At 70.0% G+C, this 114,337-nt stretch carries 108 protein-coding genes and 1 tRNA gene (2 of these 109 cut by a window edge); 74 read left to right on the top strand and 35 right to left on the bottom strand.

Annotation, left to right across the window (positions count from 1 at the left end; all coding sequences use genetic code 11):
* Positions 1 to 317, top strand: partial view of a transcriptional regulator FtsR gene (gene ftsR, locus ABD733_RS00790; protein WP_344793143.1) — the end only. The gene continues 382 nt to the left of window position 1, outside the view; the window shows 317 of its 699 coding nt (coding positions 383–699); its start codon lies off the left edge, out of view; it ends in the stop codon at positions 315 to 317.
* A gap of 267 nt (positions 318 to 584) precedes the next feature.
* Positions 585 to 1,064 carry a MerR family transcriptional regulator gene (locus ABD733_RS00795; protein WP_344795937.1) on the top strand — a complete coding sequence of 160 codons (480 nt, stop codon included), beginning with the start codon at positions 585 to 587 and terminating at the stop codon, positions 1,062 to 1,064.
* A gap of 812 nt (positions 1,065 to 1,876) precedes the next feature.
* Here ABD733_RS00795 and ABD733_RS00800 read toward each other — a convergent pair.
* The gene (locus tag ABD733_RS00800) at positions 1,877 to 2,689 is read right to left on the bottom strand and encodes a ParA family protein (RefSeq protein ID WP_344793144.1); all 813 of its coding nucleotides are present in this window, start codon (positions 2,687 to 2,689) and stop codon (positions 1,877 to 1,879) included.
* A gap of 54 nt (positions 2,690 to 2,743) precedes the next feature.
* Between ABD733_RS00800 and ABD733_RS00805 the strand changes: the two genes are divergently transcribed.
* Both ABD733_RS00805 and ABD733_RS00810 read left to right on the top strand, forming a co-directional pair.
* Positions 2,744 to 6,142 (top strand): pyruvate carboxylase, encoded by a 3,399-nt coding sequence (locus ABD733_RS00805; RefSeq protein ID WP_344793145.1) that lies wholly within the window; start codon positions 2,744 to 2,746, stop codon positions 6,140 to 6,142.
* Between the two features lie 37 nt (positions 6,143 to 6,179).
* Complete coding sequence (locus tag ABD733_RS00810) at positions 6,180 to 6,671, top strand: peptide deformylase (RefSeq protein WP_344793146.1); 492 nt, start codon at positions 6,180 to 6,182, stop codon at positions 6,669 to 6,671.
* Between the two features lie 131 nt (positions 6,672 to 6,802).
* Here ABD733_RS00810 and ABD733_RS00815 read toward each other — a convergent pair whose 3' ends face one another.
* Positions 6,803 to 8,143 (bottom strand): AMP-binding protein, encoded by a 1,341-nt coding sequence (locus ABD733_RS00815; protein WP_344793147.1) that lies wholly within the window; start codon positions 8,141 to 8,143, stop codon positions 6,803 to 6,805.
* 103 nt (positions 8,144 to 8,246) lie between these two features.
* On the opposite strand from ABD733_RS00815, the gene ABD733_RS00820 reads away from it, so the two are divergent.
* From ABD733_RS00820 to ABD733_RS00830, 3 genes are all read left to right on the top strand, one after another.
* A complete protein-coding gene (locus ABD733_RS00820) occupies positions 8,247 to 9,215 on the top strand; it encodes an ROK family glucokinase (RefSeq protein WP_344793148.1) in 969 nt (322 codons plus the stop codon).
* Positions 9,216 to 9,271: 56 nt separating this feature from the next.
* The gene (locus ABD733_RS00825) at positions 9,272 to 9,961 is read left to right on the top strand and encodes a lysophospholipid acyltransferase family protein (RefSeq protein ID WP_344793149.1); all 690 of its coding nucleotides are present in this window, start codon (positions 9,272 to 9,274) and stop codon (positions 9,959 to 9,961) included.
* 97 nt (positions 9,962 to 10,058) lie between these two features.
* Positions 10,059 to 11,393: a class II 3-deoxy-7-phosphoheptulonate synthase gene (locus tag ABD733_RS00830; RefSeq protein WP_344795939.1), complete on the top strand. Its 1,335-nt coding sequence runs from the start codon at positions 10,059 to 10,061 to the stop codon at positions 11,391 to 11,393.
* Between the two features lie 101 nt (positions 11,394 to 11,494).
* Here ABD733_RS00830 and pknB read toward each other — a convergent pair whose 3' ends face one another.
* Both pknB and ABD733_RS00840 read right to left on the bottom strand, forming a co-directional pair.
* Positions 11,495 to 13,534, bottom strand: coding sequence for a Stk1 family PASTA domain-containing Ser/Thr kinase (gene pknB / locus ABD733_RS00835; protein ID WP_425552884.1), 2,040 nt, complete (start codon positions 13,532 to 13,534; stop codon positions 11,495 to 11,497).
* A gap of 133 nt (positions 13,535 to 13,667) precedes the next feature.
* Positions 13,668 to 14,978 carry a muramidase family protein gene (locus ABD733_RS00840; RefSeq protein ID WP_344793151.1) on the bottom strand — a complete coding sequence of 437 codons (1,311 nt, stop codon included), beginning with the start codon at positions 14,976 to 14,978 and terminating at the stop codon, positions 13,668 to 13,670.
* A 183-nt stretch (positions 14,979 to 15,161) separates the two neighbouring features.
* Between ABD733_RS00840 and ABD733_RS00845 the strand changes: the two genes are divergently transcribed.
* A complete protein-coding gene (locus tag ABD733_RS00845; RefSeq protein WP_344793152.1) occupies positions 15,162 to 15,518 on the top strand; it encodes an Rv2175c family DNA-binding protein in 357 nt (118 codons plus the stop codon).
* Between the two features lie 51 nt (positions 15,519 to 15,569).
* On the opposite strand, the gene ABD733_RS00850 is transcribed toward ABD733_RS00845, so the two are convergent.
* Positions 15,570 to 16,691, bottom strand: a complete 1,122-nt coding sequence (locus ABD733_RS00850; RefSeq protein ID WP_344793153.1) for a polyprenyl synthetase family protein — start codon at positions 16,689 to 16,691, stop codon at positions 15,570 to 15,572.
* A gap of 120 nt (positions 16,692 to 16,811) precedes the next feature.
* Here ABD733_RS00850 and ABD733_RS00855 point away from each other — a divergent pair, with 120 nt between their 5' ends.
* The 22 genes from ABD733_RS00855 (at position 16,812) to ABD733_RS00960 (ending at position 42,155) form a co-directional block, all read left to right on the top strand.
* Complete coding sequence (locus ABD733_RS00855; RefSeq protein ID WP_344793154.1) at positions 16,812 to 17,213, top strand: DUF3040 domain-containing protein; 402 nt, start codon at positions 16,812 to 16,814, stop codon at positions 17,211 to 17,213.
* Positions 17,214 to 17,435: 222 nt separating this feature from the next.
* Entirely contained in the window at positions 17,436 to 17,867 is a 432-nt protein-coding gene (gene mraZ / locus ABD733_RS00860) for a division/cell wall cluster transcriptional repressor MraZ (RefSeq protein WP_344793155.1), read from the top strand.
* A gap of 104 nt (positions 17,868 to 17,971) precedes the next feature.
* Complete coding sequence (rsmH, locus tag ABD733_RS00865) at positions 17,972 to 18,925, top strand: 16S rRNA (cytosine(1402)-N(4))-methyltransferase RsmH (protein WP_344793156.1); 954 nt, start codon at positions 17,972 to 17,974, stop codon at positions 18,923 to 18,925.
* Positions 18,922 to 19,563 (top strand): cell division protein FtsL, encoded by a 642-nt coding sequence (gene ftsL / locus ABD733_RS00870; RefSeq protein WP_344793157.1) that lies wholly within the window; start codon positions 18,922 to 18,924, stop codon positions 19,561 to 19,563. Before rsmH ends, ftsL begins: the two co-directional genes overlap by 4 nt.
* Positions 19,564 to 19,644: 81 nt before the next feature.
* On the top strand, positions 19,645 to 21,456 hold the full coding sequence (locus tag ABD733_RS00875; RefSeq protein WP_344793158.1) for a peptidoglycan D,D-transpeptidase FtsI family protein: 1,812 nt from the start codon (positions 19,645 to 19,647) through the stop codon (positions 21,454 to 21,456).
* 51 nt (positions 21,457 to 21,507) lie between these two features.
* Entirely contained in the window at positions 21,508 to 23,070 is a 1,563-nt protein-coding gene (locus ABD733_RS00880) for a Mur ligase family protein (RefSeq protein WP_344793159.1), read from the top strand.
* Complete coding sequence (locus ABD733_RS00885; protein ID WP_344795941.1) at positions 23,067 to 24,485, top strand: UDP-N-acetylmuramoyl-tripeptide--D-alanyl-D-alanine ligase; 1,419 nt, start codon at positions 23,067 to 23,069, stop codon at positions 24,483 to 24,485. Before ABD733_RS00880 ends, ABD733_RS00885 begins: the two co-directional genes overlap by 4 nt.
* A complete protein-coding gene (gene mraY / locus ABD733_RS00890) occupies positions 24,482 to 25,573 on the top strand; it encodes a phospho-N-acetylmuramoyl-pentapeptide-transferase (protein ID WP_344793160.1) in 1,092 nt (363 codons plus the stop codon). The genes ABD733_RS00885 and mraY overlap by 4 nt, the downstream gene beginning before the upstream one ends.
* Entirely contained in the window at positions 25,573 to 27,135 is a 1,563-nt protein-coding gene (gene murD, locus ABD733_RS00895; protein ID WP_344793161.1) for a UDP-N-acetylmuramoyl-L-alanine--D-glutamate ligase, read from the top strand. The genes mraY and murD overlap by 1 nt, the downstream gene beginning before the upstream one ends.
* Positions 27,092 to 28,354 carry a putative lipid II flippase FtsW gene (ftsW, locus tag ABD733_RS00900; RefSeq protein WP_344793162.1) on the top strand — a complete coding sequence of 421 codons (1,263 nt, stop codon included), beginning with the start codon at positions 27,092 to 27,094 and terminating at the stop codon, positions 28,352 to 28,354. Before murD ends, ftsW begins: the two co-directional genes overlap by 44 nt.
* Entirely contained in the window at positions 28,351 to 29,457 is a 1,107-nt protein-coding gene (locus ABD733_RS00905) for a UDP-N-acetylglucosamine--N-acetylmuramyl-(pentapeptide) pyrophosphoryl-undecaprenol N-acetylglucosamine transferase (RefSeq protein ID WP_344793163.1), read from the top strand. The genes ftsW and ABD733_RS00905 overlap by 4 nt, the downstream gene beginning before the upstream one ends.
* Positions 29,454 to 30,872: a UDP-N-acetylmuramate--L-alanine ligase gene (gene murC / locus ABD733_RS00910; protein WP_344793164.1), complete on the top strand. Its 1,419-nt coding sequence runs from the start codon at positions 29,454 to 29,456 to the stop codon at positions 30,870 to 30,872. Before ABD733_RS00905 ends, murC begins: the two co-directional genes overlap by 4 nt.
* A 10-nt stretch (positions 30,873 to 30,882) precedes the next feature.
* Positions 30,883 to 31,914 (top strand): cell division protein FtsQ/DivIB, encoded by a 1,032-nt coding sequence (locus ABD733_RS00915; RefSeq protein WP_344793165.1) that lies wholly within the window; start codon positions 30,883 to 30,885, stop codon positions 31,912 to 31,914.
* 210 nt (positions 31,915 to 32,124) lie between these two features.
* Entirely contained in the window at positions 32,125 to 33,276 is a 1,152-nt protein-coding gene (ftsZ, locus tag ABD733_RS00920) for a cell division protein FtsZ (protein ID WP_344793166.1), read from the top strand.
* A gap of 4 nt (positions 33,277 to 33,280) precedes the next feature.
* Positions 33,281 to 33,970 (top strand): YggS family pyridoxal phosphate-dependent enzyme, encoded by a 690-nt coding sequence (locus tag ABD733_RS00925; RefSeq protein ID WP_344793167.1) that lies wholly within the window; start codon positions 33,281 to 33,283, stop codon positions 33,968 to 33,970.
* A 34-nt stretch (positions 33,971 to 34,004) separates the two neighbouring features.
* A complete protein-coding gene (locus ABD733_RS00930) occupies positions 34,005 to 34,595 on the top strand; it encodes a cell division protein SepF (protein ID WP_344793168.1) in 591 nt (196 codons plus the stop codon).
* A gap of 55 nt (positions 34,596 to 34,650) precedes the next feature.
* Positions 34,651 to 34,956, top strand: coding sequence for a YggT family protein (locus ABD733_RS00935; protein WP_344793169.1), 306 nt, complete (start codon positions 34,651 to 34,653; stop codon positions 34,954 to 34,956).
* 162 nt (positions 34,957 to 35,118) lie between these two features.
* Positions 35,119 to 35,997: a DivIVA domain-containing protein gene (locus ABD733_RS00940; RefSeq protein ID WP_344793170.1), complete on the top strand. Its 879-nt coding sequence runs from the start codon at positions 35,119 to 35,121 to the stop codon at positions 35,995 to 35,997.
* A gap of 28 nt (positions 35,998 to 36,025) precedes the next feature.
* Entirely contained in the window at positions 36,026 to 36,598 is a 573-nt protein-coding gene (gene lspA / locus ABD733_RS00945; protein WP_344793171.1) for a signal peptidase II, read from the top strand.
* Positions 36,595 to 37,518 carry an RluA family pseudouridine synthase gene (locus tag ABD733_RS00950; protein ID WP_344793172.1) on the top strand — a complete coding sequence of 308 codons (924 nt, stop codon included), beginning with the start codon at positions 36,595 to 36,597 and terminating at the stop codon, positions 37,516 to 37,518. Before lspA ends, ABD733_RS00950 begins: the two co-directional genes overlap by 4 nt.
* A gap of 78 nt (positions 37,519 to 37,596) precedes the next feature.
* A complete protein-coding gene (gene dnaE, locus ABD733_RS00955) occupies positions 37,597 to 41,112 on the top strand; it encodes a DNA polymerase III subunit alpha (protein WP_344793173.1) in 3,516 nt (1,171 codons plus the stop codon).
* Positions 41,113 to 41,171: 59 nt separating this feature from the next.
* Positions 41,172 to 42,155: a hypothetical protein gene (locus ABD733_RS00960; RefSeq protein ID WP_344793174.1), complete on the top strand. Its 984-nt coding sequence runs from the start codon at positions 41,172 to 41,174 to the stop codon at positions 42,153 to 42,155.
* Positions 42,156 to 42,168: 13 nt separating this feature from the next.
* On the opposite strand, the gene ABD733_RS00965 is transcribed toward ABD733_RS00960, so the two are convergent.
* Positions 42,169 to 42,738 carry a GIY-YIG nuclease family protein gene (locus ABD733_RS00965; protein WP_344793175.1) on the bottom strand — a complete coding sequence of 190 codons (570 nt, stop codon included), beginning with the start codon at positions 42,736 to 42,738 and terminating at the stop codon, positions 42,169 to 42,171.
* A 72-nt stretch (positions 42,739 to 42,810) separates the two neighbouring features.
* Here ABD733_RS00965 and hisD point away from each other — a divergent pair, with 72 nt between their 5' ends.
* The 3 genes from hisD to ABD733_RS00980 are packed head-to-tail and all read left to right on the top strand — an operon-like array spanning position 42,811 to position 45,746.
* On the top strand, positions 42,811 to 44,121 hold the full coding sequence (gene hisD, locus ABD733_RS00970; protein ID WP_344793176.1) for a histidinol dehydrogenase: 1,311 nt from the start codon (positions 42,811 to 42,813) through the stop codon (positions 44,119 to 44,121).
* Between the two features lie 54 nt (positions 44,122 to 44,175).
* The gene (nrdR, locus tag ABD733_RS00975; protein WP_344793177.1) at positions 44,176 to 44,664 is read left to right on the top strand and encodes a transcriptional regulator NrdR; all 489 of its coding nucleotides are present in this window, start codon (positions 44,176 to 44,178) and stop codon (positions 44,662 to 44,664) included.
* Positions 44,661 to 45,746: a quinone-dependent dihydroorotate dehydrogenase gene (locus ABD733_RS00980; RefSeq protein WP_344793178.1), complete on the top strand. Its 1,086-nt coding sequence runs from the start codon at positions 44,661 to 44,663 to the stop codon at positions 45,744 to 45,746. The genes nrdR and ABD733_RS00980 overlap by 4 nt, the downstream gene beginning before the upstream one ends.
* Before the next feature lie 113 nt (positions 45,747 to 45,859).
* Here the strand turns inward: ABD733_RS00980 and ABD733_RS00985 are convergent, their stop codons facing one another.
* A complete protein-coding gene (locus ABD733_RS00985; RefSeq protein WP_344793179.1) occupies positions 45,860 to 46,438 on the bottom strand; it encodes a DUF3043 domain-containing protein in 579 nt (192 codons plus the stop codon).
* Positions 46,439 to 46,481: 43 nt separating this feature from the next.
* Between ABD733_RS00985 and ABD733_RS00990 the strand changes: the two genes are divergently transcribed.
* From ABD733_RS00990 to ABD733_RS01010, 5 genes are all read left to right on the top strand, one after another.
* Positions 46,482 to 47,894 (top strand): dipeptidase, encoded by a 1,413-nt coding sequence (locus tag ABD733_RS00990; protein ID WP_344793180.1) that lies wholly within the window; start codon positions 46,482 to 46,484, stop codon positions 47,892 to 47,894.
* 58 nt (positions 47,895 to 47,952) lie between these two features.
* Positions 47,953 to 48,339 carry a HesB/IscA family protein gene (locus tag ABD733_RS00995; protein WP_344793181.1) on the top strand — a complete coding sequence of 129 codons (387 nt, stop codon included), beginning with the start codon at positions 47,953 to 47,955 and terminating at the stop codon, positions 48,337 to 48,339.
* 246 nt (positions 48,340 to 48,585) lie between these two features.
* Positions 48,586 to 49,482 (top strand): aa3-type cytochrome oxidase subunit II, encoded by an 897-nt coding sequence (gene ctaC / locus ABD733_RS01000; RefSeq protein WP_344793182.1) that lies wholly within the window; start codon positions 48,586 to 48,588, stop codon positions 49,480 to 49,482.
* 15 nt (positions 49,483 to 49,497) lie between these two features.
* Positions 49,498 to 51,243, top strand: coding sequence for an aa3-type cytochrome oxidase subunit I (gene ctaD / locus ABD733_RS01005; protein WP_344793183.1), 1,746 nt, complete (start codon positions 49,498 to 49,500; stop codon positions 51,241 to 51,243).
* A 7-nt stretch (positions 51,244 to 51,250) separates the two neighbouring features.
* A complete protein-coding gene (locus ABD733_RS01010) occupies positions 51,251 to 51,673 on the top strand; it encodes a cytochrome c oxidase subunit 4 (RefSeq protein WP_344793184.1) in 423 nt (140 codons plus the stop codon).
* 1,149 nt (positions 51,674 to 52,822) lie between these two features.
* Here ABD733_RS01010 and qcrB read toward each other — a convergent pair.
* The 4 genes from qcrB to ctaE form a co-directional block, all read right to left on the bottom strand.
* Positions 52,823 to 54,502: a cytochrome bc1 complex cytochrome b subunit gene (gene qcrB / locus ABD733_RS01015; protein ID WP_425552847.1), complete on the bottom strand. Its 1,680-nt coding sequence runs from the start codon at positions 54,500 to 54,502 to the stop codon at positions 52,823 to 52,825.
* A complete protein-coding gene (gene qcrA, locus ABD733_RS01020; RefSeq protein WP_344793185.1) occupies positions 54,499 to 55,566 on the bottom strand; it encodes a cytochrome bc1 complex Rieske iron-sulfur subunit in 1,068 nt (355 codons plus the stop codon). Before qcrA ends, qcrB begins: the two co-directional genes overlap by 4 nt.
* Before the next feature lie 61 nt (positions 55,567 to 55,627).
* Positions 55,628 to 56,467: a cytochrome bc1 complex diheme cytochrome c subunit gene (gene qcrC, locus ABD733_RS01025; RefSeq protein ID WP_344793186.1), complete on the bottom strand. Its 840-nt coding sequence runs from the start codon at positions 56,465 to 56,467 to the stop codon at positions 55,628 to 55,630.
* Between the two features lie 21 nt (positions 56,468 to 56,488).
* Positions 56,489 to 57,133 carry an aa3-type cytochrome oxidase subunit III gene (ctaE, locus tag ABD733_RS01030; protein WP_344793187.1) on the bottom strand — a complete coding sequence of 215 codons (645 nt, stop codon included), beginning with the start codon at positions 57,131 to 57,133 and terminating at the stop codon, positions 56,489 to 56,491.
* Positions 57,134 to 57,226: 93 nt separating this feature from the next.
* On the opposite strand from ctaE, the gene trpD reads away from it, so the two are divergent.
* On the top strand, positions 57,227 to 58,279 hold the full coding sequence (gene trpD / locus ABD733_RS01035; protein WP_344793188.1) for an anthranilate phosphoribosyltransferase: 1,053 nt from the start codon (positions 57,227 to 57,229) through the stop codon (positions 58,277 to 58,279).
* A gap of 61 nt (positions 58,280 to 58,340) precedes the next feature.
* Here trpD and glpK read toward each other — a convergent pair whose 3' ends face one another.
* Positions 58,341 to 59,858, bottom strand: coding sequence for a glycerol kinase GlpK (gene glpK, locus ABD733_RS01040; RefSeq protein WP_344793189.1), 1,518 nt, complete (start codon positions 59,856 to 59,858; stop codon positions 58,341 to 58,343).
* Between the two features lie 50 nt (positions 59,859 to 59,908).
* A complete protein-coding gene (locus ABD733_RS01045) occupies positions 59,909 to 60,628 on the bottom strand; it encodes an MIP/aquaporin family protein (RefSeq protein WP_344793190.1) in 720 nt (239 codons plus the stop codon).
* A gap of 215 nt (positions 60,629 to 60,843) precedes the next feature.
* Here ABD733_RS01045 and dhaK point away from each other — a divergent pair, with 215 nt between their 5' ends.
* From dhaK to dhaM, 3 genes are all read left to right on the top strand, one after another.
* Positions 60,844 to 61,845, top strand: coding sequence for a dihydroxyacetone kinase subunit DhaK (dhaK, locus tag ABD733_RS01050; RefSeq protein WP_344793191.1), 1,002 nt, complete (start codon positions 60,844 to 60,846; stop codon positions 61,843 to 61,845).
* A 138-nt stretch (positions 61,846 to 61,983) separates the two neighbouring features.
* Positions 61,984 to 62,628: a dihydroxyacetone kinase subunit DhaL gene (dhaL, locus tag ABD733_RS01055; protein WP_344793192.1), complete on the top strand. Its 645-nt coding sequence runs from the start codon at positions 61,984 to 61,986 to the stop codon at positions 62,626 to 62,628.
* Between the two features lie 2 nt (positions 62,629 to 62,630).
* Positions 62,631 to 63,323 carry a dihydroxyacetone kinase phosphoryl donor subunit DhaM gene (gene dhaM / locus ABD733_RS01060; protein ID WP_344793193.1) on the top strand — a complete coding sequence of 231 codons (693 nt, stop codon included), beginning with the start codon at positions 62,631 to 62,633 and terminating at the stop codon, positions 63,321 to 63,323.
* On the opposite strand, the gene ABD733_RS01065 is transcribed toward dhaM, so the two are convergent.
* Positions 63,320 to 63,709, bottom strand: coding sequence for a YchJ family protein (locus ABD733_RS01065; RefSeq protein WP_344793194.1), 390 nt, complete (start codon positions 63,707 to 63,709; stop codon positions 63,320 to 63,322). The two genes, dhaM and ABD733_RS01065, sit on opposite strands and share 4 nt — an antisense overlap.
* Positions 63,710 to 63,801: 92 nt before the next feature.
* Here ABD733_RS01065 and ABD733_RS01070 point away from each other — a divergent pair, with 92 nt between their 5' ends.
* Positions 63,802 to 63,990: a hypothetical protein gene (locus ABD733_RS01070; RefSeq protein ID WP_344793195.1), complete on the top strand. Its 189-nt coding sequence runs from the start codon at positions 63,802 to 63,804 to the stop codon at positions 63,988 to 63,990.
* A gap of 24 nt (positions 63,991 to 64,014) precedes the next feature.
* Here the strand turns inward: ABD733_RS01070 and ABD733_RS01075 are convergent, their stop codons facing one another.
* Positions 64,015 to 64,785, bottom strand: coding sequence for an SDR family oxidoreductase (locus ABD733_RS01075; protein WP_344793196.1), 771 nt, complete (start codon positions 64,783 to 64,785; stop codon positions 64,015 to 64,017).
* A 78-nt stretch (positions 64,786 to 64,863) separates the two neighbouring features.
* Between ABD733_RS01075 and ABD733_RS01080 the strand changes: the two genes are divergently transcribed.
* Positions 64,864 to 65,658, top strand: a complete 795-nt coding sequence (locus ABD733_RS01080; protein ID WP_344793197.1) for an SDR family NAD(P)-dependent oxidoreductase — start codon at positions 64,864 to 64,866, stop codon at positions 65,656 to 65,658.
* Between the two features lie 12 nt (positions 65,659 to 65,670).
* Here ABD733_RS01080 and ABD733_RS01085 read toward each other — a convergent pair whose 3' ends face one another.
* Entirely contained in the window at positions 65,671 to 66,126 is a 456-nt protein-coding gene (locus ABD733_RS01085; RefSeq protein WP_344793198.1) for a hypothetical protein, read from the bottom strand.
* Between the two features lie 349 nt (positions 66,127 to 66,475).
* On the opposite strand from ABD733_RS01085, the gene ABD733_RS01090 reads away from it, so the two are divergent.
* Together ABD733_RS01090 and ABD733_RS01095 are read left to right on the top strand one after the other, a co-directional pair.
* On the top strand, positions 66,476 to 66,832 hold the full coding sequence (locus ABD733_RS01090) for a hypothetical protein (protein ID WP_344793199.1): 357 nt from the start codon (positions 66,476 to 66,478) through the stop codon (positions 66,830 to 66,832).
* Between the two features lies 1 nt (position 66,833).
* Entirely contained in the window at positions 66,834 to 67,628 is a 795-nt protein-coding gene (locus ABD733_RS01095) for a nitroreductase family protein (protein ID WP_344793200.1), read from the top strand.
* A gap of 96 nt (positions 67,629 to 67,724) precedes the next feature.
* On the opposite strand, the gene ABD733_RS01100 is transcribed toward ABD733_RS01095, so the two are convergent.
* From ABD733_RS01100 to ABD733_RS01110, 3 genes are all read right to left on the bottom strand, one after another.
* On the bottom strand, positions 67,725 to 68,192 hold the full coding sequence (locus ABD733_RS01100) for a hypothetical protein (protein ID WP_344793201.1): 468 nt from the start codon (positions 68,190 to 68,192) through the stop codon (positions 67,725 to 67,727).
* A complete protein-coding gene (locus ABD733_RS01105) occupies positions 68,189 to 68,518 on the bottom strand; it encodes a PadR family transcriptional regulator (RefSeq protein ID WP_344793202.1) in 330 nt (109 codons plus the stop codon). The genes ABD733_RS01100 and ABD733_RS01105 overlap by 4 nt, the downstream gene beginning before the upstream one ends.
* A gap of 62 nt (positions 68,519 to 68,580) precedes the next feature.
* Positions 68,581 to 69,087 (bottom strand): low affinity iron permease family protein, encoded by a 507-nt coding sequence (locus tag ABD733_RS01110; RefSeq protein ID WP_344793203.1) that lies wholly within the window; start codon positions 69,085 to 69,087, stop codon positions 68,581 to 68,583.
* Between the two features lie 460 nt (positions 69,088 to 69,547).
* Between ABD733_RS01110 and ABD733_RS01115 the strand changes: the two genes are divergently transcribed.
* The 17 genes from ABD733_RS01115 to ABD733_RS01195 all read left to right on the top strand — a co-directional run bounded on the left by ABD733_RS01115 (position 69,548) and on the right by ABD733_RS01195 (position 86,816).
* The gene (locus tag ABD733_RS01115; RefSeq protein WP_344793204.1) at positions 69,548 to 71,074 is read left to right on the top strand and encodes an ABC transporter substrate-binding protein; all 1,527 of its coding nucleotides are present in this window, start codon (positions 69,548 to 69,550) and stop codon (positions 71,072 to 71,074) included.
* A 94-nt stretch (positions 71,075 to 71,168) separates the two neighbouring features.
* Complete coding sequence (locus ABD733_RS01120; RefSeq protein ID WP_344793205.1) at positions 71,169 to 72,383, top strand: amidase; 1,215 nt, start codon at positions 71,169 to 71,171, stop codon at positions 72,381 to 72,383.
* Positions 72,384 to 72,472: 89 nt separating this feature from the next.
* Complete coding sequence (locus tag ABD733_RS01125) at positions 72,473 to 73,432, top strand: ABC transporter permease (protein ID WP_344793206.1); 960 nt, start codon at positions 72,473 to 72,475, stop codon at positions 73,430 to 73,432.
* A complete protein-coding gene (locus ABD733_RS01130) occupies positions 73,429 to 74,313 on the top strand; it encodes an ABC transporter permease (RefSeq protein WP_344793207.1) in 885 nt (294 codons plus the stop codon). Before ABD733_RS01125 ends, ABD733_RS01130 begins: the two co-directional genes overlap by 4 nt.
* A 2-nt stretch (positions 74,314 to 74,315) precedes the next feature.
* A complete protein-coding gene (locus ABD733_RS01135) occupies positions 74,316 to 75,308 on the top strand; it encodes an ABC transporter ATP-binding protein (RefSeq protein ID WP_344793208.1) in 993 nt (330 codons plus the stop codon).
* A complete protein-coding gene (locus ABD733_RS01140) occupies positions 75,305 to 76,375 on the top strand; it encodes an ABC transporter ATP-binding protein (protein ID WP_344793209.1) in 1,071 nt (356 codons plus the stop codon). The genes ABD733_RS01135 and ABD733_RS01140 overlap by 4 nt, the downstream gene beginning before the upstream one ends.
* Before the next feature lie 8 nt (positions 76,376 to 76,383).
* Positions 76,384 to 77,205, top strand: coding sequence for a M55 family metallopeptidase (locus ABD733_RS01145; protein WP_344793210.1), 822 nt, complete (start codon positions 76,384 to 76,386; stop codon positions 77,203 to 77,205).
* A 1-nt stretch (position 77,206) separates the two neighbouring features.
* Entirely contained in the window at positions 77,207 to 78,154 is a 948-nt protein-coding gene (locus ABD733_RS01150) for an isoaspartyl peptidase/L-asparaginase family protein (protein WP_344793211.1), read from the top strand.
* Between the two features lie 40 nt (positions 78,155 to 78,194).
* The gene (locus ABD733_RS01155) at positions 78,195 to 79,082 is read left to right on the top strand and encodes a MurR/RpiR family transcriptional regulator (protein WP_344793212.1); all 888 of its coding nucleotides are present in this window, start codon (positions 78,195 to 78,197) and stop codon (positions 79,080 to 79,082) included.
* A 3-nt stretch (positions 79,083 to 79,085) separates the two neighbouring features.
* Positions 79,086 to 79,784: an SDR family NAD(P)-dependent oxidoreductase gene (locus ABD733_RS01160; RefSeq protein WP_344793213.1), complete on the top strand. Its 699-nt coding sequence runs from the start codon at positions 79,086 to 79,088 to the stop codon at positions 79,782 to 79,784.
* Between the two features lie 14 nt (positions 79,785 to 79,798).
* A complete protein-coding gene (locus ABD733_RS01165) occupies positions 79,799 to 81,517 on the top strand; it encodes a DUF885 domain-containing protein (RefSeq protein ID WP_344793214.1) in 1,719 nt (572 codons plus the stop codon).
* A gap of 2 nt (positions 81,518 to 81,519) precedes the next feature.
* Positions 81,520 to 82,371, top strand: coding sequence for an alpha/beta fold hydrolase (locus tag ABD733_RS01170; protein ID WP_344793215.1), 852 nt, complete (start codon positions 81,520 to 81,522; stop codon positions 82,369 to 82,371).
* A gap of 52 nt (positions 82,372 to 82,423) precedes the next feature.
* The gene (locus ABD733_RS01175; RefSeq protein WP_344793216.1) at positions 82,424 to 83,377 is read left to right on the top strand and encodes a ketopantoate reductase family protein; all 954 of its coding nucleotides are present in this window, start codon (positions 82,424 to 82,426) and stop codon (positions 83,375 to 83,377) included.
* 53 nt (positions 83,378 to 83,430) lie between these two features.
* The gene (locus ABD733_RS01180; RefSeq protein WP_344793217.1) at positions 83,431 to 84,477 is read left to right on the top strand and encodes an alcohol dehydrogenase catalytic domain-containing protein; all 1,047 of its coding nucleotides are present in this window, start codon (positions 83,431 to 83,433) and stop codon (positions 84,475 to 84,477) included.
* Between the two features lie 34 nt (positions 84,478 to 84,511).
* The gene (locus ABD733_RS01185; protein WP_344793218.1) at positions 84,512 to 84,838 is read left to right on the top strand and encodes a zinc ribbon domain-containing protein; all 327 of its coding nucleotides are present in this window, start codon (positions 84,512 to 84,514) and stop codon (positions 84,836 to 84,838) included.
* A 35-nt stretch (positions 84,839 to 84,873) separates the two neighbouring features.
* Positions 84,874 to 86,148 (top strand): sensor histidine kinase, encoded by a 1,275-nt coding sequence (locus ABD733_RS01190; protein ID WP_344793219.1) that lies wholly within the window; start codon positions 84,874 to 84,876, stop codon positions 86,146 to 86,148.
* Positions 86,145 to 86,816, top strand: a complete 672-nt coding sequence (locus tag ABD733_RS01195) for a response regulator (protein ID WP_344793220.1) — start codon at positions 86,145 to 86,147, stop codon at positions 86,814 to 86,816. The genes ABD733_RS01190 and ABD733_RS01195 overlap by 4 nt, the downstream gene beginning before the upstream one ends.
* Before the next feature lie 28 nt (positions 86,817 to 86,844).
* Here ABD733_RS01195 and ABD733_RS01200 read toward each other — a convergent pair whose 3' ends face one another.
* The 3 genes from ABD733_RS01200 to ABD733_RS01210 all read right to left on the bottom strand — a co-directional run bounded on the left by ABD733_RS01200 (position 86,845) and on the right by ABD733_RS01210 (position 89,331).
* On the bottom strand, positions 86,845 to 87,993 hold the full coding sequence (locus tag ABD733_RS01200) for a glycosyltransferase (protein ID WP_344793221.1): 1,149 nt from the start codon (positions 87,991 to 87,993) through the stop codon (positions 86,845 to 86,847).
* Between the two features lie 100 nt (positions 87,994 to 88,093).
* Complete coding sequence (locus tag ABD733_RS01205) at positions 88,094 to 88,561, bottom strand: NUDIX hydrolase (RefSeq protein ID WP_344793222.1); 468 nt, start codon at positions 88,559 to 88,561, stop codon at positions 88,094 to 88,096.
* 2 nt (positions 88,562 to 88,563) lie between these two features.
* On the bottom strand, positions 88,564 to 89,331 hold the full coding sequence (locus ABD733_RS01210) for an SDR family oxidoreductase (protein ID WP_344793223.1): 768 nt from the start codon (positions 89,329 to 89,331) through the stop codon (positions 88,564 to 88,566).
* A 144-nt stretch (positions 89,332 to 89,475) separates the two neighbouring features.
* Here ABD733_RS01210 and ABD733_RS01215 point away from each other — a divergent pair, with 144 nt between their 5' ends.
* The 4 genes from ABD733_RS01215 to ABD733_RS01230 all read left to right on the top strand — a co-directional run bounded on the left by ABD733_RS01215 (position 89,476) and on the right by ABD733_RS01230 (position 92,186).
* A complete protein-coding gene (locus ABD733_RS01215; RefSeq protein ID WP_344793224.1) occupies positions 89,476 to 89,964 on the top strand; it encodes an NfeD family protein in 489 nt (162 codons plus the stop codon).
* On the top strand, positions 89,961 to 90,923 hold the full coding sequence (locus ABD733_RS01220; RefSeq protein ID WP_344793225.1) for an SPFH domain-containing protein: 963 nt from the start codon (positions 89,961 to 89,963) through the stop codon (positions 90,921 to 90,923). Before ABD733_RS01215 ends, ABD733_RS01220 begins: the two co-directional genes overlap by 4 nt.
* 6 nt (positions 90,924 to 90,929) lie before the next feature.
* Positions 90,930 to 91,682, top strand: coding sequence for a glycerophosphodiester phosphodiesterase family protein (locus tag ABD733_RS01225; protein WP_344793226.1), 753 nt, complete (start codon positions 90,930 to 90,932; stop codon positions 91,680 to 91,682).
* Positions 91,683 to 91,820: 138 nt separating this feature from the next.
* Positions 91,821 to 92,186: an RNA polymerase-binding protein RbpA gene (locus tag ABD733_RS01230; RefSeq protein ID WP_344793227.1), complete on the top strand. Its 366-nt coding sequence runs from the start codon at positions 91,821 to 91,823 to the stop codon at positions 92,184 to 92,186.
* Positions 92,187 to 92,219: 33 nt separating this feature from the next.
* On the opposite strand, the gene lnt is transcribed toward ABD733_RS01230, so the two are convergent.
* The 10 genes from lnt to ABD733_RS01280 form a co-directional block, all read right to left on the bottom strand.
* On the bottom strand, positions 92,220 to 93,794 hold the full coding sequence (lnt, locus tag ABD733_RS01235; RefSeq protein ID WP_344793228.1) for an apolipoprotein N-acyltransferase: 1,575 nt from the start codon (positions 93,792 to 93,794) through the stop codon (positions 92,220 to 92,222).
* Positions 93,795 to 93,856: 62 nt separating this feature from the next.
* Entirely contained in the window at positions 93,857 to 96,379 is a 2,523-nt protein-coding gene (locus tag ABD733_RS01240; protein ID WP_344793229.1) for a DEAD/DEAH box helicase, read from the bottom strand.
* 90 nt (positions 96,380 to 96,469) lie between these two features.
* Entirely contained in the window at positions 96,470 to 97,237 is a 768-nt protein-coding gene (tatC, locus tag ABD733_RS01245) for a twin-arginine translocase subunit TatC (protein ID WP_344793230.1), read from the bottom strand.
* Positions 97,238 to 97,315: 78 nt separating this feature from the next.
* Positions 97,316 to 97,579, bottom strand: coding sequence for a twin-arginine translocase TatA/TatE family subunit (locus ABD733_RS01250; protein WP_344793231.1), 264 nt, complete (start codon positions 97,577 to 97,579; stop codon positions 97,316 to 97,318).
* A gap of 83 nt (positions 97,580 to 97,662) precedes the next feature.
* A complete protein-coding gene (locus tag ABD733_RS01255; RefSeq protein WP_344793232.1) occupies positions 97,663 to 98,637 on the bottom strand; it encodes a helix-turn-helix transcriptional regulator in 975 nt (324 codons plus the stop codon).
* The gene (locus tag ABD733_RS01260; protein WP_344793233.1) at positions 98,630 to 99,634 is read right to left on the bottom strand and encodes a helix-turn-helix transcriptional regulator; all 1,005 of its coding nucleotides are present in this window, start codon (positions 99,632 to 99,634) and stop codon (positions 98,630 to 98,632) included. Before ABD733_RS01260 ends, ABD733_RS01255 begins: the two co-directional genes overlap by 8 nt.
* A gap of 56 nt (positions 99,635 to 99,690) precedes the next feature.
* Positions 99,691 to 100,629 (bottom strand): FKBP-type peptidyl-prolyl cis-trans isomerase, encoded by a 939-nt coding sequence (locus tag ABD733_RS01265; RefSeq protein WP_344793234.1) that lies wholly within the window; start codon positions 100,627 to 100,629, stop codon positions 99,691 to 99,693.
* A 98-nt stretch (positions 100,630 to 100,727) separates the two neighbouring features.
* Positions 100,728 to 101,684 (bottom strand): FKBP-type peptidyl-prolyl cis-trans isomerase, encoded by a 957-nt coding sequence (locus ABD733_RS01270; RefSeq protein ID WP_344793235.1) that lies wholly within the window; start codon positions 101,682 to 101,684, stop codon positions 100,728 to 100,730.
* A gap of 2 nt (positions 101,685 to 101,686) precedes the next feature.
* Positions 101,687 to 102,718 (bottom strand): tRNA (adenine-N1)-methyltransferase, encoded by a 1,032-nt coding sequence (locus tag ABD733_RS01275; RefSeq protein ID WP_344793236.1) that lies wholly within the window; start codon positions 102,716 to 102,718, stop codon positions 101,687 to 101,689.
* The gene (locus tag ABD733_RS01280; RefSeq protein WP_344793237.1) at positions 102,715 to 103,437 is read right to left on the bottom strand and encodes an HAD family hydrolase; all 723 of its coding nucleotides are present in this window, start codon (positions 103,435 to 103,437) and stop codon (positions 102,715 to 102,717) included. The genes ABD733_RS01275 and ABD733_RS01280 overlap by 4 nt, the downstream gene beginning before the upstream one ends.
* Before the next feature lie 118 nt (positions 103,438 to 103,555).
* Between ABD733_RS01280 and ABD733_RS01285 the strand changes: the two genes are divergently transcribed.
* The gene (locus ABD733_RS01285) at positions 103,556 to 104,476 is read left to right on the top strand and encodes a proteasome assembly chaperone family protein (protein WP_344793238.1); all 921 of its coding nucleotides are present in this window, start codon (positions 103,556 to 103,558) and stop codon (positions 104,474 to 104,476) included.
* 69 nt (positions 104,477 to 104,545) lie between these two features.
* Here ABD733_RS01285 and mshC read toward each other — a convergent pair whose 3' ends face one another.
* Genes mshC through ABD733_RS01300 form a run of 3 tightly spaced genes read right to left on the bottom strand, consistent with a single transcriptional unit; the run spans position 104,546 to position 107,953 of the window.
* Entirely contained in the window at positions 104,546 to 105,784 is a 1,239-nt protein-coding gene (gene mshC, locus ABD733_RS01290; protein ID WP_344793239.1) for a cysteine--1-D-myo-inosityl 2-amino-2-deoxy-alpha-D-glucopyranoside ligase, read from the bottom strand.
* Positions 105,784 to 106,626 (bottom strand): undecaprenyl-diphosphate phosphatase, encoded by an 843-nt coding sequence (locus ABD733_RS01295; protein WP_344793240.1) that lies wholly within the window; start codon positions 106,624 to 106,626, stop codon positions 105,784 to 105,786. The genes mshC and ABD733_RS01295 overlap by 1 nt, the downstream gene beginning before the upstream one ends.
* Positions 106,627 to 106,642: 16 nt before the next feature.
* Complete coding sequence (locus ABD733_RS01300; protein WP_344793241.1) at positions 106,643 to 107,953, bottom strand: M20/M25/M40 family metallo-hydrolase; 1,311 nt, start codon at positions 107,951 to 107,953, stop codon at positions 106,643 to 106,645.
* A 116-nt stretch (positions 107,954 to 108,069) separates the two neighbouring features.
* Between ABD733_RS01300 and ABD733_RS01305 the strand changes: the two genes are divergently transcribed.
* The 6 genes from ABD733_RS01305 to ABD733_RS01330 all read left to right on the top strand — a co-directional run.
* A tRNA-Leu gene (locus ABD733_RS01305) sits at positions 108,070 to 108,154 on the top strand.
* 204 nt (positions 108,155 to 108,358) lie between these two features.
* On the top strand, positions 108,359 to 109,336 hold the full coding sequence (locus ABD733_RS01310; RefSeq protein ID WP_344793242.1) for an aldo/keto reductase: 978 nt from the start codon (positions 108,359 to 108,361) through the stop codon (positions 109,334 to 109,336).
* 98 nt (positions 109,337 to 109,434) lie between these two features.
* Positions 109,435 to 109,728 (top strand): hypothetical protein, encoded by a 294-nt coding sequence (locus ABD733_RS01315; protein WP_344793243.1) that lies wholly within the window; start codon positions 109,435 to 109,437, stop codon positions 109,726 to 109,728.
* Between the two features lie 102 nt (positions 109,729 to 109,830).
* Positions 109,831 to 111,156 carry an NAD(P)/FAD-dependent oxidoreductase gene (locus ABD733_RS01320; protein WP_344793244.1) on the top strand — a complete coding sequence of 442 codons (1,326 nt, stop codon included), beginning with the start codon at positions 109,831 to 109,833 and terminating at the stop codon, positions 111,154 to 111,156.
* 800 nt (positions 111,157 to 111,956) lie between these two features.
* Complete coding sequence (locus ABD733_RS01325) at positions 111,957 to 113,516, top strand: sugar transferase (protein WP_344793245.1); 1,560 nt, start codon at positions 111,957 to 111,959, stop codon at positions 113,514 to 113,516.
* Positions 113,516 to 114,337, top strand: the 5' portion of a protein-coding gene (locus ABD733_RS01330; RefSeq protein WP_344793246.1) for a glycosyltransferase family 4 protein. 378 nt of this gene lie beyond the right edge of the window; only the first 822 of its 1,200 coding nucleotides appear in the window; its start codon is at positions 113,516 to 113,518; its stop codon lies off the right edge, out of view. Before ABD733_RS01325 ends, ABD733_RS01330 begins: the two co-directional genes overlap by 1 nt.

Consider the following 114,337-nt stretch of genomic DNA (forward strand, 5'->3'; position numbering starts at 1 on the left):
CCGCGGCGCTCCTCGACGACGCCATCGGCACGTCGCTCGTCCCCGCGGCGGAGTTCTACGGCGACGACCACGTCCGGGTCGTCTCGGCGCTCGTGGAGCTGAAGAAGTCGGGCATCGAGCCGCGACACCTCCGGGCGTTCCGGGCTGCTGCCGAACGTGAGCTGGGGCTCATCGAGAGCGCCGTCGCCCCCGTCGCCAGGCGGCGCGACGCCGCGGGTCGGGCGCGGGTCGCCGAGCTCGCCCGAGAGATCTCCGACCAGCTCGAGATCGTCCGGACGAGCCTGATTCGCTCAGCGCTCGGACGCCTCGACACGTAGACTCGCTCGCGGGCTCTCGCGAATGTCCCGACACGCCGAATCGTCGAGTCGAATGTCGCCGGGTCCGGCCGGGGTTGTCGGTACCGTTGACCTCGGTACAACCATCAACCCGATGTTGAACCTTAAGGTTCAGGATCGCGCATCGGGTGGGCAGACGGCAGTGGAAGGCACTTCATGAGTGAGTCAGGTTCTCCCGAGGGAGCCCCCGAGAGCGAATCCCGTGCCTCCGTCAACGCCTACGGCGAAGAGGTCCTCTTCACCGACGGCATGGTCGAACTCGAAGACGACCACGGCTACCGCGGCACCGCCGCCGCCCGAGCCGCCGGCATCAGCTACCGCCAGCTCGACTACTGGGCCCGCACCGGGCTCGTCGAGCCCACGGTCCGCGGCGCCTCCGGATCCGGCACCCAGCGCCTCTACGGCTTCCGCGACATCCTGGTCTTGAAGCTCGTCAAGCGCCTCCTCGACACCGGCATCTCGCTCCAGCAGATCCGGACCGCCGTCAACCAGCTCCGCGAGTCCGGCGTCAACGACCTCGCGCAGACCACGCTCATGAGCGACGGCGCCTCGGTCTACCTCTGCACGTCGAACGACGAGGTCATCGACCTCGTGTCGCGCGGTCAGGGCGTCTTCGGCATCGCCGTCGGCAAGGTGCTCCGCGAGGTCGAGAACAGCCTCGTCGAGCTCGACTCGACCCCGGCCGTCGATCCCACCGACGAGCTCGCTGCTCGTCGTCGCGTCGGCTGACGCCTCCTTCGGCCTGACCGGCGCCGTCCGACGTTGCACGGCCTGGGCACCCTGCCGCGGCGGGGTGTGGTGTCCGTGCACCGTTGCGCGGCAGCCCCGACACACGCAGAGCGGCTCGAGTCACGCGTAAAAACGCGTGCCCCGAGCCGAAGTGCGTGCGTGTTGCGCGCGGCAGCCTCGACACACGCAGAACGGCCCGAGTCACGCGCGAGAGCGCGTGCCCCGAGCCGAAGTGCGTGTGTGTTTGCCCCGAGCTGGCGCCGCCCGACGCTGCACGGCCTGGGCACCCTGCCGCGGCGGGGTGCGGTGTCCGTGCACCGTTGCTCGGCAGCCTCGACTCACGCAGAACGGCCCGAGTCACGCGTAAAAACGCGTGCCCCAAGCCGAAGTGCGTGTGTGTTGCGCCCGCGCCGCGCCGCCCGACGTTGCACGGACTAGGCACCCTGCCGCGGCGGGGTGCGGTGTCCGTGCACCGTTGCGCGCGGCAGCCCCGACACACGCAGAGCGGCCCGAGTCGCGCGTAAAAACGCGTGGCCCGAGCCGAAGTGCGTGCGTGTTGCGCGCGGCAGCCCCGACACACGCAGAGCGGCTCGAGTCACGCGCGAGATCGCGTGCCCCGAGCCAAAGTGCGTGTGTGTTTGCCCCGAGCTGGCGCCGCCCGACGTTGCACGGACTAGGCACCCTGCCGCGGCGGGGTGCGGTGTCCGTGCACCGTTGCGCGCGGCAGCCCCGACACACGCAGAGCGGCCCGAGTCACGCGTGAGAATGCGTGCCCCGAGCCGAAGTGCGTGCCGCGAGAGCGCCGGCGACGCCTAGCGCGCGAGCGGCTCCGCGTAGTCGCCGATCTTCGCCGTGCGCATGATGCGCTCGAGCAACTGGTCGAAGTTGCGTGCCATCTCTTGAGCGCTCTCGCCGGGCCACACGTGGAGCGGCTTCGCCGCACCCTGGGCCTGCTGGAGCGACGTGCGCTCGGGCAGCTGCGGCGACAGGACGAGCGGCCCGAACATGTCGCGGAGCTCCTTGATGCGGAACTGGTGCTCGAGCGACTGCACGCGGGCGCGGTTGACGATGATGCCGAGCGGCTGGAGGCGGGGGGAGAGGCCGCGGCGGATCTCCTCGATGGCCCGGAGCGCTCGGTCGGCGGCGGCCACGGAGAAGAGACCGGGCTCGGTGACGACGGTGACGCGGTCGGAGGCCGCCCACGCGGTGCGGGTGAGCGCGTTCAGCGAGGGCGCGCAGTCGATCAGGACGAGGTCGTAGTCGGCCTCGACATTCGCGAGGGCCTCTTCGAGCTTCCAGATGTCGCGGATCGACGGGTGCGGGCCGTCGAAGTTGATGGCGGACGGGCTGCCGATCATGACGTCGATCTTGCCGGTGCGCCCCTTGGTCCAGCCGGAGGGCGCGATCGCGGCGCGCACCGTCTTCTCCTTCGGGGAGGCCAGGACGTCGGCGACGTTGAGGTGGCCGGCGACGGTGATGTCGAGGCCCGTCGAGACGTCGGACTGCGGATCGAGGTCGACCACGAGCGTTCGGAGTCCTTTGGCGAAGGCCGCCGACGTGAGTCCGAGCGTCACGGTCGTCTTGCCGACGCCGCCTTTGAGAGAGCTGACGCTGAGTACATGCACGTAGAAGACGATACCTTCACTACTGTTAAAGCACCTAAAGAAGGGCTCTCCTCCTTGTTCACAAAGATCCTCGTAGCGAACCGCGGAGAGATCGCGATCCGGGCGTTCCGGGCCGCGTTCGAGCTCGGTGCTCGCACGGTCGCCGTGTATCCGTGGGAAGACCGCAACTCGATGCACCGGTTGAAGGCCGACGAGGCGTACCAGATCGGCGAGGTCGGGCATCCGGTCCGGGCCTATCTGAACGTGCAGGAGATCATCAGGGTCGCCGTCGAATCGGGGGCCGACGCGATCTACCCGGGCTACGGGTTCCTCTCCGAGAACCCGGAGCTCGCCGAGGCGGCCGCCGCGGCCGGGATCACCTTCATCGGCCCGGGCCAGCACGTGCTCGAGATGGCCGGCAACAAGGTCACCGCGAAAGAGAAGGCCATCGCGGCGGGGGTCCCCGTCTTGAAGTCGACGCCGGCCAGCCGCGACATCGAGGAGCTCATCGCGGGTGCCGACGAGGTCGGCTTCCCGGTCTTCGCCAAGGCCGTGGCCGGAGGCGGCGGTCGCGGCATGCGGCGCGTCGACACCGCGGCAGAGCTCCGCCCGGCCCTCGAGGCCGCGATGCGCGAGGCCGACAGCGCGTTCGGCGACCCGACCATGTTCATCGAGCAGGCGGTCGTCCGTCCGCGGCACATCGAGGTGCAGATCCTCGCCGACGCCACCGGCGAGACGGTCCACCTGTTCGAGCGCGACTGCTCGGTCCAGCGACGCCACCAGAAGGTCGTCGAGATCGCGCCCGCTCCGAACCTCGACGACGCCACCCGGCAGGCCATGTACCGCGACGCGATCGCCTTCGCGAAGTCGATCGGCTACGTGAACGCCGGCACCGTCGAGTTCCTGCTCGACACCGCGGGGGAGCGCCGCGGCCAGCACGTCTTCATCGAGATGAACCCGCGCATCCAGGTCGAGCACACCGTCACGGAGGAGGTCACCGACGTCGACCTCGTGCTGTCGCAGATGCGCATCGCCGCGGGCCAGACGCTCGAGGAGCTCGATCTGCAGCAGAGCGACCTTCGCCTCCGCGGCGCAGCGCTCCAGTGCCGCATCACGACCGAAGACCCGAACGCCGGCTTCCGGCCCGACACCGGGCGGATCACGACCTACCGCTCTCCGGGCGGCGCGGGAATCCGGCTCGACGGCGGCACGATCGACCCGGGTGCCCAGATCAGCCCCCACTTCGACTCGATGCTCGCGAAGATGACGGCGCGCGGCCGCGACTTCCCGGCCGCCGTCACCCGTGCCAAGCGGGGCCTCGCCGAGTTCCGCATCCGCGGCGTCTCGACGAACATCCCGTTCCTCCAGGCGGTCCTCGACGACCCGTCGTTCGCGGCCGGCGACCTCAGCACCTCCTTCATCGAGGAGCGCCCGCAGCTCTTCGAGGGCCACGTCTCCAAAGACCGCGGCACGAAGATCCTCACCTGGCTGGCCGACGTGACCGTCAACCAGCCGAACGGCCGCGGCGAGGGGGCTCTCGATCCTGCCGTCAAGCTGCCCCGGATCGACCTCGCGACCGCTCCGCCCGCAGGATCCCGCCAGCGCCTCCTCGACCTCGGCCCCCGCGGGTTCGCCGAGGCCCTCCGCGAGCAGACCGCCCTGGCCGTCACCGAGACGACGATGCGCGACGCCCACCAGTCGCTCCTCGCGACGCGGGTGCGGACGAAAGACCTCCTCGCGGTGGCACCGTACGTGGCCAGGATGACGCCCGAGCTCCTGAGCGTCGAGGCCTGGGGCGGCGCTACCTACGACGTCGCCCTCCGCTTCCTCGGCGAAGACCCGTGGCAGCGGCTGGCGAGCCTCCGCGAGGCTCTGCCGAACGTGGCGATCCAGATGCTCCTCCGCGGCCGCAACACGGTCGGCTACACGCCGTACCCCACGGAGGTCACCGACGCCTTCGTCAAGGAGGCGGCCGCGACCGGCGTCGACATCTTCCGCATCTTCGACGCCCTGAACGACGTGTCGCAGATGCGTCCGGCGATCGACTCCGTGCTCGAGACCGGCACCACTGTCGCCGAGGTGGCACTCTGCTACACCGGCGACCTCCTCGATCCTCGAGAGACGCTCTACACGCTCGACTACTACGTGCGCCTCGCCGCCGAGATCGTCGACGCCGGCGCGCACATCATCGCGATCAAGGACATGGCGGGCCTCCTCCGCGCCGGCGCCGCGGAGAAGCTCGTCACCGCGCTCCGCTCCGAGTTCGACCTGCCCGTCCACGTGCACACGCACGACACGGCCGGCGGCCAGCTCGCCACGCTGCTCGCCGCGAGCCGCGCCGGTGCCGACGCGGTCGACGTCGCCAGCGCCCCGATGGCCGGCACCACGTCGCAGCCGTCGGCGTCGGCGCTCGTCGCGGCCCTCGTGCACACCGAGCGCGACCCCGGGCTCGACCTCCGCGCCGTCTCCGACCTCGAGCCCTACTGGGAGGCCGTCCGCCGCGTCTACAAGCCGTTCGAGTCGGGCCTCCCGGGCCCCACCGGCCGGGTGTACCTCCACGAGATCCCCGGCGGGCAGCTGTCGAACCTCCGTCAGCAGGCCATCTCGCTCGGCCTCGGCGACCGATTCGAGCAGGTCGAAGACTGGTATGCCGCCGCCAACCAGATCCTCGGGCGGCCGCCGAAGGTCACGCCCTCGTCGAAGGTCGTCGGCGACCTGGCCCTGCAGCTCGCAGCGGCCGGGGCCGACCCGGCCGACTTCGAGGAGAACCCCGACCACTACGACATCCCCGACTCGGTGATCGGCTTCATGGCGGGCGAGCTGGGCGACCTCCCCGGGGGCTGGCCGGAGCCGTTCCGGTCGAAGGTGCTCGCCGGCCGTGACATCAGGATCGGCGTGGAGCCGGTCGATCCTGCCGACCTCGCTCTCCTCGCCACCCCGGGGCGCGAGCGCCAGCAGACCCTCAACCGCCTGCTCTTCGCGGGGCCGACGAAGCAGTACCAGCAGGTCGTCGACACCTACGGAGACCTCTCGGTCGTGGCCACCCCCGACTACCTGTACGGCCTCCGGCAGGGCGTCGAGCACACGGTGCCCGTGTCGAGGGGCGTCAACCTCTACATCGGCCTCGAGGCCATCGGCGAGGCCGACGAGAAGGGCGTCCGGACCGTCATGACGACGCTCAACGGGCAGCTGCGGCCGGTCTTCATCCGCGACCGCTCGATCGAGGTGTCGCAGAAGGCTGCCGAGAAGGCCGACCGCACCGCTCCGGGCGAGGTCGCCGCACCGTTCTCCGGCGTCGTCACGCTCAAGGTCGCAGTCGGCGACCGGGTCGAGGCGGGCGCCGCCGTCGCCAGCATCGAGGCCATGAAGATGGAGGCCGCGATCACGACGCCCGTCGGCGGCACCGTCGCGCGCCTCGCCATCCCCACGACGCAGCAGGTCGACGCCGGCGACCTGCTCGTCATCGTCCAGTAGTCCGTACCCGTACCCGCATCACCAGGAGCCTCACGCCGTGACCGACCGTCCCATCCGCCTGTTCGGCGACCCCATCCTGCGCTCGCCCTCCGACCCGGTGAAGCTCGACGACCCGGGCCTCCGCGGCCTCGTGGACGACCTGCTCGACACGGTCCGCGTGCCCGGGCGCGCCGGTGTCGCCGCCGCCCAGATCGGCGTCGGCCTCCGCGCCTTCAGCTACAACGTCGACGACGAGGTCGGCTACGTGCTTAACCCCGAGATCGTGGAGCTGAGAGGCGAGCCCGAGCTGGTCGACGAGGGGTGCCTGTCGGTGCCGGGGTTCTACTTCCCCCGGCGGCGCTACCCGTACGCCCGGGTCGAGGGCGTGGACCTCGACGGCGACCGGGTGGTGCTCGAGGGGGAGGGCCTCATGGCGCAGGCACTCCAGCACGAGACCGACCACCTCGACGGCAAGCTGTACGTGATGGGGCTCGACCCCGAGATCAAGCGCGACGCCATGCGGCAGATCCGGGAGAGCGACTGGTTCTGAGGCGCGGCTGCTCGGTGTGCGCCGTGCTCGGTGCTCGGTGCTCGGGTTCGGTGTCAAGTCGGCGGGCGGTAGCAGCAGTGGGCCGGGCTCCGGAGGGCCGCCGACTGCTGCGGGCACCCGCCGACGCCGGGCTACTCCGCGCTGCGAGCGGGCGCAGGAGCCCCGGGGTCTCGACCCTCGAGGACGAGCACGCCGTCGACCAGGGTGCCCTCGTCGTCGCGCACCAGCCACTCCTGAGGGCCGCCACCGACCCCGACGCCCCGGAACGCCACCGACCCCTCGTCGAAGATCGAGACCTCGATCCCCGGCAGGGGCGGGCCCACGGCTCCGACAGGGCGCGTGAACGGCGCATCGGCCCGCTCGAGGGTCACGAGGCCGCCGGTCGCGCGGTCGCCGTAGCCCTCGAGGCAGCGGATGTCCAGCGCGCGCAGCTGGAGCCGCATCCCGAGGGTCACCGCCTCTTCGGTCGAGATCGCGACGACGGTGGAGAGTCGCCCGCCGGCCGCCTTGCGGATGCCGCGGAGCACGAGCGTGTCGGCGACGGCGAACCGGGTCTTGAGGCCGCGCGGGACCGGTCCCGGCTCGAGCGCCTCGGCGTACTCGACGGCGACCTCGAGGGCCTGGCGGAGCGCGGTCGCCCGGCCGGACGCCTCGGCGCGCGCGTGCACTGTCTCGTCGATGTCGCGGAGGGTCGACGGGTACGCCATCAGGAGCGTCGGCTTGAAGGCGGCCATGGTCTCGACGAGGCGGCCCGGGTCGGCGAGCTGCGCGATCCTGCTGCCGGTGGCGACCGCGGCGAGAGTGAGGACGCGCGCGTGCACGTCGGTGGCGGGGAGGTGCTGCAGGAGCTGGCGGCCCGCACCGAGCGCGTCGCCGAGCACGCTCGCGAGGGCGAGCGCGCGCGACGACAGATCTCTCTGCGTGAGACGGTGCTCACCGAGGACGACGGCGACGCTGTCGGGGGTGACCTCGGCCACGAGGCCGTCGAAGGCGTCGTCGGGGGTGTCGCGGCCCGAGGCGGCGAGCTTGTCGAGGTCGCCGAGGCCGATCTGCCACACCTCGGCGACGAGGGGGAGGTCGCCCTGGAGCTCGTCGATGCGGGCGAAGTCGCGCGCCGTCTCGACCACGACGGCCCGGACCCCCTCCTCGTCGAGGAGGGCGGCCAGCTCGGACTGCGACGACGACGGGGACAGCGGCACCACGACCACGCCCACGGCGGCGGCGGCGAAGTCGACCAGGACGGCCTCGAAGCGCGTCGAGCAGAGCACGGCCAGCGCGTCGCCCGGGTGGAGCCCGGCGGCCGCGAGGCCCCTGGCCAGCGCGCGGACCCGGCCCGCGAACTCGGGGCCGGTCAGATCGAACCAGCCGCCGAACGAGTCGGGGAGGGCGAAGACGGCGGCCTCAGGATCGACCCGGGAGCCCCGGTCGAGGAGCTCGTTCAGGATCACGGCGTCGGCGGGCGTTGCGGGCACGGCCTTCCTTCCTCGAGAGGCTGCAGGATCGCTCCACTGTATCGAAGGGCCGACGCCCGACCGTGGACTGCTGCTGGCAGGGGCGACGGTAGAGTGGATGCTCGTGCAGGCCATCGGAATCGACATCGGCGGAACGAAGATCGCGGGTGGCGTCGTCACCGAGCTCGGTGAGATCGTCGCCGAACGCCGGGTCCCGACGCCGACGGGCAACGACTCCGAGGCCATCGTCCAGGCCGTCGTGACCATGATCCGCGAGCTCCAGGCCGAGGCTCCCGCCGAGCACGGCCAGGTCGTCGCTGCGGGCGTGGCCGCCCCCGGGTTCATCGACGCGGCCCAGTCGACCGTCTACTACACGCCGAACATCCCGTGGCGGAACGAGCCCCTCCGCGCCCGCCTGAACAGCGAGCTCGACCTGCACATCACCATCGACAACGACGCGAACGCCGCCGGCTGGGCGGAGTTCCGCTTCGGCGCGGGGCGCCTCGTCAGCGACATGACCATGCTCACCATCGGCACCGGCGTCGGCGGCGCGATCGTCACCGAAGACCGCCTGTTCCGCGGCGGCTTCGGCACGGGCGGCGAGCTCGGCCACATGCGCATGGTCCCGAACGGACTCGCCTGCGGCTGCGGCGCCTTCGGCTGCATCGAGCAGTACGGCTCTGGCCGGGCGCTCCTCCGCATGGCCGGCGAGGTCGCCGACCGGGGCGGCGACGCAGGCCGCGCCCTCGCCGATGTCCGCCGCGCCAACGGCACCCTCACCGGGCACGACGTCGCCGCGCTGATGGCGCAGGGCGACGCCGGCGCCCTCGAGGCCCTCACCGAGCTCGGCACCTGGCTCGGGCAGGCCTGTGCGTCGCTCAGCGTCATCCTCGACCCCCAGCTCTTCGTCATCGGCGGCGGCGTCGCCCAGTCGGGCGAGCTCCTGCTGGCGCCCATCCGCGAGGCCTACCGCAGCCACCTCCCGGCCCGCGGCTTCCACCCGGAGCCCGAGTTCGTCATCGCCGAGCTGGTCAACGACGCGGGCGTCGTCGGTGCCGCCGACCTGGCCCGCGTGCACGCCAAGGCGATCTGACCTGCCGGCGGCCGGCGTCCGGTTAGACTTCTGACGGTCACGCGAAGGAGACGCCGTTGTTCTACTGGATCATGAAGACGTTCCTCTTCCGTCCGATCCTGCTGTCGATCTTCCGCCCGTGGGTCGTGGGCAAGCAGAACGTCCCCGAGGAGGGGGCGCTGATCTTCGCCAGCAACCACCTCTCGTTCGTCGACTCGATCTTCCTGCCCCTCGTGCTCGAGCGCCGCCTGTCGTTCCTCGCGAAGAGCGACTACTTCACGGGGCGCGGCTTCAAGGGCGTCATGACGAAGCTGTTCATGACGGCGTCCGGCATGCTGCCGATCGACCGCTCGGGCGGCAAGGCATCCGAGGCGTCGCTGGCGACGGGCCTCAAGGTGCTGGCCCGAGGCGACCAGCTCGGCATCTACCCCGAGGGGACTCGGAGCCCTGACGGGCGCCTCTACCGCGGCCGCACCGGCGTCGCGCGGATGATCCTCGAGGGTCGCGTCCGGGTCGTCCCGGTCGCCATGATCGACACGCAGAAGGTCATGATCACCGGATCGAAGCGCCCGCACCTCCACCGCATCGGCATCGTCTTCGGCGAGCCGCTCGACTTCAGCCGCTTCGAGGGGCTGGAGGGCGACCGCTTCATCCTGCGCTCGATCACCGACGAGATCATGCACGAGCTCAACCGGCTCGGCGGTCAGGAATACGTGGACGTCTACGCGTCTTCGGTCAAGGAGAGACGGGCTCTCCTTTCGCGATAGGCTCGATTCTCAGTGGTCTCCCGGCCACGACTCTCGCCGGCCCCCAGAGGAACCAGTGCTCCAGACCGATTTCCCAGTCATCTCCGCCGATCCCGACGTGATCGCAGGGCTGGACTATTGGCGCACGCTCCCCATCAAGCAGCAGCCGGAGTGGCCCGACCACTCCGCCGTCGAGGCCGCCTCGGCCGAGATCGCGACGTTCCCGCCGCTGGTGTTCGCCGGCGAGGTCGACACGCTCCGCGAGCGGCTCGCCACGGCGGCTGCGGGCAAGGCGTTCCTGCTGCAGGGCGGCGACTGCGCCGAGACCTTCGCCGACGCGACCGCCGACAACATCCGCAACCGGGTCAAGACGATCCTGCAGATGGCCGTCGTCCTGACCTACGGCGCCTCCGTGCCGGTCATCAAGATGGGCCGCATGGCCGGTCAGTTCGCGAAGCCGCGCTCGTCCGACATGGAGACCCGCGACGGTGTGACGCTGCCGGCCTACCGCGGCGACATCATCAACGGGTACGACTTCACGCCCGAGTCGCGGCAGCCCGATCCTGCGCGGCTCGTGAAGGGGTACCACACCTCGGCTTCGACGCTGAACCTCATCCGCGCCTTCACCCAGGGCGGCTTCGCCGACCTCCGCCAGGTGCACTCCTGGAACAAGGGCTTCGCCTCGAACCCCGCCAACGTCATGTACGAGCACCTCGCCCACGAGATCGACAAGGCGGTGCGCTTCATGGAGGCGGCCGGCGCCGACTTCGACGAGATGAAGCGCGCCGAGTTCTACACCTGCCACGAGGCGCTCCTGATGGACTACGAGCGTCCGATGACCAGGATCGACTCCCGCACCGGCACGCCGTACACGCTCTCGAGCCACTTCGTCTGGATCGGTGAGCGCACGCGCGACCTCGACGGCGCCCACGTCGACTTCCTGTCGCGGGTCCGCAACCCGATCGGGGTCAAGCTCGGCCCGACGACGACGCCCGACGACATGCTGCGCCTGATCGACAAGCTCGACCCCGAGCGGGAGCCGGGCCGCCTGACCTTCGTCACGCGCATGGGTGCGGGCAAGATCCGCGACGCCCTCCCGCCGCTCCTCGAGGCCATCAAGTCGTCCGACGCGACGCCGCTCTGGGTCTCCGATCCGATGCACGGCAACGGCATGACGACTCCCACCGGCTACAAGACGCGCCGCTTCGAAGAGATCGTCGACGAGGTCAAGGGCTTCTTCGAGGCGCACCGGGCGGCGGGCACGCACCCGGGCGGGATCCACATCGAGCTCACCGGCGACGACGTCACCGAGTGCCTCGGCGGCTCCGAGCACATCGACGAGGCCACCCTCGCGACGCGCTACGAGAGCCTCTGCGACCCGCGCCTCAACCACATGCAGTCGCTCGAGCTGGCGTTCCTCGTCGCCGAGGAGCTGTCGGCCGCTCAGGCCTGACGGTCGGCGCCGCACGACGGCGCAGGCACCGGTCCGCGGACAGGTGCCTGTGCCGTCCCACGGCGCCATAGCAGCATCAGCAGCAGCGGCAGCAGCAGCGGCTACCCGACGCTGAGGCTCGACCCGTCGTACTTCAGCGTCACCGTGTCGCCCTTGAAGGCGGTCCCCTGACCGGCCGGGCTCTGCGACTGAACCTTCACGAGCTTCCGCCAGTCGAATCCGAGCGCTGTCGCCGTGGCGCACTGCGCGGTCGTGCAGTCGGCGTACGAGACCTTGAGGCCGAGCGCGGCCAGTGCGCTCTCGGCGGTCGACACCTTGCGGCCGGTCTCGTCGGGCACGGTGATCGGGGTCGGACCCTTCGACACCACGAGGTCGATGGTCGATCCGGGGACGACGGCGCCGTCGCCCTCGGCGCCCTGGCGTATGACCGCGCCGTTGGCGACGCTGTCGCTGTACTCGCCGCCCGACTGGACGCTCTTCAGGCCGACGGCCGTGAGGGCCGCCTGCGCCGCTGAGAGCGACTGCCCGGTGACGTCCGGGACGGGCCCGAGCGACACGGTGAGGGTCACCGGTCGACGCTCGGGGTAGGTCGTCGCGTTCTGCAGGTCGACCGTCGCACCGGACGCGTTCTTGCCGGCGATCCCGAGGACCGTGCCCTTGGCCTTCTGATCGAACCGCGTCGTCGACGCCCCGACGGTGAACGGCGACAGTGCCTTCTTCGCGGCGTCCTCCTGCTGGCCGACGACCTTGGGCAGACTCAGGATCCGGGGGCCCTGCGACACCACGAGCCGCACGGCCGAGCCCTTGTGGACGGTGGCTCCCGCCTCGGGACGCGTGCCGGTGACCTGGCCGGCGGCGATCACGGGGTCGTAGGTCTTGACCTGCTCGTCGCTCACGCCGAAGCCCTGCGCCTCCAGCTTCGAGGTCGCCTGCGCCACGCTCGCGTTCGTGATCGCGGGCACGGTCGCCTGCGACCCGGGCCCGAGGCTGAACCACCAGGCCGTGGTGCCGGCGACGAGCGCGAGCACGACGACGAGCACCAGCCAGACGGCGCCGCGCTTGCGGCGGGCGGCGGCCTTCCGGCCGAGGGCCTCCGCGTTCGTCCCCAGGGCCGGCGTCACCGGGCCGGTGCGGTGGCGGGCCTTCTGCAGGATCGCCGTCTCGCCCGTCGAGCCGCGGAGCCCGGCCGGTCCGGTCTGGCCGGTGGGACCGTTCTGGCCCGCCGGACCGGTCGGGTTGCGCCCGGCGCCGAATGCCTCGGCGGGCGGCACCGGCGCCATGGCGCGGGGGAGCACCATCGTCTTCTGCGTGCCGCCGGGGACGGCGTCGCCGCGCTGCAGGTCGTACAGGTGCTCGAGCATGGCCCGGGCGTCGCGGGGGCGCTGCTCGGGGTCGCGGGCGGTCGCCCAGAGGACGAGCTCGTCGAGCTCCGCCGGGACCCGCGGGTTGACGGCGGACGGCATGGGCACGGTGTCGTTGGCGTGCTGGTAGGCGATCTGCATGGGCTGCTCGCCCTTGTAGGGCTGCTCGCCGGTCAGCATCTCGTAGAGCATGATGCCGAGCGCGTAGATGTCGCTGCGGGTGTCGGCGATGCCGCGGGTCACGAGCTCCGGCGACAGGTAGGCGATCGTGCCGAGGAGGGCTGCGCCGGTGGCAGTGTTGGCGCTGGCGGCGCGGGCGAGGCCGAAGTCGCCGATCTTGATCCGGCCGTCGTCGGCGAGGAGCACGTTCTCGGGTTTCAGGTCGCGGTGCACGATGCCCGAGCGGTGTGCGGCGGCGAGCCCGGCGAGCACGGCCTCGAGGATGTCGGTGGCCTGCTCGGGAGTGAGCACCCGGTGCTCCTGGAGGAGCTCGCGGAGCGTGATGCCGGGGAGGTACTCCATGACGATGTACGCCGACTCGTCGTCCTGACCCTGGTCGTAGACGTTGACGACGTTCGGGTGCGCGAGTCGCGCGGCCGAGCGCGCCTCCTGGATGAAGCGCTCCTTGAAGTTCTCGTCGTCGGCGAGGTGGCCGTGCATGATCTTCACGGCGACGGGCCGCTCGAGCCGCAGGTCGGACGCGAGGTAGACCGTCGCCATCCCGCCGCGGGCGATGCGTGAGCGCACCCGGTAGCGGCCGTCGATGAGCCGGCCGATCATCGGGTCAGTCTGGTTGGCGCTCACCCGTCGAATTTTACGGACGCCGGGCCGGAAGGCCCCTCGGACTCACCGCCCGGACCCAGATCGTTACCGGGCCACTCGCGCGATCCTGCAGGATCGCGCCGTCAGCGGTCTAGAGGCCGGCCAGCCAGGTGCGTGCCGAGCGCTCCCACTTCGCGTACCCGTTCGGGTAGGCCGAGACCTGCACGGCCTGGGCGGCCTGTGTCACGGTCATGCGCGACCAGCCGGCGATGTCGAGGAGCCCGCGGGTGCGGCCCGCGTTCGGGTTGTGCGAGCCGCCGAAGAAGAGGCGGGTCGCGTGGGTGGCGTCGAGGAGCTGCTGCCGGGAGCCCCAGCCCTGGCTGGGACGCTGCTGGAACAGGCCGAGGGAGTCGCGGTCGCCGGAGGAGAGGTTGTAGAGGCTCGACTCCTGCGCGGCGGCGGCGAGGGCGATCACGATGCCGTAGTCGCTGACCCCGAGGGAGCGGCCGACGCGGATGACGGTGCGGGCGTTGGCGCGTTGCTCGGCGTCGAGGGCCGACACCGGGACGGAGGCGCCCGAGGCGCCGGCCGAGACGTTCGTCGACGAGCCGGTGGAGGCTGCGGCGACGGCGGCGCGGCCCGGGATCGTCAGCTTCTTGCCCGCGTAGATCGTGCTGGTCCAGCTCAGGTGGTTGGCGGCGAGGAGCTTGTCGACCGAGGTGCCGTGCGCCTTCGCGATGGAGGAGAGGGTGTCGCCGGTCTTGATGACATAGGTGGAGGCGCTCGACGGTGCTGACGAGTGGGTCGCCGTGACCGGGGCCGCCGTGGGGGCCGCGTGCGACGCGCTCGAGCCGGCGCCCGGGATCCGGACCTTCTGGCCCGGGTAGATGATGCTCGTCCAGCCGAGGCCGTTCGCCGACAGGAGGGCCTGCGTCGAGACGTGGTGCCGGCTGGCGATCGACGACAGGGTGTCGCCTCGGACGATGGTGTAGGTCGACGTCGGCGTGCTCGAGTGCGAGGCCGCCTTCACGGGGGCAGCGGCGGCAGCGCGGTGCGCGGTCAGGTGGAGGGTCTGCCCCGGGAAGATGGTCGACTTCCAGCTGAGGCCGTTGAGGGCGAGGACCGAGGCCGTCGAGAGGCCGTACCGGCCGGCGATCGACGAGACGGTGTCGCCGCTCTTCACGGTGTACGTGGTCGGCGCCGACGCGGTCTCGATCGTCGCGGAGGTCAGCTCGACGGCGGGCTCGGCCGTCAGGGCGCGGAGGTCGATGGTCGCGGTGTCGTCGGGGCTGACGCCCGGCTTCTTGGGGTGCGGCTGCACGTGGTCGGCGGCGAAGAGCGGGCCGGTGACGTTCGCGCTCACGACCATCGAGGAGGCCAGCACGATCGGGACCGTGCCGAGCATGCTGCGACCGATCCGGTAGGCGGCGCTGCGATTCGAGTTCTGATCCTGTGAGGTCATGTGGTGCGTCCCGGGGGTTGTCGTCGTGTGGTCACTTCATCAGTGATGCGGCGTGTCAGCGAACTCAACGCTGACACACATGTATAGGCAAGTCAATTAACGAGGCGCATGTGACTGATGTGACTCTCACCCCAGAGCGGGGGAGGGTGACAGGCGCCGGTGAGTCCGTGGCACAGTTGACCCGTGACTGATCTCTCCACGCGTCCCTGGTTCCCGACCACGACCTGGCTCACGCTCCCCGACGTCGCCGAGAGGCTCGGCACGACGGCCAGCCGCGTGCGCCGCCTCCTCGACGAGCACGTCCTCGTGGCGGCGCGGGTCGACGACGTCCGGAAGGTCCCCGAGGTCTTCCTCGTCGACGGCGAGCCCCTGCACGAGCTCCGGGGCACGCTGACGGTGCTGCACGACAACGCCTTCGACGACGACGAGGCGCTCGACTGGCTCCTGTCCGACGAGGAGTCGCTCGGCACGAGCCCCGTCCAGGCCCTCCTCGCCGGCCGCAAGGCCGAGGTCAGGCGCGTCGCGCAGTCGCTGCTCTGAGCCTCTCGAAGCTGAGCCTCTCGAATCCGAGCTGCTCGAATCCGAGCAGCGTCAGGCCGATCGCGCGGTGACCGTGTCGGCGAGCTGCGACAGCTGCGTCCGGGCGCTCTTCGCCAGCGGCGCGTTGTCGATCGCGTCCTTCGCGCGCGTCACCTGATCGGCGATCGACTCCTCGAGGGCGTCGACGGCGCCGGACTCCCGGATCGTGGCCTGCAGGATCGCGATCTGGTCGTCGTCGAGACCGGGGTCGCCCAGGAGCTCGTCGAGCAGGCGGACCGCGCTCTGCGGCAGCGACTCGCGCGCGGTCGCGATGAGCACCGTGCGCTTTCCCTCCCGCAGGTCGTCGCCCGCGGGCTTGCCGGTGACGGCCGGGTCGCCGAAGACGCCGAGCAGGTCGTCGCGAAGCTGGTAGGCGATGCCGAGGGGCAGGCCGAAGCGCCGGAGCGCGTCGAGGTGCTCGGCGGTGCCGCCGGCCATGGCCGCACCGATCGTGAGCGGAGCCTCGACGGAGTACTTGGCGGACTTGTAGACGATGACCCGCTGCGCCCTCGGCAGGAGCTCGTCGGCGGGGACGGCGCCCCAGGCGCTCTCCTCCAGGATGTCGAGGTATTGACCGGCGGTGACCTCCGTGCGCATGCGGTTGAACTCGCGTCGGGCCGCGACGGCGGCGTCGCGCGACGGCAGCGAGTCGAAGGCCTCGGAGACGAGCTCGTCGCTCCACGAGAGCAGGAGGTCGCCGAAGAGGAGCGCCGCGGAGGTGCCGAACGACCCGGCGTCGCCGAGCCAGGAGCCGTCGCGGTGGAGGCCCTCGAACCGGCGGTGCGCCGCGGGGAGCCCGCGACGGGTGTCGGAGTTGTCCATGATGTCGTCGTGCACGAGGGCCGCGGCGTGGAAGAACTCGAGCCCCGCCGACGCGGTCAGGACGCTCGCCAGCTGGGCGCGGTCGGGACCCTCGGCGAGAGGGTCGGACGAGGCGCCGATGGCCTGCACGGACTGCCAGCCCCAGTAGCAGAACAGGGCCCGGAAGCGCTTGCCGCCCTGGAGGAGGTCGGCGGAGAACCGGGCGAACGGATCGAGGTCGGAGGCGATGCGGGCCAGATGCGGCCGCTGCCCGTCGAGGAAGGTGTCGATCCGCTCTTGAACGACGTCTACTAACCGCGTACTCTCAGCCACGCCGCTAGCCTAACCACAGACCGCGGTCGTAGAATTCTGAGCATCGAGCCCGCGCGTGCGCGGGTCCGATCCGGCTCGTCACGCGAGTCAGACCACAGCCGTCCCTGAAGGGAACACAAGATGCCACTTTCCGAACAGGAGCAGCGGCTGCTCGAAGAGATGGAGCGCAGCCTCTACAACAACGACTCCGACTTCGTCACCACCATGAGCTCGCGTCGAGGGCGACCGAGCTACACCATGGTGGTCGTCGGGGTCCTGGGAGCACTCGTGGGGGTGGGCATCGTCATCGCAGGCGTCGCCTTCCGCCAGCCGCTCATCGGTGTTGCCGGCTTCGTCGTCCTGCTCGCGGGCGCGCTGTTCGCGATCGCGCCGCCCCGCCGCCGTCACGGCTCTCTCGGCGCCGCCCCGGTCCCTCCCCGTTCCTCCACCGGGTCGGACGGCCGTGCGCGCGGCAACCGCGGCTCGATGATGGACCGCCTCAACGAGCGCTGGGAACGCCGTCAGGGCGGCGACGAGCGCTGATCCTCCCTCTCTGATCGGGCCGACCTCCGGGTCGGCCCTTTTTTTGTGCCCTCGACCTGCCGGGGGCGCACGAAGTCCTCCCTTTTCCTCCACCCCCGTTCTTCCCCGAGAAGGCGGGGTTTTTTCATGCCCCGGCACCCCCTTTTCGGGGCGGGGACTCGCTTGAGTGGCGTGCGGTGGAGTAAAGTGGAGGAAACGGTGGGCGAGTGGGGGTGAGGTGCAGTGTTCCTCGGTACCTACGCGCCCCGGCTCGACGAGAAAGGCCGCATCATCCTTCCTGCCAAGTACCGCGACGAGCTGGCCTCCGGCCTCGTGATGACGCGCGGGCAGGAGCGCTGCGTCTACGTCTTCAGCCAGCGCGAGTTCGAAGACCTCCACTCGCGCATCCGGCAGGCGCCCGTCACCAGCAAGGCCTCGCGCGACTACCTCCGCCTGTTCCTCTCGGGCGCGTCCGACGAGATCCCCGACAAGCAGCACCGCGTCACGATCCCCGCGAACCTCCGCGAGTACGCGGGCCTCGGCCGCGACCTGACCGTCATCGGCGCCGGCAACCGCGCCGAGATCTGGGACACCGCCGCTTGGAACACGTACTACGCCGAGCAGGAGGCGTCCTTCGCCGACACCACGGAGGAGGTGATCCCCGGCCTCTTCTGACCTTCCGGCCCTGACTCCCAGCCGTCCACCCCTGGCGCACCTTCCCCGGTGCCAGGTGGGATGGATGGGGATCAGGGCCTGAAGACCACGAGAGTCCGTCCGCCATGGCAGACGAGCAGATCCACACCCCCGTCCTCCTCGAGCGCACGCTCGAGCTCCTCGCGGCGGCCATCGGCCGACCGGGAGCCGTCGTCGTCGACACCACCCTCGGCATGGGCGGCCACTCCCACGCGATGCTGTCGCGTCACCCCGGCCTCACCCTCGTCGGGCTCGACCGCGACACCGAGGCGCTGGCAATCGCGGGGGAGCGGCTCGCCGAGTTCGGCGACCGCGCGAAGCTGGTGCACACCGAGTACGACGGCATCGCCGCGGCTCTCGACGGTCTCGGCATCGACGAGGTCGACGGCGTCCTGTTCGACCTCGGCGTCTCCTCGCTGCAGCTCGACCGGGTCGAGCGCGGCTTCTCGTACTCGAAGGACGCCCCGCTCGACATGCGGATGGACCCGACGCAGGGCGTCACCGCCGAGACGGTCCTCGCCACCTACTCCGAGGCCGACCTCCGCCGCATCTTCTACCAGTACGGCGAGGAGAAGCTGGCGCCCCGGTACGCCCGCCGCATCGTGGAGCGGCGAGAGTCCTCGCCCCTCGTCCGGAGCGGCGAGCTGGTCGACCTCCTCAGCGCGGCGACGCCCGCGGCCCTGTCGCGAGCGGGTCATCCTGCGAAGAGGGTGTTCCAGGCCCTGCGCATCGAGGTCAACGCCGAGCTCGCCTCTCTCGAGGCGGCGCTCCCGGCGGCCCTCGACCGCATCTCCATCGGCGGCCGGATCGTCGTGCTCGCCTACCAGTCGCTCGAAGACCGGCTCGTGAAGCGCGAGTTCGCGGCGCGGAGCACCTCGACGGCGCCCGCCGGCCTCCCGGTCGAGCTCCCCGAGCACCGACCCGAGTTCTCCCTCCTCGTCCGCGGCGCCGAACTGGCCGGCGACGACGAGAGAGACAGCAATCCCCGAGCAAAACCCGTGCGCCTGCGGGCCGCCGAGCGAATCCGGAGACGAGCATGACCAACCTCGCCACGCTGCCCACCCGCCTCTCGGGCGACGACGTCGAAGACGACCTCCTCGGGAGCGACCTCCCCGGAGGGTCGCGGCCCCGCCGGGGCCCGATCGAGATCGTCACCAGCCGGGTCCAGCGGCAGGCGCGCCCGCGCATCCTGTACGCCCTCATCGCCACGGCGGCCCTCTTCGTCCTGCTGCTCACGCAGCTCGGCGTCAGCATCGCTCTGAGCAAGGGCGCTTACCAGATCTCGTCGCTGCAGGACACGCAGACCTCGCTCTCGCGGACGCAGGAGAAGTACAGCGAGAAGCTTCAGGTGCTGTCGTCGCCGCAGAACATCGCAAACAACGCCACGGCGCTCGGGATGGTGCGGAACCAGAACCCGGTCTACCTCGACCTGTCCACGCAGAGGGTGTTCGGCACCCCGACCCCGGCAGCGCCCGACAAGGCGACCTCGGGCGACCTCATCCCGAACAGCCTGCTGAAGGGCGTCCCCGTCGTCACGAAGCCCCAGACGAAGGACGCAGCGAAGGACGCCTCCGCGAAGGCCGCCGCGGCTTCTGGCGCGACGGGCGCGGCAGAGACGCAAACGGGTGCCGCGAAGGTACCGTCGTCGAATCAACTGGCTGCTCCGGAGACCCGCTAGACACGTCTTCCCAGCAGGCTCCGCTGGGCCAGCCGATGAGTGCGGGCGGCGTTCGGCGCCTCCCGCGGTGAGGAACCACTCGTGAGAGCAACCGCACACGGCAGCACGGTCGGGAACGGCGGCGTCCGCCACACCCGGGGCAGGCGGCGCCGAGCGACCGTCGCCGCGATCGCGATCTTCGCGCTCGTCGCGATCTTCGTCGTCCGGCTGGTCGACATCCAGGTCGTCCAGGCTGCGACGCTCAACTCCGACGCCGTCGGCAAGCGGTCGATCTCGACGACGATCTACGGCGACCGGGGCGACATCGTCGACACCAACGGCAAGGTCCTGGCCGGCACGGTGCTGCGGTACGACATCACCGCCGTGCCGCGGTTCGCGCAGGAGGGCTACAGCACCACCGACGCCCGAGGCGTCAAGCGCACCTACTCCCTCGAGCAGTCCGCCCAGCAGATCGCGGCGGCGACCGGGGCGAAGACGCAGACGATCCTGACGGCCCTGACGGCGAACAAGACCAGCCTCTACGCGAAGCTCGTCGGGGCGGTCGACGTCGACGCCTACGACAGGATCGAGAAGCTCGGCATCTCGTGGATCTACCCGGTCCGCACGACGGCCCGCACCTACCCCGACGGGGCCGTGGCAGGCAACCTCACCGGTTTCGTCGGCACCGACGGCGACGGCCAGTACGGCCTCGAGCAGGAGTACGACTCCTGCCTCGCGGGCGAGAACGGCTCCGAGACCTACGAGCGCGGCGCCGACGGCGTGAAGCTCCCCGGGTCGAGCGTGACGACGAAGAAGGCAGTCGACGGCGGCACCGTCCAGACGACGATCGACTCCGACCTCCAGTTCCAGATGCAGCAGGATCTCGACGAGCAGGTCAAGGCGATCGGCGCGACCTCGGGCAGCGTCGTCGTGATGAAGGCGTCCGACGCCTCGCTGCTGGCGGTCGCCGACTCCGGCAGCGTCGATCCCAACAACCGGAACGCCAACAAGGGTCTGAATCTCTCGTCCCGTGCATTCCAGTCGTCGTACGAGCCCGGCTCGACGTTCAAGGCCATGACCGCCGCGACGGCGATCGACCTGGGCGTCGCCAGCCCCGCCTCCCAGGAGATCGTCGCCGACACCAGGAGGTTCTCCTGGGGCGGCATGATCGGCGACGCCGAGGCCCACCCGGTCGAGCACCTCACCCTCGCGGGCATCCTCGCCGACTCCTCGAACGTCGGCATCTCGCTCATCGGCGAGAAGGTCTCGAAGCAGCAGCGCTACGAGTACATGCTGAAGTTCGGCCTCGGCAAGACCAGCGAGGTGAAGTTCCCGGGCGAGACCGTCGGTCAGCTCCGCGCGCCGTCCGACTGGGACAGCCAGACGGACATCAACTCGATGTTCGGGCAGGGCGTCGGCGCGAGCGCGATCCAGGTCGCCAGCATCTACCAGACCCTCGCCAACGGCGGCGTCCGAATGCCGGTCAAGCTCGTGAAGGGCTGCGTCGCGAGCGACGGCACCGTCACCGACGTGCCGAGCGCGAAGGGCACCCGCGTCGTCTCCGAGAAGGCCGCGGACGACGTGGTCGACATGCTCGAGAACACGATCCCCGAGGGCACGCTCAAGGGCATGGCTCCGATCTCGGGCTACAACGTCTCGGCCAAGACCGGTACGGCGCAGATCGCCGACGCGCCCGGCGGCGGATACGGCAGCGACTACATCATCTCGGTCGCCGGCATCGCCCCCGCCGAGAACCCGCAGTACGTCGTGCTCGTGACCTTCAACAAGCCCACTACGCTGAAGACCTCGTTCGCGGCGGCCCCCGCCTTCCGCGAGATAATGTCCCAGGTCCTCGAGACGTACCGGGTGAAGCCCTCGACCACGGCCCCCACCGATCTCCCGGATACTTGGTAGGCCGCCCGTGTCACACCAGCACGAATCGACGCGGCAAGAAATGAGGAATCTTTGAGTGCCCGGATCCCCCCGGTCCTTCGTCCGGAACATCCCTCGGCGAGGTCTCTCGGCCAGCTGGCCAGCGAGTTCGGACTCGAGCACATCGGCTCGATCGACGGCATCGAGATCACGGGCGTGACTCTGTCGACCGGCGACCTCCACCCGGGCGACCTCTACGTCGGCATGCCCGGTGCGCACCGGCACGGCGCCGAGTTCGCCGCCGAGGCCCGCGAGGGCGGCGCGGTGGCCCTGCTGACCGACGCCCGCGGCGCGGAGATCGCCGAGGGCGCAGGGCTCCCCGTGATCCTGGTCGACTCTCCGCGCGCAGCGCTCGGAGACGTCTCCGCGTGGGTGTACCGCACCATGGAGCACCCGCCGCTCCTCTTCGCCGTCACCGGCACCAACGGCAAGACCTCGACGTCCTACCTGCTCGAGGGCATCCTCCGCCAGATGGGCCTCGTGACCGGTCTGTCGTCGACGGCCGAGCGCCACATCGGCGACCTCACCGTCGTCTCCCGGCTCACCACGCCGGAGGCCAGCGAGATGCACGCCCTCCTGGCCCGCATGCGCGAGAGCGAGGTCCGCGCCGTCGCCGTGGAGGTCAGCGCGCAGGCCCTCAGCCGCAACCGCGTCGACGGCCTCGTCTTCGACGTCGCCGGCTTCACGAACCTCAGCCACGACCACCTCGACGACTACGGCGACATGGAGGAGTACTTCCAGGCGAAGCTGCCTCTGTTCCAGCCCGACCGCGCAGCGCGCGGCGTCGTCTCGCTCGACTCGCCCTACGGGCAGCGCGTCGTCGAGGCGTCTCGGATCCCGGTCACGACCATCAAGGTCGTGCCGCCGATCACCGAGGGCACGGACGACGCCGACTGGACGGTCGAGATCCTCGACGAGCAGGCCGCCTACACCGAGTTCCGCCTATCGGGGCCGGAGGGTCGCTCGCTCGTCACCCGCGTCCCGATGATCGGCTGGCACATGGCCGCCGACGCAGCCCTCGCCATCGTCATGATGGTGGAGGGGGGCTTCGAGCTCGAGGCCATCGGTCAGGCCCTCGACGAGGACGGCGGCATCGTCGCCTACCTCCCCGGCCGCACCGAGCGGGTCTCCGGCGACCGCGGGCCGAGCGTCTTCGTCGACTTCGGCCACAGTCCCGACGCGTTCCTGACCACGCTGGGCGCCGTCCGCCGGTTCACCCCGGGCAAGGTCATCATGCTGTTCGGCGCCGACGGCGACCGCGACACCACCAAGCGGCCCGAGATGGCGCGCGTGGCCGCCGCCGGGTCCGACATCCTCGTCGTGACCGACCACCACCCGCGCTTCGAAGACCCCGACTCGATCCGGAAGACCCTCGTCGACGCGGCTCGCGAGGCGTACCCCGACCACGAGATCCACGAGGTGAGCCCGCCCGAGGCGGCCATCCGGTTCGCCGTGTCGCTCGCGGACGAGGGCGACTCGATCCTGTGGGCCGGCCCCGGCCACCAGGACTACCGCGACATCCGAGGGGTCCGCACCCCCTACTCCGCTCGCGACGAGGCACGCGCCGCCCTGCGAGAGGCCGGGTGGGCCGAGTGATCCCGCTGACGCTCGACGAGGTCCGCACGATCGTCGGCGGCGAGCTCGTCCTCCCGGCAGGCAGCTCGGCGGCCGACGTCGTGACCGGCTCCGTCGAGACCGACTCGCGCCTGGTCACGGCGGGCTCGGTGTTCTTCGCCCTGCCCGGCGAGGTCACCGACGGCCGGCTGTTCGTGCCCAGCGCTGTCGAGAACGGCGCGGCCCTCGTCGTCGCCGAGGCGCCGGTCGAGGCCGGCGTCCCCGTGATCCTGGTCGCCGACGGAGTCGTGGCCCTGGCCGACCTCGCCCGCGAGGTCGTCGCGCGCATCCGCGACGCGCGAGACGGCGCCGACCGCCTGCGCGTGGTCGGGATCACCGGATCGAACGGCAAGACCAGCACCAAGAACATGCTTCGGGCGATCCTGAGCGACCTCGGCCCGACCGTCGCTCCCGAGGGCTCGTTCAACAACCACGTCGGGGCACCGATCTCGATGCTCCGGTCCGACTTCGACACCCGCTACCTCGTCTGCGAGATGGGTGCGGCGGGTCCCGGCGAGATCAAGCGCCTCGTGGGTATCGCGAAGCCCGACACGGGCGTCGTGCTCAAGGTGGGCATGGCCCACGCCGACGGCTTCGGCGGCATCGAGGGCACCCGCGCGGCCAAGGCCGAGATGGTCACCGACCTCCCGGCCTCCGCGACCGCGATCCTCAACCGCGACGACTTCCGGGTCGCAGGAATGGCCGACGACACCGCAGCCCGCGTCGTCACCTTCGGCCTCACCGAGGGGGCGGAGTACCGCGCCACCGACATCGAGGTCACCGCCACCGGCACCTCGTTCACGCTGCACGCCCCCGGCCTCACCCGCGAGGTCTCGCTCAGGATCCTCGGCGAGCACCACGTGATGAACGCCCTGGCCGCCCTGTCGGTCACGGGGGAGTGGGGCCTCGACGTCGACCGGGCCGCCACCGTCCTCGAGGGCGTCACCCGAGCCGAGCGCTGGCGCATGGAGGTCCTCGACGGAGGGCCCGGCGTCACCGTCATCAACGACGCCTACAACGCCAGCCCCGACTCCGTCGCGGCGGCGCTGAAGACGCTCGCGCAGATCACCGGCCCCGGGCAGCGCTCGGTCGCCGTCCTCGGCGAGATGGCCGAGCTCGGCGAGTTCGCCCGAGACGAGCACGACCGCATCGGCCGCCTCGTCGTCCGCCTCAACATCCACAGGCTCGTCGTCGTCGGCGATGCGGCTCGCCACGTCCACATGGCGGCCGGGCTCGAGGGTTCGTGGGATGGTGAGACCATGCTGGTTCCCGACTCCGACGCGGCCTACGACGTCCTGAAGGCCGACCTCCGCGACGGCGACGTCGTGCTGGTGAAGTCGTCCAAGTCGGCGGGCCTCCGGTTCCTCGGCGACCGCCTCGCGGGAGTGACCGCGTGATCGCCCTGCTCATCGGCGGCTCCGTCTCGCTCGTCTTCACCCTGCTGCTCACCCCGCTGTTCATCCGGCTGTTCCACCGCCTCGGCTGGGGCCAGTTCATCCGGAGCGACGGCCCCCAGTCGCACCACACCAAGCGCGGCACCGCGACCATGGGCGGAATCGTCCTGATCCTCGGCACCGTGATCGGCTACCTCGTCGGCCACCTCGTCGGCGGCGACCGCCTCACCACGAGCGGCCTCCTCGTCCTGCTGATGATGGTCGGGCTCGGCTTCGTCGGGTTCCTCGACGACTTCACCAAGGTGCGCAACCAGCGGAGCCTCGGCCTCACCGGCTGGGCGAAGATCCTCGGCCAGGTCCTGGTCGCAGTGCTCTTCGCGGTCCTGGCGCTCACCGTGCACGGCCGGAACGGCCAGACGGCCGCCTCGACCTTCATCTCGGGCGTCCGCGACATCCCCTGGCTCGACCTGGCGTTCGGCGGGTCGCTGCTCGGCGCGATCCTGTTCACCGTCTGGGTGGTCATGATCACGACGTCGGCCTCGAACGGCGTCAACGTCGCCGACGGGCTCGACGGGCTCGCCACGGGCGCGTCGATCCTCGCCATCGGGTCGTACATCTTCATCGGCTTCTGGCAGAACAACCAGCTCTGCACGAGTGCCCGCGCCGTCCAGGAGGCCTGCTACACCACGACGAATCCGCTCGACCTCGCGGTCGTGGCGGCCTGCATCTCGGGCGGCCTCATCGGGTTCCTGTGGTGGAACACGTCGCCGGCGCAGATCTTCCTCGGCGACACCGGCTCGCTCGGCCTCGGCGGCGCCCTCGCGGCCCTTGCGATCCTGAGCCGCACCGAGCTCCTCCTCGTGCTGATCGGCGGCCTGTTCCTGATCGTCACCGGCTCGGTGATCCTGCAGCGGATCTACTTCAAGCTCACGCACGGCAAGCGCATCTTCCTGATGAGCCCGCTGCACCACCACTTCGAGCTCAAGGGCTGGGCCGAGGTGACGGTCGTCGTCCGGTTCTGGATCATCGGCGGGCTCTTCGTCGCCGCCGGAGTCGGCACGTTCTACCTCGAGTGGATCTCGAAGGTCTGATGAGCGACTCACCCGTCTCCCCGCTGCCCGGCGGCGGCTCGCGCCTCGACGCCCTCACGAGCTGGCACGCCGACTGGAAGGGGCTCCGCGTCGGCGTCCTCGGCCTCGGCGTGACCGGCTTCTCGGTCGCCGACACGCTCTGCGAACTCGGCGCCGACGTCCTCGTCGTCGCACCGGGCGGCGACTCCGACGCAGCCCGGCTCCTGCCCGTCATCGGCGCGCGGCTCGTCGTCCAGCCCGACCTCGACACGCCGCCCGACGAGCTCGTCGCGTTCGACGCCGACGTCGTCGTCGTGAGCCCCGGCTTCGCGCCCCATCACCCGCTCGTCGTGTGGGCCACCGGCTCGCGCGCGGCGGTCTGGGGCGACGTCGAGCTCGCCTGGCGGGTGCGCGACAAGACCGCCAAGGTCGCCGAGTGGGTTCTCGTGACCGGCACCAACGGCAAGACGACGACCACCCAGCTGACTGCTGCGATGTTCGCGGCCGACGAGCGGACCGTCGCGGCCTGCGGCAACATCGGCCTGCCCGTGCTCGACGCGGTCCGGGAGCCCGGCGGCTTCGACGTGCTGGCCGTCGAGCTCTCGAGCCACCAGCTGCACTACCTGCCGATCGAGGGCCCGGGAGCCCTGCATCCTGCGGCCTCCGTCTGCCTGAACGTCGAGGACGACCACCTCGAGTGGCACGGCGGCCACGACGCCTACCGGGCCGCGAAGGGGCGGGTCTACGCGAACACGCGGATCGCCTGCGTCTACAACCGTGCCGACCCGACCACGATGCGGCTCGTCCAGGAGGCCGACGTGGAGGAGGGCTGCCGCGCCGTCGGCTTCGGGGTCGACGCTCCGCCGGTGAGCGACTTCGGCGTGGTCGAGGCGCTCCTCGTCGACCGCGCGTTCCTCGACGACCGACAGCACCGCGCCCTCGAGCTCACCACCCTCGAGACGCTCACCGAGTCGGGGCTCGACGCGCCGCACCTCGTCGCAGACGTCCTCGCCGCCGCCGCCCTCGCGCGCTCGCTCGACGTCCCGCCCGACGCGATCCACCTGGCCGTCGCAGCCTTCCGAGCCGACCACCACCGCTCCGAGGTCGTCGCGACGTCGGGCGGGATCACCTGGATCGACGACTCCAAGGCCACCAACCCGCACGCGGCGAGAGCATCCCTCGTGGCTGCGGGCAGCGTCGTGTGGATCGTCGGCGGCCTCTTCAAGGGCGTCGATGTCGCACCCCTCGTGCGCGACGACACGTCCGGCCTGAAGGCGGCCGTGCTGATCGGCCGCGACCGGGAGATGCTCAGGGACGCCTTCCGGCGACACGCCCCCGGCATCCCGGTCTTCGAGGTCGACGAGCCCGACACTGAACGGGTGATGACGCGGGCCGTGGGCCTCGCGGCCGGGGTCGCCGAGAGCGGGGACACCGTGCTCCTGGCACCCGCTGCGGCATCCTTCGATCAGTTCGCCGACTACGGCGCCCGGGGCGACGCGTTCGCCCGGGCCGTCCACGACCACCTGGGAGGTGACGCCGATGGCCGACACCCCATCGAGCCTCCCGCGACGCCTGGTCCCTGAGGGATCGACGGCGCGCGGGCGCGACGCACAGCACGGGGCGGCACTCGTCGCCGTCAAGAAGCTCTTCGCGGCCGAGTCGACCTCGTTCTTCGTCGTCGCCGGCACGGCGGTGTTCCTCGTGGTCTTCGGCCTCGTCATGGTCCTGTCGTCGTCGAGCGTCGAGCAGTACGTCGCGACGCACGACTTCTTCGGGGCGTTCCTCCGCCAGGGCATCTTCGCCGCGGTCGGCGTCCCCCTCATGCTCGTGCTGTCGAGGGTGCCCACCTGGGCGTGGCAGAAGTACGCCTGGCACCTCTTGGCCGCCTCCATGGTCCTGCAGCTGCTGGTGTTCACGCCGCTCGGCGTCACGGTCAACGGAAACCGCAACTGGATCCACATCGGCTCCTTCAGCGCCCAGCCGTCGGAGTTCCTGAAGCTGACCCTCTGCATCTGGATCGGCATGATCCTGGTCAAGAAGGAGAACCGGCTCGACGACTGGCGGCAGGTCGCCGTCCCGCTCGTCCCGGTCGTGCTCATCGCGGTCGCCCTCGTCATGCGCGGCGGCGACCTCGGGACGACCCTGATCCTGCTTCTCCTCGTCGGTGTCGGGGTGTTCCTCAGCGGGGTGCGGCTGAAGTTCTTCGTCGTGCCGCTCCTCCTCATGGCCGTCGCGATCCCGCTGCTCACGATCAACGGCGGCAGCTCGCGGTCGACGCGCATCTCGGCCTGGCTCGCCGGCTGCGACACCGCCGAGGCCTACCAGTCGACCTGCTGGCAGACGACCCACGGCCTCTGGGCGATGGCCTCCGGAGGCGTCTTCGGCGTCGGGCTCGGCAACTCGAAGGCCAAGTGGTCGTGGCTGCCCGAGGCCGACAACGACTTCATCTACGCGATCATCGGCGAGGAGCTCGGGCTCATCGGCGCGTGCGTCGTGCTCGGCCTCTTCATCGTGCTCGCCGTCTCGTTCATCAAGATCGTGCGCCGCTCCGACACCGCGTTCGTCCGGATCGTGACCGGCGCGATCATGACCTGGATCATCGGTCAGGCGCTCGTCAACATCGCCGTCGTCCTGGGGCTCCTCCCGGTGCTCGGGGTGCCTCTCCCGCTCATCAGCGCGGGAGGGTCGTCGCTCATCTTCGTGCTCGCGGCGCTCGGCGTGGTGCTCTCGTTCCTGCACCACGCGCCCGACGCCGAGGCGTCCGAGATCGCGACCCGCGAGCGGGTAGGGTCTCTCCGGTGACGACGTACCTCCTCGCCGGCGGCGGCACCGCCGGGCATGTGAACCCCCTCCTCGCGACGGCCGACCGGCTGCGTCGGAGGGAGCCGGGGGCGGTCATCCTGGTGCTCGGCACCGCCGAGGGCCTCGAGGCCCGACTGGTGCCAGCCCGCGGCTACGAGCTGCTCACGGTGCCCCGACTTCCGTTCCCGCGCCGTCTGAACGCGAAGGCCCTCGCCTTCCCGAAGCGCATCGTCTCGTCCATCTCCGGCGTCCGGCGGCTGCTCGCCGAGCACCGGGTCGACGTCGTCGTCGGGTTCGGCGGCTACGCGGCAGCGCCCGCCTACCTCGCCGCCTGGCGGAGCCGCGTGCCGATCGTCGTGCACGAGGCCAACGCGAAGCCGGGCATGGCGAACGTCCTCGGATCGTTCCTCACGAAGCACGTCGGCGTCGTCTTCGCCTCGACGAGGCTCCGGCACGGACGCCAGGTCGGCATGCCCCTCCGCGACGAGATCGAGAACCTCGACCGCCACGGCGTGAAGAGCGAGGCGCTGCAGTTCTTCGGCCTCGACCCCGCGAAGCCGACCCTTCTCGTGACCGGCGGCTCCACGGGTGCGAGGCGCCTGAACGAGACGGTGTCGCGCTCGGCCGAGGCCGTGCTCGGGGCCGGTTGGCAGATCCTGCACATCACCGGCGAGAAGTCCGAGCTCTCGAGCACCTCCCTCGCCGACTACCACCTCCTGAAGTACTGCGACCGGATGGACCTCGCCCTCGCCGCGGCCGACTTCGTCGTCTCTCGAGCAGGATCCGCCACCGTCAGCGAGCTCACCGCGCTGGGCCTGCCCGCGGTCCTCATCCCGTATCCCGTCGGCAACGGCGAGCAGCGCTTCAACGCCACCGACGTGGTCGAGGCCGGGGGAGCCGAGCTCGTCGCCGACGCGCAGTTCACGCCGGCCTGGGTACGCTCCCACGTCGTGCCCGTCCTCCTCGACCGCGCCAGGATCGCCGACATGGCCGCCCGGAGCGCGTCCGTCGGCTTCCGCACCGGCGCCGACCGCATGGTCGACCTCGTCATCGAGGCCTCGTCCTCGTCTCCCCGAACCACGACCCTCAGCGAGAAGCCATGATCAAGCCCGACCTCAGCCAGCCTCTGCCCGAAGAACTCGGCCGGGTCCACTTCGTCGGCATCGGCGGCTCCGGCATGAGCGGCATCGCGCGGGTCTTCCTGGCGGCAGGCGTCACGGTCACCGGGTCCGACACGCGAGACAGCGACAACATCGCGAGCCTCCGCGACCTCGGAGCCACCATCGCCATCGGCCACGCCGCCGAGAACGTCGGCGACGCCGACACGCTCGTCGTCACCGGAGCGCTCTGGCAGGACAACCCCGAGTACGTGCTCGCCCTCGAGAAGGGGCTGCCCGTCCTGCACCGCTCGCAGGCCCTCGCCTGGCTGATCGCCGGCCAGCGGCTCGTGTCCGTCGCCGGAGCCCACGGCAAGACGACGTCGACCGGCATGATCATCACCGCTCTCCTCGAGGCGGACCGCGACCCGAGCTTCGTCAACGGCGGCGTCATCCAGTCGCTCGGCGTGAGCGCCAAGGGCGGCTCCGACGACCTCTTCGTCATCGAGGCCGACGAGTCCGACGGCTCGTTCCTCCTCTACGACACGTCGATCGCGCTCATCACCAACGTCGACGCCGACCACCTCGACCACTACGGCTCGAGAGAGGCGTTCGACGAGGCCTTCGTGACCTTCGCGCAGCGGGCGGGCGAGTTCGTCGCCATCTCGAGCGACGACGCGGGGGCCGTCGAGGTCACCCGGTCTCTCGATCCTGCGCGGGTCGTGACCTTCGGCACCGCCGAGACCGCCGACGTGCGTGTGACCGAGGTCACCACCTCCGGGCCCGTGGCCTTCACCCTCACGCACGAGGGCATCAGCCGCCGCGTCCAGCTCGCGGTGCCCGGCCACCACAACGCGCTCAACGCGGCCGGCGCCTACACCGTGCTCGTCGGCCTCGGACTCTCCCCCGAGGAGGCCGTCATGGGCCTCGAGGTGTTCGGCGGCACGCAGCGGCGCTTCGAGCTCCACGGCACCGTCCGGGGCGTCAGTGTCTACGACGACTACGCCCACCACCCGACCGAGGTGCAGGCCGCGCTGAAGGCCGCGCGCTCGGTGGTCGGAGACGGCAGGATCATCGCCGTCCACCAGCCGCATCTCTACAGCCGCACCCGCATGATGGCGGGGGAGTTCGCGGAGGCCTACGAGACCCTCGCCGACCACACCGTGGTCCTCGACGTCTACGGCGCCCGCGAAGACCCGGAGCCCGGCGTCACCGGAGCGCTCGTGTCGGGCCGCTTCCAGGATCCCTCGCGGGTCGACTACGTCCCCGACTGGCAGGCGGCGGCCGACCGGGTCGCGGAGGTCGCCCGCGACGGCGACTTCGTGATCACCCTCGGCTGCGGCGACGTGTACCGGATCGTCCCCCAGCTGCTCGGGAGCCTCGAGACGACAGCGTCGGCGACGCCCGCTCCGGTCGAGTGAGTCCCGTCTCGTGAAGCGTCCCGAGGGCTTCGACCGGACGCCGGTGCGGCGTCCTGCGCCTCCTGCGGCGACCCCTCCTGCGGCGACCCCGTCTGCTTCGACGACCCCGCGGGATCCCGCCCAGCCGGTCGCCGCTGCGCCGACCACGACCATCACGGGCGAGAGGGAGCGCGACCGCGGCTCCGACGGCGGGGCGCGGGCGCACGATCCTGCGTTCCTCGACGCCCCCGACACCTCGGCAGCCGAGGCGCGCGAGCGGGCCCGGGCAGCCCGGCGCCTGGCCCGTCGAGCGGCTGCAGCCCGGCGCGCTGTCGAGCGCACGGAGGTCCGCCGCTTCACCCGGCGCTCGAGGCACCGGCGCGCCGCCTGGATCACCGCCGCCGCTGTCGTCGTGGCTCTGGTCGGCGCCGTGACGATCAGCGTCTTCTCGCCGCTCCTGTCGCTCGAGACAGTGAAGGTCGAGGGGACCTCCCGCGTCGACAAGGCGGCCGTGCAGGCCTCGCTCGACCAGCAGCTCGGCAAGCCGCTGGCCCTGGTCGACTTCGGGGCCGTGAAGCGCGACCTCTCCGACTTCCCGCTCATCGAGTCGTACGTGACCGAGACCATGCCGCCGCACACCCTCGTGGTGCGCATCACGGAGCGGCAGCCGATCGCCTCGGTGAAGGTCGGCAAGACCTTCGAGCTCGTCGACCCGGCGGGCGTCGTCATCGCGACGTCGACGAAGCAGGCCGCCGGCTACCCCGTCGTCGACCTGAAGGGCGGCAGCCTCGACGGGCGCGTCTACCGGTCGACGGCCGAAGTCCTGTTGTCGCTGCCGGCGCAGCTCCGAAGCACGGTGAAGGCCGTGCAGGCGTCGACGGCCGACGACGTGACGCTGACCCTCAGCACCGGCGAGCAGGTCGTCTGGGGGAGCGCCGACGCCTCCGACCGGAAGGCTCAGCTGCTCGCGGGCCTCATCCGCGACCACAAGGCCCGGAACCCGAAGCAGGCCGTCGTCTACGACGTCTCGGCTCCGGACAACGGGATCATCCGGACCAGGTGACGAAGTCGCGAGAGGCAAATCGCGGGCTCGTTTCGCGACACGCGGTCCGCCTCGTAACACCGCTCAGACGAGGCACCTACCTTGTGACTGCAGGATATGCATACTGAGCATAAGTTTAAGCTTCAAGTAGAACTTTAGGCTTACCCGAACACCAGGGTTGCTGAACACCAGTGTTGCCATAACGACAGAACTTTTCAGGCGGAGGCCGACGTGACAACGAACCATAACTACCTAGCCGTCATCAAGGTCGTCGGTGTCGGCGGCGGTGGCGTCAATGCCGTCAACCGCATGATCGAGCTCGGACTCCGCGGCGTCGAGTTCATCGCGATCAACACCGACGCGCAGGCCCTCCTGCTGAGCGACGCCGATGTCAAGCTCGACGTCGGCCGCGAGCTGACGCGCGGTCTCGGCGCCGGCGCCGACCCCGAGGTGGGTCGCCGCGCGGCGGAAGACCACGCGGAGGAGATCGAGGAGGCTCTGGCCGGAGCCGACATGGTCTTCGTCACCGCGGGCGAGGGCGGCGGCACCGGCACCGGTGGCGCACCGGTCGTCGCGCGGATCGCCAAGAGCATCGGCGCTCTGACCATCGGTGTCGTCACGAAGCCGTTCGGCTTCGAGGGCCGCCGCCGCCAGGCTCAGGCCGAGGCGGGCGTCGCCCAGCTCAAAGAAGAGGTCGACACCCTCATCGTCGTCCCCAACGACCGCCTGCTCGAGATCTCCGAGCGCGGCATCTCGATGGTCGAGGCCTTCGGCACGGCCGACCAGGTGCTCCTCGCCGGTGTTCAGGGCATCACCGACCTCATCACCACGCCCGGCCTGATCAACCTCGACTTCGCCGACGTCAAGAGCGTCATGCAGGGGGCCGGATCCGCGCTGATGGGCATCGGCTCGTCCCGCGGCGCCGACCGGGCTATCAAGGCGGCCGAGCTGGCCGTCGCGTCGCCCCTCCTCGAGGCGTCCATCGACGGCGCCCACGGCGTCCTGCTCTCCATCCAGGGCGGATCGAACCTCGGCATCTTCGAGATCAACGACGCTGCTCGCCTGGTCCAGGAGGCCGTCCACCCCGAGGCGAACATCATCTTCGGTGCCGTCATCGACGACACCCTCGGCGACGAGGTGCGCGTCACCGTCATCGCCGCCGGCTTCGACGGCGGCGAGCCCACGACGAAGACGAAGGAGCGCCGCTCGAGCTTCGTCGAGTCCGACGGTCCGGCGACCACCACGGTGGCCGGCGTGAGCGCGATCGCCGACAGCGGCACCATGCCCACCTACCAGCGCCCCGAAGAGGCCGCCACGCGCGCCTCCGACCCGGTGTTCGACGACGGCGACGACGACCTCGACGTCCCCGACTTCCTGAAGTAGGGGCATGACCGCGACCGGCGCCGAGCTGGAAGACCGCCTCGGCGGGATCCTGAGCAGGATCGCCGACGCCGCACGGTCCGCCGGACGAGCGCCCGAGAGCGTCACCACCATCGTGGTGACGAAGTTCCACCCCGAGTCGCTGGTGCGCGAGCTCTACTCGCTCGGCATCCGCGACGTGGGGGAGAACCGGCACCAGGAGGCGCAGGCGAAGGCTGCCTCGACGAGCGATCTCGACGGGCTCCGCTGGCACTTCGTGGGGCAGCTCCAGTCGAAGAAGGCCCGGCAGGCGCGCGCGTACGTCGAGGCGGTCCACTCGCTCGACCGCGACAGCGTCGTCGACGCCCTCGGTGTCGACGACGGCCGCGTGGTCGACGGCTTCGTCCAGATCAACCTCACCGACGACCCGGGTCGCGGCGGTGTCCGTCCCGATGCTCTGGAGCCGCTCGTGGAGCGCGTCCTCGCCGCGCCCGGACTCGCCCTCCGCGGTGTCATGGCCGTCGCGCCCCTCGACGAGGACCTTCGACCGGCCTTCGCGCGGCTCCGCGAGCTGTCCGACGTCGTGAGGTCTCTCGATCCTGCGGCCGACGCCGTCTCCGCCGGCATGTCGCACGACTTCGCCGAAGCGATCGCCGAAGGCGCGACACACCTGCGAATCGGGACGGCAATCACGGGAAACCGGCCGGACGCTGGTTAATGTCGTCTCAGACGAGCCACGACCGGAGGACACCATGGCGAACCCGCTGAAGAAGAGCCTGATCTACCTGGGTCTTGCCGACGAAGAACTCGAGTACGACGAGTCCGTCGCGCAGGAGACCCCGGCCCGCGCCGCCGCACCGGCACCCGCGCAGGCCACCGCGCCCCAGCCGGCCGCAGCGCACGCGCCGCACGGCTCGCACCCCGTGCAGAAGACCGCGCACGCCCCCAAGCAGGCACCCGCGTCGCCCGTGCAGCCGGCCCCGGCCGCCACGGCGAACCGCGCTCCCGTGACGCCCCTGCGTCGCACCACGACGACCAAGAATGCGGCTCCCACCGAGATGAACGAGATCCTCACAGTCCACCCCCGCGAGTACAAGGACGCCCAGGCGATCGCCGCGAGCTTCCGCGACGGCATCCCCGTCATCATCAACCTCTCGCAGATGAGCGAGGGCGACGCCCGCCGCCTGGTCGACTTCGCCAGCGGTCTCTCCCAGGGTCTGTACGGCAAGATCGAGCGAGTGACGAACAAGGTGTTCCTGCTCTCCCCGGCGCACATCGCGGTGAGCGGAGATGCTGCTGAGGTAGAGTCCGACATCGAAGCGTCGTTCTTCACGCAGTCCTAGAAGTTTCCGCCCGCGGGTCCACCGCGCCCGAGCCGTGCGAGTTGATGGCCCACCCATGATCGTCCACCTCTTCGCGACGATCGTCTACGTCGCACTGTTCGTCTTCTTCCTGCTGATGTGGGCGCGGTTCATCTTCGACCTCACGCAGTCCGTGAGCCGGAGCTACCGCCCCCGCGGCGCCCTCCTGGTGCTCGCCGAGGTGACCTACACGACGACCGATCCGCCCATCAAGGCGATCCGCCGCGTGCTCCCCCCGATCCGGCTCGGCTCGGTCGCGCTCGACTTCGGATGGAGCATCGTGATGCTCGCGGTGGTCATCCTCATGAGCGTCGCCTCCGCCGTGTCGCGCTCCGCCCTCTAGCGGCCGGAAGCCGCGACGCGACCTTCAGCCTGCAGGTCAGGTCGACTGTTGTCGTTGTAGGCTGTCCGCGCACGGTGTCTCCGCACGGTCCCATCCGGGTCCTGCAGCACGGGGGAGACACCCCCACAAACCACGATCCAGAAGATTCACGAGGTGACGGCAATGGCTTTGACGCCGGAAGACGTAGTCAACAAGCGGTTCCAGCCGACGAAGTTCCGTGAGGGCTACGACCAAGACGAGGTCGACGACTTCCTCGACGAGGTCGTCGTCGAGCTCCGCCGACTCGGCCAGGAGAACGAAGAGCTCCGCCAGCGCCTCGCCGCCGGCGAGTCGCGCATCGAGGAGCTCCAGAAGTCGGCCTCCGCCGCTCCTGCTGCCGCCCCGGTCGCCTCCGCTCCCGCCGCGCCCGAGCCGACTCCGGTCGCCGAGCCCGAGCCCGTCGCCGCAGCTCCCGAGCCGACCCCCGAGCCCGAGCCGACCCCGGCACCGGCCCCTGCCGCCGCCGCCGTCTCCGCACCCCCGGCGTACACCGCCCCGAGCGCCGACGAGACCACCAGCACCAACAACCTGCTGCAGCTCGCCCGCCGTCTCCACGAGGAGCACGTCCGCGAGGGCATCGAGAAGCGCGACCAGCTCATCGCCGAGGGTCACGCCACCGCCGCCCGCATCGTCTCCGAGGCCGAGGCCGCTCAGCGCGCCCAAGTCGAGCAGTTCGAGGCCGAGCACCGCGCGCAGGTCGAGAAGATCGAGGCCGAGCAGAAGGCCCGCACGGAGCAGTTCGACAACGAGTACCGCGCCCGCGCCGAGAAGATCGAGAACGAGCAGCGTGCGCAGGTCGAGCGCCTCGACAACGAGCGCATCGGTCTCGAGCACCGCATCGAGAGCCTCCGCAGCTTCGAGAGCGAGTACCGCCAGAAGCTGAAGGGCTACATCGAGGGCCAGCTGCGCGAGCTCGAGGGCGACGGGGCCGGCTCGGCACCCGAGCCCGTCTCGGCTCAGTCCAGCGCGCCCGCGAGCTACCAGGGCTTTGGCTCGAACTAGCACGGCCGCGACGAAGGCCAGTGTCCGCATGCTGCTGACACTGGCCTTCGTCGCTGTCATCGTCTATCTGCTCGACCAGGGCACCAAGTGGCTGGTCACGCACAACCTGACGCTCGGACAAGACGTCGACGTCCTGGGCCCCTGGCTGAGGCTCCACTTCGTGAAGAACCCCGGAGCGGCGTTCTCGCTCGCGACCGGGTCGACCTGGGTCTTCTCCCTCGCCGCTGCGGCGGTCGTGGTCGCGATCATCGTCTTCGCGCGCAGGATCCACTCGTTCCGCTGGGCGCTCATGCTCGGGATGCTCCTCGGCGGCACGCTCGGCAACCTCACCGACCGGCTCTTCCGGGAGCCCGGCTTCGGCGTCGGCCACGTCGTCGACTTCATCTACCTCCCGTGGATCCTGCCCGCCATCTTCAACGTCGCCGACACCTTCATCGTGTCGAGCATGGGGCTCCTGCTGCTGCTGACGCTGCTCGGCGTGGGGCTCGACGGGGTGCGGGCCTCGAAGCGCGTCGACGCCGACGGCGTGGGTTCCGACGAGGCCTCGGGCGTCGATCCTGCGCACCCGGTCGCTTCCGCTCCCGCCCGAGACGACTCGTGAGCGAGACGAGGTCGCTGCCGGTCCCCGACGGGCTGGCGGGCGAGCGCGTCGACGCCGCTCTCGCGAAGCTGCTCGGCTTCAGCCGGACCTTCGCCGCCGAGGTGGCGGCCGCGGGCGGGGTCACGGTCGACCAGAAGACCGTCGGCAAGTCCGACCGCCTCGACGCAGGATCGTGGCTCGAGGTCACCTGGGAGCCGCGTCAGGGGCCGTCCGTGGTCGCGGCGTCCGTGCCCGGCATGGACATCGTCCACGACGACGACGACATCGTGGTCGTCGACAAGCCGGTGGGCGTCGCCGCTCACCCCTCGGTCGGCTGGACCGGGCCCACCGTCCTCGGCGGACTCGCCGCAGCCGGCTTCGCGATCTCCACCAGCGGCGCCGCCGAGCGCGCCGGCATCGTGCACCGCCTCGACGTCGGGACCTCCGGGCTCATGGTCGTCGCGAAGTCGGAGCGCGCGTACACGCTGCTCAAGCAGGCGTTCCGCGAGCGGACGGTCGAGAAGATCTACAACGCGGTCGTGCAGGGCCACCCCGACCCGCTCACCGGCACGATCGACGCCCCGCTGGGCCGCCACCCCTCCTCGTCCTGGAAGTTCGCGGTCGTCGTCGACGGCAAGCCCTCGGTCACGCACTACGAGACGGTCGAGGCCTTCCGCGCCGCCTCGCTCCTCGAGATCCACCTCGAGACCGGGCGCACGCACCAGATCCGGGTCCACATGGCCGCTCAGCGGCACCCCTGCGTGGGCGACACGCTCTACGGCGCCGACCCGACGCTGTCGGCCCGCCTGGGTCTGACGAGGCAGTGGCTGCACGCCGTCCAGCTCGCCTTCCACCACCCCGCCACGGGGGAGTGGGTGGAGTTCCGGTCGACCTACCCGGACGACCTCCGGCACGCCCTCGAGGTCCTCCGCGCCGCCTGAGAGCGACACGCCCGACGATGTCGGCGGCCCCGGTTAGGCTGATTCCGCCCCACTCGCGACGACCCTCCAGGAGGCGCTTTGCCCACGAGCACCGATTCCTTCGTGCACCTCCACGTGCACAGCGAATACTCGATGCTCGACGGGGCCGCGCGGGTCAAGCCCCTCATCGAAGAGGCCGCCAAGCAGGGCATGCCCGCGGTCGCGGTCACCGACCACGGCAACGTCTTCGGCGCGTTCGACTTCTACAAGACCGCCACCGACGCCGGCATCAAGCCGATCATCGGCACCGAGGCCTACATCACGCCCGGCACCCACCGGTCCGACAAGACCCGCGTGAAATGGGGCGACGGCGGGCGTGACGACGTCTCCGGCGCCGGCGCGTACACGCACATGACTCTTTTGTCGGAGTCGACCGAGGGCATGCACAACCTGTTCCGGCTGTCGTCGAAGGCGTCGCTCGAGGGCTACTACTTCAAGCCGCGGATGGATCGCGAGATCCTGTCGGAGCACGCCAAGGGCCTGATCGCGACCACCGGCTGCCCGAGCGGCGAGGTGCAGACGCGCCTCCGCCTCGGCCAGTACGACGCCGCAGTCCAGGCGGCGAGCGACTTCCGCGACATCTTCGGCCGCGAGAACTACTTCGCCGAGATCATGGACCACGGGCTCGGCATCGAGCGCCGGATCATGGACGACCTGCTCCGCCTGGCGAAGCAGCTCGACCTCCCGCTCGTCGCGACCAACGACCTCCACTACACGCACGAGCACGACGCCACGAGCCACGCCGCGCTCCTGTGCGTGCAGTCCGGGTCCACCCTCAGCGACCCCAACCGCTTCAAGTTCGACGCCGACGAGTTCTACCTGAAGTCGGCCGCGCAGATGCGCCACCTCTTCCGCGACCACCCCGAGGCCTGCGACAACACCCTCCTCATCGCCGAGCGATGCGAGGTGAAGTTCGACACCGAGGCGAACTACATGCCCCGGTACCCCGTCCCCGAGGGCGAGACCGAGGAGACCTGGTTCAAGAAGGAGGTCGAGAAGGGCCTCGCCTACCGCTACCCCGACGGCATCACGCCCGAGGTCCGCGAGCGGGCCGACTACGAGGTCGGCGTCATCGCGCAGATGGGCTTCCCCGGATACTTCCTCGTCGTGGCCGACTTCATCAACTGGTCGAAAGACCACGGCATCCGGGTCGGCCCCGGCCGTGGGTCCGGCGCCGGGTCGATGGCCGCATACGCCATGCGGATCACCGACCTCGACCCGATCCGGCACGGCCTGATCTTCGAGCGCTTCCTCAACCCCGACCGCGTGTCGATGCCCGACTTCGACGTCGACTTCGACGACCGACGCCGCACCGAGGTCATCAACTACGTGACCGAGAAGTACGGCTCCGAGCGCGTGGCCCAGATCGTCACCTACGGCACGATCAAGGCGAAGCAGGCCCTCAAGGACTCCTCGCGCGTGCTCGGCTTCCCGTTCGGCATGGGCGAGAAGCTGACGAAGGCGATGCCGCCCGCGATCATGGGCAAGGACATCCCGCTGACGGGCATCTTCGACCGCGAGCACCCGCGCTTCAAAGAGGCCGGCGACATCCGGGCCGTCGTCGAGGGCGACCCCGAGGCCAAGACGGTCTTCGACACCGCGCTCGGCCTCGAGGGGCTGAAGCGCCAGTGGGGCGTCCACGCGGCGGGCGTGATCATGTCGAGCGATCCGCTGATCGACATCATCCCGATCATGAAGCGCGAGCAGGACGGCCAGATCGTCACGCAGTTCGACTATCCGGCCTCCGAGGCGCTCGGCCTGATCAAGATGGACTTCCTGGGGCTCCGCAACCTCACGATCATCAACGACGCCCTCGACAACATCAAGACGAACCGCGGCTTCGACCTCGTGCTCGAAGAGCTCGAGCTCGACGACAAGGGCGCCTACGACCTCCTGGCCTCCGGCGACACCCTCGGCGTGTTCCAGCTCGACGGCGGGCCCATGCGCGGTCTCCTCCGGCTGATGAAGCCCGACAACTTCGAAGACATCTCGGCGGTCATCGCGCTCTACCGCCCCGGGCCCATGGGTGCGAACTCTCACACCAACTACGCGCTCCGCAAGAACGGCCTCCAAGAGATCACGGGCATCCACCCCGAGCTCGAGGAGCCGCTCCGCGAGGTCCTCGGCGGCACCTACGGCCTGATCATCTACCAGGAGCAGGTGATGAGCGTCGCGCAGAAGCTCGCCGGCTTCTCCCTCGGGCAGGCCGACATCCTGCGCCGCGCCATGGGCAAGAAGAAGAAGTCCGAGCTCGACAAGCAGTTCGCCGGCTTCCAGCAGGGCATGGTCGACAACGGGTACTCCGCCGACGCCGTCCAGAAGATCTGGGACATCCTGCTGCCCTTCTCCGACTACGCCTTCAACAAGGCGCACTCGGCCGCCTACGGCGTCGTCTCGTACTGGACCGCCTACCTCAAGGCGCACTACCCGGCCGAGTACATGGCCGCGCTCCTCACGAGCGTCGGCGACTCGCGCGACAAGCTCGGCCTCTACCTCAACGAGTGCCGCCGCATGGGCATCAAGGTCCTGCCGCCCGACGTGAACGAGTCGATCGGGTTCTTCGCGGCCGTCGGCGAAGACATCCGCTTCGGCATGGGCGCGGTGCGGAACGTCGGCTTCAACGTCGTCGACCACATCATCGCCGCCCGGCAGGAGAAGGGCGCCTTCTCGTCGTTCCACGACTTCCTCCGCAAGGTGCCGATCCCCGTCGCCAACAAGCGCACCATCGAGTCGCTGGTAAAGGCCGGCGCCTTCGACTCTCTCGGCGACACGCGGCGCGCCCTGGTCGAGATCCACGAGAGCGCCGTCGAGGCCGCGGTCAGCGAGAAGCGGGCCGAGGCGAACGGCCAGGTCGGCTTCGACTTCGACTCGCTGTGGGACGAACCCGAGCAGGTCCAGCAGGTGCCGGCCCGGCCGGAGTGGTCGAAGCGCGACAAGCTCGCCTTCGAACGCGACATGCTCGGCCTCTACGTCTCCGACCACCCGCTGGCCGGTCTCGAGCTCCAGCTGGCCAAGCACGCGTCGACGACGGTCACGCACATCACCTCGAGCGACGACTCCATCGACGGCGAGACCGTCACCGTCGCGGGTCTCATCACCAGCGTCCAGCACCGCGTCGCCCGGAACTCCGGCAACCCGTACGGCATCATCACCGTCGAGGACTTCTCCGGCGAGATCAGCGCCATGTTCCTCGGGAAGACCTACCAGGAGTTCGGGCCGACCCTCGTGGGCGACGCCATCATCGTCCTGAAGGGGCGCGTGAGCGTCCGCGACGACGGCATGAACCTCCACGCCGTGAGCATGTTCCAGCCCGACCTCGGGGTCGCGGCGAGCAACGGCCCGCTCGTGCTGAGCATGCCCGAGTTCCGCGCCACCACCGACGTCGTCACGGAGCTCGGCGCCGTCCTCGGCCGGCACTCCGGGAGCACCGAGGTGCGCCTCCGCCTGTTGAAGGGCGACAACGCGCGCACCTTCGAGATCCCGATGCCGGTCGACATCACGGCCGACCTCTACGGCGAGCTGAAGAGCCTGCTCGGGCCGGGCTGCCTGCTGTAGGGCGCGCGGTGCCGGCTCTGCCCGCGTCGATGTCGGTGGCTCGCCCTACCGTCTGAGGCATGCCCGAGCCGATCCGCCAGTGGTGGTCGAGGCGCCAGGTGTCCCGCGGGGCCGAGGTGCCCTACCCCGTCGGCAGCTACCGCGACGCGTGGCAGTCGTTCCCGATGCTGGTGCGCCAGTACCACCCCGAGTTCAACGACGGCATCGTCCTCAGCCAGATCCCGCCGGCGGCCGACGTGTTCCTGTGCTGGCAGTGCGACGTCGGGCACGTCTTCGTCGCGACGCCCGCCGAGCAGCGCTCCCGTCCGGGGCGGGAGCGGGAGCGCCGCCGCTCCTCGTGGTGCCCGGACTGCCTCGAGGGGGCGCGGCCCCGCACGCCCGCCATGCCGATGCGCGAGGGGCCGGTGGCCGAGGCGCCGGCCGGGCCGCGGGCGGTCGCTCCCGCGGTTCGGCGCGCTGGTGGTGCTGCCGGTGCTGCTGCTGCCTCTGGTGCTTCTGCTGCGCCCGCCCGTCCCGCCTCTGCCGCGCCTGCCCCGGCGCGCCGGTCACGGCAGGCTGCTCGCCCGGCCGCGAGCACCGTCTGCTCCAAGACCCCGGCTCTCCCGGCCGGCGAGCCCTTCGCCAGCGTCTGTGCCCCGTCGCCCGCGTCCGCCGTCGAAGGTGAGCTCCGTGCGTTCCTCCTCGAGCGCCTGGAGTTCACCGCGGGCCTCAACGCCATCCGGCTCGCCCGCCCGTTCTTCGATCACCTCGAGGCCTGGCCCGACGTGATCCTGCCCGAGCTCCGGGTCGCCGTCGAGTACGACTCGACGGGGCGCTTCGGGCTCGAGCACGTGGGCCGGCGAGAAGAGGCCGACCGTCGTAAAGACAGGGCTCTCCGAGGGGCAGGATGGGAGGTCGTCCGCATCCGCACGGGCCGCCTGCCCGCTCTCGGCCCGCATGACCTGCAGGTCGGCAGCCTCTCGAAGAAGGCGCTCGAGGCGCTCGTCGACGAGCTCCGCGTCATCCGCGGCGCGCTCATCGTCGACGCCTACCTCCTGCGCTGAGGCGCCCTGCTGCTCACACCCGGAGCGACAGCGCCGCGCTCACCCACCGCGCGTGCGCGTCCCACGGGTCGGGCTGCCCTTCGGCGATCAGCGCCACGTGGGCCTCGAGTTCGGGGGAGCGGTCGAACCACTCGCTCCGGCCCAGCCGACAGGCCGCGAACTGCACGTGCCGCGCGTGCTCGACCTGCCGGTCGCCGCGCTCGAAGGCGAGCAGCTCGTCGTGCCACAGGCGCGCCAGACGCTGCCGCGGGTTGGCTGTCGTGCCGATCTTGATCCTGCCCTCGAACCTGAGGTAGTAGACGACGTCGACGCGGGGCGCCGGCAGCTCGGAGTCGACCACGTCGCCGAAGCGCCACTCGCAGACCCCGCACGCTCGACCCGACGGGTACCGGACCGCGAGGCGTGAGCCGCAGGCGGGGCAGGGCTCCTCGGCCAGATCGACGACGCCCGAGTCGTCGTCGACGAAGTCGTGGGCGAGGGCGAGGTGGCGGTCGCAGAGGGGCACCGGTGCGTCGGCCGGCACCTCGCCCGCGCAGGATCCGCCCGCCCCTGCTCCCGAGCAGCGGCGCGCGACAGAAGGCATGCCGCCACGCTATCCACAGCCCCCGACATCGGTCAGGCCCCTGGCCGACCCTCCCGATAGTCTTGGACGGCCATGATCCAGACCACCGATCTCCGCGGGCAGAAGCCCAGCCGAAGCGAGCTCCTCGCTCTCATCCCGCGCGCCCGGGTCGACGTGTCCGTCGCCACCGAGGCCGCTGCGGAGCTCATCGCCGCCGTCCGCGAGCGGGGCGCCGACGCCCTGCTCGATCAGGCCGAGCGCTTCGACCGGGTCCGCCCCGCGGCCCTCCGGGTCTCCGCCGCCGAGATCCAGAGCGCTGTGGACGCGCTCGACCCCCTGGTCCGCGAGGCACTCGTCGAGTCGATCGCCCGGGTCACCGCGTCCAGCGCGGCCCAGGTGCCGCCCGAGCAGACGACGCACCCGGCACCGGGCGCCACGATCCTGCAGCGGTGGCAGCCGGTGGAGCGGGCCGGCGTCTACGTCCCCGGCGGCAAGGCCGTCTATCCGTCGAGCGTCGTCATGAACGTCGTGCCCGCACAGGTCGCCGGCGTCTCCTCCATCGCCCTGGTGTCTCCGGCTCAGGCCGCCTTCGGCGGGTCCGTCCACCCCACCATCCTCGGCGCCGCAGGCCTCCTCGGCATCGACGAGGTCTACTCGATCGGCGGAGCCGGTGCCATCGGTGCCCTGGCCTACGGCGTCGACTCGCTCGGGCTCGAGCCGGTGCAGGTCATCACGGGGCCCGGCAACAACTTCGTGGCAGCGGCCAAGCGCCTCGTGCGCGGCGTGGTGGGCATCGACTCCGAGGCCGGGGCGACCGAGATCCTGGTCATCGCCGACGCCACCGCCGACGCGACCCTCGTCGCCGTCGACCTCATCAGCCAGGCCGAGCACGACGAGCAGGCGTCGGCGGTCCTGGTCACCGACTCGGCCGAGTTCGGCGCGCGCGTCGTGGCCGAGGTCGAGCGCCTCGCGCCACTCACGGCCAGCGCCGAGCGGGTCCTCACAGCCCTCGCCGGCCAGCAGTCGGCCGTCGTCCTCGTCGACGACCTCGAGGCCGCGGCGGCCTTCAGCAACGCCTACGGCCCGGAGCACCTCGAGATCCAGACCGCCGACGACGACGCCACGCTGGGCCTCATCCAGAACGCCGGCGCCGTCTTCGTCGGCCCGCACACGCCGGTCAGCCTCGGCGACTACCTCGCGGGATCGAACCACGTGCTGCCGACCGGCGGGCAGGCCCGCTTCTCACCCGGCCTCGGGGCCTACACGTTCCTGCGGCCGCAGCAGATCGTCCGCTACGGGGCCGAGCCGCTCGAGGCGGTCGCCGAGCGCCTCATCGCCCTCTCGCGCGCCGAGCTCCTGCCCGCGCACGGCGAGGCCGTGGCAGCGCGCTTCGACCGGCCGTAGCGCTGCGGTCCGACCACCTGATCGCCCGACGTCGCACGATATCCTGAGGCCACCATGTTCTGCCCCTTCTGCCGTCACCCCGATTCCCGAGTCGTCGACTCCCGCACCAGCGACGACGGCACGTCCATCCGTCGTCGGCGCCAGTGCCCCAACTGCGGTCGCCGGTTCTCGACGACCGAGACGGCCAGCCTCGCGGTGATCAAGCGCAACGGCGTCCTCGAGCCCTTCAGCCGCGAGAAGATCATCTCCGGCGTCCGGAAGGCCTGCCAGGGGAGGCCCGTGACCGACGGCGACCTCGCCGTGCTCGCGCAGAAGGTGGAGGAGGCCGTGCGGGCCAGCGGCGCGTCTCAGATCGATGCGAACGAGGTGGGGCTCGCGATCCTGCCGCCCCTCCGCGACCTCGACGAGGTCGCCTACCTCCGGTTCGCGAGCGTCTACCAGGCCTTCGAGTCGCTCGACGACTTCGAGGAGTCGATCCGGACCCTCCGCCAAGACCACGCCGACAAGCAGGCCACCACGGGCTCCGCGGCGGCCGACCGGTGACGACGTCGCAGGAGACCTCCGCCGAGACGCCGTCGCCTCGGGGCGGCCTCTACCAGTTCGTCTTCACGAACTTCTTCGTCAGGATGGACCCGGAGCGGGCCCACCACTTCGCGTTCCGGTTCATCCGCGCCGTGCCGCGGGTCCCGATCCTGCGCACGGTCGTCCGACGAGCGACACGGCCGCACCGGTCGCTGCGCGTCGAGACCCTCGGCCTGAGGTTCCCGTCGCCGTTCGGTGTCGCGGCGGGCTTCGACAAAGACGCCACCGGCATCGCCGGGCTCGGGGCGCTCGGCTTCGGGCACGTCGAGGTGGGCACCATCACGGCCAAGCCGCAGCCCGGCAACGAGCGTCCGCGCCTCTTCCGCCTCGTCGCCGACCGCGCGGTCGTCAACCGCATGGGCTTCAACAACGGCGGCGCCGTCCGGGCCGCCGGCGTCATCGGGCGGGCGCGACACCAGCGGCACCGGCCCGTCATCGGCGTCAACATCGGCAAGAGCCGGGTCGTCGAGGTCGACGACGCCGTCGCCGACTACCTCGTGTCGACCCGGCTGCTGGCGCCCCTGGCCGACTACCTCGCGGTGAACGTCTCGTCGCCCAACACGCCCGGCCTCCGCGGCCTGCAGGAGATCGAGAAGCTGACCCCGCTCCTGACCGCGGTGCGAGACGCCGCGGGCAGCACGCCCGTCCTGGTGAAGATCGCCCCCGACCTCGACGACGACGCCGTCCGCGACGTCTCCCGCCTCGTCCTCGACCTCGGTCTCGACGGCGTCATCGCCACCAACACGACGATCTCCCGCGACGGCCTCACCTCGAGCCCCGCGCTCGTCGAGGCAGCCGGTGCCGGCGGGCTCTCGGGCGAGCCCGTCGCAGCCCGGTCGCTCGAGGTCCTCCGGATCGTGCGCTCGATCGTGCCCAGGGAGCTCTGCGTCATCTCGGTGGGCGGCGTCTTCACCGCCCGCGACGTCCACGAGCGGCTCGAGGCCGGCGCGACCCTGGTGCAGGGCTACACGGGGTTCCTCTACCTCGGCCCGCTCTGGGCCCGCCAGATCAACCGCGGCCTGCGCGAGCTGCGTCGCGGCTGAAACGGGGCGCCTGGGTTCGACGATCTCGTCGCGCGATCGTCCCGACACGCAGTCCGGCCCGGGACACCAGTCGTTGACGGTGTCCGGGGCCGGAATGCGCGTGGCGAGGCTGCTCAGCTCGGGAACTGGCCGCGCTTCACCTGCGGCTTGGGCAGGCGCATCGGCTTCAGCTGCAGCGCGCGCATGGCCGCGTACCAGCGGAGACCCGACTCGATCTTGTCGGCGCCGACCTTGTCGCCCAGCTTGCGGCGGATCCGCTGCCCGACGAGGAGGCAGTCGATGATGGCGACGATGAAGTAGGCCCAGAGCAGGATCAGGACGATCGACGAGGCGTTCGGCACGAGGCTGAGCAGGATCACGACGACCATGATCGGGATCATCGCCTCGCCGACGCTGTAGCGGGCGTCGACGTAGTCGCGGACGAAGCGGCGCTGCGGGCCGCGGTCGCGTGCCGGCAGGAACTTCTCCTCGCCGTTCGCGAGGCCGATGCGGGCACGGTTGCGCTGCTCGGCGACACGGTCGCGCTGCGCCTTCTGGGCCTCCTTGCCCTTGGCGACGAGCGGACGCTGGTTGGCGGCCTCGCGCTCCTTGCGGGTCGGCGTGGGGCGCCCCTTGCCGGTGGCGGTGCCGTTGACGGTCGTCGAGCTGCCGTCGGTGGAGTTGTCGGGGGAGATGATGGGTGCCTTGGCCACGGGTGATCCTCGCGTATCGTCGAAGAACCTAAGATTACCTGTCATGAGTGAGACCTCCTACCCCGTGACCGCGACCGACCCGGAACTCGCAGGGAGGATCAGGGAGGCCGTCCAGGGCGGTCTGCCGTCGTCGATCGCCGACCTCTCCTCGCTCGTCAAGATCCCCTCGGTGTCGTGGGACTCCTTCGATCCTGCGAACGTCGAGCGGAGCTCCGAGGCCGTCCGGGCCCTCGTCGAGAGCACCGGCCTCTTCGACAGCGTCGCCACCTCCAGGGCCCCGATCGAGGGCGACGTCCTCGGGCACCCGGCGGTCCTCGCAGTGCGGATGGCGAGGAACGGCCGTCCGACGGTCCTCCTCTACGCGCACCACGACGTGCAGCCGGAGGGCGATCCTGCGCTCTGGGAGACCCCGCCCTTCGAGCCGACGGTCCGCGGCGACCGTCTCTACGGCCGCGGCGCCTCCGACGACAAGGCCGGAGTGATGACGCACGTCGCGGCCCTCCGCGCGGTCCACGAGATCCTCGGCGACGACCTCCAGGTGGGCGTCGTCGTCTTCATCGAGGGCGAGGAGGAGTTCGGCTCGCGCTCGTTCACGAACTTCCTCGCGCAGCACCGCGAGGAGCTCGCCGCCGACCTGATCGTGGTCGCCGACGCCGACAACCCGTCGACCACCGTGCCCGGACTCACCGTCGGCCTCCGCGGCAACGTCACCTTCAAGCTCACCGTCAAGACGCTGTCGCACGCGTCGCACTCCGGCATGAACGGGGGAGCGGTGCCCGACGGCATGCTCGCCATGATCAAGCTGCTCGCCACGCTCCACGACGACGCAGGATCCGTGGCGGTCGCCGGGCTGACGAGTCGCGACGCCGACTACCCCGACTACCCGGAGGAGCAGCTCCGCGAGGAGACCGGCCTCCTCGAGGGCGTCTCGCCGATCGGCACCGGGCACATCCTGAGCCGTCTCTGGTCGAAGCCGTCGATCACGGTCACGGGCATCGACGCGCCGAGCGTCGTCAACGCCTCGAACACCCTGAGCCCCGAGATCTCGGTCAAGATAAGCGCCCGCGTCGCCCCCGGCCAGACGGCCGCCGACGCCTACGACGCGCTCGAGAAGCACCTCCTCGAGCACGCTCCGTTCGGTGCCCGCGTCGAGATCACCGACGTCGACCGCGGCAACGCGTTCCTCGTCGACACCTCCGGCTGGGGCGTCGCCGAGGGGATGCAGGCGCTCGAGGAGGGCTGGGGCCAGCCCGCGCAGCAGGTGGGCGCAGGAGGCTCGATCCCGTTCATCGCGGACCTCGCGGAGGTCTTCCCCGAGGCCCAGATCCTGGTCACCGGGGTCGAGGACCCCGACACGCGGGCGCACTCGCCGAACGAGTCGCAGCACCTCGGCGTGTTCCACCGGTCGATCCTGAGCGAGGCGCTCCTGCTCGCGAGGCTCGACGCGCGTTCCTGACCTGCTTACACTTGAGGGGACGTGCGCTTCGCGCACCCCTCAGCTCGAAGGAGGCACCATGACCGACATCGCTACCGCACCCGCTGCGACCACTGACGCTCTGAAGATCGAGTACCCGACCCACGGTGTCGGGCTCTCCGACACCGCCGCAGGCAAGGTCAAGAGCCTCCTCACCCAGGAGGGCCGCGACGACCTGCGTCTGCGCGTCGCCGTCCAGCCCGGCGGCTGCTCGGGCCTCATCTACCAGCTCTACTTCGACGAGCGGCTCCTCGAGAACGACGCGCTTCGCGACTTCGACGGTGTCGAGGTCGTCGTCGACAAGATGAGCGTCCCGTACCTCGACGGCGCCTCGATCGACTTCGAAGACACCATCGAGAAGCAGGGCTTCACGATCGACAACCCCAACGCGCAGGGCAGCTGCGCCTGCGGCGACAGCTTCCACTGACGCCTCGCCTCCTGTCGGTCGGGCTCGCGCTCGTCGGCTCTCGTGGAGGCGGCATCCAGACGACGGAGGGGAACCACCCAGGAGGGCGGTTCCCCTTCGTCGTCCCCCGGCGAAGTTCCTTCCACGTCGAGCGAACCGCCCCTCCAGAGGAGAGAGAGACCTCGTGGCTGCGAGTAGGCTAAGCGTGCTCCGTCTCTTCCTGAGAAGCGGTGCGCGCCCCACAGTTGAGTCATCCGAGAGGTAACAGTGCGCTCAAAACGTCGTCTCCGACTCGCAGCCATTCCCGTGGCTGCAGTCCTGGTCCTCGCCCTCGCCGGGTGTACTCAACAGCAGCTCCAGGGGTGGCTTCCCACCGAGGCCGGCACCACGAACCACGTGAACAGCATCATCGGCCTCTGGGTCACGTCCTGGATCGTCCTCCTCGGCGTCGGCATCATCACGTGGAGCCTCATCATCTGGGCCGTCGTGGTGTACCGCCGTCGCAAGAGCCAGACCGGGCTCCCCGTGCAGCTCCGCTACAACATGCCGATCGAGATCTTCTACACGATCGTCCCGCTGTTCCTCGTGCTCGGGTTCTTCTTCTTCACCGCGCGCGACCAGGCGGCCATCGAGAAGCCGACGGCGAACCCCGACACGACGATCACCGTCTACGGCAAGCGCTGGGCCTGGGACTTCAACTACATGGACACGGCTGACAAGAAGAACAGCGTGTACACCCAGGGCATCCAGGCGCAGGAGCTCGGCAACGGCAACGTCGACGAGTCGAAGCTCCCGACCCTCTACCTGCCCAAGGGCAAGTCGGTCGAGATCATCCTCAAGTCGCGCGATGTCAACCACTCGTTCTGGGTCGTCGACTTCCTGTACAAGAAAGACCTGATCGCAGGCAAGACCAACTACGAGTACTTCACGCCTCTGAAAGAGGGCACGTACGCCGGCAAGTGCGCCGAGCTGTGCGGCGAGTACCACTCCCTGATGCTCTTCAACGTGAAAGTCGTGTCGCCGAGCGCCTACCAGGCGTACCTCGACAAGCTCCGCGCCGAGGGCAACGTCGGTGACCTGGGCGACCAGTACAACACCAACACCAACCAGCCCGACAACAAGGCTCCGGTCGCCGCAGGCACCGACAGCACCTCGAGTAAGTAAGGCAGGCAGAATTCGATGAGCTCAGCCACCGCAACACGTCCTGCCACAGGCGGGCAGTCCTCCAGCCAGGACTTCACCACGACCCGGGTCGGCCGCAAGGGCAACACCGTCGTCCGCTGGATCACGTCGACCGACCACAAGGTCCTCGGGTACATGTACCTGATCACCTCGTTCCTCTACTTCCTCATCGGCGGCGTCATGGCGCTGGTCATCCGCGCTCAGCTCGCTGCGCCCGGGCTGTCCGTCGTCGAGACGAAGGAGCAGTACAACCAGCTCTTCACCATGCACGGCACGATCATGCTGCTGCTGTTCGCGACGCCCCTCTTCTCGGGCTTCGCGAACGCGATCATGCCCCTGCAGATCGGTGCCCCCGACGTCGCCTTCCCGCGACTCAACGGCTTCGCGTTCTGGCTCTACTTCTTCGGCGCGATCGTCGTCGTCGCCGGCTTCCTGACCCCGGCCGGTGCGGCCTCTTTCGGATGGTTCGCCTACGCGCCTCTGTCCGACACGACATTCACACCGGGTCTCGGCGGAAACCTCTGGGTCTTCGGCCTGGCGCTGACCGGCTTCTCGACGATCCTCGGTGGCGTCAACTTCATCACCACGATCATCACGATGCGCGCCCCCGGCATGACGATGTTCCGCATGCCGATCTTCACCTGGAACACGCTCATCACCTCGATCCTCGTGATCATGGCGTTCCCGGTCCTGGCTGCAGCACTCTTCGGCCTCGGCTTCGACCGCGTGTTCGACGCGAACGTCTTCAACCCCGCCAACGGCGGCGCGATCCTGTGGCAGCACCTGTTCTGGTTCTTCGGGCACCCCGAGGTCTACATCATCGCTTTGCCGTTCTTCGGCATCGTGTCGGAGGTCTTCCCGGTCTTCAGCCGGAAGCCGATCTTCGGCTATAAGACCCTCGTCTACGCGACCATCTCCATCGCCGCACTGTCCGTCACCGTATGGGCGCACCACATGTACGTCACCGGCTCGGTCCTCCTGCCCTTCTTCTCGCTGATGACGATGCTCATCGCCGTCCCGACGGGCGTGAAGATCTTCAACTGGGTGGGCACCATGTGGCGCGGCTCGATCACGTTCGAGACCCCGATGCTCTGGGCGATCGGCTTCCTGATCACGTTCACGTTCGGTGGTCTGACCGGTGTCATCCTGGCTTCGCCGCCGCTCGACTTCCACGTGTCCGACTCATACTTCGTCGTCGCCCACTTCCACTACGTGGTGTTCGGCACCGTCGTGTTCGCGATGTTCTCCGGCTTCTACTTCTGGTGGCCCAAGTGGACCGGCAAGATGCTCAACGAGCGTCTCGGCAAGATCCACTTCTGGCTCCTGTTCGTCGGCTTCCACACCACGTTCCTCATCCAGCACTGGCTGGGCGTCATGGGCATGCCGCGTCGGTACGCGACCTACCAGCCCGAAGACGGCTTCACGTGGATGAACCAGCTGTCGACCACCGGCGCCATGCTCCTCGGCGTCTCGATGCTGCCCTTCATCTACAACGTCTACATCACCGCCAGGCTCGCGCCCAAGGTTCAGGTGAACGACCCTTGGGGCTACGGCCGCTCGCTCGAGTGGGCGACCTCCTGCCCGCCGCCTCGCCACAACTTCACGTCGATCCCGCGCATCCGTTCGGAGTCTCCCGCGTTCGACCTGAACCACCCCGAGGCCGGCCTGCCCGTCGGTATCGGCCCGTTGAAGGACGCACCGGATGCGCCCACCTACGACGCCGCGCAAGAGAAAGTGAAGTAGTCCGTCCATGAGAGCGCAATCGAACATCTTCTGGATCCTGGCCGTCTTCTTCTTCCTGGCCGACGCGGCGTACACCGTGTGGAGCCTGCTGTCGCAGGAGTTCAAGGCGGTCGAGTGGACGGGCACGCTGGGTATCGGTCTTGCCGGCATCCTGTCGATCTTCCTGGCCTACTACATGAACCGGTCGCACTTCGCGCAGACCGGCGAGCTCCCCGAAGACCGCCTCGACGCCGAGATCGACGACGGCGACCCCGAGATCGGGTTCTTCAACCCGTTCAGCTGGTGGCCCATCGTCCTCGCGGCCGGTTGCACCATGGTGTTCCTGGCTCTCGCCGTGGGCATGTGGCTGATCTTCTTCGGTGCTGCAATCACTGCGGTCGCCCTCGTCGGCTGGGTCTACGAGAACTACCGCGGGGTCTACCGCCACTAGGCGGCCTGGTCCTCCTGCATTCGAGCGGGGCATCACCTTCGGGTGGTGCCCCGCTTCGTTGTGTGCAGCGGCAGCTGCTGCTATTGCTGGCCGGAGCGAGCCTGTCGAGATCGCGGGAGGCGTCGCTCTCGTCTCGCGGAGGCGACTCCTCCTGCGTTCTGGAGCTGCCGCGGCCGTTTGCCTAGGCACTGGCGGCTTGAGGTCGTGACCCCGCTGCCGGCTCGTTCCTCACGCGCGTCGCACGTGTCTTTGGTTACCGTGCTGTGGAGTCGTCAGGCACCTCGTCGAGATCGCAGTAGACGCCGCTCACGTCTCGCTGGGGCGACTTCTCCTGCGATCTGGTCCCGCCGCCTCCGAGGGCTCTCCTGGCGTCGTCGTGAGGGTTCTGCCGCCCCTGGACACCCCGAGCGATAGGAGCTCGATGAGTCGAGCAGAGGCCGCCGAGATCGCAGTTCGACAAGTCTTGACGGGCGGGGTCATGTCGAAGTGCGATGTCGAAGCCGGAATGGTTTGAGCATGGCGGCAGGCTCGCCGAGACCGCGGTAGGCGTCGCCATAGTTGACCGGAAGGTGACGTGTAGTGCGATCTCGACGGGGGGATGGGTTGAGCAGGACGGCAGGCTCGCCGACATCGCAGTTCGACACGCTTTGACGGGCTGGGACTATGTCGAAGTGCGATCTCGACGCGGGGATGGTTGGAGCAAGGCGGCAGGGTCGCCGAGATCGCAGTAGACGTCGCCATAGTTGACCGGAAGGCGACGAGTAGTGCGCTCTCGAGGCCGGCATGGTTTGAGGAGGACGACAGGCTCGCCGAGATCGCAGTAAGCGTCGCCAAAGTCGACCAGAAGGCGACGAGAGTAGTGCGCTCTCGACGCGGGGGATCGTTTGAGCAGGACGGCAGGCTCGCCGAGATCGCAGTTCGACACGCTTTGACGGGCTGGGACTATGTCGAAGTGCGATGTGTCGACGCGGGGATGGTTTGCGCATGGCGGCAGGCTCACCCGAGATCACCGTAGACGTCGCTCCAGCCGGGGGGAGAGGCGACGACTAGTGCTACGTCGAGAAGCGCACCACCACGACCCCACAAAAGCCGAACGGCCCGCCACACTGGAAGGTGTGGACGGGCCGCGCGGGGGAGGAGCGGTGTGACCTAGTGCTTGCCGCCGGGGCCACCGTCGATCGCAGCGTGCGAGTCGTGGTGAGCAGCGTCGATCTCCGCCTTCGTGACCGGCGAAATGCGGTCCTCGAAGAAGAAGCCGGAGACGGAGGCACGCAGGCGCTCGATCGGCGTGACGACGCCACGCTCGTTCGGACGGACCATGAGCGGCTCGTACTCGTTGAAGCTGACCAGGGTCCAGCGCTCGTACTCGGTGAGCGGGGTGTGGACCTCGATGAACTCGCCGCCGGGGAGGCGGACGATACGACCCGACTCGTGCCCGTGGAGAGCGATCTCGCGGTCTTTCTTCTGGAGGCCGAGGCAGACGCGCTTGGTGATCCAGAAGGCGATGAACGGGCCGACCACGGCGAAGAACTGCATGACGTGGATGACCTGGTCGATCGACAGCTTGAAGTGAGTCGCCATGAGGTCGGACGAGGCAGCACCCCAGAGGGCCGCGTAGAGCGTCATGAGAGCCGCGCCGATGGCGGTGCGGGTCGGCGCGTTGCGCGGACGGTCGAGGATGTGGTGCTCGCGCTTGTCGCCGGTGACCCAGCCCTCGATGAAGGGGTAGAACGCCACCGTGGCGAGCAGGCCCATGAGGACGGCGATCGGGATCAGGATGTTGAACGAGACGGTGTAGCCGCCCCAGACGACTTCCCAGTGCGGGGGCACGAGACGCAGAGCGCCGTCCGCGAAGCCGATGTACCAGTCAGGCTGCGTACCCGCCGACACCGGGGAGGGGTCGTAGGGGCCGTAGTTCCAGATCGGGTTGATCGTGAAGAGCGACGCGATCAGGACGATGACACCGAAGACGATGAAGAAGAAGCCACCGGCCTTGGCTGCGAAGACCGGCATGACCGGCACGCCCACCACGTTGTCGTTCGTCTTGCCGGGGCCCGCGAACTGCGTGTGCTTGTTGATGACGAGCAGCAGGAGGTGCGCGCCGAGCATGGCGATCAGCAGGGCCGGGAGCAGCATGATGTGCAGCGAGTACAGGCGGCTGACGACCGCGGTGCCGGGGAACTCTCCGCCGAAGAGGAGGTACGAGATCCAGACGCCGATGACCGGGATGCCCTTCACCATGCCGTCGATGATCCGCAGGCCGTTTCCGGAGAGCAGGTCGTCAGGCAGCGAGTAGCCGGTGAAGCCCTCGGCCAGAGCCAGGATGAAGAGGACGAAGCCGATGAACCAGTTCAGCTCGCGCGGCTTGCGGAACGCACCGGTGAAGTAGATGCGCAGCATGTGCAGGCCGATGGCCGCGATGAACAGCAGCGCCGCCCAGTGGTGGATCTGCCGGAAGAGCAGACCGCCGCGGATGTCGAACGAGATGTTCAGCGCCGACTGCATGGCGGCCGACATGTCGATGCCCTTGAGGGGCACGTACGACCCCTGGTAGGTGACCTCGGCCATGGACGGCTGGAAGAAGAACGTCAGGAAGGTGCCCGAGAGCAGGATCACGACGAAGCTGTAGAGGGCGACCTCACCGAGCATGAACGACCAGTGGTCGGGGAAGATCTTGCGACCCACCTCTTTGACCAGGCCGGAGATGCTGGTGCGCTCGTCGATGTAGTTTGCGGCGGCGCCCATGAACTTGCTGCCCTTTGCAGGGCGGAGGGGCGCATTGCCCTGTTCGGCGTAGGACGTCACGTGGGGTTCGGTGAGTGTGCTCATCGGTCTCGCTCCCAGAAACTCGGGCCAACCGGCTCGTGGAAATCGCTCTGTGCAACCAGGTAGCCCTCGTCGTCGACCATGATGGGCAGCTGCGGGAGCGGCCGTGAGGCCGGCCCGAAGATGACCTTGCAGTTCTCGGTGACGTCGAACGTCGACTGGTGGCAGGGGCAGAGCAGGTGGTGTGTCTGCTGCTCGTACAGTGCCACGGGGCAGCCGACGTGCGTGCAGATCTTGGAATAGGCAACGATTCCGTTGTACTGCCAGTCTTCGCGGCCTGCGGGTTCGTGCAGGTCTTCAGGCTTGAGCCTCATGAGGAGGACGGCAGCTTTGGCTTTCTCTTCGAGCAGGTCGTCAGAGTCGAGCAGGGCTTCCGGGATGACGTGGAAGGCCGAACCGAGGGTGACGTCCGACGCCTTGATGCGGGTGCCGGAGGGATCGAGGGTGAGGTGCATGCCCTTTTTCCACAGGGTGTGCCGGAGCGTGACATTGGGATCCGTCTTCGGACCGAGGTCACGGAAGATCACGATGCCCGGCAGGATGAAGGCCGCGAGAGCTCCGAAGAGGCTGTTGCGGATGAGGCTGCGGCGCCCGAAGCCGGACTCCTTGTTGCCCAGCTCGAACACCTCGGCGGCCTTGGCGCGCGTGGCGTCGGTCCCGCGCGTCAGGTGACGCATCTCGGTGATCTCCTGCACGGGCATGAGCGTCTTCGACCAGTGGACGGCGCCCACGCCGATGGCAAGGAGTCCGAGGGCGATGCCGAGACCGAGGAAGAGGTTGTTCAGCCGGATGGAGCCGGTGTCGCCCGGCCTGATCGGGAACACGATGTAGGCGGCGACAGCGAGGCAGCTGAAGATGACCGACGCGAAGAACAGCGTGGAGACCTGACGGGCCGCCTTCTTCTCCTCGACGGGGTCTTTGTCGGTGACGCGGAGCCGGTGCGGCGGCTCGCCCGGGTTCTCGAAGGGCTCCGCCGGGATGACCGCCGTGCCGGCGGAGATCTTCTGCGGCTCGCTCTTCGCGACAGCCGAGCCCGTTGCCGGGGCCTCGTCGTCGTGATCTGCCATGGTGCTGCCTTTCGGTGAGTACAGGACCCGCTCGTCACATGCCGAGCGAGAAAGAGAGGGGCTAGTTGGAGCGGGCCGTCAGCCAGACCGTGATCGCGACGATTGCGCCGAGACCGAAGATCCAGATGAAGAGGCCTTCCGACACCGGACCGAGGTCGCCCAGCTGGAACCCGCCCGGGGACGGGTTCTTCTCGAGGTACTTCAGGTACGTGATGATGTCCGCTTTGTCTTGCGGCGTGATGTTCAGGTCGTTGAACACGGGCATGTTCTGCGGGCCGGTGAGCATGGCCTCGTAGATGTGCTTGGAGGACGTGCCCTTGAGGTTGGGGGCGAACTTGCCCTCGGTCAGCGCGCCGCCGGCACCGGCGACGTTGTGGCACATGGCGCAGTTGATGCGGAAGAGCTCGGCGCCCTTCGCGGCGTTGCCGTCGGCACCGAGGTACTTCGAGCTCGGCTCGGAGGGGCCGGTGCCGAGGGAGGCGATGTAGGCGGCCATGGCCTGCGTCTGCGCGTTGGTGAACTGTGCGGGCTTCTCGAGCGCCTGCGGGCCGTCGGCGGCCAGCGGCATGCGACCGGTGCCGACCTGGAAGTCGACGGCGGCCGAGCCGACGCCGATCAGGCTCGGGCCGGACGCGGTGCCCGCTGCGGAGAGCCCGTGGCAGGTCGCGCAGTTCGCCGCGAAGAGCTTCTTGCCCTCGTTGACCTGCGACTGGGACGCACCGCTGCCGGTGTTCGTGTCGGCGGTGGCCGTCGACGTGAACAGGGCGTACGCCCCGCCGGTGGTCAGGAGGCCGACCAGGATCAGCGAGACGGTCGCGAGCGGGGAGCGGCGACCGGCGCGCTTCTTGGAGGAAGTGGCGCCGGTCGTCTTGGACGTGGAGGCTGCTTTTCTGAGGTTCATTGCGCTGCGTGGATCCAATGCCTATTTGAGGATGTAGATGACCAGGAACAGGCCGATCCACACCACGTCGACGAAGTGCCAGTAGTACGAGATCACGATGGCGCTGGTGGCCTCGCGGTGTCCGAAGTTCTTGACCGCGTAGGCGCGACCGATGATGAACAGGAAGCAGATGAGACCGCCGGTCACGTGCGCGGCGTGGAAGCCGGTCGTGAGGTAGAAGGCGGAGCCGTAGGCACTGGACTGCAGCGTCACGTGCTCGGAGATCAGGTTGGTGTACTCGTACGTCTGCAGCGCGACGAACGTGGCGCCCATGGCGTACGTGAGGAAGAACCACTCGACGAGGCCCCACTTGCTGACCTGGAACAGCCGGCCGGTGCGCTTGCCCTGCAGGCGCTCGGCGGCGAAGACGCCGAACTGGCAGGTGACGCTCGAGAGCACCAGGGTGATCGTGTTGAACGCCGCGAAGGGCACGTCGAGCTTCGTCGTCTGCGACGCCCACAGCTCGGGCGACGTGCTGCGGAGCGTGAAGTAGATCGCGAACAGGCCGGCGAAGAACATCACCTCGCTTCCGAGCCAGACGATGGTGCCGACGGCAGCGGTGCTCGGCCGGTTGACGACCGGTGCACCAGTGGTTCTTGCGAGAGGGGTACTTGTCACAAGAGCCATTATGGCTGAAAAAGTGCAGCTTGCCCCGCTGCGAAAGAGTGCCAGTCTCGACATCGAGCTATCTGAGAGAAGCCGCTCAGTAGGCTGAGAAGCATGACCGACGCTCTGTCCTGGCCCCGAATCATCGACGCGCTGCTCGAGGGCGACGACCTGTCCATCGCCGATGCCACGTGGGCCATGGAGAGCGTCATGGTGGGGGAGGCGACTCCGGCCCAGCTGGCCGCCTTCCTGGTCGCTCTCCGGGCCAAGGGCGAGACGGTCGACGAGATCGTGGGCTTCCGCGACGCGATCCTGGCGCACGCTCTGCCGCTCCCCGTCGATTCCATGGGGGTTGACATCGTCGGCACCGGCGGCGACCGGTTCGGGACCGTCAACATCTCGACGATGGCCTCGATCGTGGTCGCTTCGTCGGGTGTCCCCGTCATCAAGCACGGCAACCGGGCCGCGAGCTCCGCGTCCGGGTCGTCCGACGTGCTGAGCGCCCTCGGAGTCGATCTGTCTCGTGATCCTGCGCGGGTCGCGGAGGTCCTCGGCGAGGTCGGCATCACCTTCGCGTACGCGGCGGCGTTCCACCCCGGCTTCAAGCACGCGGCGGCGACGCGGCGCGAGATCGGCGTGCCGACGGTCTTCAACTTCCTGGGCCCGCTGACGAACCCCGCCCGGCCCGAGGCGAGCGCCGTCGGAGTGGCCAATGCGTCGAAGGTCGGCCTGATCGTCGGCGTGTTCCAGACGCGCGGCGCGACCGCGCTCGTCTTCCGCGGCGACGACGGGCTCGACGAGCTCACGACGACCGGTCACAGCCACATCTGGGAGGTGTCCGGCGGGTCGGTCACGGAGCACGATCTCGATCCTGTCGAGCTCGGCCTGCCGCGCGTGTCGATCGACGACCTCCTCGGCCGCGACGCCCTGCACAACGCCGCCGTGGCACGGAGGGTGCTCGACGGCGAGAAGGGGGCGGTGCGCGACATCGTGCTCCTGAACGCGGCGGCCGGCCTCGTGGCGTTCCGTCTCGCGCAGGATCCCGCGCAGCGCGACCGCCCGATCGTCACGCGGTTCCGCGAGCAGCTCCGCGTCGCGGCCGAGGCCATCGACGCCGGTCTCGCGTCGGCCAAGCTGGCCGAGTGGGTGGCCGCGACTCGACGGTGACACGCACGTGGAAGGCCCGGCAGGAGCGATCCTGCCGGGCCTTCGTCACGCGCGGAGAGCGTCAGCTGACGTCGGAGTCGACCCAGTCGAACGTCTTCGTCACGGCCTTCTTCCAGAGGCGGAGCTGGCGCTCGCGCTCGTCGGCGTCCATGTTCGGCTCCCAGCGCTTCGACTGCTGCCAGTTCGCGCGCAGGTCGTCGAGGTTCTCCCAGAAGCCGACCGCGAGGCCCGCGGCGTAGGCGGCGCCGAGTGCCGTCGTCTCGGCCACGACGGGCCGGACCACGGGCACGTTCAGGATGTCGGCCTGGAACTGCATGAGGGCGTCGTTCGCCGTCATGCCGCCGTCGACCTTCAGCTCGGTGAGGTCGACGCCGGAGTCGGCGTTGACCGCGTCGAGCACCTCGCGGGTCTGGAACGCCGTCGCCTCCAGGGCGGCACGGGCGATGTGGCCCTTGTTGACGTAGCGCGTCATGCCGACCAGGGCACCCCGCGCGTCCGAGCGCCAGTACGGAGCGAACAGGCCGGAGAACGCCGGCACGAAGTACACGCCGCCGTTGTCCTCGACCGTGGTGGCCAGGGCCTCGACCTCGGGAGCCGAGTTGATGATGCCCAGGTTGTCGCGGAGCCACTGGATCAGCGAGCCCGTCACGGCGATCGATCCTTCGAGGGCGTAGTGGATCGGTCCGTCGCCGAGCTTGTAGCCGATCGTCGTGAGGAGGCCGTTCTCGCTCCGCACCTTCTCGGTGCCGGTGTTGAAGATCAGGAAGTTGCCGGTGCCGTAGGTGTTCTTCGACTCGCCCTGGTCGAACGCGGCCTGGCCGAAGGTCGCGGCCTGCTGGTCGCCCAGGATGCCGGCGATCGGGACCTCGCGGAGGAGCGACGACGACGAGGCGTAGCCGTAGATCTCGGACGACGACTTCACCTCGGGCAGCATCGACTTCGGGACCCCGAAGACGTCGAGGATGTCCTGGCGCCACTCGAGCGTCTCGAGGTCGAGGAAGAGCGTCCGGGAGGCGTTGGTGACGTCGGTGACGTGCACGCCGCCGTCGGTTCCGCCGGTGAGGTTCCAGAGCACCCACGTGTCGGTGGTGCCGAAGAGGAGGTCGCCCGCCTCGGCCTTCTCGCGGGCGCCCTCGACGTTCTCCAGGATCCAGACGATCTTGGTGCCGGCGAAGTAGGTGCTGAGCGGCAGCCCGACGATGTCCTTGAAGCGCTCGACGCCTCCGTCGGCGGCGAACCGGTCGACGATCTCCTGCGTTCGCGTGTCCTGCCAGACGATCGCGTTGTAGACGGGCTCGCCGGTGTTCTTGTCCCAGACCACCGCGGTCTCGCGCTGGTTGGTGATGCCGACGGCCTTGATGTTGTGGCGGGTGATGTTGGCGCGGCTGAGGGCCTGGCCGATGACCTCGCGGGTGTTCTCCCAGATCTCCTTCGGGTCGTGCTCGACCCAGCCGGCACGGGGGAAGATCTGCTCGTGCTCGAGCTGGCCGGTCGACACGATCGAACCGGAGTGGTCGAAGACGATGGCCCGGCTGGATGTCGTGCCCTGGTCGATGGCGAGGATGTAGTCGTCGCTCACGGGTGGTGCTCCTTCGTCGTTGAGTAGAACGGGGATGAGGGGGAAGAGCGTCAGGCCAGGGGGAGGAGGGCCGAGGAGAGCAGCGCCGCGAGGGCACCGCCGACCAGGGGTCCGACGACCGGCACCCAGGCGTACGACCAGTCGCTGCCGCCCTTGCCCTTGATGGGCAGGACCGCGTGGGCGATGCGGGGGCCGAGGTCGCGCGCGGGGTTGATGGCGTAGCCGGTCGGGCCGCCGAGCGAGGCGCCGATCGCGATGACCAGGAAGGCGACGGGGATGGCGCCGAGCTCCGAGGGCGTCTTGCCGTTGGTGAAGGCGATGATCACGAAGACCAGGACGAAGGTGCCGATGATCTCGGTCACGAGGTTCCAGGCGTAGTTGCGGATCGCCGGGCCTGTGGAGAAGACGCCGAGCTTCGCGGCGGGCTCCGGCTCCTCGTCGAAGTGGTTCTTGTACGCCAGCCAGACGAGCACGGCGCCGATGAAGGCGCCGACCATCTGCGCTGCGATGTAGACCAGGAACTGGACGAAGTCGATCTTGCCGAGGATCAGCTGGGCGATGCTGACGGCCGGGTTCAGATGGGCGCCCGACTTGTACGAGACCGTGACACCGGCGAAGACCGCGAGGCCCCAGCCGAAGTTGACCATGAGGGTGCCGCCGTTGAACCCCTTGCTCTTCACGAGCGCGACGTTCGCTACGACACCTCCACCGAGGAGCAGCAGCATCGCTGTGCCCACCGTTTCAGAGAGAAAAATGATTCCGAGGGACACGGTGACCTTCCTTAGTCGTTAACGGCGGTAGCACGGAAGGCGCGCTCCGCATTGAGCGTTTGTCACACCATAGACCCGGTGGCAAACATTTCAACCCCACAGGTCTGGACTTTGTTTTGTGTCTGGCTGTGTCCGTTACCGGGGCGATAACGTAAGCCCACGACCGTGCAGCCGAGAGCACTCGAGCGCTCCCGCGGTGAACAAGGAGGACTTCGATGAAGAAGCTCATCAACGATCCGAAGACCGTCGTCGACGAGTCCGTCGAGGGGTTCGGACTCGCTCACGCCGACCTCGTCCGGGTGAGCCCGGATCCGCTGTTCGTGGCGCGGGCCGGAGGCGCGACGACGGGCCGGGTCGGGATCGTCAGCGGCGGCGGATCCGGGCACGAGCCGCTGCACGCGGGCTTCGTCGGACACGGCATGCTGTCCGCGGCCGTGCCGGGCCCGGTGTTCACCTCGCCCACGCCCGACCCGATCGTCGCGGCGACGCTCGCCGTCGACGGGGGAGCGGGCGTCCTGCACATCGTGAAGAACTACACCGGAGACGTCCTGAACTTCGAGACCGCGGCCGACCTCGCCGACGCGGAGGGCGTCCGGGTGGTGTCCGTGATCGTCGACGACGACGTGGCGGTCAAGGACAGCCTCTTCACGGCCGGTCGGCGCGGCGTCGCCGGGACGGTGTTCGTGGAGAAGGTCGCCGGCGCTGCCGCCGAGCGGGGCGACGACCTCGACGCGGTCGCTGCTGTCGCGACGAAGGCGAACTCGGTGACCCGGACGATGGGCGTCGCCCTCCAGGCCGGGATCGTGCCGCACGCGGGCGAGCCGAGCTTCGTGCTCGCCGACGACGAGATCGAGATCGGCATCGGCATCCACGGCGAGCCCGGCCGCGAGCGGGTGACCCTCGAGCCTGCCGACCGGATCGTCGACCGCCTGATCGGTCCGATCCTCGACGACCTGCCCTTCTCGTCCGGCGACCAGGTGCTCCTCTTCGTGAACGGCATGGGCGGCACCCCGCTCGTGGAGCAGTACATCGTCTACCGCCGTGCCGCCCAGGTGCTCGCTGAGAAGGGCATCGAGGTCTCGCGTAGCCTGGTGGGCAACTACGTGACGAGCCTCGAGATGCAGGGCGTCTCGATCACCGTCGCGAAGCTCGATGCCGAGCTGACCGAGCTGTGGGACGCCCCGGTCGAGACGGCCTCGCTTCGCTGGGGGCGCTGATCCTGCGATCGGGTTCGACCATCCGCACGCGATCGCGAAGCGCACCGACGCGATCAGCACCGACGCGACCAGCACCGACGAGACCAGCACCGACGTCACCAGCACCGACGCAACCAGCACGACGAAAGGCAGCACCGCATGACGCTCGACCTCTCCTGGGTCACGACCTGGGTCGACGACACCGTCGCCGTCGTCTCCGACAACCGGCTGCGGTTGAGCGAGCTCGACCGCGAGATCGGCGACGGCGACCACGGTGAGAACCTCGACCGCGGCTTCGCGGCCGTCAAGGCCAAGTTCGACGCGCTCCCCGAGGGGTCGACGCCGGGCTCGGCTCTGAAGCTCGTCGCGACGACGCTCATCTCGACCGTCGGCGGTGCAAGCGGCCCGCTGCTCGGCACGGCCTACCTCAAGGGCGCCCAGGCTCTGGGCGATGCCGCCGAGCTGGACGCCGACGCGGTCGTCGCGCTCCTGACCGCCGCGCGCGACGGGGTCGTCCTGCGCGGCAAGGCCGAGGTCGGCGACAAGACGATGATCGACGCCTGGACCCCGGCCGTCGATGCTGCGACCGCGGCTGCCGCGTCCGGCGCCTCTCCCGCCGCGGTCCTCCGCGCCGCAGCGGACGCCGCCGTCGAGGGCGCAGCGTCGACCGAGCCCCTCGTGGCTCGGAAGGGCCGCGCCAGCTACCTCGGCGACCGCGCCGTCGGTCACCGCGACCCGGGCGCCGAGTCGTCCTCTCTCATCCTCATCGCCGCCGCGGAAGCGGCCGAAGCAACGGAAGGCTGATCATGGCCGCAAGCGTAGGAATCCTCGTCGTCTCTCACAGCTCGAAGATCGCGGAGGGCACGGTGGAGCTGGCGAAGCAGATGGCGCCGAGCATCACGATCGTCGCCGCGGGCGGCACCGACGAGGGCGGGCTCGGCACGAGCTTCGACAAGGTCTCGTCGGGCATCGGCCAGGCGCAGCAGGGCCGGGGCGTCGTGATCCTGGCCGATCTGGGCTCGGCGATCCTCACCGCCGAGACCGCCGTCGACTTCCTCGACGACGCCGAGAGGGCGCTCGTCGTGATCGCCGACGCCCCCGTCGTCGAGGGGACCGTCGCTGCCGCCGTCGCCGCCGAGACCGGCGGCTCGCTGACGAAGGTCGCCGAGGCCGCTCGCACTGCCACCGGCGTCGCCGACCCGCACGCCGACGAGCGCACGCTGAGCCGTGACGAGGTGTCGGGCGCCGTCGAGCGGTCCGCCACCCTCGTGAACCCCTCGGGGCTTCACGCGAGGCCGGCGGCGGAGTTCGTCAAGCACGCGTCGAAGTTCACCTCGAGCATCCAGATCAACGGCGTCGACGCGAAGAGCCTCCTCCGCATCATGGGGCTGGGTCTGCCTCAGGGGTCGACGGTGAGCATCGTCGCGACCGGGGACGACGCGCCGCAGGCCGTCGACGCCCTCATCGCCCTCGTCGACTCGGGCTTCGGCGAGGTCTAGGCGGCGTCGACGTAGACCCAGCGGTCTCCGACGCGCCGGAAGCGGCTCTCCTCCGACTGCACGCCCGCCGCGGCCCCGTGCCGGTAGCGCGCCTCGAACGTGACGGTGCCCGTCCGGTCGAGGAGGCCGCCGCCGGTGCTGCCGACGATGTCGAGCCGGTACCACCGGGTCTCCGGGTCGAGCTCGAGCGTGTCGGGCCGGGTCGCAGGATCCCACGTCTCGAGCAGGTAGGCCGCGTCACCGACCGCGAACGCGGAGTACCGCGAGCGCATCAGGCGTGTCGCCGTCGTCGCCCGGGCCTCTCCCCGGTGCAGGGGCAGGCAGCAGGATCCGTAGGTCTCGCCGCTGAGGCACGGGCACCGGGACTCGGGTGTGACGGCGGGCATGACCTGAAGCGTAGTGTCCACGGAGACGGCCCTCAGGCAGCGGCCGTCGGAGAACGGCGGTCAGAGGACAGTCGTCAGAGAGCGGAGACCTCATGCGGGCAGTGGTGATCGGAGTCGCAGCGGCGGTGTGTGTCCTGGCGATCGTGAGGTCGCGCCGAGCGGCCGGCGAGATCAAGAAGAGCGCGCGGTCGGCGAAGCGCAGGCAGGCCGTCACCCACGCGGTCCACCAGAAGCCGGGCAAGGTCGACCTCCCCAAGCTGCCGAAGATCAAGCGGAGCTGAACCCCGGCGCCCGGACCCGGGCGATCAGACCTGCGACACCGGCGAGACGACGAGCTCGTCGATCCGGACGTGCGCGGGGGAGTCGAGCACGAACAGCGCGGTCCGAGCTACATCGGTCGGCGTGAGCATCCTCTCGCGGGCCTCGCCCCCGGGGACGACGGGCCGCATGGCCAGGAAGTCGGTGTCGACGTCGCCCGGGCAGAGGTGGCAGGCGCGGACGCCGCTCGCAGCCTCCTGGACGTTGACCGTCCGGCAGACGGAGGCGAGCGCGCTCTTGCTCGCGCTGTACGCGACCCCGGCGCCGGGCGAGAACTGCCAGGCCGAGAACGACGAGACGACGACGATCTGGCCTCGCGCCCGGCGGAGAGCCGGCAGGGCGGCGTCGACGACGCGCGCGACCGCGGTCAGGTTGGTCTGCACGATGTCGTCGAACGAGTCCATCGTCTGATCCGCCCAGGTGCGCTGCGGCGAGTTGAGGCCGGCCGAGAGCACCAGCTCATCGATGGAGCCCCACCGGCGCAGGATCGCGTCGCGCGCGCCGATCACGGACGACCCGTCGCGCACGTCGCACGGCACGACGACCGCGCTCCCGCCGTCCTCCTCGATCAGCCGGACCGTCTCGCGGAGGGCGTCCTCGCGGCGGCCGCTGACGGCGACGCGCCGCCCACCGGACGCTGCCAGGAGGGCCGTCGCGCGACCCATCCCGCTGCCGGCGCCGGTGATCCAGAGCACGGGGGCGTCATCCTGCCGGCTCGTCGCTGCGCTGTCGGCAGGGGTCGTCGTCGCGTCGCTCACGGGGGCTCCTCTGCGAGGTGCGGTCGATCCTGCACCCTCCCTCCCACAGTAGGGTGCGAGAGACGAGGAGGTTCATCGATGCTGATCGACTACACCGGGCGGGTCGTGGTGGTGACCGGAGCCGCGCGCGGGATCGGGCGCGTCATCGCCGAGAGGTTCCGCGCGGAGGGCGCCGATGTCGTGGCGCTCGACCTCGCGTTCGACGAGGCGGACGAGAGCGCTGCCGGCACGGTGGCGGCAGGCAGCGGCCCGGGCATCACGATGATCCCCTGCGACGTCAGTGATCCTGCATCGGTCGCGTCAGCGGTCGCCCGGATCGACGAGCGGTTCGGCCGCATCGACGTGCTCGTGAACAACGCCGGGATCAACGTCGACGGCCTGGTCGCCGATCTCGACCCGGCCCGGTTCGCTCGCGCCCTCGAAGTCAACGTCGGAGGTGTCTTCGCCGTGAGCCAGGCCGTCGCACCCGTGATGAAGCGGGCGGGCACCGGCAGGATCATCAACGCCGCCTCGTTCGCCGCGATCGTCCCGAGCATCGGCAGCGCCGCCTACGCTGCCTCGAAGGCGGCCGTCGTGCAGTTCACGCGCGTCCTCGCGGGGGAGCTGGGACCGTGGGGGATCACCGTCAACGCGTACGCGCCCGGCATGATCCCCACCGCGATGAACGGCTTCGCCGAGCTGCCCGAGGACGCGCAGTCGCGGCTCCTCGACACGCTCACCATCCGGCGCTGGGGGAGCCCCGACGACATCGCCGACCTGCTGTGCTTCCTCGCGAGCGACTTCGCCGGCTACATCACGGGCACCCTCGTCGACGTGTCGGGCGGCAAGCTGGCGACGCAGATCCCCAGCCGGGCGTACGAGTCGGAGCGCTAGCGGGTCTGGCGCTCAGCCCTCCGTCTCAGGCGTGACCGGGCCGCTGCCGGGGGAGTCCGTACCGATCGCGTCGGCGCCGAGCGCCTCCTGGTCGGCCGTCTCGAGTCGTCCGTCCGCGCCGGGAACGTCTCCGTCAGGCGCATCCGCGGTCTCCGTCGAGTAGACGACCGGGTCGGCGGTGGGGAAGTCGCCGTCCGGGCCGACCGTGCCGTCGTCGGACGACTCCACCGGCGCGACGGCGTCCGCCGCGTCGACCACGGACGCTCCGTCGGGAGCCTCCTGAAGATCGCCGACCACCCCGAGCGCGTCCGCCGCCTCCCCGGAGTCCGTGTCGTCCGGCATCCCCTCCGTCTGCCGCCACTCCTCGACGTGGCCGGGGCCCGGCCGCCCCTGCACCAGAGACTGGCTCTCGTGCTTCAGCTCGTCGTCCAGCTGCGGGTTGTGCCTCGTGCTGCCGCGCTCGATCATGGGTTCGTCCTCTCCTGTCCGGTGGCCCCATGCAACGCGCGACGACGGGCCTCGGTCAGGGGTTGACGAGCGACCCGCGCCCGGGATACGCCCGACCGGAGCCTCTGGCACCTGTCGCTCACGCGTCGATCGTCGCTCCCGCGCGAGGCGCGCACGCCGTCAGGGCGCACGCCGCAGCGCTGACGTGGTAGATGAAGACGTCGAGGTACGTCGCCCTCGACGGGGCGAGCCCGCCCAACCACCGGGCGCAGGCGGCGATCCGGGGCTTGACATCGCCCGAAGGAGTTCGACCCGCCGGTCGCGGGAGCGGCCCCGGTGGTTGATTGAGGACGCGAATCGAAGGAGGACGATGACACCGACAGACCGAGCAGCCCTTCCCAGCCCCGGGACGATCGCGGCCCGCGGAGCCGCCTCGCTCTACGCCGCCAACATCTCCCTCGGCACGGCGGCCGCCCTCCGACTCCTCGACACCCGGGGCGTCCGCTGGGTCCACCACGCCCTCTACATCGCCACCGTCGCGGCGACCCTCGAGGCGCTCTGGCTGTCGTGGGGGAGACGGAGCGGGAGAGCGGTGTCCCTCGGACTCGCGGCGACCGCCCTGGCCACGGTGACCCGAACGTCCGGGCGCTCGCCGCGCCATCCTGCGCTGGCTCTTGTCGCGGCACCGGCCTTCGTCTCGGCCCTCGCCCTCCGCGCCGACGCCTGACATGGAGCTCTTCGACGCGATCGCGCGACGCCGCACCACGAACGGCCCCTTCCTCGACACGCCCGTCTCCGAGGAGCACCAGCGGACCCTCATGCGGGTCGCCGGCGCCGCGCCGAGCCAGCTGAACAGTCAGCCCTGGCGCTTCGTCCTGATCGAGGACAGGGCGACCATCGAGACCGTCGCCGGAATCAGCGGCTCGAGCATGACCGAGGCGATGTCGAACGGCTCGTTCTTCGAGCGGTACAAGCGGTGGTTCCGGTTCAGCCCGGCCGAGATGTCCGTGACGCGCGACGGCATGCTGTTCGACCGGCTCCCCGCGATCCTGCGCCCCTTCACCGGCCAGGTGTTCACCGCGGGCGGGCAGAGGACCATGAACCGGCTGCGGGTGCCGCAGCGGCTGGGGGAGGAGAACCGGAAGCTGGTCGCAGGATCGCCGCTCCTCATCGCGGCGCTCCTCGATCGCACCGAGGCCCGCCCGGGGGAGCTGTCGTCGTTCTACTCGATCTTCAGCCTCGGCGCCGCGATGGAGAACGTCTGGCTCGCGACCGTCGAGCTCGGCCTCGGCATCCAGTTCGTGTCGTTCCCGATGGAGGTGGAGGGCCGCTGGGCCGAGATCGAGGGGCTCCTCGAGGTTCCGGACGACCTCCAGCTCATGGCCGTGTACCGGGTCGGCTACGTGCCCGACCGGGAGCGGCGGCCGCCGATCGACTGGTCGAGCCGGGAGCGGCGGGCTCCGTCGCAGTACGTCTTCCGCGAGTCGTGCGGGCGGCCGCAGGACGGCTGGGACGAGGGCTGAGGGGGTCGGGGCTCGCTGGGGCGCTGCGTGCCGGTGCGGTGCTTGCCGGGGCGCTGCTTGCCCGCGTCGGGCCTCAGAAGCCCTCGTTGTGGACGCCTAGCGCGTCGACCGTGGGTCGGGAGCATCGCGCATTCTCCTAACCCGTCTGCGCAGGACGAGTCCCAGGGCCGCGGCCCCGATGAAGACACCTCCCGCAGCGAGCTGGACCCAGCCGGCGGCCAGGGCGGGCGTCGTGAGGCGCGTCGAGAACTCTCCGGGCCGAGGCGGCGGAATCGCCGGGAGGCTGAGGGTGATGGACGCGCGAGGAGAGACGCCCGCGACGGAGGCCAGAACGACGAGGGCGAGCAGGGCCAGGACGAAGAGTCCGATCGGTGCGAGGCCTGCCAGCCGCTCGACGCTGCCTCGGACCGCCAGATCGACTCGCGCGCGTCGTGCGGGTCGGCTCCGCCCCTCTGCTTCGGCTCCTGTGAGCAGGGTGTCGAGGAGCGCCTCGCCGTGCGAACGACGCCACGACCTCGAGTACCACCGCAGGGCCGCTCGATACCGGCGCTCGAGATCGTTCACGCTCCGACCCCGGTCACGCGCAGGCGGCGAAGAGCAGTCTCGGCGCCTCGCCGTCGCCGCTCCGCTTCTGCAGAGAGTCGAGCGCGACCGTTCTCGGTCAGAGCGAACGATCTCCGGAGCCTGCCCTGGACGATCTCCTCGGATGCGACCTCGACGAGGCCGTCGACACGCAAACGGTCGAGGGCGGCGTAGAGGGTCCCGGCCTGCAGTCTCAGTGTGTCGTCGGTGAGGGCTGCGGCATCGGTGATGATGCCGTAGCCGTGGCGCGGACCGGCCGCGAGGGACGACAGGATGACGAACGTCGGCTCGCGCATCTCGAGGGTCATGCGTCCACTATATTCAGATGGTATGACTATGACAAGTGCCCCTCGAGATGCAGGCGTCCGCTCTAGCCGTGTGGGTCCGCGCAGTGCTCGAGGGCACCTCGCGTCTGCACGGCCTCCTCGCGCTCGAGGAGGTCGAGGGTCGCGAGGGCCTCGAGTTCGGCGTCGGGCGCCTCCTCGACGGCGATGAGCCGATCGTCGGCGTGGGGGAGCGCGTGCAGGATCTCGTCGAGCTTCCGCTGGACAGCCGTCTGCTGCCGTGCCTGCGTGTGCTGGATGGCGAAGACCATGAGCAGGGTGATGGTCGAGCTGGTGATGTACAGGACGTTGTCCCACCAGGCCGGGAACGCGGCGACGAACCCGTAGACGACCCAGCCCAGGATCGCGAGGGCGGCGACGACCCCGGTCGTCGAGTGCGCGGTCGCCTCGTTGACCCGGTGCAGGACCCGGCTGCTCCATCGGCGTCCTGACGCGGTGCGCGTCTGCCGCGCGTTGATGAGTCCGCGCCGCCAGCGAGGGTGTCGCACCCGGTCGGCTGTCGAAGGGGAGGGCGGGGCGTCGGGACTCGTCATGGTGGTCACGGTAGGCGGGTTCTGACGGCACCGTCTGCGGGCCCAGGATCAGTTACTTGACATAATGTGCATTATCAGCGCGCCGCGGGAGGGCTCCGCGTCAGACACGCATTCCGGCCCGACTCACGCGGTACAACCCGTGTCTCGGGCCGAACTGCGTGTCACGAGCACGGACACGAGCACGCCCACGAGGCGCCCGCAGCCGAGGCGCACCGAGCCCCCGCAGCACCCCTCGTGCGGGTGTCACGACATTTCTTCCAAACGTAACAAGTTTGAAAAGAATTCTCACTACTGTAATCAACACTACGACGGAGCACTCGGTCGACCACCACCACGAGACACCCCGACCGACCGTCACCTGAGCACTTCCCCACGGTTCCACCACAGCGCACCTCGCGGGGTGCAGAGAGTAGTGAGGCACTCGATGAGAAAACGGACAGGAGTCGTCGCGGCTGTAGCAGTGACGGCAGCACTCGCCCTCGGCGGCTGCAGCGCGGGAGGCGGCGGCGGATCGTCGGCGGCGAGCGGCAAGCCGACCAAGGGCGGCGACCTGACGATGGCCTGGTCGGCCGACATCATCTCGATGGACAAGACCATGACGTTCGACAACAACTCCATCCGCGTGATGGAGCAGATCATGGAGCCGCTCTTCCAGGCCAGTGCCGACGGCACGAAGCTCAAGCCGTGGCTCGCCACCGGATACACGATCTCGAGCGACAAGAAGACGTACACGATCAAGCTCCGGAAGGGCGTGACGTTCTCGAACGGCGACCCGATGACGGCCAAGGACGTCAAGTTCTCGATCGACGAGGACACCAAGACCGGTGCCGCAGGCTGGGGCTTCATCAACTCCGCGATCAGCTCGGTCGAGGCCACCGACGACTCGACGGTGACGATCAAGCTCAAGTACGCCTGGGCTCCCCTGATCGCCGACCTGTCGCTGTTCTCCAACGGCGTGATCCCCGACGGCTACGGGGGCAAGACCGCGGCGGAGTTCTACAAGGCACCCGTCGGCACCGGCCCGTACGTCTGGGACTCCTGGAAGAAGGGGCAGTCGCTCAAGCTCACCGCGAACTCGAAGTACTGGCAGAAGGGCAAGCCGTACCTCGCAAGCGTCAAGTGGAACGTCGTTCCCGACGCCAACACCCGCAAGCTCCAGGTGCAGGGCGGCCAGATCGACATCGACGACACGCCCGACTGGTCGAGCCTGTCGTCCCTGAAGTCGGCCGCCGGAGTCAAGGCGACCACCTTCCCGTCGACTCAGATCGACTACATCGCCTTCAACCAGAAGCGCAAGCCGTTCGACGACGTGCACATCCGCCAGGCGATCTCGCTGGCGATCGACCGCAAGGCGATGCTGAAGGCGGTCCTGTTCGGCAACGGCAAGGTCGCGAACTCGCTCCTCTCCCCCGGCACGCCGTTCTACGACAAGGACGCCGGCGGGGCGACCCTCGACGTGAAGGCCGCCAAGGCCGAGCTGGCGCAGTCGTCCAAGCCCAACGGCTTCACAACCACGCTGCTCATCGCCTCCGGCAACCCGAACCAGGCCTCGGTCGCGCAGATCATGCAGTCGGAGCTGAAGGAGATCGGCATCACGATGAACATCAAGCAGCTCGACCCGACGGCCAACAAGCAGGCCCGTCTGGCGTCGGACTTCGACATGGCCATCTCGGCCTGGACCATGGACATCCCCGATCCCGACGAGTGGACCTCCTTCGCGGTCGACCCGACCGGCGGCTCGAAGTCGGCGTTCACGTCGTACGACAACCCCGACGTCATCGCGATCAACAAGAAGGCCCAGCAGGAGACCGACCCGGCCAAGCGTCAGGAGCTCTACTCGGAGCTCCAGAAGCAGACGAGCAAGGACGCCTTCCTGGCGTACCTGTACTACTCGCCCTACGTCTACGCGACGACCGACAAGGTGCAGGGCTTCCACGTGACCCCGCTCGGCAACTACCTCCTGCAAGACGTCTCCAAGACGAAGTAGCACCCGCACCACCGGGCGCCCGCTCTCCGGGGCGGGCGCCCCTCCTCTTCTTCGCACGCCGGTCGACGACGACCGCCCACCTCGAAAGGCCGCCATGGAAGCGCAGGATGCACGGGGCCGGGCCGACACGATCGGCCGCGCGCTCCACGCCGTGGTCGCGATCGTCCCGGCACTCCCCCGGCCGGTCTCAGGGCCCCTCTCCGGTCTCTCCGTGGCGGTCAAGGACATGATCGACGTGACCGGCTTCCCCCGTGGCAACGGCAACCCGATCGCCATGCACGGCCCCGCTGCCGCCGAGGACGCCCCGGTGGTCGCCGACCTCCGCCGCCAGGGCGCCGACGTGGTCGCTCTCGCCGCCCTCCTCGAGTACGCCGCGGGAGCCCAGCATCCTGAGCTCCCCGAGGCCCGGAACCCCGTCGATCCGTCGAAGACCGCGGGAGGGTCGAGCGGAGGATCCGCGGCCCTCGTCGGAGCCGGGGTCGTCCAGGTGGCCCTCGGCACCGACACCGGCGGCTCGATAAGGCTCCCCGCCCACTACTGCGGGGTCGTCGGCTTCAAGCCCACCCACGGCACGCTCTCGGTCGACGGCGTGACGCCGCTCGCGCCGAGCCTCGACCACGTCGGGCTGCTCGCCGTCGACGTGGCGACGACCGCCCGGGTGTTCGAGGCCCTGACAGGGCAGGTGTCCGAGGCCGTGTCACGCCCGCTCCGAATCGGAGTCCTGGTCGACCAGCTCGCCGACCCTCGGCTCGAGAGCGACGTCCGCCTGGTCGTGGACGCCGCGATCGAACGCCTCGGCGCATTCGGCGAGGACGACGTGGTGCTCGTCGAGGTCGGCGCCGGAGAACTCGACCGGCTGAACGGGCCGATCGGTGCGCTGATCCTGCGCGAGGCGTGGCAGGTGCACGGCACCAGGATCACCCGGTCGCCGGATCACTTCGGCGCACCGACCGCGCGCCTCCTCCACTCCGCCGCCGAGGTCACCGAGGCCGACTACGCCGCAGCGCTCGCGGAGCGCGACGCGCTCCTCCCCCGGGCCCTCGCCCTGCTCGACGACGTCGACCTGCTGCTCGGCCCCGCAGCCCCGTACGCGGCGCCGGAGGTCTCCCCGCCGATCGACACCCCCGATGGCGAGATCGAGGGCATCTTCTCCGGGCCCTACAACGTGACCGGCCAGCCGGCGCTCGTGCTCACCTGCGGCCAGACCGCCGACGGTCTCCCGGTCGGTCTGCAACTCGCCGCCACGAGAGGCTCCGACGCCCTCCTCCTGGCCGGGGCGGAAGTCGTCGAACGCCTCCTCGGAGGGTGACTCTGTTGTCTCTCGTTCGTAACAAGATTGAAAAGAAGACCACGTACTGTAGTGATCAGTACAAACCAGCAACCAAGGAGGTGTGACCGATGCTCCACCGTCTGCGCTTCATCCCCGGCCGGCTCGTCCAGTCGATCCCCGTCGCCCTCGGCGTGACGCTCATCGTCTTCTTCATGGCGCACCTCCTGCCCGGCAATGCGGCCCTCGCGCTCCTCGGCGAGCGCGCCACCAAGCAGAGCGTCGCCGCCCTGACCGAGCAGCTCGGTCTCGACAAGCCGCTCTGGCAGCAGTACTTCCTCTTTCTCGGGCAGCTCTTCCAAGGCAATCTCGGGACGAGCCTGACCTACCAGACGCCCGTGCTGCAGCTGCTCACGACGGCGATCCCGGTGACGCTGTCGCTCCTGCTCTACGCGCTCGTGCTCGCTCTCGTGATCAGCATCCCCCTGTCGGCCCTCGCGGCCTTCCGTCCGGGTGGCGCCCGCGACCTGAGCGTCCGCGGCTTCACGCTGCTCGGTCAGGGCATGCCGCAGTTCTGGCTCGGCATCATGCTGATCCTGCTGCTCGGGGTGACCCTCCGCGTGTTCCCGGTGGGCGGCTACGGCGACGACATCCCCGCGCACCTCTACTACCTCTTCCTCCCGGCGCTCACGCTGGCGATCGCGATGTCGCCGACGATCATCCGGAGTCTCCGCTCGTCGATGATCAGCGTGCTCGAGGCGGAGTACGTCGGGACCGCCAAGTCGAAGGGCGCGTACGGGGTCGAGCTGTTCGGCGGTCACGTGCTGCGGAACGCGGCGATCCCCACCGTCTCGGTCATCGGGGTGAACCTCGGGTTCCTGGTCGGAGGGTCGCTCGTGATCGAGCGGGTGTTCGCCCTCCCGGGCCTCGGGTCGCTGATGATCAACTCGATCTTCACCCGCGACTTCCCGACCATCCAGGGCGTGACGCTGTTCGTCGCCCTGTTCGTGGTGGTCGTCGGGATCCTGACCGACGTCGTCTACACGATGCTCGACCCGCGGGTCGACCTCAGCAGGAAGGCGCGCGCGTGACCACTCCCACGACCGCCCTGGTCACGTTCGCCTCCCGCCGCCGCAGCAACCGGTCGCGAGCGCTCCGCCCCTGGTACCGCAACGGGCCTCTGATGGCGGGCGCCGTGATCGTCGGTCTGCTGGTGCTCGTCGCGGTCCTCGCCCCGGTGCTCGCGCCCTTCGACCCGGTGAAGCAGAACCTCACGCACGCGCTCGAGTCGCCGTCGTCGACGCACCTGCTCGGCACCGACAAGTACGGCCGCGACGTGATGTCCCGTCTCATCTGGGGTGCTCGCGTCGACCTTCGGGTGGGCTTCCTCGCCGTCCTGATCCCGTTCGTCGTGGGCACGGTGATCGGGGGAATCGCCGGCTACGCGGGCGGCTGGCTCGACACCGTGCTGATGCGGATCGTCGACATCTTCTTCGCCTTCCCGTTCTACGTCATGGTGATCGTGCTGGTCTTCGTCTTCGGTTCGGGCGAGTTCAGCATCTACATCGCCATCGCCGCGGTCTCGTGGGTGTCGTACGCCAAGATCGTCCGCGGCGAGGTGCTGGTCGCGAAAGAGCAGGACTACGTCGTGGCCGCTCGACTCGGCGGGATGTCGCACGGCCGCATCCTGCTCCGCCACATCGGGCCCAACGTGCTGTCGCAGGCGATCATCTACGCCATGAGCGACATCGTCATGGACATCATGGCGATCGTCACCCTCGGCTACCTCGGCCTCGGGATCGCCCCGCCGACGGCGGAGTGGGGCTCGATGATCAACGACGGCCAGGAGTTCATCACCACCCAGTGGCAGCAGGCCACCATCCCCGGTCTCGTCGTCGTCGTCACCAGCCTCGGCCTGTCGTGGCTCGGCGACGGCCTCTCCGACCTCCTGAGCCCCGAGAGGAGGAAGTGACCGTGAGCGCTTCCCTGCTGAACGTCGAGAACCTGACCCTCGGGATCCGCCGCAAGGGCCGCCCCGACACGATCATCGTCGACGACCTGTCGCTCGACATCGCGTCCGGTGAGCGCTTCGGGATCGTCGGCGAGTCGGGGTCGGGGAAATCGCTCACCCTCCGCGCCGTCGCGGGGCTCCTCCCCAAGGGCGTCGAGGTGCTCTCCGGGAGCATCCGCTACGACGGGCGCGAGCTCGTCGGGATGCCGCGCACCGAGAGGCGCCGCCTCATGGGCCCGGAGATCGCGATGATCTTCCAGGAGCCGATGACGGCCCTCAACCCGGTGGTGCGGGTCGGCGACCAGATCGCGGAGGGCCCGCGCCGGCACCTCGGGCTGAGCCGGGCCGACGCCGACGCGCTGGCGATCGACATGATGGCGAGGACGGGCATCCCCGATCCTGCGCGACGCGCCCGCGCCTACCCGCACGAGCTCTCCGGAGGACTCCGGCAGCGGATCATGATCGCGATGGCGGTCTCGTGCGGGCCGCGGCTGCTGCTCTGCGACGAGCCGACCACGGCCCTCGACGTGACGGTGCAGCACCAGGTGCTGAAGGTGCTCGAGGCGCTCTGCGCCGACACCGGGACCGCACTGGCGTTCGTCACCCACGACCTCGCCGTCGTCAATCAGACCTGCACCGACATGGCCGTCATGTACGCCGGTCACCTCGTCGAGTCGGGGTCGGTGCGCGACGTGCTCGGCGATCCCCGCCACCCGTACACGAAGGGGCTCCTCGACTCGGCCCCCGACTTCGACCAGCCGCTGCGCGACCTCGTGCCGATCCCCGGGTTCCCGCCGAATCTCGCCGCCCGCCCGAGCGGGTGCCCGTTCGCGCCGCGCTGCGCGTTCGCGGTGCCGGAGTGCACCGAGGCGATGCCTCCGCGCGAGGTCGTCGCCCCCGGGCACGACGCCGCGTGCATCGAGTCCGACCGCATCTTTGAGGGAGCCCGCGCATGACCGTCACCGCCCTGCCGACGCCCGTGCTGCGGGTGTCGGACGTCACGAAGAGCTACCACCTGCGCACCCCCCTCGCCACGCGTCTCGCGAGGGGCGCGGACGACCACTCGAGCCTCCGGGCACTCGACGGGGTCGACCTGCACCTGCGGAAAGGCGAGATCCTGGCCCTCGTCGGCGAGTCGGGGTCGGGCAAGTCGACGCTCGCGAAGATCCTCGTCGGGTCGGCGACACCGAGCTCGGGATCGGTCGAGTACCACGGCGAGCCGATGCCGGCGAGGCGCGACCGGAACGACAGCCGCCGCATCCAGATGGTGTTCCAAGACCCGTACTCGTCGCTCAACCCGCGCATCTCGGTGGGCTCGATGCTCCGCGAGCTGCTCGTGCTCCACAAGGTGGTGCCTCGGAGCGAGGTGCGGGCCGAGAGCATCCGGCTGCTGAACCTCGTCGGGCTTGAGGAGGACGCCCTCGACGCCTTCCCCAGCCAGTTCTCCGGCGGTCAACGCCAGCGCCTCGCCATCGCCCGGGCCCTCGCGGTCCGTCCCGACATCCTGATCGCCGACGAGCCCGTCTCGGCCCTCGACGTGTCGGTGCAGGCCACCATCCTCGACCTCTTCGCCCGGCTCCGGCGCGAACTCGGCCTCAGCATCCTGTTCGTCGCCCACAACCTGGCCGTCGTGCAGCACCTGAGCGACCGGGTCGCCGTCATGTACCTCGGCCGCATCGTCGAGGTCGCCGACACCGCCGAGCTGTTCGCGAACCCCCGCCACCCCTACACCCGCGCGCTGATCGACTCGATCCCCCGCATGACCGCGGGCAGCGTGAACGAGGAGTTCGTGCTCGAGGGCGAACCGCCGAGCCCCTTCGACGTGCCGAGGGGCTGCCGGTTCAACCCGCGCTGCCCCTATGCCACCGACGAGTGCCGCACGATCGACCCGGCGCTCGCCGAGTTCTCCGCCGGACACGAGACGGCCTGCCTCCGCGCGGACGACCTCGATCCCTTCCAGGCCGCGCCCGAACACGCCGCGCCCGAACACGCAACACCCGACGCAAGGAGCACCACCCTATGAAGATCTGGATGTCACTCGACATGGAGGGCGTCGCCGGCGTCGTCGACTGGGACCAGTGCCGCCCCGGCAGCCCCTCGTACGCCCTCGGCTGCGAACTCCTGCAGGACGAGGTGAACGCGGCCATCGAGGGCGCGATCGCCGGAGGCGCGACCGAGATCGTGCTGAACGACTCCCACAGCCGCATGGCGAACCTCGATCCGCGACGAATCGCCGGCGAGGCCCAGTACATCTCGGGTCGCCACAAGCCGATGTACATGATGCAGGGCCTCGACGACACCGTCGACGCGATCTTCTTCGTCGGGTACCACGGCTCGATCTCGGGCAAGTCGTCGACGATGTCGCACACCTACAACCCCGAGGTCTTCTCGGGCGCGAAGCTCAACGGCGAGTACGTCGGCGAGAGCGGGATCAACGCCCTCGTCGCCGAGCACTACGGCGTGCCGATCGCCCTCGTCACGGGCGACATCGTCACCTGGGAGGAGACGGAGGCCTTCGCCGGCGGCGGCGTCAACGTCGTCACGAAGCAGTCGATCTCGCGCGCCAGCGCGAAGAACCTGCACCCCACCGAGTCGTGCCGCCTCATCCGGGCTGGGGCCGAGGAGGCCGTCCGCCGCGTCGCCGCCGGCTCCGTCAAGACGCCCGGCATCACCCGCCCGGCGACTCTCGACCTCGAGCTGCAGACCGCCGACATGGCCGACGTCGCCACCTGGGCGAGGCGTGCCGAGCGCACCGGACTCCGCGAGGTCAGGATCGAGGGCGACGACCTGCTCGACGTCTTCCAGGCCTTCGTGGCCGTCAACTACATCACGCGTCAGGCCGGAGGGCGCTGACATGGCCGATGAGGAGTCGAGGGCCACACCCCTCGAGACCAGGATCTGGGACATCCCCTCGCGCGGCCCCTGGTCGCTCGCCCTCCACGGCGGTGCGGGCGGCCGCATCGAGGAGCTCTCCACCGAGAGCCGCGAGGCGTTCGAAGCAGGGCTCTCCCGGGCCTACGCCGCGGGCCGCACCGTTCTCGAAGCCGGCGGATCGGCCCTCGACGCGGTCTGCGCCACCGTCGAGCAGCTCGAGGACGACCCCCTCTTCAACGCAGGATGCGGGGCAGCCCTCACCGCCGACGGAGTCGCCGAGCACGATGCGGCCGTCATGGACGGTCAGGGCAGGGCCGGCGCGATCGCCGTCTCGAGGCACGCGAAGAACCCCGTCCGGGTTGCCCGAAGCGTGCTCGAGAAGAGCGACCACGTGCTCCTCGTGAGCCCGTCGGAGCAGCTCGTCACCGAGTGGGGTCACGAGGTGCGCGACCAGTCGTACTTCGTCACCGAGGCCAGGCGGGTGCAGCTCGACCGGATCCTCAACCTGACGCTGACCGGGCCCCGGCACGGAACCGTCGGCGCCGTCGCCCGCGACGTGCACGGCGATGTCGCGGCTGCGACCTCGACCGGCGGCATGGCGGGGCAGAGCCTCGGCCGAGTGGGCGACAGCCCGATCATCGGCGCCGGCACCTACGCCCGGAACGACTCCGTCGCGATCTCGTGCACCGGCGAGGGCGAGGCCTTCATCCGCGGTGTCGTCTCGTACGACATCGCCAGCCGGATGCGGTTCCTCGGCTCGAGCCTCCGGGACGCCGTGGCGACCACCTTCGCCGAAGAGCTGACGGCGAAGAACGCCTCCGGCGGCCTCGTCGGCGTCGCCCCCGACGGTCGCGTCGTCGTCGCCCACAACTCCCCCACGATGTTCGCCGCTTTCGAAGACCACGACGGGTTCGCCATGCTGACCTGAACGGGCAGCGCCGAACACCCGTCAACCGAGAGGGAGCAGCATGTCGATCAACGATGAGATCTTCGCCCGCATGGGCGAACTCAGCCCGGCCGAGAAGAAGGTCGCCAGGACACTCCTGGCCTCCTACCCGAGCGCCGGGCTCGAGAGCGCCGCGACGGTCGCGAAGGCCGCGGGCACCTCGACGCCCACCGTCCTCCGTCTCGTGACCCGGCTCGGCATCGGCAGCTACCCCGACTTCCAGAAGCGTCTCCGCGACGAGATCACCCACCACATGAACAGCCCGGTGAGCCGCACCGTCGAGGGCATCCGCGACCACGCCCCCGAACCGGTCTTCGAGGCGGCGATGACGGAGAAGACCGCGCTGATCGAGAAGCTCGGCCAGTTCGTGCCCCCGAGCGAGTTCGAGCTGGCCGTGCAGGCGCTCGCGGCGAGGCCCCGGCAGATCGCGATCTCCGGCGGCTACTTCAGCCGCTACCTCGCGATGCTCCTCGCCACCCAGCTCGATCAGGCGGTGCCAGGGGTCGACTTCGTCGCCGAACCCCTGGGGCACGACATCGGGAAGATCCTGCGCCTGACCGCGGGATCGGTCGCCGTCATCATCGACTTCCGCCGCTACGAGCTCACGGCCAAGCAGGCGGCCGACATCGCCAAGCGGCAGGGCGCGACCGTCATCGTCATCACCGACCAGGGCCTCTCGCCCGCTGCCGAGGGCGCAGACATCGTCCTCCCGGTGCCGGTCGACGGGATCCCGTTCGACTCGTTCGTCGGCCTGCTGGCGCTCCTCGAGGCCCTGGTCGAAGGGGTCCTTCAGGCCACCGACGGCCGCGGGATCGACCGCATGAAGGAGTGGGAGGACACGGTGCAGATCGCCCGCGCCTACCGAGCCACCTCGGTGCTCCAGACCGACTCCGACACCGACGAGAGCTGAGACATGACGACATTCGAGGGCCGCACCGCCGTGGTCACCGGCACCGCCCAGGGCATCGGCAGCGCGATCGCCGCCCTCCTCGACGAGAACGGCGCCACGGTCCACCGCGTCGACCGCGACACGGTCGACCTCTCCGACACGCGAGCCGTCGAGGAGTTCTTCGAGCGGGTCGGCGGCGTCGACGTGCTCGTGAACAACGCCGGCGGGGTCGTCGGCCAGACGCACGTGCCGATCGACGAGCTCGACGACGCCGCCTGGGACGCCGTGATGAACGCCAACATCACCACGACGCGCAACTGCACGAGGGCGGCTGCGCGCTCCATGAAGGCCCGCGGCTTCGGGCGGATCGTCACGATCTCGTCCGGGGCCGGCCGGAGCGTCAGCCTCACCGGCATCCAGGCCTACGCAACCGCGAAGGCCGCCCAGATCGGCTTCACCCGGCAGATGGCCCACGAGCTCGGCCCGTTCGGCGTGACAGTCAACTGCATCGCCCCCGGCTTCGTGCTCTCGAACCCCACGACCCAGGCGCAGTGGGAGTCGTACGGCGACGACGGCCAGCGCGCCCTCCTCGACCGCATCGCCACCCGCCGCACCGGCACCCCGTTCGACATCGCCCGCGGCGTCCTCTTCTTCGCCGACCCGGAGGCCTCCTGGATCAGCGGCCAGACCATCTCGATCGACGGAGGACACTCCCTCTTCTAGAGGGCGGCATACCCATGAGCATCCGAGACCCCCGGCTCCTCGCCCTTGGCGAACGCTATTTCGAGACCCAGCACACCTACGACCCCTACAACGCCACCCTCCTCGGCATCGACCGGTTCGACGGTCTCGCAGGCGACCCGTCGCTCGCCGCGAGCGAGAGCGCCGCAGCGGCGCTCGCCGCGATCGGCCGCGATGTCGACGCCCTCGACACGACGGGGTTCAGCGACGACGAGCTCGCCGACCGCGACGTGCTCGCCGTCCTGGTGCGAGGAGCGCAGGAGGACGCGGAGCACTCCCTGTGGGCCACCAACGCCTCGGCCAAGGGCTACGTCAGCAGGCAGGGCCTCGTGTTCCAGGCCGTGCCGGCGATGACGGCGAACGACGACGTGAGCGCCGCCCGCTACCTCTCCCGCCTCGGCGGCCTGGCGGGGTTCTTCGAGGGCCTCGGGAGGCGCTACGTCGAGGAGGCGGCCCGCGGCCGCACCCCGACGCGCACCGGTGTCGAGCAGGCGATCGCGCAGCTGCAGGGGCACCTCGCGCTCGACGCCTCCGACGACGCCCTGCTGGGGCCGGCTCGCGGGGCCTCCGATCCTGCGCTTCTCGATTCGGCCCGCAGGATCGTCGAGAACGAGATCCGCCCCGCCCTCCGCGCCCTCGTCGACCTGCTGCGAACCGAGCTGCTGCCCGTCGGCCGGGAGGGAGACCGGGTCGGCATCCACGCGGTGCCGGGCGGCGACACGGCGTACGCGGCCGCGATCCGTCGTCACACGACCACCGACCTCACCGCCGCCGAGATCCACCGCATCGGCCTCGACGTGCTCGACGAGATGCTCGCCGAGTGGAGCGAGGTCGGCGAGCGGGCCCTCGGCGAGCGGGAGTTCCCCGTCATCGCGGAGCGGCTCCGGAGCGATCCCGCCCTCCGCTTCGAGACCAGCGACGAGATCATCGCCGTCGCCCGGGGCGCCCTCGATCGCGCGGACGCCGTCCGCGATGCGTACTTCCCGCGCACCGAGATCCCCGAGTGCGTGATCGAGATCATCAACCCGATCGACGCCGCCGGCAGCGCCCTCGGCTACTACAGGCCGCCGGCCGTCGACGGCAGCCGGCCGGGCGCCTACTGCGTGCTCGCCACCGACCCGGAGGAGCACTTCCGCTACGAGTACGAGTCGCTGTCGTTCCACGAGTCGGTGCCGGGCCACCACCTGCAGCTCGCCACCGCGCAGACCCTCGACATCCCCCGCTACCGGCGCTACCTCGACGTCGAGGCGTGCAGCTTCAACGAGGGCTGGGGTCTCTACTCGGAGCAGCTGGCCGACGAGGCGGGCCTCTACAGCGACGACCTCTCCCGCCTCGGAATGCTGTCGTTCCGCGCCCTTCGCGCCTGCCGCCTCGTCGTCGACACCGGCATCCACCACTTCGGCTGGACCCGCGAGCGCGCCGTCGAGTTCATGTACGCGCACACCGCGACGACGCTCGAGCACGTCACGAGCGAGGTCGACCGGTACATCGCGTGGCCGGGACAGGCGCTCGCCTACATGATCGGCCGGCGCGAGATCCTGCGGCTCCGCGAGGAGGCCCGGGAGGCGCTCGGCGACCGGTTCTCGATCGTGGACTTCCACGGGGTCGTGCTCGGCTCGGGCGCGGTCCCGCTGACCGTGCTCGCCGGCAACGTCGCCCGCTGGCAGGAGCGCCTGCTCCGCGAGCCCCTCTCCCCCACCGAAAGCGAGAAGTGACCATGGATGTCGTCATCAACGGAGCACGCCTGAACGTCGAAGTGGTGGGATCGGACGACGGGCCGGTGCTGATCGCGCACCACGGCGGCGGCGGGATCGGCTCGCTCGCCGAACCCAGGGCGACCTTCGGCACCCTGGCCGACCGCTTCCGCGTCATCGTCTTCGACGCGCGCGGCTGCGGCCTGAGCGAGGGCGTCGGCCCCTACTCGCACGAGCAGTGGGCCGCCGACGTCGACGGGCTCCGGCAGTGGGCGGGTGTCGACCGCGTCGCGGTGGCCGGCGGGTCGTACGGCGGCTTCATCGCCCTCGAATACGCCGTGCGGTACCCGGAGCACGTGTCGGCGATCATCCTGCGCGACACCTCCGCCGACGGGTCGAACCTCGAGCTCGCGTTCGAGAACGCGCGCGCGCAGACGCGGGTCGAGATCGACTGGGAGCACTTCGACCGCTACTGGGGCGGCACGGTGCGGAGCGACGCCGAGCTCAAGGCCCTGTGGGCCGAGCTGATCCCGCTCTACGACTTCGAGTACGACGAGGAGAAGTCGACAGCCGCCGTCGAGGCGGGCATCTACCGGCACGAGTCGCACAACGCCTGCTTCCAGGAGAACTTCCCCACCTACGACCTGAAGGACGACCTGCCGAACGTCGCGGTGCCGACCCTCGTCACGGTCGGGCGCGGCGACTGGGTCACCCCGGTCAGTGCGTCCGAGACCATCGCGCGTCTCATCCCGGGCAGCGAGCTGGTCGTCTTCGAGAAATCCGGCCACTCGCCGCAGACCGAGGAGCCGGAGAAGTTCCAGGCGGTGCTGCGGTCGTTCGTCGACCGCGCGGTGCCGGCCCCCGTCACCGCCTGAGTCCGGCCCTGCCCGCAGCCTGTTCGCGTCTAACCCCCTCCCGAGGAGAACCATGAAGATCCACATCATCGGAGCAGGCGCCATCGGCGGCACGCTCGGCGCCCGCATGGCCAGAGACGGCCACGACGTCACCCTCGTCGATGCCGACGAGGCGCACGTGCGGGCGATCCAGGAGCACGGGCTCCACATCGAGGGCCCGGTCGACGACTTCACCGTCCGCGTCCCGGCCATCACCCCCGACGAGCTGCCCGCGTCGATCGACCGCGCCATCGTCGCGGTGAAGAGCCTCCACACGGCCTCGGCCGCCGCCCTGCTCCGCGACCGGCTCGCCCCGGAGGGCGTCGTGCTCACGGTACAGAACGGCCTCACCGCCGACACCCTCGTCGAGGCCGTCGGGCGCGAGCGCATCCTCTGCAGCTTCGTCAACATCGGCGCCGATGTGCTGGGACCCGGCCGCGTGCTGCAGGGCAACGTGGCCACCTTCCGCGTCGGCGAGATCGATCCCGGGCCGATCACCGACCGCGCGCGGGAGTTCGCCGACGCCCTCCCCTACGCCGAGGCGACCGACAACGTGCTCGGCTACCTCTGGGGCAAAGAGGTCTACGGAGCGATGATGTGGGCGGGCGCCGTCAGCGACCTCGCCATCGCCGAGACGCTCGAGCGCCCCGAGTACCGCCCGCTCATGACCGCGCTCTCCGAAGAGGTGCTCGCCCAGGCGCCCGTGCGCGTCGAGGGCTTCGACGGCTTCGAGCCGGACGACCTCCCCGGCTCGTTCGACCGCCTCGCCGCGTTCAACCGCCGAAGCGCCAAGACCCACTCGGGCATCTACCGCGACCTCATGGTGAGAAAGCGCAAGACCGAGGTCGACGAGGTCCACAAAGACATCCAGGGGCCGATCTTCGACCGGGTGGTCGAGATGATCCACGACATCGAAGAGGGCCGCCGCACCTGCGAGGTCGCCAACCTCGACGAACTCGCAGCCCACGTCGACCGCGTCCGCGCCTGATCCGCTACCGGCGTCTCCATCCCCCGCTTCTCTGCATCCCCGAAAGGTCCACCATGCGCGCAGCCGTCTACCAGTCCGCCGGAGTCGTCGAGGTCGTCGAGGTCCCCGACGCGTCGATCAGCGATCCCAAAGACGCCCTCGTGAGGGTCGTCCGCTCCTGCATCTGCGGATCCGACCTCTGGGCCTACCGCGGCATCATCGACCGGGCCGCAGGATCACGACTCGGTCACGAGTTCATCGGCGTGGTCGAGGCAGTCGGTTCGGAGGTGACGACCGTGAAACCGGGCGACTTCGTGGTCGCGCCGTTCCAGTGGTCGGACAACACCTGCCCCGCCTGCCTCGACGGCATCCAGACCCGCTGTGAGCACGGCGGCACCTTCGGTGCTCCCGGAACCGACGGGGGCCAGGGCGAAGCCGTGCGCGTGCCCGAGGCGGACGGCACCCTCGTCGTCGTTCCCGGCGGCCTCGAATCGACCGACCCGCACCTCCTCCCCGGCCTCCTCGCCCTCAGCGACGTCGCGGCCACCGGTCTCCACGGAGCCGTGCTCGCCGGCGTGACCGAGGGATCGACCGTCGCCGTCGTGGGCGACGGCGCCGTCGGACTCCTGGCCGTCCTCGGCGCGGTGAAGATCCTGAAGGCCGAGCGCGTGATCCTGATGAGCAGGCACGACGACCGCGCGGCCCTCGGCCGCAGCTACGGGGCCACCGACGTCGTCGCCGAACGCGGCGAGGAGGGCATAGCCCGAGTGCGCGACCTCACCGACGGACTCGGCGTCCGCCACGTCGTCGAGGCCGTCGGCACCCCGGAGTCGTGGGAGATGTCGCTCGGCATGGCCCGGGTCGGCGGCACTGTCGGCGCTGTCGGCGTGCCGCACACCAGCCCGCAGCTCGGCATCTTCACGCCGTTCCGGCAGCACCTGACCCTCCGGTTCGGGATCGCGCCCGTCAGGCACTACCTGCCCGACCTCGTCCCGCGGGTCATGGACGGCAGCTACGACCCGGGCGCCGTCTTCGACCTGACGCTGCCGCTCGCCGAAGCCGCCGACGGGTATCTCGCCATGTCGGAGCGCCGATCCATCAAGACCGCGCTCGCCGGATGAGGTAGGTTCGGCACAACGTCCAAGGGGGGCCTCCATGATCCTGTTCGGCTCGCGCACCACGCAGAAGCTCGTCGCGGCACTGATCTTCGTCTGCACCGTCTGCCAGCACGAGGCCGCCCAGCGGCTCGTGCGGCGACGCACCTGGTTCACGCTGTTCTTCGTCCCGATCTTCCCGTTCGGCCACGGCTCGTACACGATCTCCTGCGCCTACTGCGGCAACACGTACGGGGTCTCGCGGGAGAACGCCGACAGGTTCGTGGCTGACGCCGAAGCGGCGCACGTGAATGCGGAGGCCGACCGGATCCTGTCCGACGAGGACGCCCGGATCCGCGGCGAGCAGCAGCAGTCCGACCGCGACTGACGAGGTCCGGCCGCTGCGGCACTAGCGTTGCAGGGGTGTGGACCTCGATCGAACGCCGACCCCTCCTCGTCGACGTCATCGTCGCCGTCGTGGCGTTCGCGTTCTTCGGCGTGCTCGACGTCACCCGGACCGGCTGGCAGACGCTGCCGGTCGACGCCCTCTTCGCTCTGGCGGTCGCCTTCCGGCGCCGCTCCCCCGGCGTAGGCCTGGCGATCGCCTGGGTCGGCGCCGTCGTCCAGCTGGTCGTCCTGCCGTCGTTCATCAACGGCGACGTGCTGATCGCCGTCGTGATCTTCGCGACGAGTCTGGCCCGGCAGCCGGTCGTCCAGCGCCTCGGGCTCGTGTCGAGCGTCGCGGGCGGCATCATCGCGAGCGTCAAGCTCGTCCTCGTCACCGGCGACTTCCTACCCCACGGCCAGTCGGACTCGCAGGAGGCGTTCTCCCGGGTCATCTACTCCGTCGGTGTGGCCGGCGTCGTCGCCGCCGCGCTGGCGCTGTTCTGGCTCCTCGGGATGATCGCGCGCGTCCGCCGCGAACTGCTGACGGCGCGGCTCGAGCGGCTCGAGGGCGAGCAGGATCTCCTCCGCGCCGAGCTCCGAGTCGCTCAAGAGACGGAGCGCACCCGCATCTCCCGCGAGATGCACGACGCCATCGGGCACTCGCTCGCGGTGATCATCGCCCAGTCCGACGGGGCGAGGTACGCGGTCGCGAAGAACCCCGCCGCCGCCACCGACGCGCTCGGCGTGATCAACCGGTCGGCGCGGTCGGCGCTCGACGACGTGAGCGAGCTCCTGAGCGTCCTCGCCACCTCGACCGGGCACGAGGGCTCCCTCGGCGTCGCCGACCTCGACACCCTGCTGACGAACATGGAGTCGTCGGGCCTCGCGATCTCGTTCAACGAGACGGGCGACCGGCTGGATCTGTCGCGATCCTGCGATCTCGCGCTGTTCCGGGTCGTGCAGGAGGTTCTGACCAACGCCCTCAAGCACGGCGGCCCCGGCACGACGGTCTCGGTCGCCCTTACCTGGTCGACGCAGGCCGTGACGGTCGACTCGGTCACGACCGAGACCGACGGCCCTGACCTGCTCGGGCGCGATGCCGACGGCCCCGACCTGCTCGGGCGCGCGGAGGCCGACGACGGCCCGCCGTCGGCCGAGCCGGCACCGACCCGCGGCGGGCACGGCATCGCGGGCATGGTCGAGCGCGTCCGGCTCGTCGGCGGCAGCGTGACGGCGGGCCCTCGCGCCGACGGAGTCCGCGGCTTCGCGGTCCACGCCACGATCCCCCACGCACCCGGAGGTGCCGAATGACCACGATCCGTGTCGGTCTGGCCGACGATCAGCCGCTCTTCCGCGCCGGGATCCGCATGATCCTCGACTCGCAGGACGACTTCGAGGTCGTCTGGGAGGCCGGTGACGGCGCCGAGGCCGTCGACCGGTCCCGCGCGGAGCCGGTCGACCTGGTGCTGATGGATCTCGAGATGCCCCGCATGGGCGGGGTCGAGGCGACCTCGGCGATCCTGCACCCCGACGATCCCGCCGATGTGGTCGCGGGCCTCCGCATCGTCGTCCTGACGACCTTCGAACTCACCGACACCACGTTCAAGGCGATCCAGGCCGGGGCGAGCGGGTTCCTGCTGAAGAACGCCGACCCGGAGTTCCTCCTCGCCTCGCTCCGGACGATCCACGCAGGATCGGCCGTGGTCGCCCCGTCGGTGATGACCGGCCTGGTCGAGCGGTTCGCCCGCCGCTCGGCGGTGGTCGACACCGACGCCCTCGAGCAGCTCACCGCGCGCGAGCGCGAGATCTTCGCCCTGCTGGCCGCAGGGCTCAGCAACAACGAGATCGCCGCCGACCGTCAGCTGAGCGATGCGACGGTGAAGACCCACGTGAGCAGGATCCTCGGCAAGCTCGAGCTCCGAGACCGCGTCCAGCTGGTGATCTTCGCCTACGAGAACGGACTCGTCTCCACGGCCTGACCGGCGCGCCGGCCGACTCGGGAGCTCGTCAGACCGAGGCGGGAGTCGTGGTCGTCGGAGCTGTCTCGGTCGGGGCGCCCTCGACGATGTCGTCGATGGTGACGGGCTTCTCGTGCTGCTTGTAGACGACCCGCGACTGGTACAGGAAGCGGAGCGTGAAGCCGATGGCGATCAGTCCGGCCTGCACGAGCACGCTGTGGAGCGAGGTCGTCTCGACGATCACCCAGAGGGCGAAGGTGCGGATGGCCGACTCGGTGCCGTTGAAGGCGAAGGTGTGCCACCAGCGCTTCCAGACGCTCCGGGCACCGGCGCGCAGGTCGTCGAAGATGAAGCGCTCCTGGAGGAGGAAGTTGCCGATGATCGTGAGGACCGCGGCGACGCAGGCGGCGGCGAGGTAGCCCACGCCGAACTTCTGCAGGCCCCAGAGGATGAGCAGGTTCGCGACCGCGCCGAGGGCGCCGATGGCGGCGAAGCCGGAGATGCGGCCGAACTTGAGGTCGAAGAGCTGGCGGCCGAGGGCGATGCCCTGCTTCATGTCGGCCTTCGACGTGCCGGCGAGGCGGGCGTCGAAGACGAGCGGCACCTCGGCGACGGTGAAGTCCTGGCGGGCGAGGATCTCGAGGAGGATCTTGAAGCCGCGCGGGTGCAGCCCGTCGAGCTGGACGGAGCCGCGGTGGATGCCGAAGAACCCGGACATCGGGTCGGTCGTCCCGTGGAGGCGCGTCGGGAACAGGGCCTTGGTGACCTTGATGGAGAGCTGCGAGACAGCCCGGCGGACGCCGCCGGAGAGGCCGTCGCTCGATCCGCCGTCGACGTGACGCGAGGCGACCACGACGTCGGCGCCGGTCTCGCGGCCCTTCGCGAGGACGGAGGGGAGCGTCTCGGGGCGGTGCTGCAGGTCGCCGTCCATGACGACGGCCCACTCCCCCTCGGCGGCGCGGAGCCCGGCGATCACAGCGCCCGACAGGCCTCCGACGGGCGCGTCGCGGTGCAGGAGGCGGACGGGGATGGCGTGCTCGCCGGCCACCCGGGTGACGACGTCGGGAGTGTCGTCGGTGGAGTCGTCGACGAAGAGGATCTCGGTGTCGATGCCGAGAGTCGCCTTCTCGATGCGCTCCACCAGCTCAGCGACGTTCGGTGCCTCGTTGTAGGTGGGGATGACGACGGAGAGCTCCATGACTCGAGCCTACGAGTCCGGCTGCCGCTGCGTCCTCGGCCGATCGGGCGAACTTCGACGTCAACACATGTGATGACGCCGGCGCCGGGCGGCCGGTGGTTCAGGCCAGCAGACCCCGGAGCCGCTCGACCAGCTGCGCCGGCTCGATGTGCTCGTCGGTCGCCTCCAACTCGGCGAGGGTCCACCAGCGCGAGGCGAGGATGTCGACCTTCTCGTCGTCGGTCCACTCGTCGTCGACGATCTCGAAGTGCGGCAGCCGCACCAGGTAGAACTCGGCGTGGCCGTGCGTGTGGTCGGCTGCGTCCCACGGCACCTCGAAGTCCTCGGTGAAGAGCACCGGCCCCGGGTCGGCGATGACCTGCCCGGTCTCCTCGCGGAGCTCCCGGACGGCCGCCTGCTCGTGCGACTCCCCCGGGTCGACTCCTCCGCCCGGCGTGATCCAGCGGCTCGCCCCCGACGTGTCGGGCGACTTCGTCAGCATGAGGAGCACGCGGTCGTCCTGGTCGACGACGATGAGGCGCGAGGTGGGGCGCAGGATCACGCCGCTCGGGTCGGAGGAGCCGGTCACGGTCAGACCTCGGCGTGGAAGTCGGAGACGTCGCCGACCAGGCGGGTGTGGTCGGAGGGGATCTCCTCGACGGCGGCGAGGGCCACCTCGGCGGCGAACTCGGCGACGTTGTAGAGCTTCCCGGCCGACTCGCGTCGGGACGAGATCGCGCCGGGGTTGGAGCGCTCGAGCAGGGTGGCCGTGATGGTGCCCTCGATCATGTCGCCGGAGACGACGACGAACGCCACGCCCTTCTCGTCGAGCTCGGGGACGAGGTCTCGGAGGGCGTCCTCGCCCGCGCGCTTCGAGAGAGCCACAGGGAGGTACTCGGGCATCGTCTCGGTGGTGCGGATGAAGTGCGCCTGGTGGCTCGTGACGAAGACGACGCGCGAGCCCGGGGCCATCAGCGGCAGGGCCTGGCGGAGCACGTCGACCTGCGCGTCGCGGTTGAGGAGCAGCGCGTAGTTCTCGGCCATGCCGGTCTCCATGCCGCCCGAGGCGTTCAGGACGAGGAGGTCGAGTTCGCCGAACTCGGTCGTGACGGTCTCGATCATCGACGCGACCGACGCAGGATCGGTGAGGTCGGCCCGGATCGCGAGGGCGCTGCCGCCCGCCTCCTCGATCTTCGAGACGAGCTGCTGGGCGCGCTTCTCCTTGTTTCGGTAGTTGATGACGACGCGCGCGCCGGCCTCGGCGAGGAACCGCGCGGTGTCGGCGCCGACGCCCCGGGAGGAGCCGGTCACGAGTGCTCTCGTGCCCGAGAGGGAACCGGTTGCGAGGGGGTTGGACACGGAGGTGCTCCTGTTCGTCGTGGGCGATCGGCGGCGCGGCGGCCGCCCCTGAGAATACAGGCCCGACGGGCTCCGCCCTCGGCCCGGGCTGCTAATGTACGAACACCAGCGTGAGATATGACACCACCGAGGGGGATGGTCCGGATGATCGAGTTCTTCACCGACTACTCGTGGGTCCTCTGGGTCGCGCTGGTCCTGCTCTTCGTGATCGTCGAGGTCGCGACCGTCGACTTCACCTTCCTGATGCTCGCCATCGGGAGCGTGGGCGGCCTCCTGGCCGGTCTCTTCGGCGCCCCGTTCTGGCTGCAGATCATCGTGGCCGCGGTCGTGTCGATCCTGCTGCTCTTCACGGTCCGGCCCCCGCTCCTCCGCGCACTGAAGCGCGGTGGCGACCCGACGCCCTCGAACATCGAGGCCCTCCTCGGCGCGCGCGGCGTCGTCGTGGTGCCCCTGATCGACCGTCAGGGCGACTCCGGGCTCGGGCAGGTCAAGCTCTCCAACGGCGAGACCTGGACGGCGCGGCTCCTCGCGCCGACGGGCCAGGACTCGCTCGACACCGGGGCGACCGTCGTCGTCACCGCGATCGAGGGGTCGACGGCGGTCGTCGTCCCCGGCGAAAGGACACCCTCATGACCGGCGCTCCCACCATCGGCGGCATCGTGCTCGCCGTCGTCCTGCTCATCGTCGTGATCTTCGTCCTGGTCATCCTCTTCCGGGCGGTCAGGATCATCCCGCAGGCGACGGCGGGCGTGGTCGAGCGGCTCGGCAAGTACCACAAGACGCTGGCCCCGGGGCTCAACATCCTGGTGCCCTTCATCGACCGCGTTCGGCCTCTGCTCGACATGCGCGAGCAGGTCGTCTCGTTCCCGCCTCAGCCCGTCATCACCGAGGACAACCTGGTCGTCTCGATCGACACGGTCGTCTACTTCCAGGTCACCGACGCGCGCGCCGCCACCTACGAGATCGCGAACTACCTCGGTGCGGTCGAGCAGCTCACCACGACCACGCTCCGCAACGTCGTCGGTGGCCTCAACCTCGAAGAGGCGCTCACCAGCCGTGACAACATCAACGGCCAGCTCCGCATCGTCCTCGACGAGGCGACGGGCAAGTGGGGCATCCGCGTCGGCCGCGTCGAGCTCAAGGCCATCGAGCCGCCCCTGTCGATCCAGGACTCCATGGAGCAGCAGATGCGCGCCGAGCGCGACCGCCGCGCCCAGATCCTCCGCGCCGAGGGCACCAAGCAGGCGGCCATCCTCCAGGCCGAGGGCTCGCGTCAGGCCAGCATCCTCGAGGCCGAGGGTGCAGCGAAGTCGCAGGTGCTCCGCGCGCAGGGCGAGGCCGAGGCGATCCAGACGGTGTTCAAGGCCATCCACGACGGCGACCCCGACCCCAAGCTCCTCGCGTACCAGTACCTCCAGACGCTCCCGAAGATCGCCGACGGCAACGCCAGCAAGGTGTGGATGATCCCGTCGGAGTTCACCGAGGCGCTCAAGGGCGTCGGGGCCGGGTTCCTGGGAGCTCGCGAGGCCGTCAAGGGCGAGCCCGGAGCAGCTCCGGCCGCGACCGGCAGCACCGCTCCCCCGCAGCCGTAGGCCGCCGTGACCGCGTGGTTCACCCCTGGCCCGCCCAGGATCATCGCGCACCGCGGGCTCGCCACCGAGGCTCCCGAGAACACGCTGCTCGCCTTCGTGAGCGCTCTCGCGCTCGGGGTCACGCATCTCGAGACGGACGTCCACGCGACGAGCGACGGCGTGGCGGTGCTGAGTCACGATCCCGACCTCGCACGGCTCACGGGGCGGGCGACGGCCATCGCGTCGACGAGCCTCGCCGCGCTGCAGCGGATCGACCTCGGGGCCGATCAGCAGGTCCCGACCCTGCGTGAGACGCTGCGGGCCTTCCCCGACGCCCGTTTCAACATCGACATCAAGGCCGATGCAGCCCTCCAGCCGACGATCGACGCGATCCTGCGCGAGAGGGCCGTCGAGAGGGTGCTCGTCACGTCGTTCGACGACGCGAGGCGGAAGGCCGCCGTCGCGGCTCTCCCCGGCGTCGCGACGTCGCCCTCGTCGCGCGGCGTGGTCCTCGCGGCGCTCGCGTCGCGGGCGCCGACAGCGAGGCTCAGGAGGCTCGGGTTCCGCGACATCGACGCGATCCAGGTTCCGGAGCGCTACCGCGGCGTCCCGATCGTTACGGGGCGCCTGGTCGAGGCCGCCCACGAGAGCGGCGTCGAGGTCCACGTGTGGACGATCGACGACGCGGACGACATGCGGCGCCTGTTCGCCCTCGGAGTCGACGGTGTCATCACCGACCGCGCCGACATCGGCCTCGAGGTGCTGACGCGCCTGGTCTGACGCGGCGCCGATCTCGGTGCACTACCGGATCGCGCCTCCTGAAGTCCTGAGTGCGCACTGTGAAAGCACGGCATGCGGAACAACCCTCCATGCTAAACGGTTACAAAGGGAGATTGCAACGCGAGAGGAGACCGCACCATGGCAGATCGCAGTTTGCGCGGAATGAGGCTCGGGAGTCAGAGCCTGCAGAGCGAAGAGGGAGTGGAGTTCTCTCCCCGGAAGAAGGCCGTGTACCAGACGGCCGACGGGGCGACGTTCGATGTCGTCTTCGCCGCTGAGGCCGAGATCCCCGACGCCTGGCAGTCACCGAAGACCGGTCAGGAGGGCCGTCTGCTCTCCGCCGACGGCAAGCCCGTCGAAATCGATCGCGGCGACGTCAAGGTTCCGCGGACCCACTGGGACATGCTGCTGGAACGCCGCACGCGCCCCGAGCTCGAGGAGCTCCTCCAGGAGCGCCTCGACTTCCTCAGGGCTCGCAAGGGCCAGCAGAAGATCGGCGCCTGACGCCGACCGGTGTGCCGTTCTGGGCGGCACGCCTCACCTCCGAGAGCGTCGGCTGATGTCGGCGCTTTTCGTCTGCCCGGAGTCGGGCGACGGGCCGGTTCGCAGCAGGATCGCCGCCATCGCGAGCACCGCGAGCCCGAAGAGCGACACCAGCCCTTCCAGCGCCCCGCCGATCGCGATGGCCGGAGTGATCCCCTTCCCGAGCGTGACCGTCGTCTCGAGGACGCCGGGCGCATAGGCCGGGATCTCGTCGACGGTGGAGCCGTCGGCGGCGATGACGGCGCTCGAGCCCACGGTCGAGATGTTGACGAGCGGCCGCGACGACTCGATGGCCCGCAGTCGCGCGATCGCCAGCTGCTGGGTGTTCTCATCGGTCCGGCCGAAGTCGGCGTTGTTCGTCTGCGCCAGGATCACCTGAGCGCCGCCCCGCACCATCCGGGTGGTGAGGGCGTCGTCGACGATGTCGAAGCAGATCGAGATCCCGGCTCGGATCCGGCCGACGTCGAGGACGTTCGGCTTCGACCCGATCGTGTAGTCGCGGGCGATCAGGTCGACGAGCGACGGGGCGAAGGGGCGCCAGAACGACCGGTCGGGCACGTACTCCCCGAACGGCACCAGGTGGATCTTGTCGTACTGTGCCGTGACCCTCCCACCCGACCAGACGATCGACGAGTTGTAGATCTTCTTGCCCCGCTGGGTGATGACGCCCGAGACGAGCGGCGCGCCGTAGGCCTTCGAGATGGTGTCGAAGACGTAGGTGCCGTACCGGTCGCGGGTGGGATCGCGGTCGCTCGCCCCCTCCGGCCAGACGATCATGTCGACCTTCTTCGACGTCGACAGCCCGTCGTAGGTGGCGAGCACCTGGGCGTCGGTGAGGTCGCCGTACTGGCGCTTGTCGAAGTAGCCCGCCCTGCCGTTCCCCTGCACGGCCGCGATGGTCGAGGTCCCGGCCGACTGCACGGGCCAGGCCGGGATCGCCAGGATCGCGACGACCGTGGTGGCAGCGACGAGCACGCGGGTCCGGCGCAGGATCGGCTTCTCGACCACGAGCTGCACGAGGAGGGCAGTCACCCCCACCAGGAGGAAGCTCAGCCCGGAGATCCCCACCCAGGCCACCAGCGACGCGAACGGGCTCTCGGACTGGCTCTCGGCGACGCGGCCCCAGGAGAATCCGCCGTACGGCCAGTGGCCGGACGCGTACTCCCGCGCCGTCCAGAGACCGGCGACCGTGACCGGCAGGAGCACGAGGCGGCCGACGGACGACGGCCACACCCGCGGCACCCAGCGGTAGGCGAGCGTGATCAGCACGGCCCCGACGGCGAAGAAGAGCGCCTCGAGGGTGGAGAGGGCGACCCAGGGCAGCGCGCCCAGGTAGAGGCTCGTCCACTGCACGTGGACGAGGAAGAAGGACAGGCCGCCGACGAGGCCCACGAGGAACGATCCGCCGATCCTGCGCCCGGCGAACGCGACGAGGTAGAGCGCGACGCCGACGAACGCCAGCGGCCACACGCCCTTGTCGGGGAAGGCGGCGTCGAGGATCGGGCCCGCGCCGAGCGCCACCACGACGGCGGCCCAGAGAGGCAGGTGGAAGTCGGGGGTGCGGGGCACCCGAGAAGTGTAGGAGCCCGTTGCTTGGGAGGAGCCCCGAGCGCGGACGGCGAAGAGGACGCTCACACGGCGCTGTACGACACGATGCCGCGCCGCACCGCGTCGAGGGCCTTCCGCGCCACCGGGCCGACCGGAGGATCGGCCACGACCGAGAGCTGGTCGAGGAGGTCGATCGTCTGCTTCGTCCAGCGGACGAAGTCGCCGGCGGCGAGCTCGGCGTCGTCGAGGACCGAGTCGAGGTCGGCTCCGCGGGCCCAGCGGTGCATGGCGAGTGCGAGCCCCGGAGCCGGCTGCTGCGTGCCGGGCAGCTTGTGCGCCTGCTCCAGGTCGTCGAGCTCGCTCCAGATCGTCCTGGTGCGGTCGAGGGCGGTGCGGAACTCGCCCCGGGGCAGGTAGCGCTCCGACACGGTGCCCTCGTCGCGCCGCGGCTCGTAGACGAGGGTCGCGGCCATGGCGGCGAGCGACGGGGCGTCGAGCTGCTTCCAGACGCCGCGGCGGAGGCACTCGGCGACGAGGAGGTCGCGGTCGCCGTAGATGCGGCGGAGGGTCCGGCCCGGGGTGGCGACGTCGACCTCGGCGAGCCGCGACACCGACGAGGAGTCGTAGGTCGCCTGCTCGGCGGCGTTCGAGCCGTCGCGGGGAACCAGGTAGCCGAGGTCGAGGAGGACGTCGGTCACGCGGTCGAAGATCTTGGCGACCGCGCCGGTGCGGCTGCGGATCTGAGCCGACAGCTGGTCGGTCTGCTTCTTGAGCTTGTACCAGCGCTCCGCCCACCGCGCGTGCTGCTCGCGCTCGGGGCAGGCGTTGCACGGGTGCTGGCGGAGCTCGCGGCGGAGGGCCGTGATCTTCTCCTGGCGGCGGTCGCGCTCGCTCCGGCTCTGGCTCTCCGCCCTCGACGCGCCCTGCTTCTCGAGGTCGGCGATGCCCTGACGGAGGGTCATGTACTCGCCGAAGTCGCCGAGGTGGCACTGCATCGAGGCGGCGTAGCCGTCGAGCGACTGCTGCTGGGTGCGGACCTTGCGCGCCAGGTCGACGACGGCCCGGTCGGCCTGGAACTGCGCGAAGGACGTCTCGAGCACCTCGCGGGTGCGCGACCGGCCGAACTGCTCGATCAGGTTGACGGCCATGTTGTAGGTCGGCCGGAAGCTGGAGTTGAGCGGGTAGGTGCGCCTGGAGGCGAGAGAGGCGACGGCCTGCGGGTCGAGGCCCTGAGCCCACTGGATGACGCTGTGGCCCTCGACGTCGATGCCGCGGCGCCCGGCGCGACCGGTGAGCTGGGTGTACTCCCCCGGCGTGATCGGCACGCGGGCCTCGCCGTTGAACTTCTCGAGCTTCTCGAGGACGACGCTCCGGGCCGGCATGTTGATGCCGAGGGCGAGGGTCTCGGTGGCGAACACGACCTTGACCAGCTTCTTCTGGAACAGCTCCTCGACGACCTCCTTGAAGGCGGGCAGGAGTCCTGCATGGTGGGCGGCCACACCGCGCTCGAGGCCCTCCACCCACTCGTAGTAGCCGAGCACGGCGAGGTCCTCGTCGCGGAGGGTGCGGCAGTGGTCGTCGACGATCTCCCGGATCTCCTCGCGCTCGGTAGCGGTCGTCAGCCGGATGCCCGAGCGGAGCACCTGGCGGACGGCCTGATCGCAGCCGACCCGGCTGAAGACGAAGAAGATCGCGGGCAGGAGGTTCTTGCCGTCGAGGAGCTCGACGATCTTCCAGCGGTCCATCCGGCCGAAGCTCTGCGGACCGCTCTGCTGCGAGCGGGAGGTCGCGGGACCCCGGTAGCCGTGCGACCCCGATCCTGGTCGGCCCCCTCGGTCTCGGCGCCCGGAGGTGCGGGTCGAGAGGGAGGCCGCGCGGACCAGCTCCGGATTCACGCGGTTCGTCGCGGCCTTGCCGCTCGAGTCGAACAGGTCGAGGTACTTCGACCCCACGAGCACGTGCTGCTGGAGCGGGACGGGGCGCTCCTCGGAGACGATGACGTCGGTGTCGCCGCGGACGGTCATCAGCCAGTCGCCGAACTCCTCCGCATTCGAGACGGTGGCGCTGAGCGACACCAGCCGGACGTCGAGGGGCAGGTGGATGATGACCTCCTCCCAGACCGCACCGCGGAACCGGTCGCCCAGGAAGTGCACCTCGTCGAGGACGACGTAGCGGAGGTCGTCGAGGAGGTCGCTCCCCGCGTAGAGCATGTTGCGGAGCACCTCGGTGGTCATCACGACGATGCGCGCCCGGGAGTTCACGTTGGTGTCGCCAGTGAGGAGCCCGACCTCGGAGGCGCCGTACTCGGCGACCAGCTCCTGGTACTTCTGGTTCGACAGCGCCTTCATCGGAGCCGTGTAGAAGACCTTGTCGCGGGGATCCTGCATGGCCAGGTGGATGGCGAACTCGGCCACCAGCGTCTTGCCGGCGCCGGTGGGGGCCGCGACGAGGACGCTCCTGCCCTCCTCGACCACCTCGCAGGCGGCGATCTGGAAGTCGTCGAGCCCGAAGGTCAGCCGGGAGCGGAACGCCTGGAGCTGCGGGGTCTTCGAGCGGCTCTTCGAGGCGGCGAAGCGCTCGGCCGGCGACGGTTCGGTGCTGGTCACACCATCGATTCTGTCACGCCGGCACCGAGAAGAGCCGGGCCGCCGCGGTGCTCCTGGAGCACTGCGGCGGCCCGGCCCGGGGTCGAACGGCTATTCGCCGGCGAGCTCCGCATCGAGCTCGGCGTCGAGAGCGGCGACGCGCCTGGCGGCGCGGCGGTCGTGCAGCAGCGTGACGGCGCACGCGGCGAGGTAGAGCAGGATCATCGGCACGGCGAGCAGCAGCATCGAGATCACGTCGGCCGCCGGGGTGACGATGGCGGTGAAGAGCACGATGAGGATGATCGCGACGCGCCAGCTCTTGATGATCGACTTCGCCGAGATGACGCCGACGAAGTTGAGCAGGACGAGGAAGACGGGCAGGACGAAGGCGACGCCGACGGCCAGCACCAGCTTCAGCACGAAGTCGTAGTACGTCTTCGCGTCGATGATGCTGGAGTCTTGCTGGGCGATGAAGCTCGTCATGACCTGCACGATGTGAGGCAGGACGAAGTAGCCCGCGCAGCAGCCCCCGAGGAACAGCGGGATCGCCGTCAGCAGGAAGCCGAGCGCGTACAGCTTCTCTTTGCGGACCAGCGCCGGGACGATGAACGCCCAGATCTGGTACAGCCACACGGGGCTCGAGATGATAACGCCCACCGTGATGGTGATCGTCAGCTTCAGGTCGAAGGCGCCGGTGATGTTGGCGAAGTTGAGGGACGCCTGACGGTTGTCAGAACCGGCGATCTGCAGCACCGGGGCGCGCAGAGCGTCGAGCACGTACGGCGAGAGGAACCAGCCCGCGACGGAGCACACCACGATCGCCAGGGCGGCGAAGAACAGCCGCCGCCGGAGCTCGAGGAAGTGCTGGCCGAGAGACATGCGCCCCTCGCGACTCTTCGTCTGCCGAGGGGCGCTGCCGGATCCTTCGTCGCCGCGCACGGAGGTCGCGGCCACGTGCTACGACTTCGGCGGGTAGTCGGTCGACGACGGGGTGTGGTACTCGTCGTTCGGGGTCGACGTGTTCGTGGTGCCCGCCGAGGGAGCTGCACTGCTTCCGTTCGGCGTGGTGTTGTGCGAGTTGGGGCCCATCTCCGTGCGGAAGATCTTCATCGACTGGGCGATGCTCTTCGCGAGACCCGGCAGCTTCGGCGCACCGAAGAGGAGCAGCAGGATCGCGAGGATGATGATCAGGTGGGGCCAACCGAGGGCGTTACCGAACATGGCGTTTGCCTCCTTGCAAGTTCGTGGAGATGCAAGTCTAACTCGACGCCGGACGATTCCCGCTGTCTCGGGCAGACGCACATCTAGTTGTCGTATTTCGACGCCGCGCGCCTCGCCCAGTCGGCGACTGCTGCTCGCGCCGCCGCCGGGGCGATGACGCGGGGCCGCCCCGGGAGGCCCGCGATCAGGCGGGAGAGCGAGCCGAACTGCGTGACCCGGACGAGCATCCTGCTGCGTCCGTCGGGGAGGTCCTCGATCTCGTCGGGCGCGTAGTCGGCCAGGAACGACACGGCCGGGGTGTCGATCTCGACCGTGACCAGGACGTCGTCGGGCGAGCCCTCGAACAGGGTCTCGGGCAGGGTGACGTCGGCCGCCCGGTAGGCGATCGGGCTCGTGCTGACGGCGGCGCGGCTGATGCGGTCGAGGCGGAACGTCCGGATCGCCTCGCGGAGGTGGTCGTACCCCCGGAGGTACCAGTCGGCGTCGAGCGACTCGACCCGGAGCGGATCCACTCGACGGCGCTCCGTCTGACCGCGGACGCCGGCGTAGTCGAACTCCAGCTGCACGCCCTCGGACGTCGCGCGCCGCACGAGCGCGAGCAGCTGGTTCGTCTCGCTGTTCTCGACCGCCACCTGGCTCGGCGCACCGGAGGATCCGCGGCTGAGCTTCGACATCAGGCTCGCGATCGCCTGGCGGTCGGCATTCTCGGGCAGCGACGAGAGGTACTGCAGCCCCGCGATGAGCGCCGCCGCCTCGCGCGACGAGAACCGGGGCGAGTCGTCGATGGCGACCAGGTTGGTCAGGACGATGACGTCGTTCTGCTCGAAGTCGTCCCAGGCGATGTCGAAGAGGTCGCCATGCTGGTACTGCGTCGTCTCGCCGGGGATGCCCGACACCGCGATCAGCTCGACGGCGCGCCGGATCTGCGCGACCGGGACCCCGAAGTGCGCGGCGGCCTCGGCGACGCTCACGCTTCCGCGGTCCATGAGGTAGGGCACGAGAGAGAGCAGGAAGGCCAGCTTGTCTTGCGCCTGGAGAGGCGTCTGCCGCTCAGCCACGGGGACTCCCCTCGTGGTCGGTGACGAGTGTCTCGAGGCGGCCTCGGACGAGCGCCCGGATCGTCTCGGGCGAGCGGACCTCCACCTCCGGCCCGAACGAGGCGAGCTCGTCGGCCAGCAGGTGGCGGTCCGACCAGTGCACGGTCAGCGCGCCGTCGTCTGAGCGCGTGGTGCCGCGCCGCTTCAGCAGCCGGGTCTCGGCGTCGGACGCAGGATCGACGAGCACCACGGCCGTCTGCTTCTCCCACAGCTCCTCGAGGTCGGCCAGGGCGCGCTCGGCCGTGGCGTCGGCCGGCCGCTCGACCACCTCGGCCGTGAGGCTCACCGCGCCGACGATGCGAGAGAGCAGGAAGGTGCGGCGGCCGCCCGACTCCTGGTCGATGGCCGAGCACATCCAGCGCCCCTGGAACTGGACGAGGGCGTACGGCAGCACTCGTCTCGGCCTCGGGGCCTGCTCCCCCGGCTTGAGGTAGGCGAAGCGGACGACGACGGAGCGGTCGAGCGCCGTCCGGAGCGGATCGAACGCGTCGTCGCGGGAGCGGATGCGCGGCACGTAGTCGAGCTCCGGGACGGGGGCGGTGCCGCCGAGGCTCCGGAGCTTCAGGAGGGCGCGGCGGCTCTCGCCCGACAGCGTGCCCTCCCGCCACACCATCGCGGCGAGGGTCAGCAGCGCGGTCTCCTCCGACGAGAAGGAGATGTCGTCGGGGAGCTCGTAGGCGCCGCGCGGGATGCGGTACCGGAGGTTCTGGTTGTTGCCGCTCGAGCCCGGCTCCTCGATGGTCTCGAGGGGCACGCCGAGCTCGCGGATGTCGTCTTTGTCGCGCTCGAACTGGCGCTCGAGAGCGGCGTTGTCGTCGGACGACCAGCGCTGGCGGTACCCCTGCACGGTCGACAGGATCTCGGTCTTCGTCAGGCCCGTCTCGGTCGCGAGCAGGGCGAGAACCAGGCTGAACAGCCTTTCTTCGACGGGGACGCGCGGAACGCGTGGTGACGGCACGTCGTCGATCTTAGATCAGGACCGGCGTGCGCCGACGCCCGGGCGGGTGCTCCGGATCAGAGCGCGCCCAGCACGTCGAAGACGTAGACGTAGGTCGTCGACGAGCCGCTCGCCGAGGTGGGCGGCGTGACGACCATGACCTGCGATCCGACGGTCTTCCCGATGAGGGCCGACCGGATCTGCGCGGGGACGTCGGTCGAGCCGAGCGGGATCGGGTTCGCGGAGTCGCCGTCGGTCCAGGTGGAGCCCTGGACGGTCGGCTTGGCGCCGGTGCCCGGTGCCGGCCAGTCGACCGCCGTGTACTGGAGGATCGCGGTGTCTTTCTTGGTCAGCGTCTTGCCGCTGCCCTTCCGGACGACCTGCACCTTCTCGCGGGTGGGGGCCTTGATGTCGGGGATGCTGATGCCCGGGGCACCGTTGGCCGCGGTCACGACCGCGGGCATGTTGTTCACGCCGAGCTGCAGGGCTCCGTCGGCCCTCGGGAGGAAGGCCTTGACGATGTCGATGACGGCGACGTCGGCAGGACCGGACTTCTCGTTCTTCTTCGTGGACGCCGTCGAGCTGAGATCGCTCGCCTTGACGGCGACCGCGATCCTGGAGCCCACGCGGGAGCACTCGAGCGCGTCGATGATCGGACCGCCCTTGGTCGCACCGACGGTGACGGGAGCGGTGGGGTCGCTGTAGGAGCTCGAGGAGAGCACCTTGCCGGTGCTGCCGCTGTAGATCGTGTACTCGATGAGCGCGGGCGTGCCGTCGGTCAGGACTCGGCCGTCGCCCTCGACCAGCGTCGAGACCTCGGTGTGGCGGGTGTTCAGCGGGGTGGGGATCGTGACCTTCGGCTTCGAGCCGAAGGCGCCCGTGGCCTCGACGACCGACGACGCCTCGCCGGAGGCAGGGGTCGTGCAGCCGGCGGAGCCGGGTGCCGCGCTCGTGGAGCAGGCGGTCAGGGTGGCCAGGAGGCCGGCCACGACGATGAGCGCGGGGAGCTTGCGCACGGATCCTCTTTCTACGTCACTCCGGGACGCCCGGAGCTGCTGACAGCGATGCTGGTGCCGGTAGCCGGCGGGCAGCCTGCACAGCCTATCGGTTCGGGCTAGGACACCTTGCCGAGGATGTCGACCACGAAGACGAGCGTCGAATCAGCAGGGATCCCGGTCTGCGCGTTCGAGCCGTAGCCCTCCTTCGGCGGGATCGTGAGCAGCACCTGCGAGCCCACGGTCTTGCCCGAGAGGCCGTCCACCCAGCCGGGGATGATCGAGCCGGTCGTGAGGGTCGCGACGAACGGCTGCTTCTTCGCCCACGAGGAGTCGAAGACCGTGCCGGTCTTGTACACGGCGCCCGTGTACTGGACCATGATCGAGTCGCCCTTGGCGACCTTCGAGCCGGAGCCCTTGATCAGCGTCGTGGCCTTCAGCGTCGTCGGCGGGGTCGCCTTCGACACGGTGATCGTCGGGGTGCCGTTCTTGGCGACCTTCACCGTCGACTCGCCCGCGACGGGCTTCTCGGCCGTTCCGGTGGCCTTCGCGGGGAACGCCTTCAGGATGTCGGCCACGAAGACGACGGAGTCTTTCGCGCCGATCTTGTACTGGCTGATCCCCTGGCCGTTCGTGCTGTCTTTCGCGCTGCCGGCGATCGCGATCCGGTCGCCCACGTGCGAGCAGACGAGACCCTCGCTGAGCGCGTTCAGGCTCTCGCCCTTCCCTGCCACCAGGTACGTGCCGCTCGAGGTGTAGTCGGTCGCGGTCGCCTTCTTGCCGGTGGCGCCGTCGTAGAGGCTGACCTGGAAGACGACGGGCTGACCCGCCTTGACGAGCGAGCCCTTGCCCTTGACGATGGTCGACTTCTGCGTGGTCTTCGTCGTCAGCTTCTTCTCGAACGACACCTTGGGCGCCTTGCCGACGGCGCCGGTCGCCTTGATCGAGTCGGAGACGCTTCCGGACGACGTGCCGCAGCTCGCCGAGGTGTCTTTCGACGACGAGCAGCCAGCGAGGCCGAGGGACACCAGCGCGCCCGCGGTCGCCGCGATCGCGAGCGTCTTGGTGATCTTCATCTTCACAGCGGGGTGTCCTGTCCGGTGGGGGTCGTGGGGGTGCCAGGCGTCTGGGCTCCGGCCGTCGCCTTCGCGGCGGCGTCCTGAGCCTGACGGGCTGTCTTGCGGAGCTTCTTCGGGCTGGCCGTGCGGTCGCCGAGAGCGCCGGGCGTCCAGAGCTCGACGTCCTCGTCGCTGAAGTCCGACTTCGAGGCGCGGCGCTTCAGCTCGGGCAGGACCGCGCCCGGAGCCAGACGGCGGGCCGTCATGAGGAACCCGGTGTGCGCGATCATCCTGTGGTCGGGTCTCACCGCGAGCCCCTCGACGTGCCAGGACCGCACGAGGGTCTCGGAGGAGTCGGGCTCGGTGAACAGGCCCGACGCGCGGAACGCCTCCGCCGTGCGGGAGAGCTGCGTCACCGTCGCGATGTAGCAGACCACGAGGCCGCCGGGCTTGAGGGTCTCGGCCGTCGCGGCGACGCACTCCCACGGGGCGAGCATGTCGAGGACGACGCGGTCGGCGGTGCCGGGCTCGACGACGCCGGGGAGCTCGTCGACGAGGTCGCCGACGGTGATGCTCCAGTTGTCGGGGCTGGCGCCGAGGAAGCTGGTGACGTTGCCCTGGGCGACGTCGGCGAACTCCTGCCGCCGCTCGAACGACGCGAGGCGGCCCTCGGGGCCGATCGCGCGGAGCAGCGACAGCGAGAGCGCACCGGATCCGACGCCCGCCTCGACGACGGTGGCGCCGGGGAAGATGTCGGCGAAGGTGACGATCATCGCCGCGTCTTTGGGGTAGACGATGGCGGCGCCGCGCGGCATCGACATGACGAAGTCGGCCAGGAGCGGCCGGAGCGCGAGGTACTCGTCGCCGGTCGTGCTGACGAGCACGGAGCCGTCGGGCAGTTCGACGACGTCGTCGTGCCGGATGATGCCCCGGTGCGTGTGGAACTCGCCTCCGGGGGTCAGGGTGATCGTGTGCATCCTGCCCTTGGGGCCGGTCAGCTGCACCTTGTCGCCCCAGAGGAACGGGCCGCTCTGGCGGCGGAGCGCGCTCACGCGTCGCCCTCGGGCAGGTCGGCGAGGAGGCGGCCGCGCGACAGGATCTCGCGGAGGTCGTCGAGACGGACGCCCTCGAGCGTCGCGCGGTGCACGAAGTCGCCGTCGGTCCGCAGCGGGGCGTGGTGCTCCACGCCGATCGCGGTCGTGCCGGCGGCCACGGCGGACGCGAGGCCGGTGGGGCTGTCCTCGATGGCGATGCAGGAGGACGGATCGACGCCGAGGGCCTCCGCCGCGCGGAGGTAGGGGTCGGGGTGCGGCTTCGCGTGCTCCACCTCGTCGCCCGCGACGACGACGTCGAACGCGTCGAAGTCGACGGCGGCCGCGATGTGGTCGGCCATCCGGCGGATCGACATCGTGACGAGGGCCGTCTTGATGCCGGCGTCGCGCACCTCGCGGAGGAGCTCGCGCGCACCGGGCCGCCAGGGCAGGTGCTTCTCGATCGAGACCAGGACGTCGTCGGTCATCCGGTCGATGATCTCCTGCTCGCTCAGCTTCACGCCGTGCTCCTGGAGCACCCGCGCCGAGTGCCACAGACCGGAGCCGATCAGCGAGTCGCCGTCTTCCCTGCTCCAGCTGCCGCCGTGCTCGGCGACGAGCACCACCTGCGACTCCTGCCAGTACGGCTCGGTGTCGACCAGCGTGCCGTCCATGTCCCACAGGACGGCGTCGGGCAGGGGCAGGTCTCGGCCGGCGGCTGCGGAGATGGTTTCGGTCACGACGATCGAGTCTAGGCGCAGCGCTGATGGGCGGCGACCTCGACGGGTCGCCGCACGGTCTATCGTGGAGGGTCAACGCGCGAGGGACGAACCGGTGCCTGCGCAGTGAGGAACTCAGGTGTCGCCAACGTCACGCTTTGCCGAGGGACGGCTGCTCGTCGTCGCGTTCGAGGGCTGGAACGACGCCGGCGAGGCCGCCAGCAACGTCGCGCGCTCCCTCGTCGACTCCCTCGACATGACGACCCTGGCCGAGCTCGACGGCGAGGCCTACATCGACTACCAGTTCAACCGGCCCGAGGCTGCCCACGACGACGACGGCGCCTCGATCCTGGTCTGGCCCCGCATCCTGCTGCACGGCACCCCCGCCGTCACGAGCCCGGTGCTCGGAATCGACGGCTCCCTCGAGACCTCCGACTCCGCCGCCGACGGCGGCCTGCTCGTGCTCCTCGGAGCCGAGCCGTCGCGCAGCTGGCGGAGCTTCGCGGCCGAGGTCGTCGACCTCGTCGACGTCCACGACGTGACCGGCGTCGTCTTCGTCGGCGCCATGCTCGCCGACGTGCCGCACACGCGGCCGATCTCGATCTACGTCGGCAGCGAGAACAGCGACGTCCGGGGCGAGCTCGGCGTCGAGCGGAGCACCTACGAGGGCCCGGTCGGAATCCTGTCCGTCCTGGCCCAGGCCCTCGAGGCCGCCGGCGTCCCCACCCTCTCGATCTGGGCCTCCGTGCCCCACTACGTGCACAACGCGCCGTCGCCCAAGGCGTCGCTCGCGATCCTCGAGAAGGTCGAGGAGATCACGGGCGTGTCCATCCCCCGCGGCGACCTCGTCGAGGAGGCGGCGGCCTGGGAGAGCGGCATCGACGCACTCGCGGCCGACGACGACGACATGGCCGGCTACATCGAGCAGCTCGAGCAGGCCCGCGACACCGTCGACTCCCCCGAGGCGTCCGGCGAGGCGATCGCGCAGGAGTTCGAGCGCTACCTCCGCAAGCGCGACGGCAAGTCGGGCGACGACCCCTGGCGGCCCTCCGCCTCCTAGGCCGGTCCCCTCCGCCCCAGGCGGGCGACCCCGAGGGCACGGAGCCCTCGGGGTGGCTGCACGACCGACCTAGGCGCGGAGGTCGATGCCGAGCAGGGCGTCGACGGCGTCGAGGTCGACTGTCGTCGGCACGGCGCCGGACGCGACGCTCCGCTCGACCGCCTCGACGGCCCGAGGCGTGTCGAGGTCGTCGCGGAGGGCCTGCCGCAGCTCCGCGAGGAGCGGCGTCTCGGCGTCGCCGTCCGTCGCACCGGCAGCCCAGCGCGACCAGTGCGACAGACGGGCGATGGCGCCGAACACGTCGTCGTCGAACCACTCCCAGTCGCTCCGGTAGTGGTGCTGCAGGAGGGCGAGGCGGATCGCCCGCGGGTCGACCTCCTCGGCCACGAGCTCCGACACCTTGACCAGGTTGCCGAGCGACTTCGACATCTTCTCGCCCTGGTAGGCGACCATGCCGGCGTGCGCGTAGTGGGAGGCGAACGTCTCGCCCGTGAGCGCGGTGCCGTGGCCGGCGCTCATCTCGTGGTGCGGGAAGACGAGGTCGGAGCCGCCGCCGTTGACCGACACGGGCCTGCCGAGGTGCCGGAGCGCGATCACCGTGCACTCGATGTGCCAGCCCGGGCGCCCCTCGCCGACCGCCGACGGCCACGACGGCTCGCCCTTCCGCGCCGAGCGCCAGAGCAGCGGATCGAGCTCGCTGCGCTTGCCGATCCTGGCGGGGTCGCCGCCGCGCTCGGTGAAGAACCGGAGCATCGTGTCGGCGTCGAGACGGCTCTCGATCCCGAGGTGCCAGGAGGTCGACGAGGACGCCCCCTCGACGTCGAAGTAGAGGTCGTCGCCGGCGTCGGAGTCGGGCGTCTCGACGCGGTACGCGAGACCCTTCTCGACCAGCGCCGCGACGGCGTCGGCGATCGGCTCGACGACCTCGGTCACGGCCGTGAAGTGATCCGGCGGCACCACCCGGAGGTGCTCCATGTCGGAGCGGAACAGGTCGGTCTGCGACTCGGCGAGCTCGCGCCAGTCGACCCCGGTGGCCTCGGCGCGCTCGAGCAGGGGATCGTCGACGTCGGTGGTGTTCTGCGCGTAGACCACGTCGACGCCGGCGTCGCGCCACACGCGTCCGAGCGTGTCGAAGGCGAGGTAGGTGGCCGCGTGTCCGAGGTGCGTCGCGTCGTAGGGGGTGATCCCGCAGACGTACAGCTGACCGCCGGTCGTCTCGCGGGCCTCGCCGGTGGCCGTGTCGAACAGGACCGGCACGGGGCCGCGTCCGGGGAGGCCGGGGATCCGCGGTGCGCTCCAGGAGCGCATCAGCCGATCACCCCGGTGCCGAGGAGCACGAACAGGACGATGCCGAGCACGATCCGGTAGACGACGAACGGCAGGAAGCTGCGCTTCGAGATGTAGTTCATGAAGAACGCGATCACCACGAAGCCCACGAGGAAGGCCACCACGGTCGCGGCGATCGTGTCGCCCCACGAGAAGGGGTTGTACGCCGAGTCGTGGACGGCCTGGTACGTCTCGAAGAGACCGGAGCCGAAGACGGCCGGGATCGCCAGCAGGAACGAGAACCGGGCGGCAGCCGGACGCGTGTAGCCGAGCGCCAGACCGGCGGACGTCGTCGCGCCCGAGCGCGAGACGCCGGGGACCAGCGCGAGCACCTGAGCGATGCCGATCGCGATCCCGTGACCCCACTTCATGTCCTCGAAGCGAGCCGCCTTGCGGCCGAACACGTCGGCGGCGGCCAGGACCAGGCCGAAGACGATCAGGACCGAGGCGAGCAGCCACAGCGAGCGGAACTCGTTCGCGATGAACTTCTGGGTCAGGACGCCGACGAGCACGATCGGGACGGTGCCGATGATGACCAGCCAGCCCATCCGGACATCCTGGTCACGCCTGTCGACCTTGCCGAAGAGCGCCAGGAACCAGCGCGAGACGATCCGCGAGACGTCTTTCCAGAAGTAGATCAGGACGGCGAGCTCGGTGCCGAGCTGGATGATCGCGGTGAAGGCGGCGCCCGGATCGAACTCCTTGCCGGCCGCGTGCGGGAAGAAGAGCCCGACGAGGCGGATGTGACCGCTCGACGAGATGGGCAGGAATTCCGTCAGCCCCTGGACGAGGCCGAGCAGGAGCGCCTGGAGGAAGTGTTCCACGTGGCGAGGAGACCTCTCAGTAGGTGGCGAGGAGATCGCGGAGCACGCGACTGCCAAATGTTAGTGCCGAAAGCGGGACCCGCTCGTCGACGCCGTGGAACATCGCCGGGAAGTCCATCTCCTCCGGCAGCCGCAGCGGTGCGAAGCCGTAGCCCTTGATGCCGAGGAGGCTGAGCGCCTTGTTGTCGGTGCCGCCGCTCAGGAGGTAGGGCAGCACGGGGGCTCCCGGGTCGTGACGGCCGAGGGTCGACACGATCGACTCCACGAGCGGGCCGCCGAACTCCGTCTCGAGGCCGATGTCGGTGTGCATGGTGACGATCTCGATGTCGTCGCCGACGAGGCTCTGCACCTCGGCCAGCACGTCCGCCTCCTGCCCCGGCATGCAGCGGATGTCGATGAGGGCCTCGGCCGTGTCGGGCACGACGTTGTGCTTGTAGCCGGCATCCAGCTTCGTCGGGTTCGTCGTCACCCGGAGGCTCCCCCGGATGAAGCCCGACGCCGTGCCCGTCTTCAGGACGAGCTCGTCGGGGCTCGTCGTCTCGGGATCGACGTCGAGGATGCGGGCGACCTCGCGGAGGAGCTCCGTCGTGGTCCCGGTGAGCTCCACCGGCCACTCCTGCCGGCCGAGGACCGCCACGGCCTCCGCGAGGCGGGTGACCGCGTTGTCGCGGATCATCTGCGAGCCGTGACCCGCCGTGCCCCGCGCGATCAGCTTGATCCAGATGAGCGCCTTCTCGCCCGTCTGCAGCAGGTAGGCGCGCTTGCCCTCGATGAACGTCGAGTAGCCGCCGACCTCGCTGATCGCCTCGCCCATGCCCTCGAAGACCTCCGGGTGGTTCTTCACCAGGAAGTGCGAGCCGAGCACGCCGCCGGCCTCCTCGTCGGCGAGGAACGCCACCACGAGATCGCGCTCCGGCTGCTCGCCGCTCCGCAGGATGTCGCCGACGCTCGTCAGCATCATCGCGTCCATGTTCTTCATGTCGACGGCCCCGCGGCCCCACAGCATGCCGTCGCGGACCACTCCCCCGAACGGATCGACCGTCCAGTTCGCAGGATCCGCGGGCACCACGTCGAGGTGGCCGTGGACGACGAGCCCCGGCTTCGACCGGTCCCGGCCCTCCACCCGCGCCAGGACGCTGTGGCGCCCCGGCTCCGACTCGAACATCTGCGGCGACAGCCCCAGGCCGCTCAGGTGCGCCTCCACGTACTCGGCCGCATCCGTCTCGCCGTTCGACCGGCCGTCACCGAAGTTCGTCGTGTCGAAACGGATGAGATCGCGAGCGATCCGCGCGGTCTCGTCCAGCGAGTCGTCGTCGAGTTGCGTCATGCCACCACGCTACCCGGACGCCGGAGCGACCAGCGACGGGCCCTGTGCCCCGACGTGTCAGAGCGGCCCCCCGAGTCGTGCTAATGTCTTCGAGGCGGTTACGCCGCACAACACTCGTCCGGGTGGCGGAAATGGCAGACGCGCTAGCTTGAGGTGCTAGTGCCCGTATAGGGCGTGGGGGTTCAAGTCCCCCCTCGGACACGAACAAATAGAACGGCTCTGCCCCACGGGGTGGGGCCGTTTTTGTTCGTAGTGCCTTCTGGCCGCCTCCGGCGGCATGCGGCCCTTCGGGCGCAGAAGAGGTGAGGCCCGCCAGGCCCGAGTGGCACGGGGGCCGCGGACGCTTCGCTGAGCTGCCGGGTGCGCGGTCGCTCCGCTCCGCGCCGGGGGTGTAGACCGGGAGGCATGGACTACGTACGACTCGGAAACAGCGGCCTCGAAGTATCGGCGATCACCCTCGGCATGATGAGCTACGGCGATCCTGCGCGGGGAGGCCACGAATGGAGCCTCCCCGAAGAGGAGAGCCGGCCCTTCATCCAGCGGGCCCTCGAAGCGGGCATCACCACCTTCGACACCGCCAACGTGTACAGCGACGGCTCGAGCGAGGAGATCACCGGCCGCGCGCTCGCCGACTTCGCAAAGCGCGACGAGGTCGTCATCGCCACCAAGCTCAACGGCAGGATGCGCCCCGGCCCCAACGGCGCCGGCCTCTCGCGCCTCGCCGTCATGACCGAGGTCGACAACAGCCTCCGCCGCCTCGGCACCGACTACATCGACCTCTACCAGATCCACCGCTTCGACCCGCTCGTGCCCGTCGAGGAGACGATGGAAGCGCTCCACGACGTCGTGAAGGCCGGGAAGGTGCGCTACATCGGCGCCTCCTCCATGTACGCCTGGCAGTTCGCGAAGATGCAGTACACCGCCGACCTCGGCGGCTGGACCCGGTTCGTCTCCATGCAGGACCAGTACAACCTCATCCAGCGCGAAGAAGAGCGGGAGATGCTGCCCTTCTGCCTCGACCAGGGCGTCGGCGTCCTGCCCTGGAGCCCCCTCGCCCGCGGCCGCCTCACCCGCGACCCCGACGAGACCACCGCCCGCAGCGAGACCGACCTCTTCGGGAAGACGCTCTACAAGCAGCAGGAGGAGAGCGACCGCAGGATCATCGACGCCGTCACCTCCGTCGCCTCGGCCCGGGGTGTGCCGCGGGCGCAGGTCGCGCTGGCCTGGGTCCGTCAGCAGGACGCCGTCACCTCTCCCATCGTCGGCGCCACGAAGCCGCACCACCTCGACGACGCGGTGGCGAGCGTCGACCTGGTGCTGACCGACGACGAGCTCGACGCCCTCGAGTCGCCCTACACGGCACGCGGCGCCGAGGGCTTCTGATCGCTCCGTCCCACTCCCTCACGTCGCCCTCCGGAGGGTGCATAGTGGATCCAGCGCGGAGGGCGACGGTGCCCGCCGGACGACGAACGGAGCCGACCGTGACCGAAGACGAGCAGAGCGACCAGTCGCAGGACGACCGCAACGGCGATCACAACCAGGCGCAGGCCGCCCAGACCGGGCAGAAGCAGACCGACGCGGCCACGGACGCCCCGCTGAACGGCGGCGAGCACGTGGAGTCCGGCTCGTACACCGGCACCCACGAGCACGGCGTCGACTACGACGGGGCCTTCACCGACAGCGAGATCCCCGAGGACGACATCGCGCCCGGACAGACCGAGGCCGACCGAGCGGGCTTCGAGGGGTCGTACACCGAGAGCGAAGGCACGGAGTAGCGCTGCCGACCGGCCCGGCCGGAGCGCCCTCGAGGGCGGTCTCCGGCCGGTGTTCGGCGTGCGGTGCGCGAAGCGGCTCCCTCGCGGAGTAGCGTCGACCCCATGACAACACGAATCGTTATTCTGGGTGGTGGTTCGGCGGGTCTCCACACCGCGCTCGCTCTGCAGAAGAAGCGCCCGCCGCAGAGTGCCAGCATCACGGTGATCGACCCGAGCCCGTACATGACCTACCAGCCGTTCCTGCCGGAGGTCGCCGGCGGTCACATCGATCCCAGAGACGTGACCGTGCCCCTCCGCAAGACCCTCCGCCGGTCGAAGTTCATCCAGGGCGCGATGACGGGCATCGACACGGCCGCGAAGAAGGTGACCGTCGCCCACGTCGACGGCCGCACCTCCGACGTCGCCTACGACCACCTCGTCGTCGCGATCGGCGCGGTCACCCGCACGTTCCCGACTCCCGGCCTCGCCGAGAACGCGGTCGGCTTCAAGACCGTCGAGGAGGCCTCGTACGTCCGCAACCGCATGCTCAGCAACATCGAGAAGGCGGCGGCGACCGACGACCCGGCCGAGCGCGCCAAGCTCCTCACGATCCTGTTCGTCGGCGGCGGCTACACCGGCGTCGAGGCTCTCGGAGAACTAAACGACGCGGCCAACGCGGCCGTCGACCAGTACCCGAACCTCTCCCGCCACGAGCTCCGCTTCGTCCTCGTCGAGGCCCTCGACCGCGTCGCACCCGAGGTCGGGCCCGAGCTGTCGAAGTGGACCCTCGGCGCTCTCCGCGCCCGCGGCATCGACATCCGCCTGAAGACCACGATGCCGTCGTGCGAGAACGGCGACTGCGTGCTCAGCGACGGCGAGACCGTCCCGGCCGGCACCATCGTCTGGACGGCCGGCGTCAAGCCGAACCCGGCCCTCGACGGCACCGACCTCCCCCGCGGCCCCAAGGGCCACGTGAACGCGAACGCGAAGCTCGAGGTCGTCACCGAGGATGGAAAGCGCGTCGACGGCGTGTGGGCCCTCGGCGACAACGCGCAGGTCCCCGACCTGACCGCTGCCAAGCAGCCGGCGTACTACCCGCCGAACGCGCAGAACGCCGTCCGTCAGGCCGTGACCGTCGCCGACAACATCCTGGCGTCCATGGCCGGCGAGCCGCTCGTCGAGTACCGCCACGAGTCGGTGGGGACCGTCGCCAGCTACGGCATCGGCAAGGGTGCCGCCCTCATCCAGGGCGTGCACCTGAAGAACGTGCTTGCCTGGCTCGCGCACCGCGGGTACCACCTGCTCGCTATGCCGACCTACACGCGCAAGTGGCGCATCCTGACCGGCTGGATCACGAACTTCGTGTCCGGCCGCGACGAGACGACGCTCGAGAACATGAACGACCCCCGCTCGCAGTTCGTCTCCCTCGCCGGAGGCGTCAAGAAGTAGCTGTCGGCGCTGTGTGGAGGGCCCTCGTCGCGATCGCGGCGGGGGTCCTCTTTCGTCGGTGACCAGGCGGCAGACATCCGGTGAACGCACCGGGGCCGAAGCCCCGCCCAGTTCACCCGTCTCACCCGTTCGCGCAACCCGGGGTACAACCTCTGAGGTCATTCGAGGGGACTCCCTGCGACGCCCGGATCCCTTGATCATGAAGGTTTTCAGCCGAGATACTTCTGCCTGACGAGGCCTATCCACGCGGATCCCCATGAATCCGGGCGTCAAGAGCAGACCAGACCGAACCGGATGGTCGTGCCTGTGCCGAGTCGACGACGGGTGCCGCCGAGAGAACCCCCGAATCGGAGCCACTCACCCGTTCGGGGGTGACACTCACCCGTTCCGCTCCCCCCGCGAGGGGGGTGCCGAGTCCCCCAAAGTGGGGTCATGCCGGGGAGGGTGCCGATGGCATACGTTCGCTTCAGACGCACCGCAGGGTGTGGACAGAGATCACACCCGAAATGTCGATCTCGAACCCGTGAAGCACCCGAACCTTCCCGAATCGTCGACTCGCAAGCGAGCCTCGAGACCAGCCGTACCCGACGGCCCTCACAGGATCAGAACGCAGTCGTCACCCGAGCAGCCGGCCGACACCCGATCCTTCGGCCGTCAGCTCGATCCCCGGTTCCTGGACGTACCCGAATCGCGCCCAGGAGCGAACGCACCGCCTACCCGAACCCGAGATCCATGCTTACCCTGCTCATTTCTCGTACGCCTCCGCGTACCCTCGACCGCCCCGAATCGGACGAGGAATCATGACCGGCATCAGCCGCGACGTCGGCGAGAGCCGCCGTGTCAGCTGGCCCGCGTCTGCGCGGCAGTCGAACGCGGGATGGGTGGATCTCGGCGAACGGGTGGGCGGTGCCGAAACGGGCGCCTCCTGGGCCATCCGCTACCGCCGCCGCCTCCTCGCGTCCGACGCGGTCATCATCACCGCCGCCGTCGTCATCGCCTCCTTCGTCGAGGCCGTCCGCGGAGGCCTCGACAAGACCGCTGCGGGCCTCGCGACCGCGTCGACGCAGCCCCTCCTCGAGACGATCGGCTACCCCGTCGGCATCGGTGTCCTCTGGGCGCTCTGCCTCGCCTTCCAGCGCACCCGCGACCTGGCCGTCGTCGGCACCGGCGCTGCCGAGTACAAGCGCGTGCTCAACGCGACCGTCCTGACCTTCACGCTCATCGCCCTGGTCATCTCGATCACCGGCCACGAGAGCATGCGCGCCTACTTCTTCGTGGCGCTCCCGGGCGGAGCGCTCGGTCTCATCGGCTCGCGCTACGGCCTCCGCCGGTGGCTCCTCCACCAGCGCCGCCTCGGCAACTTCCTGTCGCGGGCGATCGTCGTCGGCTCCCGCGCCGACGTGCGCTACGTCATCGACAGGATCGACGAGAAGCCCGGCGCCCTCTACGACGTCGTCGGCGCGGTGGTCGACGACGACGACCCCTCCGGGATCCCGTTCGGGTCGCGCGTCGTCCCGATCGTCGCGGGCCTCGACGACGTCTCCCGTGCCGTCTGGAAGCTGTCGGTCGAGAGCGTCATCGTCGCCGGCGACCCGCGGCACGGCACCGACTACGTCCGCGACCTCGGCTGGAGCCTCGAAGGCCGCGCCACCGAGCTCGTGATCGCGTCGCGGCTGGCCAACATCGCCGGCCCGCGCATCCACTTCCGTCCCGTCGAGGGACTCCCCCTCATGCACGTGGAGCTCCCCCAGTTCGACGGTCCGAAGCACGTGATGAAGCGCGCCACCGACGTCGTCCTGTCCGGTCTCGGCATCCTGTTCCTGCTGCCCCTCATGGCCGTGATCGCCCTGATGATCCGCGCCGAGGGCGACGGACCGGTGCTGTTCCGCCAGGAGCGCGTCGGCCGCGACGGCCAGCACTTCACGATGCTGAAGTTCCGCACCATGGTGGTGGACGCCGAAGCGCGCCTCGCCGACCTGCAGGCGCTGTCCGACGGCCAGGGACTCCTGTTCAAGATGAAGGACGACCCCCGGGTCACCCGCATCGGCAGGATCCTGCGGAAGTACTCCCTCGACGAGGTCCCCCAGCTGTTCAACATCTTCCGCGGGACCATGAGCATCGTCGGGCCCCGCCCGCCGCTGCCCACCGAGGTCGAGGGCTACGCCGACCACGTCCACCGCCGCCTGTACATCAAGCCCGGCCTGACCGGCATGTGGCAGGTGGGCGGACGCAGCGACCTCTCGTGGGAGGAGAGCGTCCGGCTCGACCTCTACTACGTGGAGAACTGGTCGATGACCGTCGACTTCGTCCTCATGTGGCGGACCGTCAAAGTGATCCTGCGGCCGGAGGGGGCCTACTGATGACTCAGATTCCATTCACCCAGGACGCCCTGGCGCCCGGCTTCCGGCGCGGCGGACGACGCGGCCGCGTGCTGATCGTCCATTCCTCCGACGAGATGTACGGCTCCGACCGCATCGTGCTCGAGGTCGTCGCGGAGCTCGTCGCCGACGACTCCCTCGACGTGACCGTCTGGCTGCCGAGCGACGTCGCACCCGGGCCGCTCGGCCCGCGCCTCCGCGAGCTCGGAGCGCGCGTCGAGAGGCAGCCCCTCCCGATCCTGCGCCGCCTGAAGCTCACCCCCGGCGGCTTCTTCCGCCTCGGTCGCGACGCCGTGAAGACGCTGTCGCGCCTCCGCGGCCGCCGCTTCGACCTCGTCTACTGCGCTACCAGCGCCTGCCTGCCCGTCGCACCCCTCGCCCGCCTCGCCGGGATCCGCAGGGTGATCGGGCACCTCCAAGAACCATGGGGAAGGAAGGACCGGGTAGGTCTTCGTCCCCTGGCAAACGCGTGCACCGCCCTCGTGGCGGTCTCGCGTTCGGTCCTCGGCGCGTCGGGTCTCGCCGAGGACCCGCGGGCGGTGGTGGTGCACAACGGTGTTCCCCATCGCTCGCGTGAGCTTCCCGCTGCCGCGCCCGAGCACGGACGGCCCCACTACGTCGTGGCGAGCCGCTGGAACCCCCACAAGGGCCACGGCACCCTGCTCAAGGCGTGGGAGAAGGCAGGATGCCCGGGTGAGCTCGTGATCCTGGGCGCCGTGCCTGCCGCGGGCCTCGGCGTCGACGTCCCCGCGCTCGTCCGCGAGCACGTGTCGAGGCCGGAGACGGTCCTCGTCGTCGGCGAG

Origin of the sequence: Frondihabitans peucedani (genome assembly GCF_039537585.1) — a bacterium.
Lineage (GTDB): Bacteria > Actinomycetota > Actinomycetes > Actinomycetales > Microbacteriaceae > Frondihabitans > Frondihabitans peucedani.

Bases quoted from the DNA above. Each gene is read 5' to 3' on its own strand.
- ABD733_RS00795 (WP_344795937.1), top strand. From the start codon at position 585: ATGGTCGAACTCGAAGACGACCACGGCTACCGCGGCACCGCCGCCGCC.
- pknB (WP_425552884.1), bottom strand. From the start codon at position 13,534: ATGATCGGCCGGCTCATCGACGGCCGCTACCGGGTGCGCTCACGCATC.
- ABD733_RS00840 (WP_344793151.1), bottom strand. From the start codon at position 14,978: ATGACCTCACAGGATCAGAACTCGAATCGCAGCGCCGCCTACCGGATC.
- ABD733_RS00855 (WP_344793154.1), top strand. From the start codon at position 16,812: ATGCCACTTTCCGAACAGGAGCAGCGGCTGCTCGAAGAGATGGAGCGC.
- rsmH (WP_344793156.1), top strand. From the start codon at position 17,972: ATGGCAGACGAGCAGATCCACACCCCCGTCCTCCTCGAGCGCACGCTC.
- ftsL (WP_344793157.1), top strand. From the start codon at position 18,922: ATGACCAACCTCGCCACGCTGCCCACCCGCCTCTCGGGCGACGACGTC.
- murD (WP_344793161.1), top strand. From the start codon at position 25,573: ATGAGCGACTCACCCGTCTCCCCGCTGCCCGGCGGCGGCTCGCGCCTC.
- ftsW (WP_344793162.1), top strand. From the start codon at position 27,092: ATGGCCGACACCCCATCGAGCCTCCCGCGACGCCTGGTCCCTGAGGGA.
- murC (WP_344793164.1), top strand. From the start codon at position 29,454: ATGATCAAGCCCGACCTCAGCCAGCCTCTGCCCGAAGAACTCGGCCGG.
- ABD733_RS00925 (WP_344793167.1), top strand. From the start codon at position 33,281: ATGACCGCGACCGGCGCCGAGCTGGAAGACCGCCTCGGCGGGATCCTG.
- ABD733_RS00930 (WP_344793168.1), top strand. From the start codon at position 34,005: ATGGCGAACCCGCTGAAGAAGAGCCTGATCTACCTGGGTCTTGCCGAC.
- ABD733_RS00935 (WP_344793169.1), top strand. From the start codon at position 34,651: ATGATCGTCCACCTCTTCGCGACGATCGTCTACGTCGCACTGTTCGTC.
- ABD733_RS00940 (WP_344793170.1), top strand. From the start codon at position 35,119: ATGGCTTTGACGCCGGAAGACGTAGTCAACAAGCGGTTCCAGCCGACG.
- lspA (WP_344793171.1), top strand. From the start codon at position 36,026: ATGCTGCTGACACTGGCCTTCGTCGCTGTCATCGTCTATCTGCTCGAC.
- ABD733_RS00960 (WP_344793174.1), top strand. From the start codon at position 41,172: ATGCCCGAGCCGATCCGCCAGTGGTGGTCGAGGCGCCAGGTGTCCCGC.
- ABD733_RS00965 (WP_344793175.1), bottom strand. From the start codon at position 42,738: ATGCCTTCTGTCGCGCGCCGCTGCTCGGGAGCAGGGGCGGGCGGATCC.
- hisD (WP_344793176.1), top strand. From the start codon at position 42,811: ATGATCCAGACCACCGATCTCCGCGGGCAGAAGCCCAGCCGAAGCGAG.
- nrdR (WP_344793177.1), top strand. From the start codon at position 44,176: ATGTTCTGCCCCTTCTGCCGTCACCCCGATTCCCGAGTCGTCGACTCC.
- ABD733_RS00990 (WP_344793180.1), top strand. From the start codon at position 46,482: ATGAGTGAGACCTCCTACCCCGTGACCGCGACCGACCCGGAACTCGCA.
- ABD733_RS00995 (WP_344793181.1), top strand. From the start codon at position 47,953: ATGACCGACATCGCTACCGCACCCGCTGCGACCACTGACGCTCTGAAG.
- ctaD (WP_344793183.1), top strand. From the start codon at position 49,498: ATGAGCTCAGCCACCGCAACACGTCCTGCCACAGGCGGGCAGTCCTCC.
- ABD733_RS01010 (WP_344793184.1), top strand. From the start codon at position 51,251: ATGAGAGCGCAATCGAACATCTTCTGGATCCTGGCCGTCTTCTTCTTC.
- qcrB (WP_425552847.1), bottom strand. From the start codon at position 54,502: ATGAGCACACTCACCGAACCCCACGTGACGTCCTACGCCGAACAGGGC.
- qcrA (WP_344793185.1), bottom strand. From the start codon at position 55,566: ATGGCAGATCACGACGACGAGGCCCCGGCAACGGGCTCGGCTGTCGCG.
- qcrC (WP_344793186.1), bottom strand. From the start codon at position 56,467: ATGAACCTCAGAAAAGCAGCCTCCACGTCCAAGACGACCGGCGCCACT.
- ctaE (WP_344793187.1), bottom strand. From the start codon at position 57,133: ATGGCTCTTGTGACAAGTACCCCTCTCGCAAGAACCACTGGTGCACCG.
- trpD (WP_344793188.1), top strand. From the start codon at position 57,227: ATGACCGACGCTCTGTCCTGGCCCCGAATCATCGACGCGCTGCTCGAG.
- dhaK (WP_344793191.1), top strand. From the start codon at position 60,844: ATGAAGAAGCTCATCAACGATCCGAAGACCGTCGTCGACGAGTCCGTC.
- dhaL (WP_344793192.1), top strand. From the start codon at position 61,984: ATGACGCTCGACCTCTCCTGGGTCACGACCTGGGTCGACGACACCGTC.
- dhaM (WP_344793193.1), top strand. From the start codon at position 62,631: ATGGCCGCAAGCGTAGGAATCCTCGTCGTCTCTCACAGCTCGAAGATC.
- ABD733_RS01065 (WP_344793194.1), bottom strand. From the start codon at position 63,709: ATGCCCGCCGTCACACCCGAGTCCCGGTGCCCGTGCCTCAGCGGCGAG.
- ABD733_RS01070 (WP_344793195.1), top strand. From the start codon at position 63,802: ATGCGGGCAGTGGTGATCGGAGTCGCAGCGGCGGTGTGTGTCCTGGCG.
- ABD733_RS01080 (WP_344793197.1), top strand. From the start codon at position 64,864: ATGCTGATCGACTACACCGGGCGGGTCGTGGTGGTGACCGGAGCCGCG.
- ABD733_RS01085 (WP_344793198.1), bottom strand. From the start codon at position 66,126: ATGATCGAGCGCGGCAGCACGAGGCACAACCCGCAGCTGGACGACGAG.
- ABD733_RS01090 (WP_344793199.1), top strand. From the start codon at position 66,476: ATGACACCGACAGACCGAGCAGCCCTTCCCAGCCCCGGGACGATCGCG.
- ABD733_RS01095 (WP_344793200.1), top strand. From the start codon at position 66,834: ATGGAGCTCTTCGACGCGATCGCGCGACGCCGCACCACGAACGGCCCC.
- ABD733_RS01105 (WP_344793202.1), bottom strand. From the start codon at position 68,518: ATGACCCTCGAGATGCGCGAGCCGACGTTCGTCATCCTGTCGTCCCTC.
- ABD733_RS01110 (WP_344793203.1), bottom strand. From the start codon at position 69,087: ATGACGAGTCCCGACGCCCCGCCCTCCCCTTCGACAGCCGACCGGGTG.
- ABD733_RS01120 (WP_344793205.1), top strand. From the start codon at position 71,169: ATGGAAGCGCAGGATGCACGGGGCCGGGCCGACACGATCGGCCGCGCG.
- ABD733_RS01125 (WP_344793206.1), top strand. From the start codon at position 72,473: ATGCTCCACCGTCTGCGCTTCATCCCCGGCCGGCTCGTCCAGTCGATC.
- ABD733_RS01140 (WP_344793209.1), top strand. From the start codon at position 75,305: ATGACCGTCACCGCCCTGCCGACGCCCGTGCTGCGGGTGTCGGACGTC.
- ABD733_RS01145 (WP_344793210.1), top strand. From the start codon at position 76,384: ATGTCACTCGACATGGAGGGCGTCGCCGGCGTCGTCGACTGGGACCAG.
- ABD733_RS01150 (WP_344793211.1), top strand. From the start codon at position 77,207: ATGGCCGATGAGGAGTCGAGGGCCACACCCCTCGAGACCAGGATCTGG.
- ABD733_RS01155 (WP_344793212.1), top strand. From the start codon at position 78,195: ATGTCGATCAACGATGAGATCTTCGCCCGCATGGGCGAACTCAGCCCG.
- ABD733_RS01160 (WP_344793213.1), top strand. From the start codon at position 79,086: ATGACGACATTCGAGGGCCGCACCGCCGTGGTCACCGGCACCGCCCAG.
- ABD733_RS01165 (WP_344793214.1), top strand. From the start codon at position 79,799: ATGAGCATCCGAGACCCCCGGCTCCTCGCCCTTGGCGAACGCTATTTC.
- ABD733_RS01170 (WP_344793215.1), top strand. From the start codon at position 81,520: ATGGATGTCGTCATCAACGGAGCACGCCTGAACGTCGAAGTGGTGGGA.
- ABD733_RS01175 (WP_344793216.1), top strand. From the start codon at position 82,424: ATGAAGATCCACATCATCGGAGCAGGCGCCATCGGCGGCACGCTCGGC.
- ABD733_RS01180 (WP_344793217.1), top strand. From the start codon at position 83,431: ATGCGCGCAGCCGTCTACCAGTCCGCCGGAGTCGTCGAGGTCGTCGAG.
- ABD733_RS01185 (WP_344793218.1), top strand. From the start codon at position 84,512: ATGATCCTGTTCGGCTCGCGCACCACGCAGAAGCTCGTCGCGGCACTG.
- ABD733_RS01195 (WP_344793220.1), top strand. From the start codon at position 86,145: ATGACCACGATCCGTGTCGGTCTGGCCGACGATCAGCCGCTCTTCCGC.
- ABD733_RS01200 (WP_344793221.1), bottom strand. From the start codon at position 87,993: ATGGAGCTCTCCGTCGTCATCCCCACCTACAACGAGGCACCGAACGTC.
- ABD733_RS01215 (WP_344793224.1), top strand. From the start codon at position 89,476: ATGATCGAGTTCTTCACCGACTACTCGTGGGTCCTCTGGGTCGCGCTG.
- ABD733_RS01220 (WP_344793225.1), top strand. From the start codon at position 89,961: ATGACCGGCGCTCCCACCATCGGCGGCATCGTGCTCGCCGTCGTCCTG.
- ABD733_RS01230 (WP_344793227.1), top strand. From the start codon at position 91,821: ATGGCAGATCGCAGTTTGCGCGGAATGAGGCTCGGGAGTCAGAGCCTG.
- tatC (WP_344793230.1), bottom strand. From the start codon at position 97,237: ATGTCTCTCGGCCAGCACTTCCTCGAGCTCCGGCGGCGGCTGTTCTTC.
- ABD733_RS01250 (WP_344793231.1), bottom strand. From the start codon at position 97,579: ATGTTCGGTAACGCCCTCGGTTGGCCCCACCTGATCATCATCCTCGCG.
- ABD733_RS01270 (WP_344793235.1), bottom strand. From the start codon at position 101,684: ATGAAGATCACCAAGACGCTCGCGATCGCGGCGACCGCGGGCGCGCTG.
- mshC (WP_344793239.1), bottom strand. From the start codon at position 105,784: ATGCGCTCCTGGAGCGCACCGCGGATCCCCGGCCTCCCCGGACGCGGC.
- ABD733_RS01300 (WP_344793241.1), bottom strand. From the start codon at position 107,953: ATGACGCAACTCGACGACGACTCGCTGGACGAGACCGCGCGGATCGCT.
- ABD733_RS01310 (WP_344793242.1), top strand. From the start codon at position 108,359: ATGGACTACGTACGACTCGGAAACAGCGGCCTCGAAGTATCGGCGATC.
- ABD733_RS01320 (WP_344793244.1), top strand. From the start codon at position 109,831: ATGACAACACGAATCGTTATTCTGGGTGGTGGTTCGGCGGGTCTCCAC.
- ABD733_RS01325 (WP_344793245.1), top strand. From the start codon at position 111,957: ATGACCGGCATCAGCCGCGACGTCGGCGAGAGCCGCCGTGTCAGCTGG.